The organism is Pleurocapsa minor HA4230-MV1, assembly GCA_019359095.1.
Classification (GTDB): Bacteria; Cyanobacteriota; Cyanobacteriia; order Cyanobacteriales; family Xenococcaceae; genus Waterburya; species Waterburya minor.
In genome coordinates, this window is the sequence record JAHHHZ010000024.1 from 115,343 (window position 1) to 230,685 (window position 115,343).

Here is a 115,343-nt window from a genome sequence, read left to right on the forward strand (position 1 = left end):
AATCAGCAATCAAATTATTGTTAATCGTCCTGGCTCAATTGTAGCGAAAATTGTAAACTTTCTTTACAGAATTTGAATTTGCACAGTAGCGAATAAAGTGGCTAATATCTTAATTTATTGGTTCTCAGGCTGATTTTTGGTTAAAGTAAGTAGCAGCAAGAGTTTAATTTTTCTAAATTTAATTGAAGTTATAACAACATGATGATCGGTAGTTGGGTTGAGGGGTTGGCGATCGCTTTAGCCTCAGTATTGTGGGTAGAGTTGGTCAGAGATTTATATCATACTTTATCTCATCTCTGGCAACCCTTATATCGTCTTCACGTCTGGCATCACAAAGTTTTTCGCCCCGATCTCTCAGTCGTCAGCGATACAATTTATCGTCAGGCTCATTGGTATAATGACGTACCAGAGGCTTTGGTAATGCTGATCTTGAGCATTCTTCCCTGGCAGTTTTCTCAGATCTGGAACATAACACCTCAGTGGGCAGCATGGACAGGTTCTGTTTATACTTTAAGCTTTTTGTTAGGCGCGATCGCCCGTGGACTTGGTATTCCCTGGGTGGATGAACTAACAGATGTGACCCATCGACCAGGAGAGTTTACCAGCCTACCTTCCCGCTGGCTAGTTAATCGTCCTTACCATTGGCGACACCATTTTGATAATCAAGATGCTTATTTTTCTGGAACATTGACGGTGGTAGATAAACTTTTAGGTACAGCATTGTCTCTTAAGCATAAACGCATTGCCGTTACGGGAGCATCAGGAACTTTGGGTAGAGCTTTATTAACTCAACTACACCTGGCGGGGGCAAAGGTAATCGCTTTAACTTCCTCTGAAATGGAAATCGAGCTAGAAATTGCGGGGGAGAAAATCCCCATCAAAACTATATCCTGGCAAGCTGGACAAGAAGCAGAATTACTCCCTCAGTTAGAAAAAGTTGATATTTTGATTTTAAATCATGGAGTTAATGTCCATGGTCAAAGGGATGAGAGTGCGATCGCCAAGTCCTATGAAATTAATACTTTTTCTACCTTGCGTTTGATGGAGTTATTTTTCCAAACCGTCAAAAGCGATCGCGACATGATTCGCAAAGAAGTCTGGGTCAATACTTCAGAAGCAGAAGTTAACCCTGCTTTTAGTCCCCTATATGAATTGAGTAAAAGAGCGATCGGCGAATTAGTAACCATGCGTCGTTTAGACGCTCCCTGTATGGTACGAAAGCTTATTCTAGGGCCTTTTAAGAGTAAGCTTAATCCTCTTGGCGTAATGTCCCCTGAATGGGTAGCAAAACAGATTGTTAATTTAGCCCGTCGAGATATACGTAATATAATCGTGACGATTAACCCCCTAACTTTTATCTTGTTTCCCTTGAAAGAATTTTTTACCTCTACCTATTTCCGCTTTTTTAGTTCAGCCACTCGATAACGAACATAAAAGGGCTTCGCTCCAGCTATAAGCTTAATTAGAAGAGCTTAAGGCTTATAGCTTATAGCTTACAGCTTTTGATCAATGCTCAAGAGACTAAAAATCAAAGTCGGGCATCAGCTTTAAAACTCCCATCCCCAGATCTGTACCGTTTATTGATTTAACTTCAAATAAAGCCAGCATATCTTTTGCTTGAGGATTACCTCGATTTGCTCCTGTCGCTCCCATCGCCACGACTAATCCACAATAGCCTTTAGTTTTTTGACAGCGTTGATGCCATGTTTCCAAAGCTTTGGTTTGTTGTGCCACATCTTGAGAATACTCAGCAAAGATATATAGTTCATCATCCTCGGTTTGCAGCATACCCAAATCATAAACCTCTCCATTAAAAGGATCGTGACCAGGATTAAAACAGACTGCTTTTAAACCGCCCGCATCTTTAATTCTGGTAATCAAACGGTTTGCCTTAGAGCGAGTAGTTTGAATAAAAATTGTCGGCAGTTCGGAAGCTTTATTGGCAACTTTAGCCGACTGGCAATAGGTTTTTGACTGGTGCTGAAGTTGTTTAATCAATTCTCTGGGTATGCTAGCTAAACTGACCAATGCGCCGTCGGGAATTAAATCTTCTTGGATCGGAATATTTGCTTCTGGGGCAAAGCTAGAAAAATCCCTTTGTCCCATATCCAAAAGTTCTGCTGATAATTCTGGTAGGGTAGAAACTTTAGTGTTAATGTGCTTCTTCTCTGCTGTGACTGGCAGCACAATCCGATAAGATTTAGTTATCGCTTCAATTGGTTCTTGAGCCAGGATTGAACGATGGCGATCGCAAAAACGCTGTAAAGATTCTAAAGTAGCGTAAACAATGCTGGTTTCGGTTTCATCCAGAAAATGGCGCATTCCTTCAAAAGGATGCAGACTCCCAAAAAATGCCTCCATTGATGGCTCATCTAAAACACTGTTTTCTGGTTCTACCTCTTCATAATTAAGAAACCAACAGTCTTGAGCTAAAAAGGCTTTTTCTAACTCGGCTGCTGATTGATGCTCGCCCAAAGCTGCCTGACGAAATTGCTTAAGCGAATCTAAAGAGCGATAAATTAACACTCCATACTCAGCCGACATCATACCCATAATACAGATATATACCCGCTCTATTTCACAGTTGTTCAACTCCACCTGTAAAATATCGTTATCTGCTAATAATTCCCACGGAGCATGTGACCAAATCTTGCTAGCAACCCGATCGATCGCCTCTTCATAAGCAGCAGGCAAAGGACTAGGCTGATCTTCTTCCATGACGGCAAAACCTTCAAAAAGACGATCTATTAAGGGTAGGTGAGGAGCGTATTCGACGCTAATCCCGAGATCCTGCAATACTCCCCGCAGAAAAAACTGAATTTCGCGATCGCGCACCACAATTTTTTGTGGACGACAAGGCTGGGTTGGGTGGTGAGGCGATTCCATGGCGCGTAACAAAGTTCGCACTACCGCTTCTAGTCCCATATCTTCTGACACTACATCCATAGCACGGACAGCACCTTCAGAACCATCCACCCAAATAATACATTGGTCATCGGTGTTCTTTACCCCGTCTAGATGCGATGCCATACTGCCGAGAGAACGGCGATCGCCTTCCCAAACAACATTTGCCAGGGGGATTTTTTGCAGTCTACTTCTAGTTGTGGGGGGGAGAGTGGTCATAAATGTTTGTCGCTACGTTCTTTGTTTGACAATATCTGCTTTGTTTTCTTGAGCAGTTTGCAATAGTAAACCATACTCCATACCTTCAACAACTGCCTGGTAGGAAGCGTCTAAAATATTGGCAGATACGCCTACAGTTGTCCAGCGTTTAACTCCATTACTTGATTCTACTAAAACACGAGTCTTGGCTGCAGTGCCTGCACCACCATCTAGAATACGAACTTTATAGTCTGCTAAAGAAAAATCGGCGATCTGAGGATAAAATCCGACTAACGCCTTGCGCAAAGCACTATCTAAGGCTGCTACAGGGCCATTACCTTCGGCTACCTCCAATAAATTTTTGCCGTCTACTTCTACTTTAATAGTTGCCAACGCCTTACTGGCAGGATTATCGTGTTCTTGATAAATATTACAGTGAACCTGAAAACCTTTAAGTACAAACAATTGTTTCCCAGGAGTAAGAATTGAGCGCATTAATAATTCAAAGCTGGCTTCGGCTGCCTCAAATTGATAGCCTTCGTTCTCCAAGATTTTTAGTTTGTCGAGAATCTGACGACAGGTAAGATCTTGTTTACTCAAGTTAATGCCAAACTTGGCGGCATAATGTAAGACATTGCTCAATCCTGATTGGTCAGAAATGACGATTCGGCGCTGATTCCCTACTAGTTCTGGCTGAATATGTTCGTAAGTGCGAGGATTTTTCTCTACGGCTGAAACGTGAACCCCTGCCTTATGGGCAAATGCCGATCGCCCCACAAAAGGAGCATGGTCATCAGGAGCTAAATTGACAATCTCGCTAATCGAACGACTAGTCGGACTCAAATTACTTAGCTGTTGCTGCCCCAAACAAGAATAGCCTAACTTTAACTGTAAATTGGGAATCAAAGTACAAAGGTTGGCGTTACCGCATCTTTCGCCATAACCATTAATTGTTCCCTGAATCATAGTTACCCCCGACATCACAGCAGCGATCGCATTTGCCACTGCCGTTCCTGCATCGTTATGAGTGTGGATACCCAATTTACCTTTAATTTCTGGCATTGCCTCGATTACCTCGGTGACAATCTGAGTTACTTCATGGGGCAAAGTACCACCGTTAGTATCGCACAGTGCTAGCCATTCTGCTCCTGCTCTCACGGCCGTCGAAAGAGTTAAAAGCGCATATTCAGGATTTTGTTTGTAGCCATCAAACCAGTGTTCGGCATCGTAAATCACCCTTCTTCCCTGACTTCTTAGATACTCAATGGTTTCACTAATCATCGCCAAGTTTTCAGACAAGCTGGTTTTGAGCGTCTCCACAACATGAAGATCCCAAGATTTGCCAAAAATTGTGACCCAATGAGTCCCTGCTGCCAAGATCGCCTGAAGCATTTGATCTTCGGCTACCGCCATGTTAGGACGACGAGTAGAGCAAAAAGCTACTATTTCTGAATTCTGTAAAGGTTCTTCCTTTAATTGCCAGAAAAACTGAACATCTTTCGGATTTGCTCCTGGCCAACCCCCTTCAATAAAAGGGACTCCCAGGCGATCGAGCTGGCGCGCAATTTTTAGTTTGTCATCTAAAGACAAAGAAATCCCTTCCCCTTGAGAGCCATCTCTGAGGGTGGTGTCATAAACCTGAATTACCGATTTTTGCTTCATTGAGTTAATTGGTGCAACCATCATTAACAAATGTTAAGTTACTTAGAGAGAAATATTTTAACTACCCAAGTTTGAGATTTTTTTATGCCTACCGTAACTGTACAAGGAAAAATCCTTACTGTGAGGATGGTGATAACTTACGCAAAGTTTTATTGAAGCGCGACATTAATCTTCACAATGAGTAATGGGTAATGGGTAATGGGTAATGGGTAAGTAAGTAAGCGTATTAAATCGGTAATTAGTAATTAGTAATCAGTAATCAAAATGAATGTTTTTAAAATATCTCCACTCATTCGCATCACTCTCTTATCTCTCTATATTGGTTTAACAGTGCCGTTACCGTTTCTTGCCGGCTTTACTGACGCACCTGTACCACCGTGGCTGTTGTGGATGGGGATTACTTTGGGAGCGATCGCTGTATATGCTGCTCTCAGTGAACGAGTAATTTTAGACGATGACCAGATTAGAGTAGCTTATCCAAACTGGGTGCCAAAGTTCTTCCGTCAAGGATGGTCTTTGTCTTGGAAAGAGATCGAACAGCTCAAAATGCGTACCACTGGACAAGGTGGCTTAGTTTATTATTTTACCTCTCCTACCACTGAAAAAGCTTATTTACTGCCAATGCGGGTAGCTGGGTTCAACAAAATGGTTACTTTGGTCGCTGAGAAAACTGGCATTGATACAATTGATATTCGTCCTCTGTCTCAACCCTGGATGTATTTGATTCTATTTGCCTGCACAATGGTTTTGTGGCTCTTAGACGGTTGGACAATCTGGACGGCAACTCAAATGTCTGTCTAATAGATTTAACTGTCTATATTCTGCTTGAGCCAACTGCTCAACATTTCTTCTGTAGTTGTCCCGCTAGCTATCCCCAGCATAACTTCTACAACGTCTAACTCTGAAGCGATTAGCTTAACTTGATTAATTTCTAAAAAAACTGCCATCACAATAAAAGCCGTACGCTTATTACCATCAACAAAGGGATGGTTAATCGCAATTCCATAGCCTAATGCAGCAGCCAAATCACACAGGCTAGCTTGAGGATTATAGTTGGCTATGTTGGTAGTTCTAAATAACGCGCTTTCCAGTTTTCCTTCATCAATAATTCCCGTTGTTCCGCCAAATAAGGCAAGTTGCAGCTCATGTATTGCTTTGGCTTGGGCAAGGGTAACTGACTTGATTTGACTCACTTAGCTAATTCTTTCATGGCGTTACGGTAGCGATTAGTAATATTCTTGGCAGCTTCCATCGCTAACTCAAATTCTGGATCGTAAGGGGTTAATTGTATGCCGTCAGGTGTTTGAGTAACATACAGACTATCTCCTTCTCCTACGTTCATCCGCTCTAATATTTCTTTGGGGATACTAGCACCTAATGAATTACCAATTTTACGAATTTTTAACTTCATTTATTTGTCAACCGTAGTTACGAATGTATCTACTATTTTATCAGCAACAATCAATAATTTTTTAAATATTGGTTATTTTTCTGCCATAAGCTAAAAGCTAAAAGCTAAAAGCTAGGGCAAAGCCCTTTACTGAATGATGGGATCTTGGGCATAGTTGAGACGTATTTGTTCTAGCTGTCTAATTTTTTCGACGGCGGTTTGGATTTCCTGGTAGTAATATTCCATCAGCTTAAGATCTGTTGCGGGATTGAGGTTTTGTAGCTGCCCAGAGCAGTAAATCTGACGTCTTTGGTGGTTCACCTGTTCTAAGGAGGCGATCGCTTCTGCTACTCTAACTTCGGTGCGGAAGACATCTTCTTGAGTTTTTTCGTCAAGATAAAACAGCTTCGTTACATTGACAACGTTTGGCGGAAAACTGGGACTAAGATTATGTAGTTCACTGAGTAAAGGGTTAATGTTGCTCATGGATGAACTGGAGACAGTTTCCTCTAGCTTAATTATTTGTTGCCAAAGAAAACGATGGGCAGCCACGTTAAATAGTAAATCTTTGCTTTCTAGCTCCTCGATGATTAATTCACGATAGCGGGGGTAATGGATATAAATACGTAATAGTAAGGCTTCAGCTTGCTCTAAAAGTTCACTTTCAGGATCGCTAGCGATCGCAAAAGTAGGTTTCGAGGCAGATTTTTTTTGACTTAAATTGTGATTATTATTTTGGTAGTTTGTGCGTGTTGACTTTATTTGTGACTTCAGGGTAGCCAAATTTTGCAAAACTAATCGAGTATCTCCCAGACTTAGGAGTTCAGCACAGTGAGTCAAGTAATGGTTACGTTGATTAGCATCCTGTAGTTTGTTGAGGAGTTTAATCATTCCTGCTGCTACCTGCTGAAATTCGTCCGCAGCTTTGAGATTTTTATCTGCTAATAAGCGTTCAATCAGCCAGTCGAACCACAGAGGAGCAGTTTCTAGAGCTTGATAATAGAGTACTACGCCATCTTCTCGGCTTTTTTTAATAAATTCATCGGCATCCTTGCCACCAGGAAGATTAAGAATACGTAGTTGTACCACTCCACCATAGACTAGATCTTCTACTTCGGCGATCGCTCTTTCCGTGGCTTTTTTCCCTGCATTATCGGCATCAAAGTTAAGAATTACCTGTTTAGAAGCAGTAAAGCGAAGTAGCTGTTTAAGCTGATCTTGAGTAAAGGCAGTACCCAAGGAAGCCACCACATGCTTGATTCCTGCTTCATGGAGAGCGATCGCATCAAAATAGCCTTCGACTACTATCGCACAGTCTGCTTGACCAATGGGACTACGAGCTTGATCCAGGGCAAAGAGAGTCTTGCTTTTATCAAATAGGGGGGTTTCAGGAGAGTTAAGATATTTCGGCTGATCTTCATCGTTAAGACTGCGACTGCCAAAGCCAATAATTCTTCCCTGGAGATCCTTGATCGGCATAATTAAGCGATCGCGAAATACGTCATAGTAGCCACTACCTGTTTTACGGGGTTTAATTAATCCCGCCTGTTCCACAAGGTTAACAGGATAACGTTTCTGCTCGACTAAATAGCGATAGAGAGTTTCCCAGCCTCCAGGCGCATAACCAAGCTGGAAACTGCTAATAGTATTTTCTTCGATGTTTCTTTGCTGACGGAGATAAGTTAACGCCACCTCCCCCTGAGACTGATACAGAGCGTGCTGAAAAAAACTTGAGGCGATCGCTAATATTTCGTATAGTTGTTCTTTTAAGGTAAACTGACGCTGAATTTCCTGTCTTTGTTCAGGCTCAACTGTCTTAATCTCAACTTGATAGCGCCGAGCCAAATCGAGAACAACTTCCGCAAAAGACTGCTTATTAATCTCCATTAAAAATTTATAAGCATTCCCCCCTGCACTACAGCCAAAACAGTAATACACTTGCTTATCTTGACTAACGCTAAAGCTAGGTGTTTTCTCATTATGGAAAGGACACAAGCCTAGAAAATCTTTGCCTCGTTTCCTCAGCACAATATGCTCGGAGATCACATCAACAATATCGACTCGCTGCTGTACTTCTTCGATGGTGTCGGGATGCAGTCGCGGAACTTTCACTAAATAACAATCTCAATCAAAAGTCTTAAATTGCCAGAATATTATTCTATCCTGTTACTTATAGCTTTACTGAACGCTCAAATATTATGCTGTCACAATGGGATTGTTTTCTGAAAAACTTAGGTGAATGGCATGGCTCATTTACTCGCTTTTCGCCTCAAGGGGAAGAAACAGCCGATACTCCCACCCTAGTCACTTTAGAGGGATTAAATAATAATCAAAATGTACATCAGGTAGTGCGTTACTTACCTCCTGGTGAACCAGCTCGCGACGTAGTGGTAGATTATGATTCGCTCAACCGCAGTATCATATTTTTTGCCAATGGTGCTTTCTCCCAGGGAAGTATGCAGTGGGGCCCCTATAGTACTTTTGGCGGTGAATTTGGCTTGATTGATAATGAGTTTGGCGATGGTACTCGTCGGCTACGAATGGTAGAGCTTTACAACAGTTCGTCTCAGCTGGAGAGAGTAGTGCTGATTAGAGAAAAACTGCCTCATAGCAATGTGCCAGAAAGACCAACTTTAACTGTAGATAGCTTAATCGGCGAATGGCAGGGAAAAGCCGTAACTTTATATGCAGATCTCAGTCAGCCGACAGAATTTTCCACTCATTTAGCAATTAAACAAAAGGATAGCAATCAGCTAGAACAGAGTTTATCTTTTGGCGATCGCACAATTAGTTCAACTGCGAAAATAGAAGGCTCAAGATTATTATTTGACAACAGTGATTTTCCCACTCAGGTAATGTTATTTCCTGATGGTGCATCCTGTAGTTGCCCTTTAAAAGTAGGTTTAGGTCATAATTTCGTTTTAGAAATGGGCTGGCTATTGCAACCTAATCTTAGACAAAGGATTATGCGTAGCTATAACGAAAAAGGTAATTGGGTTAGCTGTACCTTAGTGACAGAAAATAGGAAATAGGAAATAGGAAATAGGAAATAGGAAATAGGAAGTAGGAAGTAGTATTTTAAAGATGTTCTAACGTTTTTACGTTGAGCTATATATTTTGTTTGATAATTATTTTACTTTAAATTAAGTATATTTACATATAATCTAAAATACTTTTTTAATCAATTTTATAAATATTTTAGGTAATTATATGCAGTTTAGATAGTTTCGAAAATATTAGATATCAAGGTTCTTTTGCTATTCTTCCGTAAATATACGCTAAGCAAGTTATAAATTTACATTGTTTTTTCTTGAGGTTATACTTTGTAGATTACAGGGTAGATTATATTTTAAAACTAAAACTAGTTTAATTTAGTTCGAGACTGATATTCAATCAAAACTAACTAATATTTATTACTCATAATAGCTATGGCTATTTTCTTCAGATGGTAACTAATAAATCTCAAACTAATATTCTCATAGTTGAAGATGAATTACTAATCGCTAAAAACACAGCTAAAAAACTAACTAACTTTGGTTATAACGTAATCAAGATTGTGTCTAATGGTCAAGCTGCAATTGATTGTGTAAATCTTGAACAGCCAGATTTAGTGTTGATGGACATTGCTATTAAAGGAGAAATTGACGGTATTGAAACGGCATCTCAGATTAAATCTATTTCTGATGTGCCGATAATTTTTACAACAGCCTATGCCAATAATGAAACTCTCGATCGCGCTGCGGAAACAGGCTGTTATGGTTATTTAATTAAGCCCTATAAAGAAGAAGAACTTAAGGCTACGGTTAAAATGACTTTGAGTAAGCATTTGGAACAGTCTACAATTCAACGAACTTTACAGTCTTCAATCAGTGAGTATTCGTCAGAGTACGATAATATTTATCAAGATCAGCTGACTGGGTTGCCAAATAAACTCTTTTTAAGAGATTTGTTTGAATATTTATTATCATTAATTGCCGATCGCAATCCAGAACAATCTAGTAGCTTACTAAAATCTCATCAACAGGATATAGCACAAGAATCTCAGCTAAATATTATCGGTGTATTTAATCTTAACTTAGATAGATTTGAGAAGATTAGTAGCTTTTTAAATAAACAGGAACAAGATTCCTTATTAAAAGAAATTGCTCAACGGTTGGTTGATTGCGTCAAGAATTTTACTGCTCATGGCGAAGTAGTTTATTTAACCCCCGATAACTTTGTAGTGTTGCTGGCAATAGATAGTCGAATCACAGGTAGTAAATATGGACAGTCTATCCTCAATGTTCTGCAACAAAATTATGTGATCGGCGATCGCGAAATATATCTCTCGCCTAATATTGGCATGGCTTTTTGTCCCAGTGACAGTCAAGATATTACCGAATTGTTAGAACAAAGCGATAAAGCGATCGAGTATGGCAAAAGTCAGGGAGGAAATCGCTGTCAAGCCTATACAGTAGCTTTTAATATTAAGAATTCTAAAGTTACTGGCGATTTCAGGCTGGAATCGGAATTACACCATGCTTTAGAGCGACAAGAATTGGAGCTGTACTATCAGCCAAAATTAGATCTTAAAACGAATTTGATTATCGGCTCAGAAGCTTTGTTGCGCTGGAATCACCCCAAAATGGGGAGAATTAATGCCGATAAGTTTGTTCCCATAGCAGAAGAGATCGGCTTAATTAAACCAATCGGCGAATGGGTTTTAACAACTGCTTGTCGCCAGATGCAGGCGTGGCTAGATGCAGGATTTAAAAACCACAAAATCAGCGTCAATTTATCAGGAGCGCAGTTTAAACAATCAGATTTGTTTCATCAAATAACTCAAATTCTGTTTAAGACATCATTAGAACCTCAGTTTTTGGAACTAGAATTAACCGAAACTATTTTAGTAGAAAATATTAGAACTAATGTTCAAAGATTAAATATGCTGAAGAAGTTAGGCATTCAAATCTGCTTGGATGATTTTGGCACAGGATATTCTTCTTTAGGCTATTTACAGCAATTTCCTTTTGACATTTTGAAAATAGATGCCTGCTTTATTCGTGATATTAATCATAATCAGGTTAATGCGGTGATTACTAAAAATGTGATGGAAATGGCACATCAATTAGGTTTGAAAGTTGTCGCCGAAGGAGTTGAAACTACTGCCGAGCTAGATTTTCTCAAAAATATTCAATGCGATGCCATCCAAGGATTTTTGTTTAGTCGTCCTTTATCAGCGCAAGAGTTTCAAAAACTAGTAAGAAAGCAGCTGCATTTACCCAGTTAAAAACTAGGACTATTTCATCCTTGGAGAAACTTTAAAATATGAGACTAATTGTCATCATGACTAATAGTGGTGATACAGGGCTATTTCGTTCTAACTGTAGTGAACCAAGAAATAAATTTCTTGGCTGAAAATTAAAGTCCGTTTAAACGGACTTAATATACTTAGACAAAGAATTTATTCTCTGGATATATGAGAATGAAATAGCCCTGGTGGTGATAAATGGTTATTAAACAATAACTAAAATTATTAGTATTTCCTACTTCCTATTTCCTATTTCCTATTTCCTATTTCCTATTTCCTATTTCCCTAATTCTTAGGTGGTAATAATGAGCTGGTTTTCTAGTGATAGCTTGATCGAGCTATATAGTGATGCTCGATTTAAAATTGAACGAATGATTGCTGAATCTGAGCAAAATTTAGTCTTAATTAAAACGATTAATGCTAATTTTTCCAGAGTTGAGGTTAAAGAAAGCTTAAGCAAAGAGTATGCTTTACTCAGAAAATTTCAGGCAAAAAGTATTATCAAGCCTCATCGATTAGAAAATCAGTCAAATCAGCTGATTTTAAGCTTAGAAAATTTTGAGGGACAAAGTTTAGTTCAGTTTTTGCAAGCTCAAAGTGTTTCATTGTCTGCTTTTTCAGCGATTAGGCTTCGCCTATGCTTCGCGATCGCCATTCAGCTAACGGAAGCGCTTCAAGCAATACATCGTCAGGGCATAATTCACCAAAACCTACAGCCTGGCTGCATTTTAATTAATCCCCACAGTTTTGAACTCAAGATCATTGACTTTTCTTTTGCTACTGCTATTAAGACAAATTCAGCGACTAAAGTGGCAGCACTATTGTCAGGCTCAAATATAGCCTACATTGCCCCAGAGCAGACAGGGAGAATGAAGATTGCTCTCGATCATCGTGCTGATTTTTATTCCTTGGGAATTCTGCTCTATCAAATTTTAACTGGCGTATTGCCTTATGATACTCAAGATCCCCTAGAGTTAATCCACTGCCATCTAGCTCAAACTCCCCCAGCACCTCATCTTGTAGACGATCGCATTCCTCAAGTAATCTCAGCGATTATTTTAAAGCTGCTGGCTAAAAATCCAGATGAACGATATCAAAGTGCTTCAGCAATTAAAGCCGACTTGGAAAATTGCCAAACACAGTATGTTAACTTCGAGGTAATTGAGGACTTTGAATTAGGTACATTAGACCAACGTAGTCAATTTAAGCTTTCTCCCCAACTTTATGGTCGTTCAAGCGAGTTAAAAGCGATCGCCGAATCAATCGCCAGAATTAACTCACCACAAGCGCCAGTGGAACTCTTGCTGCTGACGGGTGACTCGGGAATGGGTAAAACGGCTTTAATGAGCCAAGTTCCCACCATAATTGGCAGAAAAGGTTACTTTGTGAAGGGCAATTTTGAACAGCTCAACAGCATCCCATACCAAGGAATAACTCAAGCGCTACGGGAATTAATCCAGCAGTTGCTAACTGAAACTGTAGCCAGTCGTCAACTTTGGCAGCAAAAAATCCAAATGGCGATCGCTAATAACGGTCAGGTAATTACCAATATACTGCCAGAACTAGAGCTGCTCATTGGTTCTCAGCCAGATATACCCAAGCTACCGCCTCTAGAAAATCAAAATCGGTTTAACACTGTTTTCACTAAATTCTTGCAGGTTTTTGCTCAACCAGAATGCCCCTTAATTTTGTTTTTGGACAATCTACAATGGGCTGATGTTAGCTGTTTGAAATTAATTGAGCTATTGCTAGAAGATTATCAAAGCCAATGTTTATTAGTAGTGGGAGCTTATCGCGATCGCGAGGTAGATACAGATCATCCTTTAGAGCAAGCGATCGCCAAAATCTCGCAAACAGTTCAGGTTAAGCAGATTGCCCTGCAACCATTAGCGATCGAAGAAATAAATTGTCTGCTGGTTGATACTCTAGACTGCGATCCCAAAGCATCATTACCTCTGGCGGAATTATTGCTTCAGCGTACTCGCGGTAATCCTTTTTTACTTAATCTGCTCTTGCAATCTTTTTATCGAGAGCAGCTATTAACTTTTAACTTTGCCTCTTTAAGCTGGCAGTGGTCTCTTGCCCAAATTCGCACTACTTCCATTGCCAACCATAATATCTTGGAATTAGTCTGTGGCAATTTAAATCAACTCCCTGATACCTGTCTACAAATCTTAAAACTTGCTGCCTGTATTGGTAATCGGTTTGATCTAACACTATTAACTAATGTTTGGTACAAGACAGTAAAATCGGCCGATCTTAATACCGTAACTTTTAATCAAGATGCGATGCAGCGCGGTCTTGGGGTTTTCCACCCAACTAAGCGGCGCAAGCCCCATGAGCAACTGCATCAAGATGCAATCGCTCAAGAGCTAAACTATGCTCTCCAAGCAGGAATTATTATCTTTGAGCATCCACAATCAACATCCTCTTATCAATTTTTACACGATCGCGTTTATCAAACGGTTTATTCACTGCTGAAAGAAGCGGAATTAAGCCGACTGCATTTGATCATTGGTCAATTTCTCCTACAGCAGAAACCATCGGTAGAGATTGAGGAAAAAATCTTTGTCATAGTTCATCATTTAAATCTTGCCAGAACATTATTAATCGATCAGCCAGATAAAGACCGTTTGGTTAAATTAAATTTAGCTGCGAGCAAAAAAGCTAAAGCTACTAACGCTTATGAAGTTGCAGCCAATTATCTAGATATAGCGCTGAACCTGTTGCCAACATCGGCTTGGCAAAATAACTATGCTCTAATGTTAGCTGTTTATCAACAAGCTGCTGAAGTTCAATATCTGCACGGTAATTTCATTCATGCCGAACAGCTAGGAAATATCTTACTAACTCAGGCAGAAACTATATTAGATCGGATTCCCGTCTACAAAACTAAAATTCATACCCATATTGCTCAAAATCAAATGCAATTAGCGGTAGAGGTAGGTCTATATGTCCTAAAATTATTAGATATCCACTTGCCCAATGATTTTACGGAAAATCCAGAATATACTCTCCGTTTAGATATCAATCAGCAAAATCTTAAATCGTTAAAAAATCTGCCGATTATGAAAGATTGCTCTGGGATTAGAGCAATGGAAATATTAACGATTATTATTCCTCCCGTCTATATTGTGCAACCGCAACTATTTCCCGTCGTAGTTGCCAAAATGCTCGATCTTTGTGTGCAACATGGTAATTGTTCTCTATCTGCCTATGCCTATGCTCTCTATGGATTGCTGCTGTGTGCTTCAGGCAATATCGAGACAGGATATCAATTGGGCGAATTAGCTTTAGAACTACAAGAGAAATTTGATGCTCAAGACATTAAATCCAAAGTTAATTTCATATTCAATAACATGATTCGTCATTGGCGCGAACCAGCAATTACTACTCTGGAACATTTTCTCCAAGGAATTCAAACTGGTATCGAGGTAGGAGATGTCGAACACGCTTGTTTTCATGCCATGCGTTATTGTGTTCACCTGTTCTATGTTGGCGAACCTTTGTCTGCTGCTAAGAAAAAATCTTCAACTCAAATTAATTTAATAAATTCCTTCAAACAGGATTTTCAGTTAAATTATGCTCGAATGTGGCATCAACTAAATCTCAATTTACAGGGGCTATCTGAAAACAAGTTTTTACTCATAGGTAATAGTTTTGATGAAACAAAAATCCTGAACTCATGGCTTGAAACGAACAATGCCATGTCTATCTTTGGTTTATATTTAGTTAAATTAATTCTCTGCTATTTTTTCCAGGATTATCAACAAGCAATTATTTATGCTTGTAAGGGAAAACAATACTTGCCAGCCACCACGGGCTTAATGGAATTTGCTGCTTATCATTTTTATTATTCTTTGGCAATGTTGGCTATCTGCTCTGAGGATCCAAATCATCAGTCAACATATTTTCCCGAAATATTGTCTTGTCAAAAACAAATAAAACAATGGTCACAACATGCTCCTGATAATTATTTACATAAGCATGAGTTAATAGCCGCAGAAATAGCCAAAGTCTTAGGAGAAAATGAACAAGCAGCAGAATATTATGATCGGGCAATTGCCGAGGCTACCAAAGCAGGATATTTGCAGGAAGCTGCATTGGCAGAAGAATTAGCAGGAGAGTTTTATTTATCCAGAGGTAGAACCAAAATAGCTAGTTACTATTTAACCGATGCTTACCAAGAATATTTGCGTTGGGGTGCTGTTGCTAAAGTACGAGAGTTGGAATCTAAGCATTTGACCTTGTTAAACTATATTCCTAAACAGGAATCGATCGCTAACCAAAATCATCAGGATACAGAACCTGAAACCTCTAGCCATCAATCCTCCTCAAATTTGGCTAATTTAGATCTTTTTTCCATCATTAAGGCATCACAAGCAATATCTTCGGAAATTGTTTTGGATAACTTACTAGCTAAAATGATGGCAATTGTCATGGAGAATGCAGGAGCGCAAAAAAGTATTTTACTACTCCAACAAAGTTCTAATTGGGTAGTCGCAGCTTCCGCGTCTATAGATTCAGTAATAATTGATTTACCTTGTGTCTCAATAACTGACTATCAGGATTTACCCAGCTCGATCATTAACTATGTTCAAAGTACTCGCAGTACAGTGATTTTAGAGCAAGCTGATCGAGAAGGACTATTCATCAATGATCCCTACATTATTAAGCATCAAGCTAAATCTATATTATGTTGCCCCATGATTTATCAGGATCAACTCCAGGGAATTATTTATTTAGAAAATAGTTTAATTAAGGGTGCTTTTACCGAACAAAAATTAGAGGTTTTGCAGGCTTTACTATCTCAAGTATCAATTTCAATTGCCAACGCTCAGTTATATAAAGATCTTAAAGATCATGCTTCGGTGCAAAAGTCTCTCAAACAAAAAGAAGTACTACTCAAAGAAATTCATCATCGAGTTAAAAACAATTTATTTGTTGTTTCTACTCTGTTAGATTTTCAGAGCAATTATGTAGACGATCCCAAAGTAATTAAACTGTTGGAAGACTGTCAGAATCGTATTACAGCCATGGCAATGGTTCATCAACATCTTTATGGTAATAGTGAGCTTAACAAAATTAATTTTGCTAACTATATTGAATCTTTGCTCGACAATTTAGCTTACTCTCAAGCTAGTAAAGAGAGAAATATTAATTTGATTCTCAATCTTGAACCAATTGAACTTAATATTGAAAGCGCCAATCCTTGCGGTTTAATTGTTAATGAATTGATTTCCAATGCGATCGAACATGGTTTTAGCGATCGCAGTAGTGGTAATATTTGGCTAAAGCTAAAACTTGATTCCGCAAGTCAAGTCGTGTTGACAATTCAAGACGATGGAGTGGGCTTTAAACCAGGTTTGGATTTATATAATAGTGATTCTTTGGGACTAGAATTAGTCTGTACTTTAGTTGAACAGTTAGAGGGTGAAATAAAACTCGACCAAACGCAAGGTACTAAAATTGAGATTGCTTTTAACGAACTAAATTACGGTAGCAGAATTTAGACATTAAGAACCCACGGTTGAGCATTTTAAGCAAAATACTCAACACAATGAGAGTAATTATCTTAGTGATAGAAATTGAACTCGATCAAAAAGTTGTGATTTAACTTGTTTATGTTTATGCTGCATTTAAAATAAAATCTCTTTCTAACTGTTGTTCAAATGGTTGAGAGACTTGATGATTTTGAGCAAAACTTAGTAGCTCATTAGTCCATTCAGTAAATAGCTCAAATACTTTTTCCACTAAAGATATACTGTTTTCTCTGGCTGGTAATGGAATTTGAATATCCTTAATAAATTGTCTAGCATCTTTGGAGTTGGTATTATGGTCATGTTCAGCATCACAATGACTAGAACCAAAATACTCGTATTTTTGATGAGTAATTAACTTTAATTCTTCAGTAATCTGCTTAGTTGTAGACAACAAAACATCAGCAGTTGATTCCATTGCCTCCATTATGATTAACTTATCTACAGCTTCAGCATGAATAATAAGGCTATGTAATTCATGAGTTAATAAGCGAGATACTTTTGTTTGATCGCTCCATAAAAACTGGATTGCATCGTTTAAAGAAAGAGAACAGTTGAAACCTAGCGTTTCCAAATCCTTGATAAACCATTGCCAATGAAAATCATCTTCGTAAGTGTGCTGATTTAAAATCATTTGAATTTTGTCATTAGTTGGTTCTTGACGAAGAGAATATTTACATAGGTCAGAAAATCCCATAATAAATGGTACAGCACAAGGAGCAAAAGCTAATCTTTTTACAGGATCAATACTCTGGTCTTTCATAAAGTGAAATAGAGGAGACTGAGCATAAACTTTCTGTTTTGATTCAATCAAAGCTAGGATACTTTTCATTTCGAGCAAATAATTATTGGGTAGTTTGATATTAGGCAACCTAAAATTTGGGTATAAGAATCGTCTAATTCATCCACCCAAGAAATCGCCTATTAATAGAGAAGTTTTCAGCAATAAGGATAAACTTTGTCTGAACACCTTTTAATTTAATCTATCATATTAAGCGCTTAAAATAAGCGAATAAAAAACATTATGAAGAAAATATTAAAAAGTTAAAAATTAACACTCAGAGAAATCTAATTAGATTAAAATTTGGTATAATGGCTGGCAACAAAAAAGGCAGAAATAAGATGTTAATCTTGTTCCTACCTTGATGAAGATAAATACCTATTGATCTTGTTTAAATCATCCCTTCAACGACAGGATGGAAAAAGAAAGCGATCGCCACTACTGCATAAGTCGCCAATAACAAACTGCCTTCAAGCCAGTTAGACTCACCATCAGAACTAATCGAGTTAGCAATCAACACTGCCACCGTTACGGCAACTAGTTCAAACGGATTGAAGTTGAGATCCATTGGTTGACCCATAATCCAGCCAGCAATTACCAATACGGGGGCAACAAATAATGCAATCTGCATACTTGAACCTACCGCCACAGAGACAGAAAGATCCATCTTGTTTTTCATCGCTACTGTTACTGCCGTTGCGTGTTCCGCTGCGTTACCAATGATTGGCAGCAAGATTACCCCAGTAAACAAGGCGCTTAAACCTAATTCAGACGTAGCCACCTCTAGAGAATCCACCAGGAGTTCTGATTCAAATGCTACTGCCAGGGTGACAACTAATAGAATAAAAATCCAAAAAGTTAAGTTAACTTTGGGTTCGCCTTCTCCTCCCTCTTCTAAATCTATATCTGCTACTTCACAAAGATAGGCATGAGTTTTCATCGAAAAGAGTAAGGTTAGCCCGTAGACTAAAATTAAAATCCCCGCCACGGCTACGGATAAATTTTGCAGCGTTTGTTCTTCAATCCCTGTGGAAGTATACTGCACTGCTGTCGGTAACAGTAAAGCGACTACTGCTAAATTCATCGTCGAAGCATTGAGTCGGGCTACGGTTGACTGAAACTTTTGCTCTTTGAATTTCAAACCGCCTAACAGCATGGCAAATCCCATGACCAACAGCAGGTTACTGACAATTGAGCCAGTAATAGTCGCCTTAACCACACCGACTAAACCACCTTTGAGGGCAATAAAAGCCAGAATTAATTCCGTCGCATTGCCAAAAGTTGCATTGAGTAAACCACCGATGTTGGGCCCTGTAACTACAGCGATTTCTTCGGTAGCTTTACCCATAAAAGAAGCCAGAGGAACAATACCCATAGCAGCGGTGATAAAGACAACTGTTTCACCCCATTCCAGAAAATGTGCTGCAATCGATACGGGAACAAACACTAGTAAAATTAAGAAAAATGTATCTTTTTTGAACATATTTTTAAATCTGCAATTCCTCAAGCTAATGATTTAACTGTAATAGCACGTCAGCTAATATTAGTCTTCCTTGGGAAGGAACGGCTTGAGAATTAGGTATTTTTCAATGTTGTTTGGTTAACGATTGTTATTCGAGACATAGGGAATTGGCACTTGGGGCAACAATTATCTCCCTATTTCCCTATTTCCCTATTTCCTACTTCCTACTTCCCCATCTATCACCACTATATTGATAGAATCTAGACAGGAAAAGCCCTTGGCTAGACTTATTATCATCAACTTTTTTAATGCTGGAATTTTTACAAACGCAATTATATTTACTAGAACGATTTGCCGATCGCCTTGTCTCAACTCAACTCGATCATCTCAGTCTGGTCAGTATAGGCATTATTTTTTTGGCAGGACTGGTTACTAGCCTCACCCCCTGTATGCTGTCGATGTTGCCCATTACCGTGGGCTATATTGGCGGTTATGAATCCGAGGGGAGACTACAGGCAGCAGTGCAGTCTAGCTGGTTTGCCTTGGGCTTAGCGACAACTCTAGCTATCTTAGGTATTGTTGCCACTTCCATTGGTAAGGTATACGGGCAAATTGGGGTGGGTTTACCCATTGTCGTTAGTTTAGTGGCGATCGCCATGGGACTCAACCTCTTGGAAATTTTGCCGTTGCGTTTTCCTTCTTTGGGTTCAACAGACTGGATTAGTAATGATTTACCCCGTGGAGTTCGTTCCTATTTACTCGGTCTTACTTTTGGCTTAATTGCTTCCCCTTGCAGTACTCCAGTGCTAGCGACTCTTTTAACTTGGGTGGCAACTACGCAAAATTTAGTTTTAGGTGCAGGTTTATTAGTGGCATATGCGATCGGCTATGTTACGCCATTGGTCATTGCTGGAACTTTCACCGCCTCAATCAAAAAGATTCTAGAATTGCGCCGTTGGTCTAGCTGGATTAATCCCGTTAGTGGCGCTTTATTGTTAGGATTTGGTCTTTTTTCTTTACTGTCTCGGCTGCCAGCTATCAGTTATAGGCTATAGGTTTCAGAATAGTGTTCAATACTCTGCTCGTAAAGCGTCAAGAAGACCAGAAACAAACAAAAATTAATCAATACCCATCGTGAATTACGATACCCTAGATTGAGTATCGAGTAGATTATTTAATTTTTTTTAAGTTACTTCCTATGACATCTTCCGTGGAAACTGAGAAGCGTACTGTTCGTATTGGTACTCGCAAAAGCCAGCTTGCTTTAGTACAAACTTACTGGGTAAAAGCTGAGCTAGAAAAGCACTTTCCTGATATCAGTTTTGAGGTTGAGGAGATGAGTACTAAAGGAGATAAAATTCTGGATGTTCCCTTGGCAAAAATTGGTGATAAAGGTCTATTTACCAAAGAGTTAGAAGTGGGAATGCTCAATAACACCACTGATTTTGCGGTGCATTCCCTCAAAGATCTACCGACTAACCTCCCAGAAGGTTTGATGCTGGGTTGCGTTACCAAAAGAGTCAATCCTGCTGATGCGTTAGTAGTTAATCAAAAGTATCAAGACAAGCAGTTAGAAACCTTGCCAGCAGGCTCAGTAATTGGCACTTCTTCCCTCAGACGTTTGGCACAGCTACGTCACCATTTTCCCCAGCTAGAATTTAAAGATATTCGGGGTAATGTTAATACTCGTTTAGCCAAACTTGATGCAGGAGAGTATGATGCAATTATTCTGGCAGTGGCAGGATTACAGCGATTAGATATGGGCGATCGCATTCACCAACATATTTCCTCAGATATCTCTCTACATGCAGTAGGACAGGGTGCATTGGGCATTGAATGTCGTGCAGGCGATCGAGAAATCCTAGAGATTTTGCAAGTTTTGTCAGATGCCGATAGTTGCGATCGCGCTTTGGCAGAAAGAGCTTTTCTTAGAGAGCTAGAAGGTGGTTGCCAAGTTCCTATAGGTGTAAATACTCAGGTCGAAAATGACCAGCTTACTTTAATTGGGATGGTTGCTAGTCTGGATGGACAACAATTACTTAAAGACTCTGTAAGCGGTAATAAAAGTGAGTCAGAAAAACTAGGAGTAGAGCTAGCAGGAAAACTAAAGGAACAGGGAGCAGGAGAAATATTAGCGAAAATCTTTGCCGAGGTAGGACGTGGTTAAGTAAAACTAAATCTAATTAATTTCATCAAAAATGTAGAATTGCTTTGACTGTAAACAAATTATCGAGTATCAAGTAGTAGTCTAATTACATTTTTTTGAATCTTTCTCCATGATGAATATCAAAATCAAAACTCTGGCTGTTCCCGCATTTGTCGCTCTGTCTTTATTGTTTACTGGTTGTGCAGGCGAGCAGGTTGAAACTCCTCCAGCTGATGACGCAGCTGGTCAAGTCCAAGAAGGCACTGAAGATGCTGCTGGTGATGTCCAAGAAAGCACTGAAGATGCTGCTGATGATGTCCAAGACGCTGCTGGTGATGCTGCTGATGATGTCCAAGATGCTGCTGGTGATGCTGCTGATGATGTCCAAGATGCTGCTGGTGATGTCCAAGAAGGTGCTGAAGGTGCTGCTGAAGACGCTCAAGACGCTGTTGGTCAATAGACACTGTAATTTAATTATTTATAATTTTTGCTGACCTAAACAATTTAGACAGCACAATTAATCACAATTAATATTATCCTGGAAACTAGGGGTTGGATAGGTAAAACTACCAATTTCTAGTTTTTTTTTAGGGCAAATTTGCTTAATTCTTAGAGATTTTAAATGATCGATCTTTTTACCTGTGCCAAATGGTTGGGAATTGCTACTGTTGTTTCTCTGGTGGTAGCAATTGTAGCGTTTGTCCTCGGCTGGGGTTTTCGTTTCCGCTTAGTAGGTGTTACCAGCTTTATGGGAGTATTGACTGCTGGTTTTTTCGCTTTAGGTTTAGGTCTATTTCCCCATGCTAAGATTCCTGGCGCTGCTCATTATGCTCTAATTTACGATAATGGAGCTAATCAAGCCGTAGTAGCCGTATCTCCTAAGATAGAGAAATCCGCCATTGAGCCAACCTTAATCCAAGCAGCAACAGATCTATACTCATATGGAAGAACGGGAACAGCAGGTAACGACCAGTTTACAATTAAGCTGAGAACTGTCTTACATCCTCAACCTGGAATATCTCAACCTTTATTTTTGGGAACGGCGAAGCGCTCAATTACTGCGCGCAGCAGTGAAGATATCAAAATTGAAGTTTTTGAGCAAAATGTAGCACAATTACCTGTTTCTTTAAGCTAAAGTAATGCCATCCAAGAATATGACTAAGCAAGCCACCACAGCATCAAACACCAAGACAACCAAGTATAGTCCTTTGGCGATCGCTCCCGCTAGAGTGTTACGAGGCGATCATTGTCTGGCTAATTCAGGTCAAGAAATTGCAGCCTTGGGTGTTCGACCTTTAATAATCGGTGGGAATCAAACCTTAAAAGTAGTCACAGCTTTTCTACAGCCTGCACTTAAAGCAGCCAAGCTGACTAGTGAGACAGCCAGCTATACCCCCGACTGTGCCGAGTCCTCTCTCCTGCGACTTAAGGAAACAGTTAAACAGCATCAGGCCGATCTAATCATTGGTGTTGGTGGTGGTAAGGCTTTAGACATGGCAAAATTAGTTGCTTACCAGTGCGGTTTACCAATAGTCACGATTCCCACTTCGGGAGCTACCTGTGCAGCTTGGACGGCTCTATCTAATGTTTATTCTGAGGCGGGAGCATTTCAATATGATGTTACTTTAAATCGCTGTCCCGATCTATTGATTCTTGACTATGGATTAGTCCGTACTGCCCCTCAACGTACTTTAATAGCGGGAATTGGTGATGCGATCGCTAAATGGTATGAAGCCTCAGTTAGTAGTGGTGATGCCACCGCTACCTTGCTAATTTCAGCGGTACAGCAGGCGCGGGTGTTGCGGGATATCTTGTTCCAGAAATCAGCGATCGCCTTAGAAAATACTGAAAGTGATGCTTGGCGTGAAGTAGTTGATGCCACCGTATTATTAGCGGGAGTCATTGGCGGGGTTGGTGGGGCAGACTGTCGGACAGTGGCTGCTCATGCGGTGCATAATGGTTTGACTCATCTGCTAGAAGCTCATGACGTACTTCACGGCGAAAAAGTAGCCTACGGCATCTTAGTCCAGCTACGCCTAGAAGAAATGGTTCAGGGTAATCAGCTAGCAGCATCAGCACGCCAGCAGTTACTTAAGTTTTATAGTGAAATTGGCTTACCCAAGTCCTTAGAAGATTTAGGATTGGGTGAAATTACTCTAGCTCAACTGCGTCAGGTAACGGCGATCGCCACTCAACCCCAGTCTGATATTCACCGACTACCCTTTACTGTATCCACCGAACAGCTAGCAGCAGCAATGGTATCCACCGTAGCGGAAACTAGTAGGGGCGATTCGCGAATCGCCCCTATATAAATTACAAAGTTGTGGTTAAATAATTATTCCAGAAATGGCGTAGATTTTAGCCAGTCTAATAACAGGGCATTGAACTGTTCAGGATATTCATCATGGGGACAATGCCCCGCATTTTCCAATTCAATTAACTTTAAATTAGTATTTAACTCGGCGATCGCTCTTGCTTGACTAGAAGGAATCATTCTATCTTGTAAACCCCAAATCAATAGCATGGGGATGTTAATTGGGGGCAATAGATCCCTGACTGAATCGGCAAAACTAGCTTTCCTCACGCTCCTAGAGAGACGCAATAGGGTTTGCTCTGCACCATCATCATAAGCAGGACTAGATAATATTTCGATCAGCTCGTCGGTAATCGCGTCTTGATTAGGATAGGCAATTCCCGCCCATTTACGGATTACGTTTGGTCTTCTAACTACCTTCAGTAGGTTTTTGATTAACAATGGAGACGCAAATAGGTTTTCAATCCCCGTCACGATTGGACGAACTGAGGGTGGTAACAGATCCTCTCTTACTGATACATCTGGTAAACTCAACATCACTAAACCTTGAACCATTTCGGGATAGACAGCCGTGACGTTTAAACAAACCAATGAACCAATGGAATTGCCCACCAGAATTACAGGAACACCAATAAAAGTTTGCCAAAAATCATGAACTTGCTCTGTCCATAAAGCAGCACTATATTCTGTATCAGCTTTTCTTGATGCGCCAAAACCCAACAGATCCAAAGCATATACTGTGTGGTGTTGACTTATGACAGGTAGATTATGGCGCCAATGTTCGATACTTGCCCCAAAACCATGAATAAAGATGATTGGGAATTGCTTACCATCTAACTTCTGTCTTGCCCTCAGGTAACTATAGCGAGTTTGCCATCCTCGCCAAACCCAGTCTCTTTGATTGCCGATGCGCTCTTGCCAAGATTGGTTTGTAGTCAAGTTAATTACTTAAAAAATATTTACACAATAGCTCGTGATGATGCAAAGCGTATCTGTTGCTGGTTCGGTCATACGCCTGAATTAAAGATAAAATTAACTTAACATTCCATTAATAATAAGATCGGTAAGATGGTAGATGATATCAGTTTTTATCATCATATTTTTGGTTCACAATATTACCAATATAAAAGGAAAGAATAAGTACGCCTGTGAGAGATAGAAGACGCAGTAACACCAGTCGCGATTTAACCAAAACCAACGAAAGAATTCGCTTCCCCGAAATTCGCGTTATCGACTCTGAAGGAGAGCAGCTAGGAATCATTACGCCCAAAGAAGCTCTCGCTAGAGCGCAAGAACAAGGCTTAGATTTAGTCCTAGTCAGCGAAACCGCTAAACCCCCAGTCTGTAAAATCATGGACTATGGGAAATATAAATACGAGCAAGACAAAAAACTTAAAGAAGCGAAGAAAAAGCAGCATAACGCTGACGTTAAGGAAGTCAAAATGCGCTACAAAATTGAAGAGCATGATTATAATGTGCGCGTCAAGAATGCTATACGCTTCCTCAAGTCAGGAGATAAGGTTAAAGCTACCATCAGCTTTCGCGGTCGAGAGATCCAGCACTCTAGATTAGCGGAAGATTTACTGCGTCAAATGGCAAAAGATTTGGAAGAATATGCCGAAGTGCAGCAGTTTCCTAAACGAGAAGGACGCAACATGATGATGATGTTGTCACCAAAAAAGTAGATTAATCCAACACCGCATTTAGACAGACGAGAGAGAAGGGCAAATGATCCTTCTCTTTTTTTAGGTTTTGTCTGGTGTCACTTGCTCCAACCTAACTTTGGTTTGCTTTAGTATCCTGTACCGCTACCCAAAATAAAATTGCCGTCAGGGGAATACTCGCAGCCAGAATTAAGCCTGTTACGGTGCTACCTAATTCAGGAGTACCAGAAGACAGTTCAAAGACAGAACCCACAGCAGCGATCGCCGTAATACAACACAACAGTAGGCAAATTCCGCTTTTTGGGGTCATGGAAATCATAATTATTAACTCCTTGATTGATTATTTTCTTACTGGCTTGACTGCACTGGTAGCAAAACCTCTTTTCTTTAATTCTTCATTAAGGGCAAGATTGTTCTCCACTCGATCTACAAACATCACTCCGTTAAGGTGATCCATTTCATGCTGAATAGCACGAGCTAGTAAACCAGTAGCTTCTAGTTTACAGGGTTTTCCCTGCTCATTTTTATAGGACACTTCAATCGCTTCAGGACGAGTGACTTCTAAATAAACCCCAGGGATGCTCAAGCAACCTTCTTCCGAACTACAAAGGTTCATTCCTGACTTGGTAATTTTCGGATTAATTAAGACCAAAGGAGGCTCATCAGGTCGATCCAAGGCAAGATCGATGACAATTAGCTGCTTGTGGATACCGACTTGAGGTGCTGCCAAACCAATACCGTCAGCACTGTACATTGTTTGCAGCATTTCTTTAATAGTTTGGCGAAGATTGTCGTCAACTTTGCTTATGCGTTTAGCAGGCTGACGTAAAACGCGATCGCCCAGAAAATGAATATCTAAGGGTGGTTGCTCAAGCTTTTTCTTTTCTACTGCTGTCGCCGTGATCATATATCTATATCTAAAGTTTAATAGCGTCTTACAAAATTTGATTTTTGATTACTATATTATTTTATCGTTTTCTTAGCTATCAGTTTCTCAATCCTCGGTGATGAAAATACGCAGCAGCGATCGCACTTTGGTAAAGCTTGGGGCTATGCAATACTTCTCGTTTAACAAATGCGGATTAATCTATGAGGCTAGAAAAGTAACGAGTAACAAGTAACGCTACCTACTATTCTCTACCTATATGCGAAGCGGTATCCTTTAGGACTACCTACTACTTAACTAATCAATAACAAAGCTTAAACGAGAAGTATTGTGGGGCTATGATGTTGATTGGTATGCTGATTAACTGCTGACTAAAATGAGAGATTTATATCCAGCCATTGAACCTTACAACCAAGGAAAGCTAAAAGTTTCTGAATTACACACCATTCACTATGAAGAGTCAGGAAATCCTCAAGGAAAGCCAGTCATCTTTCTCCATGGTGGCCCTGGTGGTGGCATATCTCCCATCTATCGCCAGTATTTTGATCCCCAGCAGTGGCGGATTATAATTTTTGACCAGCGAGGCTGCGGACAGAGTACTCCCTATGCAGAATTGCGTGAAAATACCACTTGGGATTTAGTTCAAGATATCGAGCAGCTACGACAGCAGTTTAAAATTGACAAGTGGGTCGTATTTGGCGGGAGTTGGGGCAGCACTTTGGCTTTAGCCTATGCACAAACTCATCCCGATCGCTGCAAAGGGCTGATTTTAAGGGGCATTTTTATGCTGCGTCCTTCAGAAATTCGCTGGTTTTATCAAGAGGGGGCAAACTATATTTATCCTGATGCTTGGCAAGAATATCTCAAGCCAATTCCCCTTGAGGAAAGAGATGATTTACTCACGGCTTTCTACCAAAGATTAACCAGTGAAGATCGCCAAGTCCGACTAGAGGCAGCCCGTGCTTGGTCGGTATGGGAAGCAAGCACCAGTAAGTTAATTCCTTCCACCATTAGCCAACAGAGTTTTGCTAGAGCAGAGTTCGCTGAAGCCTTCGCTCGGATTGAATGTCACTACTTTGTCAATCGGGGATTTTTTACCCAAGAAAATCAGCTATTACAAAATATCGAGCAGATTCGTCATTTACCAGGTGTAATCGTTCAGGGTAGATATGATGTGGTGTGTCCGATGATCAGTGCCTGGGAGTTACATCAAGCTTGGCAGTCAGCAGAATTTATTGTGATTAATGATGCTGGTCATTCAGTCTCCGAGCCAGGAATTAAAGATGCTCTCATCCGAGCTAGCGATCGTTTTGCTGCGTTATAACTAAGAAAATAGACTGTCTATTTTTATACCTAAATGTTTGCTTTAACCAAAAACACTTCTCGCCAGAGAGAAATCGCTGAAGTAGTATTTCGTAACGGTTGGGATTATGCTCGTGGGTTATTAACTGGGGATAAGTCTGATGAACCCCGTCTTCCTTCTCCTGAAGTTCTGCGCAATGTTTTGATTGAGCTTGGCCCCGTGTACGTCAAGTTGGGTCAGTTATTATCTACTCGTCCCGATCTCTTGTCTGCTCGCTATGTAGAAACTCTTACCGACCTTCAGACCAATGTTCCCCCCGTACCTTGGGGACAGGTAGAGTCATTGATTCAACAAGAATTGGGTCAACCCATAGAAGCCGTATTTAGCGAAATTGACCGTAATGCGATCGCTGCTGGTTCCATCGGTCAGGTATACAGTGCTGTTTTAGTCAGTGGGCAGCAAGTAGCCTTAAAAGTTCAGCGTCCAGGAATTGATGTCGTGGTGGATCGAGATATCTCTTTAATTAAAAGCTTGGCAGAGTTAGTGTCCCGTACTGAATTTGGTAAGAACTTTGACATTGTCGGTTTGGCAGAAGAATTTAGTAACGCTATAGTGGCAGAATTAGACTTCACCAGTGAAGCGGAATATACCGAACAACTTAGACAAAACCTAACTAATACGAAATTATTTGACACTCAGCAGTTAGTTATTCCGCAAATATTTAATGATTTAACAACGAAGAAGCTCTTAACAATTGAATGGCTGGATGGGCTGCCAATTTTACAGGCAAAACTACCTCCAATGAGAGCCAACAAAGATGAGGCAACTCAGCGTAGTGAGATCACCACCGTTTTGTTTCGGGCCTTTTTTAAGCAGGTTTATATTGATGGCTTTTTTCATGCCGATCCTCATCCAGGTAATATTTTTTACCTCCAGGATGGTCGGATCGCCTTGCTAGACTGCGGGATGGTGGGTCGTCTCGATCCCCGTACTCAGCAAATTTTGACCGAGATGTTATTAGCTATTGTCGATCTTGATGGTCGTCGCTGTAGCCAGTTGACCCTCGAATTAGCTGAAGGCGGTCAACAAGTAAACCTCAATCAATTGACTAGTGACTACGACATTATGCTGCGCAAATATTACAACCGCAGTATTTCCCAGATTAATTTTAGCGAGGTTATCTATGAATTATTACAGGTATCTCGCAACAATAAAATCAGGCTACCAAGCAACATGGGGCTATATGCGAAAACTCTTGCCAACTTAGAAGGAGTCACCAGAGGTTTTTATCCCCAGGTTAATTTACTAGATGAGATCCGACCCTTGATGGCTGATGTATTTCGTCGTCAACTATTAGGTGAAAGACCAGAAGAAACACTGTTACGGATTGGTTTGGACTTTAAAAGTTTGTCTTTGCGATCGCCCCGTTTAGTTGAGTTGCTTTTAGACCGCATAACCTCGGAAACTCTCAAGTGGAACGTCAATATCCCTCGTCTAGATGTTCTGGCGGTAAGCTTGGAAGATTCAGCCAACCGTCTTTCCTTTAGTATTCTAGTTGGTTCTCTAATTATGGGTGCGGCAATTATTGCTACTGGCTCCCCTACCAGCCAAGTTTCTGTGATCAGTAATGTTTTATTTGCTGCGGCTAGTCTTTTAGGGTTATGGCTAATTTTAAGTATTTTGCGATCGGGAAAACTCAAATAAAAATTTCTGTATCAAGATCGGTGATAATCAATTAATCGCTTAAACTAAGCGATTTTTTACTGCTTCATCTGAATTTCATCATTTATTCGCAAAGTTTACTAACACTTCACACTTTAATTTTTCCACTTATATAACTAGTTTTTAAGAGCTATTAAATCGACTTTAATTCCTGTAATAGTAATCATTACTAGGTGTCGAGAAAACACTTGAATTGAGCTAATATTTTTAGTTAGTTAGAAAAAATTTGCAATAACACTAATAGTATGCGCCTACGTATCTTCAGAAATCGCTAATTAGTATTATGATTATAGTCATCACTGCCTACAGGACGTTTTAAAATTCAAGTATAAATTTTGGAACATAACCAATTAAATACTTAATTCTCTAGTCCTTTGTGACTTAAAATAATAGCTATTAATAAAGCACGATTTACTTTGGTCTAGTTTTTGTACTAGCAGATAAAAGTTTGTCTATTTGAGGAGTATTCTCTGCCTTAGCTGATGATATATAAGTAATTTATATTCTGACAATTTATCAAAATTATAGTCCTACGTTTAGTCTTTATTTTAGATTAGCAATGCTTATATTGATCGAATTATCTAATTTAATTTACTTACTTTAAAAGATTTAATTAGGATGAAAAAATGAGATTTAAAAAGCTAAATTTAGAACGAATAACCATTGATAGAAAATTGCTTAATCTTAATAACCGACACTTTTTTCTACTGGATGGGCTGGTTTTTTGTCTAACACCTATGATGGCGATGGTTTTACGTCTCGATCACCTAGATCTTTTACAGAAATACTATCAAGGCTTGTTCGTTGCAACCATCATCTTTTCTATAGTTAAGTCAATCACGTTTATCATCGGCGGATTTTATAAGCGCTATTGGAAATATGCCAGTATTGATGAGTTAATTGAGATTGCTGCTTTAACCACAACCGCTGTGGTGGTCGAGATTATTTTATTGGGTATTTTGCAATACGTAATTGGGAATGATACTAACCATTATTTAGTGCCTCGTTCTTTACCCTTACTTGATGGTATTCTCACTTTTATTTTAATCGGCGGAATTCGCTTCAGCGTCAGAGCCGCAGAACGTAAAAATCAGCAACGTAAAAACTTTTATAAACGCGATCGTGTCTTAATTGTCGGAGCAGGAGATGCAGGAGTCTCAATTCTGCAAGAAATGCGCCGTAATCTAAAGCTAGGACTAAATCCTGTTGCATTTGTCGATGATGATCCTAAAAAGCTAGGATTAAATATCCAGGGATTACCTGTAGTGGGTAACCGTTACCGTATTCCAGAAATTATTTCCGCGCAAAATATTCGCCAGGTAGTTATTGCTATGCCTACGACTGCGGGCAAAACTCTTCGCGAGATCGTAGATGTGTGTCAGGCGATGGGTATATCCGTCAATACCCTCCCTTCAGCCAATGAAATACTCGACCAAGGTAATCAAGTAACTATTCTTAGGGAAGTTAAAATTGAAGACCTCTTACGACGAGAACCGATTCAAACCGATGCTCAGGCAGTTTCTCAACTTTTAACAGGAAAAACCGTACTGATAACTGGTGCTGGTGGATCGATTGGTAGTGAATTATGTCGTCAAATCTTTCGCTGTCGTCCCGCTAAAATAATCTTATTAGGACACGGTGAGAACTCTGTGTTTAACATCCAAGAAGAACTACAGCAGGTACTGCAAATTCTCCAGCAGGAAAACTCCGATCAACAGCTTACTCAGCTTATTCCCTATATTGCTGATTTAAGAATTAAACCTAGGTTGGAAGATGCGTTTAGAGTTCATCAACCCGATATCGTATTTCATGCCGCAGCTCACAAACACGTGCCTCTAATGGAGTTAAATCCTCCAGAGGCAATCACTAATAATGTCTTAGGAACTAAAAACTTATTAGATCTAGCAATCACTTATGATGTCGGCAATTTTGTCATGATCTCAACCGACAAGGCAGTTAAGCCGACCAACGTTATGGGAGCGAGTAAGCGCACAGCAGAAATGCTGGTACTAAAAGCAGCTAGAACTAGTGGAAGACCTTATGCGGTAGTTCGTTTTGGTAATGTTTTGGGTAGCCGTGGTAGCGTAGTGCCAACCTTCAAAAGACAGATTGCTAAAGGTGGGCCAGTTACCATCACTCACCCTGAAATTACTCGATACTTTATGACTATTCCTGAAGCTGTTCAGTTGGTTCTCCAAGCCTCTGTTTTAAGCAGCCAAAACAGCCAAGGTCAAATCTTCATGCTCAATATGGGTCAACCAATTAAAATTGTCGATCTGGCTAAAGATTTAATTAAGTTATCAGGCTATGAGGTTGGTCAGGATATTGATATTGTGTTTACTGGATTAAGACCAGGAGAAAAGCTATATGAAGAACTTTTAGTAGAAGGAGAAGAGTATGAATCGACTGCCCACGAAAAAGTATTAGTAGTCAAAAACGCTAGTCGCATCATCCCGCCCAATTTAGACACAACCATTAATGTTTTGTGTCAAGCAGCAAAGCGCAATGATATTAATCTAATTATCTTTCTACTCGATCGTCTCGTATTAGGCTATACCAGCAAATATCAACAAATAGATGTGGAACAAGCTCAAAATAGTCTCGAACAAATTATTAGCGAGACTCATGAGCTTAATTCAGTTACCGTCGGTCTACAACCAGAATTTATGCCTCGTCTTAGTCTACCTAGTTTTAACTATGTAACCCGTCTTACTCCTATTGAGCTACAACGTGGACTTAAACAAGCCTTAGAGAATGAAGAGTTTAGCCTTTACTACCAACCAGTAATGAGCTTGATTACGGGAGAAATTTGCGAGCTTGAAGCTTTGTTACGCTGGCATCATCCCTATTTAGGGTTAATTTCTCCTCAAAAATTTATGGCGACGGCAGAAGAATCGGGGTTAATTGTTCCTTTGCAGAGATGGATCATTGAAGCTGTATGCGTCCAACTAAAACGTTGGCAGCAAGACCCTAATTTCAATAGTCAGATTGGGGTAAGCATTAATATCCCCAGTCTCCAGCTATTTCAACCAAGTTTAGTCAAACATCTCAAATTCAATTTAGAGCAATACCAAATTGACTCTCATTTGATTACTTGGGAAATATCCGAATATTTAATTGGTGAAAATCCGCAAGCAGCAAGGGTCATTTTGCCTCAATTAAAACAATTGGGAATTCAGTTGCAAATTGATAATTTTGGCAGGGTAGCTTCTATTTATGGTCATGTTAAACCCAACTTACTTTATCAAGAATTTGAACGAGTGAAAATTGATCGCCACTTAGTTAGCTTAATTGAACGAGAGCAGCAACCTTGGGATGTGTTTAAAAAAATTGTTCTCGATCTCAAAAAACAGGGTTTTAATGTGACTATCACTGGTATTGAAAATCTATCTCAGTTGAATAAAGTCAAAGAAATTTCAGAAGATTATGGTCAAGGCAACCTTCTCTCTCGACCTTTGAATGTTGAAGAAGTAACTAAGCTCGTCAAGAGTAACCAGAGGATGTCTGAAAAGTTAAAATAATTGCGATTAAACTTCGCCTAATCACGTCCCTTAAATCAGAAAAAATTTCTCTACATAATGTTATGGTAATATGCTGGAAAAACATACTAATTTACACACTTTTAAATAATAATGTTAAAGGCAAAACATGATTGGTTAAAACGCTTTCCTTATGCAAAAATATCTGCTTACATAGTAGATGATTTCATCAAAGGTCTTAAATTATCAGTAGGACAAATAAGCTCTGGTTCTGGATCAGTGCATTTGCGAACTCAATCGGAAGTAGAATCAGTTGCTTATATCGAAAGTATTTTAAAAGACTACAAAAAACTTGGTGGCATCGAGAAATTTTCTGGAAAAGTTGCCGAGTTAGGTCCAGGAGATAGTGCTGGGGTAGCGATGTTGCTTAGAGGAGAAGGTTGCACCCAAGTAGATTTAATCGATCGCTATTATAGCGATCGCAATTTACAACAGCAAAGTAAAATTTATCAACTTTTGGCAGATAAATATGATTTAAATCATTTCAAGACTACGGATATATGGGATGAAAAAGCAATTTCTGGGGTTAATTGGAAAATTGGCATAGCCGCAGAAAATTACTTTAAACAGTGCGCTCAAACAGATGAAACAATGTACGATTACATAATTTCCTGTGCTGTGTTAGAGCATCTATACGATCCTTTAGATTGTATAGTTCAAATGGTGAAATGTCTTAAGCCTGGGGGACAGATGTTTCACTTCATTGATTTTCGCGATCATGGTATGTTCACTCCTGAAAATCCAGAGCTTTGTTATCTCCAAATTCCTTCTTTTGCTTATACTCTTGCTACTAAAAACAATGCCAGACCAAATCGAATTTTGACACATCGATATCGAGAGATTCTTGAAGCACTCAAGCAAAAAGATTTAATTGACTATTCGATTTTAGTACAGCGCCTAGTGGAAGTTGATGAGATTAATCCTCCTCAACAATATGCAGACATTAATCCAGATAAATTAAAACAAGCGAATGATTTTGTCGATCAATATCGTTATAAATTTGCCTCAGAGTTTGCCAATGTAAACAGTAGTGATCTGGCAATTTCCAATATATTTCTCAAGGTAATTAAAAAATAGTTTTTTGAGCGAACTATAACTTGGCGATTTAAATTTAAAATACAATTGTATTGGCTTGACAGAGGAGTAGTGGAAAACAATTGAGACGACAATTTTACCTGCAAAAGCGGGTAATTGTCTTGAAACAGCCGACCTGAAAAAGTAATTAATAGAATCTTTATGTTGTAGTAGCAGAAATTGTTTTGCTATCTATTGTTTTAGATCTTGCCTAGATTGAAAACAACAGGTTTAATTTTTTTCTCAATTTTTACTAAATCGAGTGAGGTACTTCATTGCTAAAAATTATTGTATTAGTATTATTTGCTCTGCTAACTGTATTGTTTACTAATAAGACAACTCAGAGTAATAGTAATCTAGAGAGTAGCTTTCAAGTTTTCATCAAACCATCTTTAGAGCGAATTAGTCAAAAGATTGATAATCAACAGTTTAACCTTAATCTTTTTAACCAAAACAATAGAGATAATAATTCTACAGAAAATAATCTGCAATTATACGCAGCTAAAGGTGAGTATGAATCATTACAAATAGTAATCCAGTCCCCTAAAGGGAGAAATTTGCAAGGTGTTAATGTAGTTGTTGCCGATTTACAAAATAATAATCAAGATCTTATTTCTAGCCAAAATATTACTTTGTATCGTGAACATTATGTATACGTTGATACACCTAGTCCGAATAACTTGAGGGGTAATCCTACTTTAGGTCAGGGTTGGTATCCTGATGGTTTAATCCCCTTTGTCAATCCCAATACAGGTCTGGATTTAGAAGGAGCTAAGTTAGATGCTGCTCCCTTTAATGTGTTAGAAAACGAAAATCAATCTATTTGGTTAGATATTTATGTACCTAGAGATACAAAGCCTGGAGAATATCAAGGTTCATACACTGTAACAACTGACCACCAAGGAGAGAAAAGAGGGAAAATTAACCTAACTGTCTGGGATTTTGAGTTACCTCTCAAACCGACGATGCATTCCCATTTTATTCCTTGGCAAGAGCGAGGAGAAAATTTAACCGAGGAATTGCTCAAACACAAAGTTGTTACAGGACTGCACGTTAGACCTGAGCAACAACAAGAGTTAATTAATCAATGGGGATTAAACTCTGTTCGCTTACCTTTTTGGAGCGGGGCAAATTATACTAACTGTCAAATGAGTCCTGCTCCTAGTGTCATAGAAATTAAACAAGCCGCAGATGTATATGATGATAGTTTATTAAAATATATTTATTCTGCTGATGAGATTGATGAATGCAAAAACCTAATCTCACCTCTTAAGCAGTGGGCGGATAATATTCATGAAGCTGGGATTAAACATCTGGTCGTCATGAAACCTCGACCTGAACTATATGAAGATGTAGATATATGGGTTATACAACCCAATATGTACGAGACTGGGGACGCAGAAATTACTGAAGCGATGAAACAAGGAGATCAAGTTTGGTTTTATTCTGGATACCATACAGATTATTCTCCTCAATGGACAATCGATGCATTGCCAATTAATTTTCGTATTCCTCAAGGGTTCATAGCTCCCAATTTGGGCTTAACAGGGATTTTATACTTTAGAATTGATGCCTGGGGTCATGATCCTAATAAAATTACTGCAAATCCTAGTGTTCCTTGGTATAGACTTCCAGTTTATCAATATAGTAATGAGCGTAGTTTTCCTGGAGATGGCGCGCTAATTTATCCTGGCGAAGAAGTTGGACTGAAAGAGGTTGTTCCTTCTTTACGATTAAAAAGAATTAGGGACGGTATGGAAGATTATGAATATATAGCTATTCTCAAGAACTTCGGTGAAGAGGCATGGGCGTTAAAAACAATTCAACCTGTAGCAAGCAATTGGCATAATTGGACTAAAGAGCCTCAAGTACTGGAAGAAACCCGAGTAAAATTAGGTAATCGAATTCAGGAATTAATGCACAATTATCATAAATAGTTTTCAAAATAACGGAGCAAAATTATAAATTTTCACTATATTTTTGCGAAAACTTTATCAAAATATTATTAGAAAAACAATAAAATGACTGTATACTACCTACAGATAGAATCAAGTTAACAAATAATAAAATTATTGAGTTTGTCCGCAAATATAATGATTAACTCTGATTAGCTTTTATCTAATATTAATAAAAATCTAAATTACCAATCAATAACTCTTGTTGAACATGAGCTATTTTCAACTAAAAAATATTTCTCAAATTGAACATTCTCGTCATTGATCGCGACGCGACGTAAGGAGCTAGTCCTCTAGGACTGTTAATTTTTGCGTTAATGTCCTTTGCAGATTGATTGCTTACTGCCATCAACCTAAGAAATCTAGCCTTTATCTTGATTGGTTTTTTACCTCAATCTGCTTAACCCGAACTCAGGTTAATATAATATAATCTGACTTAATATTTAGTAAACCGAGCTATCAATAAGAAAAGTGATTAAGAAATTAAAGAAAAGTGATCATGGAACTCCAGAACAAATTGTTGAACATTACCAATTAGAGAAAAAATTGGCAGATAAATTACGCAATAGTAGTAGAGAAGAGCGAGCAGAGTTATATACAGAGGTTTATGATGAATTATTTACTAATATCCCCTATCATTCTCAGCTAACTCGCAAAGCTGATGATAAATCTCGCCAAATATCAGTTTATAAAAAACTACAGTTACTTAAACATTACCTTAAACCTGATTCTACCTTCCTAGAAGTTGGGCCCGGTGACTGTAGTTTATCGTTAGCTGTTTGCCAACAAGTTAAGCAAGTCTATGCGGTAGATGTTTCTTCGGAAGTCACCGAAAATAACCATCATCCAGAAAACTTCAAGTTAATTATTTCTGATGGTGTAAGCATTCCTGTTGCAACCAATAGTGTAACCATTGCCTACAGCGATCAATTAATGGAACATTTGCATCCTGATGATGCTTTTTTACAGCTCCAAAACATTTATCAATCATTAGCTGAATCGGGAATTTATATTTGTATCACTCCTAATCGACTAAGTGGTCCCCATGATGTCTCTAAATATTTTGATGAAACTGCCACGTGCTTTCACCTTAAAGAGTATACTGTGACAGAGTTAATTAATTTATTTAGTCAAGTGGGATTTATTAATATTAAAGTTAGTTTTGGTTTTCGTGGAGTTTATTTACAACCACCTTTGTTTATCTATCAGTGGACAGAAAATTTTTTAAATGCTGTACCGTTTGTTATTAGAAATAAACTTACTTCTAATATTTTAGTAAACAATTTTTTGGGCATTACAATTATTGCCAAAAAGAAGAATAAGTAGATAGGCGTAATTAATTATAAATGGAGCAAAGCAGGGGAGCAGGGGGAGAAATAGAACGTTCTTATTTTATATTTAATTCTACCCACCTACTTAGTTGAAAAATTAACTATAAAGATTAGACTATAGCAGTCCTATTTGATTTATGAAACTACATTGATTGGTTTTTAGGTAGTCCTAAAAGATAAGCTTCGCAAATGAGACCGAAGGGAATCCTTTAGGGCTTTAGCATAAGCTTCGTGACCAGAGGTAATCCTTTAGGGCAAATAGTTAGTAGGTAATAGAAATTTCTCATTTTATTTAGGATTGCTATATGGCTTCAGAAAATTTGATATCTTAGCTGCTAATTAAGGATTTAGGTCATATAAAATTGTTCAAGCCTTTATATAAAAAGAAATTTTCAGCAATTAGCATAAAACGTTATTCTCAATAAACATAGCTGAAATGCTTTTTTTCGTAATTATTGCTAATACGGTTAGCAGTTTGCCATGCTCAGTAATTCTGAAAGCTTTTCTTTAACTTGAGTTGAGGTACCTGAATCCTTACACTGCTAAAGCTGGTGGTCATCCTCGAATTGTGGACACGAGAGGAGTAATGAATAGTATTTGTTAGTAGCTGAATGTACTTAGTTTTTGTTGCCATAGAGCTTTACGAACAGACTGGATAGTAATGATGAAAATTAACGGAAAAATAACAAAATATCTAGATATATGGCGTGATTTTGCCAAAGGTTCAATTAATCGTCAAATTTTTACAGCAACTATTATCATCGGTTTAGTAACTGGGTTAAGCAAGTTTGCTTCTGTCGGCAAGGAATTAGTGGTTGCCTGGCGATTCGGGACGGGAGACCAGATTGACTCTTTTGTTATGGCATTAGTAATCCCTGCCTTTGTTACGACTGTAGTAGCGAATTCCTTAAGTACTGCTTTTATTCCCACCTATATCAAGGTCAAAGAGGAGAGTCCAAAGGCAGCACAACAATTATTCTCTGGGATTATGACAAGGGCAATCGGGTTACTTGTCGTAATAACGATTGTGATCGCAGTTACTGCTCCCCTCTATTTACCCCTAATGGCATCGGGATTTTCTGCCGCCAAGCTAGACTTAACGAATCGTTTACTTTGGTCGATTTCCCCTTCAATACTACTCTATGGAGTTATCAATATTTTGGGTGGAGTAATGAACGCTGGAGAAAAATTTGCTCTTGTTGCTTTTTCTCCAGTGCTTACCCCTTTAGCTACGGTTATTATGTTACTCGCTTTTCCTGATTGGGGAATTTACGCGTTGGCGGGGGGACTAATTTGTGGCTCTTTGAGCGAGATGATTGTTTTAGGTATAGCCTTGCTTAGACAGGGAATTGATTTACGACCTCAGTGGTTGAAAGATAATGCCAATTTAGATCTAGTGTTCAAAGAATATTTTCCTGTAATAGTTGGCTCTTTCTTAATGTGTAGTACCAATTTAGTAGATCAATCTATGGCGGGAATGTTATCGCCTGGAAGTGTTGCAGCATTGGGCTATGCCAATCGTGTCATTGCTCTTCCCTTGAGTTTAGTTACCATAGCCTTGGGAACCGCGGTAGTTCCTTACTTTTCTCAAACTATTGCTCAAAAAGATTGGCGCAAGATAAATCATACTTTTAAATATTATTTAAGACTGATTTTCATTACTATGATTCCTTTGACACTATTATTTATTTTAGCTTCCAAACTAATTGTTCAAATTCTTTTTGAGCGAGGATCTTTTACTACTGAAAATACACAGTTAGTATCTCAAATTCAAATATTTTATGCTCTACAAATTCCTTTTTATATTGCATCAATTTTTGTAGTTAGACTAATTAATTCGCTAGGAATAAATTATTATTTAGCCTGGGGATCAGCAATTAACTTAATAGCAAATATAATCGGAAATTATGTGTTTTCTTTTTGGCTTGGAGTTGCTGGACTAGCCTTGTCTACTAGTTTAGTACATCTTATTTCGTTTGTTTTTTTGTATACCTTAACCAACAAACACTTGCAAAAAATATTATTAGAAAGTAATTAAATAAATTTAGCCATGAAAATAGCTTTAGTAATTTCAAGCCTTAGCTGTGGAGGAGCCGAAAGAGTTTTAGTCTCGATGGCACAAGGATTTATCCAGCGGGGGCATAATGTAAAGGTTGTCACCTTGTCTGAGAAAAACAGTGACTTTTATGAATTACCTAGTGAATGCTCTCGAATTGCTCTCGGGGTTTTAAGTTCATCGACAGGACTAATAACGGCGCTCAAAAGCAATACTGGACGTATAACTGCAACCAGAGAAGCTCTTCAGTCTAGTACTCCTGATGTTGTCATTTCTTTCCTCCGTATTACCAACGTCACTACTATACTTGCTCTACTCGGGACAAAGTATCCTCTAATCATAACGGAACATAATGATGCTAGAGTTTTTTCTTATGGACTTTTATGGGAAACTTTAAGGCGCTTGACATATCCCTTTTGTTCTTGTGTTGTTAGCGTTAGTCAAGGGGTTGATTTGGGTTTTGCCTCACTGCCAAAGAGTAAAAGAGCCGTAATTTATAACCCGATTATGGTTAAAGACAATGAGCAGGCGGATCAACTACCTCCACAAGTTGATCCGCAAAAAAACTGGTTAGTTAGTATGGGTCGATTAACAGAACAAAAAGGATTTGATCTGTTACTACAAGCTTTTGCGAAAATTGCCTCTAAATCTCCAAACTGGCAATTGCTGATTTTGGGCAAGGGAGAATTACGCGAACAGTTGTCACAAATGAAAGATGATTTAGGCTTGTCCAGCCAAGTTGTTTTCACGGGAGCTTTGAGTAATCCTTTTGCAGTACTAAAAAGAGCCAAAATATTTGTCATGGCTTCAAGAAATGAAGGGTTTCCCATGGCTCATGGAGAAGCTTTAGCCTGCGGTTTGCCCGTGGTTTGCACAGATTGTCCCAGTGGTCCTAGTGAAATGGTTCGTCAGGATATTGATGGCATTTTGGTTCCTAATCAAGACGTAGCTGCTCTGGCAGCAGCGATGGAAAATTTAATGTCTGATGAAGCCCTAAGAGAAAAACTTGCTCATAACGCTCCTCAAGTATTGGAAAGATTTGGTTTGGATGCCATAGTGACAGAATGGGAAACTTTAATGAATAAATTATTGGAGGCATAAATTTAATGACTGATAGGAAACGCATTACTTTTTTTCTTGACGCCCTCCATGGTGGTGGTGCCGAAAAGGCAGTAGTTAATTTACTTAAAGGCTTAGCTCAACGAGATGAATTTGACCTAGATTTAGTTCTCGCTACTAAAGAGGGCCCTTATTTAGATTTAGTCCCCCCAGAAGTAAGAATTGTTGACCTGAATAGTGGTCGAGCAATCAAAGCCACCTTACCTTTGATCAGCTACCTGAAGGAAAATCATCCTTGGGCGGTGATTGGTAATATGGGTCATGTTAATGTCGTAGCTTCAATCGCTAAAGAATTATCAGGAATCAAGACTAAGCTAGTTTTGGTCGAACAGAATACATTATCTACCTCTAAAAGTAAGCTCAAGCGGGCGAAACTAGTTGAACTATTGATGAAATGGTTATATCCTCGTGCTGATGCAGTGGCAGGAGTTTCCGTAGGTGTTGCTCGTGATTTAGAACAACAGTTAAAACTAAAGAAAGAAACAGTTAGGGTACTTAATAATCCTGTAGTTAATGAAGATTTAATTAGTAAAAGCCAAGCTAGTTTAGAACACTCTTGGTTTACTGTCGATGCGCCACCAGTATTTTTAGCGGTGGGCAGATTAAATTCACAGAAAGATTTTCCTAATTTGTTGAATGCTTTTGCTCAGGTAAGAAAACAGCAAGTAGCCCGTTTAATTATTTTAGGAGAAGGGGAAGAGCGTCAAGCCTTAGAAGCAATTATTGGTAATTTGGGTATTGGTGAGGATGTTTTATTACCTGGTTTTGTTAAAAATCCCTATGTCTATATGAAACACGCCAGTTGCTTTGTTCTCTCCTCTCAAGCAGAGGGATTACCTACGGTACTGATTGAAGCGATGGCTTGTGGTTGTCCCGTTGTGTCTACAGACTGTCCTAGTGGACCAGAAGAAATTTTAGATCGCGGAACTTATGGCTTGTTGGTTCCGAGCAAAAATTCTGAAGCTTTAGGGGAAGCAATGGGCAAAACTCTCAACAATCCTCTTAAACAGGAAATTTTAATCCAGCGTGCCAATGAATATTCTACTGAAAGAGTCGTAGCAGCATATTTATCTTTGCTCAACGAACTATAAAGGGCAAATTACAATCTTGATCGAGACAAGGTTCAAATATCAATCACTTTTTTAGCTTTTATACTAAAGAATCAATGATTAGTTCAACCGAATCAAAAAATCAGACAAAAGCTACCTTCATAACTTATTATCAAGGATTTTTGGCGATCGCATCTACCCTAGTATTTTTTACTAGATCAGATGTATATTTTAATAATCATCATGGGTTGCCCATTCCTTTAGTTTGGATGTTAGGGTTTTTGGTGGCATCTGTCCCCCTCTTTATCTCTTTGCTAAGTAGACTTCAAGATTTGTCCAGACCTCTGGTAATTTGGTCTGGCTTCTATATTGCAGCATCATTTATTTCAATTTTAATACAACCAGTGCTTCCCAAGCAGCAGTATTTAGAAGATCAATATCGCACAATTATCTTTTTGATTATGATGCTAGGGATTTTTGCTTATCATCCTCTAGTAACCAAATGGGTTAAGCAGACAATTCTATTTGTAACTTTGTGTAATATATTATTATATATTTATGAATTTTTTTATCCCTTGGCTTTCTATGTAGAACAACGGGCTCCAGGAAGATCATCTGGAGTTTATGAAGATTCTAATGTCGCTGGGATTGCACTGGTTGTGGGAATGATTTCCACTATTGACATAATTAAACCTAGATACCGTTTATTTTATGCTCTATTAATATTTGTTGGCATTACACCAACTTTTTCTCGAGGTTCAATTGCTGGGTGGTTTGTAGTCATGGGTTTTTTAATTATCAAGAAAATCATTCCTCGCCACCAAATGCCTCTTTTAATAGTATTTTTTATGGTCACAATTTCGATTTTATCGACTCAACTTGGTCAACTTAAATATTTAAAAGGTTCTGATGGTAAAACTTTATTTAACAAAGATTCCCTGGCAAGGGTGGAATTTTTGCTCAATCCTTTAGAACAAAAAGATGGCTCTAAAGCCTCTCGTGAAGATCATGTCAAGGTTGCTTGGGAAAAATTCTCGAGGCATCCTTTTATTGGTAATGGCTTGGGTTCTGGAGAAAATACTGCCACCCTCTCCACCACAGGAGTGGCTCAAAGAAGTCACAATACCTATTTAGATCAGATGGTAGAATTTGGCTTTTTAGGCGCTTTTTTTTTCCCTTCCTTACTCTTAGCATCTGTTTGGCAAGCAGAAGGAGAATTCAAAAAACAAGGGGCAGCTTTTGTGGTTTTTATTATGTTTCAGGGATTTTTTAGCCATACCCTGATGAATGAATTCTGCTCATTAATTTTTTACGCTATTATGGCAAACCTAGCTAAACACAGTAGTGAAACCAGTATTCTTAATAGTTAAAGAATTTGAACTATTAGATCAACCTTGCTTTTGTGACTCAAAGTCTTAAATTGGCACAAACTTAACTGTAGTATGTTTAACTTTTCCACTAACATCGCGAAGACCGTCATCTTAATATTTTTAACCATGATTGCTGTGTTGAGTAATTCGGCAATTAGCGAGAGTGAGATTAAAACCGATCCTTTGTTTTGGACTGCTTCAGCTATGGAAGCTGTTGAACTCAATCAACCTAGTCCAATCTTGACAGATGATGATTTGGCGAGGTTAAGAAAAATAAACTTAAAAGCAGCCAAAGGAGAATACGAAGCGTTTCAAATTGTCGTTCAAGCTCCACCAGGAAATCTGAGTAACGTTAATCTTACTGTGTCTGACTTAAAAAACTCTCAAGGAGAATTAATTAGCAAAGATAACATTACTCTCTATCGAGAACACTATATAAAACTCGATCGCCCTAGTTATTCAGGATGGCCAGCTAATCCCACTCGTGGTCAGGGATGGTATGCAGATGCTCTAATTCCCTTTGTCGATCCCAATACAGGTAAAGATATTCAAAATGCGCCATTGGATGCCGTGCCTTTTAATTTAGCAGCGGGAACAAATCAACCGATTTGGGTTGATATTTTTGTACCACCATCTACTGCTCCTGGAGAATATCAAGGAAAATTTACGATTGAAAGCGATCGCGGTATCTCCGAAGGTCAGATTGATTTAACAGTCTGGAATTTTACTCTACCCGTACAGCCATCAATAGATTCTTACTTTAATATTTGGGAAAACAGGGGAATTGAAGCACAAACATTGCTACTTGAACATAGATTAATGCCTAGTCAAAGAATTAAGTATCCAGATCAGCAAGATGCTTTTAAGAGATTGGGTGTCAAATCGGTGAATTTGCCTTTTTGGAGTGGAGCTAACTATCACACCTGCCAAATGGATCCTGCTCCCTCAGTAAATAAACTCAAAGAAGCTTCAGCTCAATATCCATCGAACTTATTGAAATACGTATTTTCGGTAGATGAAATCGATCTATGTAAAAATTTGGAAACCCCGTTAAAACAATGGGCAAAAAATATTCATCAAGCAGGATTGAAACATCTTGCCGTCATGAAACCCAGAGCAGATTTATACGATCAGATAGATATTTGGGTTGTAAATCCTTTAATGCATGAGGAAGCAAAATTTGAAATTCAGGAAGTAAAAAAGCAAGGAGATGAGATTTGGTTTTATACAGGATATAGTACAGATTATTCTCCTCTATGGCATTTGGATTCCCCACCGATTAATTTCCGTATTCCTCAAGGATGGATTGCCCAAAGTTTGAATTTAAAAGGTGTTCTTCTTGCACGAGTAGATACTTGGACAGAAAATCCTTGGCAAGAAGTACCGATTTATGTACAGGGGGATATAGATTATCCTGGCATAGAGATGTTGTTCTATCCAGGGGACAAAGTAGGTTTAAATCAGGTTGTTCCTTCCATTCGGCTTAAACGGATTAGAGAAGGAATGGAAGATTATGAATATACCGAAATCTTAAAAGAGCTTGGATATCAAGATTGGGCTATGAAAATTGTCAGAAATGTGGGAGCAAATTGGACAAATTGGACAAAAGACACTAATAGTTTAGATTTAGCTAGACAAAAATTAGGCACAAAAATTCATCAATTATCTCAGTCAAGTTAATCTCAATAATGAGGATAAAAAATTTCTATGTGAGCATTAAAATATTAAAATTGGGATTAAAAAATAAACTTTTTTTATTGTTTAATTTGTTTAATTAATTTTTCAGGATGATTAAATAGATGAAGTTAGATTCAAATCACACAGCGATTGACAATGCTGTAGAAGACAAAATTAGTAAAATTAAAATATTATTTATTATTACTGGGTTGGCATCTGGGGGAGCAGAGGTGATGCTTCTTAGTCTATTATCCAGTATCAATCGCGATCGCTTTGAACCAACTGTGATTTCCTTGATGGATAAAGGAATATATGGAGAAAAAATTGAGCAGCTAGAAATTCCCGTGTACTGTGTCAAAATGTTAGAGGGAAAACCGACCATCAACTCAGCTAGACGCATGACTGAATTAATTAAACAAGTTAAGCCAGACATGATTCAGGGTTGGATGTATCATGCTAACTTAGCCGCGCAATTTTTCAATTTTTTTATTAATCGGCAGACTCCTGTATTATGGAGTATTCATCACTCTCTCCATGCTATATCTTCGGAAAAACCTCTCACTCAAGGAATAATTCGCTTTGGTAGTTGGTCTTCTAAGTATGTGGATCGAGTTGCTTTTGTTTCGGAAAAAAGCCAAGCTCAACATCAAAAAATTGGCTATTCTAAAGCTAATAGCTGCGTTATTCCTAACGGTTTTGATACCTCTAAATTTAAGCCTTCAGCTGAGATTAGGCAGAAATTTCGTCAAGAATTAAATATTGCCGAGCGTATTTTTCTCATTGGCTCTGTTGCTCGATATCATGCGATGAAAGATCATGCTAACTTTTTGCGGGCAGCTCAGCTGCTTTTGATCGAACATCCTGAAACTAAATTCGTGATGGTCGGTACAAACGTTGATGAGCAAAACCAAGCCTTAACTAGCTTGATTGATACATTGGGCATTGGTGATAGTGTATATCTTTTAGGGCAACGTAGTGATATTCCGCAAATCACACCTGCTTTGGACATATTAACTTCTTCCTCAGCTTATGGAGAAGCTTTTCCTTTGGTACTTGGTGAGGCTATGTCCTGTGAAGTACCCTGTGTAGTGACAGACATTGGTGATTCTGCTTGGATTGTCGGCGACACGGGCAAAGTTGTACCGCCAAAAAATCCCACTGCACTTGCTCAAGCTTGGCAAGAAGTAATTACGATGGATACATCTGCCAAAGCAGATTTAGGTAAAATTGCTCGCCGTAGAATTATCGATAAGTTCTCTTTAACTTCAATAGTCGCTCAATATGAAGATCTTTATCAAAGCATAATTGAGCGGCAAAATTAGCTCTCAAGACAGCTGGTATAGGTTATCCTAAACACAACGCAACAATCAAGCAATTGAGAATTTTACTCTGTGATGAATTTCTGTTTATTGATGCCGCTTTTGGTGCCATTGCCAAGCATGGGAGATAATATCATCTAAATTGGAGTAGGCAGGCTGCCAGCCTAAAATTTTATTAGCTTTTGCCCCACTTCCTACTAGTGAGGGAGGATCTCCTGGACGGCGATCGCTTAATTCAACTTTTATTTCTTTACTTGTAATTTTACGCGCTGTTTCGATTACTTCCTTAACGGAAAAACCACTGCCATTACCCAGATTGAAAACGTCTGTTGCACCGTCATCGATCAAATATTCTAAAGCGAGAATATGAGCCTGGGCAATGTCCAAAACATGAATATAGTCTCGGATACAACTACCATCGGGGGTGTCATAGTCTGTACCAAAGATGGAAACTGATTCGCGATGACCTAAAGCAGTCTGTAAAACTAAGGGAATTAGATGAGTTTCAGGATGATGATCTTCCCCCAAATTACCTTCAGGATCTGCTCCCGCAGCGTTAAAATAACGTAGACAGACGGAACGAAAATCATAAGCTTGATTAAAGTCTTGGAGGATTCTTTCCACCATCAACTTAGTTGCACCATAAGGATTAATGGGATTTTGCGACTGGTCTTCTGTAATGGGTACGGAATCTGGTACACCATAGGTGGCACAGGTGGAGGAGAAGACAAACTGATGAATATTTGCTTCTAACATGGCTTCTAAAAGAGTTAGCGTACCAACCACGTTATTGTTGTAATATTTTGCTGGCTGGGTAACGGATTCTCCAACATATGCATAGGCTGCAAAGTGCATCACAGCATCAATTTGGTGGGTGGCGAAGATTTCTCGTAGTAAAGAGCGATCGCAAGTACTGCCGACAATCAACTTAACTTTTAAAACCGTCTCTACTAGGTCTTGATGACCATAGACAAGGTTATCCAGTACAATTACTTCGTAGCCCGCTTTTTGTAGTGTTAGTACGGAATGAGAGCCGATGTATCCTGCTCCTCCTGTGACGAGAATAGCCATTATAAATGAGATTCTAAAATTTTTTAGATTACAAAGCTAAATATATCAGTAAATTAAACTTTTAAAGATAACTTAGAATACCAGATTGTTTTTTTCGACGTTTTACTTAAAAATAGCAATAATCTTGTAACATCCAAGAAAATTTGCTTAAGCCATACTTACATATAATTTATATTTATTAATAATGACCCGCAAAATGTTGATCGTCGCGACAATCGCGGGGATGATTGAAGATTTTATTTTACCTTTTGTAGATTATTATCGTAATTCAGGTTGGCAGGTGGATGGGGTGGCCGTAGATATTACCAGCAACTCAGCCTGTGTTAGCTCATTTAACTCCGTCTGGGATGTACCGTGGTCTCGCAATCCTCTAGATCCGCGTAATTTAATTAATGCCGTACCCCGCATTCAAGAAATTGTGATTCAGGGTAATTATGACTTGGTTCATATCCATAGTCCTGTAGCAGCTTTTGTGACTCGCTATGCTTTGGGACAACTAAAAACCAAGCAGAAGCCTCAAGTTATTTATACGGCTCACGGTTTCCATTTTCATCAACAAGGACATCCCGTAACAAATTTTATCTTTTTAAATCTTGAACGGTTTGCAGGACGGTGGACTGACTATCTAATTACGATTAATCGCGAAGATGAAGCTGCTGCTAGGAAACATCATCTTTTACCTGATGACAAAATTTTTTATACTCCTGGGATTGGACTAGAACTGAATAAATACGATCGCCATCAGGTTAGTCAGTCGCAAATTCAAGCAATCCGTCAGGAATTGCAGCTCCAGCCTGAAAATGTTTTGCTATTAACTGTTGCCGAGTTCACTCCCAACAAGCGCCATCGCGATCAGCTATTAGCCCTCAAGCTGCTTAATCGTCCTGAAGTACACCTAGCTTTAGCAGGAGATGGTGATGCCCGACCAGAAATAGAGCAGTTAGCCCAGGAGTTGAAACTATCAAAACAAGTCCATTGCTTAGGTTTTCGCCATGATATACCTGCTTTAATTTGCGCCAGTAAAGCTCTGCTGCTGACATCTGGGCGAGAAGGTCTACCTCGCAGTATTATGGAAGCTTTTTGTGCTGCCACCCCCGTAATCGGCACCAAAATTCGTGGTATTCAAGATCTACTGGCAGATGACTGCGGTTTACTAGTAGAGGTGGGAGATATTACAGCTTTAAGTCAGGCGATCGCCCAGATGCTCGATCATCCCCAACAGGCAGCTAAAATGGGTGCCAATGGTCGTCAGAAAATGGCAATGTATGATGTGCAGAATATTATTGAGCAATATACTCAAATTTACGATCGAGCATTAGCAAGACAAACTACCAATTAACTACCAATTAATTTTTAAGATGGCTAAATTAATCAAAACTATTGCCGATCGCTTAGTGGCAGCCTTGGCTTTATCGATTCTTGCTCCTGTAATTTTACTGGTGGCGATCGCCGTGAGAATCCAGATGGGTACGCCAATTCTCTTTACCCAAGCTCGCCCAGGTAAAAATGGTCGCGTGTTTCAATTTTGTAAATTCCGCACCATGACTGATGCTCGAAATAGTGAGGGAGAATTGTTAAGCGATGACGAGCGCCTGACTAAAATTGGCAAACTATTGCGTAAGACTAGTTTAGATGAGCTACCACAACTCTGGCATGTCCTTAAGGGTGAAATGAGCATTGTTGGCCCCCGCCCACTGTTAGTACGCTATTTAAAGCTATACAACGAAGAACAAGCCCGTCGTCATGATGTATTGCCAGGAATTACGGGCTGGGCGCAGGTTAATGGTCGGCGTAACTTAGATGGAGACTTTATTAAAAAGTTTGAACTAGATGTCTGGTATGTCGATAATTGGAGTTTGGGGTTGGATCTGAAAATTATTTGGCTGACGATATTAGCAGTAGTGGCGCAAAAAGACATCGATCAAGAAGGTTATACCACTGGTGGAGGAGAGTTTTTAGGCAACGATCGCTGAACTTGCTGAATAGTTTAAAAGTCACCATAATATCTAGATAAATATAGATAAATAGAAATTCTGCTCAAACTTTGCTTGAAAAATGAAATTTCCCGATGCTTAGTAGACTGATCAAATCTTTATTGGACAGATTGTTAGCAGCGATCGCCTTAACTCTCCTCTCACCATTTTTGGCTATTTTAGCGATCGCGATTTACTTAAACATGGGTAGCCCAGTTGTTTTTTCTCAGTTGAGAGGAGGCAAAAATAATAGCATCTTTACTTTTTATAAATTTCGCACCATGACTGACCAGCGAGATCGTGATGGTAAATTGCTACCTGATATGCAGCGTTTAACTCCTCTGGGTAAATTCTTACGCCAAACCAGTTTAGATGAATTACCTCAACTCTGGAATGTGTTGCTGGGCAATATGAGCTTAATCGGGCCACGTCCTCTAATTGCTGCTTATCTCGAACGCTATACGCCAGAACAGGCTCGTCGTCATGCAGTTGCTCCTGGCATTACAGGCTGGGCGCAAATTAACGGTCGCAATTCTATTAGCTGGGAAGAAAAGTTTCAGCTAGACCTCTGGTATATTGACCATTGGAGTCTGTGGCTGGATCTGAAAATCCTCTTACAGACTGTAATTAAAATTGTCTCTAAAGAAGGAATAGACGAAGATCAAAATACTACTTCCACTGAGTTTATGGGAACTGCATCCAAGCAGTAATATCAGGTTCGGATGAACAGTTAAATGTTTTAATTTAGGGACTTGGGGACTTGGGAAATTACTCTATTTAAAGTCATTATCCATACTTGCTATAACTTGTGGTTAAAAGTCTCAAAAGTCACAAGCTAATCTCAAACCGATTTATTGTTTCAGGTTCAATGGCATGACTATAAAACTATCTAAAGTAACAAAACAGCAGTTAATTAAATCAATCAAACGATACTTTGAACAAGAACTTGATGAAGACATTGGCGATCTCAAAGCTTCACGATTTCTCGACTTTTGTTTACAAGAAATCTGTCCCAGTGTTTATAATCGAGCAATTATCGATGCACGATCCTTTATGGAGAATAAATTAAGCGATCTTGAAGATACTTGCTATGAACCAGAGTTTGGTTATTGGGAAAAGTAAAGTTAACTATTTTTTCTTACTTGGTTAATTACTGCCGATTCAGCTTAAGCCAAAAGAAGCGATCGCCATACTTTCAACAGTATTGTAGAATCAATTAGCTGATTTAAGTAAAGACCTTTTTTGCTCAGGCTAGAGCCAATCAATCTTCATCTAAAGGCAACCCAAATCTAACTCTACCTCTGGCAAAATAGCGACCAAACTGCATTTGATATACTTCATCTTCAGCTTGGGTTTCTACCTCTAAATCAGAACGAGGATAACTAACACAGAGCAAAGCATAACCCCGCTCTTTTAGTTTGGGAGATAAACCCATTGCCTCTGGTTGAGCTAGCTCTCCCGCAATAACCTTCACAGCACAGCTCGTACAAGCACCATTACGGCAGAGAAAAGGTAACTTAGCATCTTGCTCTTCGGCAGTTTGGAGAATATATTGATCTTCGGGAACTTCGACGATGTATTGTCTTCCCGTAGTGCGATCGTGAACTTTGACAATATGGGTTTTAGTCATTTAAGTCAAAAATATTTAGTGATTAATGCTTAAAGGATATCTGAAAAGTCTAATTGCTACGTTTCCAGTGGGTAGATCCCCCTAAATTCCCCTTGTTAAGGGGGACTTTGATTCCGATTCCCCCCTTGTTAAGGGGAGGCAGCGCGTTGCGGAGGTTTCCTCCGTTGTAGCGACTGCCGTGGGCTAGGGGGGATCTGCTAGGGTCTAAGCATAACAGAATTGAGTTCTCAGACATCCTCTTAATTTGTAGTCTACAGTAAAAAAGAAGTTCAAAAGTTTTGACAGTAGCAACTAAGCATGTATAATTATAGTTCGTGAGTCATCTGGAGAGGTGGCCGAGTGGTCGAAGGCGCAGCATTGGAAATGCTGTAACGGGGTGACTTGTTCGAGGGTTCGAATCCCTCCCTCTCCGTTTTAAGTTAATGCTTGGGGTTTGATAACTTTTTGCCCAGAGCAATTCAAGCTGGTTAGCAGAATTTTATTTTTTTGCTTGTCTGTGGTCAATCATTTAAGTTAAGTTGCTTATTTTGACCATTTTGACCAATTCTATGACTAAATTTTTGCTACTTAAGCTATTGACATCAAGCTTACTGTCGATTTTGCTCTTACTGCCACTTTATTATGTGTTGGGCTATAGTACTTTAAGTGTGGTTAATAGCCTTTGGCATTTACGGTTTAATCAAAATCATCGTTTCAAGTTTGAAGATATTTTGGTTGCGTCGATCGCAACTTTATCCTTGATTATTACTAGTTGTAAAGTTGTTGGGGTTTTCCCTCAAGTCCAACTGATTTTAAAGCTATCAACAGTAGTTTCAATTATCTGCTTACTATTTAGCTTTTGTTATGCTCATTTTTCAGGAATTAAAAAGCAATTTACGCTTCCTTTACCTAACTGGAAATATGCTTTGGTCTGGCTCTTATTATTCAGTAATTATTTACTTAGAGCAGCAATTAAAGCAAGCTCTTTAGTCGAAGCGCAATATATTCCCTCTGGCTTTAATACTGATATTTTTCTTTATATCAGACGCAGTATTATTTTCTTAGGTGACGCAACTCGAATACAGTTAGAGAATAATCAAAAGATACTTGATATTCTTTATAATTCTCCCAAACTATTAAGCACTTTTATTTATGCAACTTTTGCTTATGTTAGTCGGGATGTGGGTATTGCAGCGACTATTGTTACTTCTTTAATTTTAGCTGGAATTATTTTAAAATATTTAATTTTAATTCAAACAGAGTCAAATTTAAATTCTTCATTAAATTATTCAATTGCCACGATCGCTTTAATTATTTTGATTGTCTTTCAGCCTGTTTGGTGCTGGCTACAAGATCAATTTTATTGGTCGAATTTATTATGTGTCTATTTATTAGTTTATGCTCTTGAAGATTTACTAACTTCTCAAAAAATTAGCAATATTTATCTAGTTAAATTTGCGATCGCTATTATTGCTCTAGCGGGATTTTATCCTTCTCAGATACCCTTTATAATGATTGCAGTTATGAGTGGTATCGTCTTTAATTCTAGTTTAGATCGTCAAAGTCGCTATAAATATCTGCTACGAATTTTTCTGATTACTTCCTTTGTAGTTTGTCTCTTTATTTCTCAGTATTTGGATACTAGTGAGGTAGTAAAGCATTTTGATATTTCTGATGCTGAACATGGACAAAAGTTAAACTATATCCCTTTTTGGTCATTTTTAGACTTTATGCCCAGAACGGGCGGAACTCCCAAAGATTTTGGCGCAATGCTCTTAATTACCGCTTCTTTGATAGTTGGATTTACTACTATTAAATACTGTATTAAAGCTAGTCCCCAAAATGCCAACTGGTTTAAATTATTAATTAGTCTTTATAGTATTTACTCTGTTTCATATCTAATCTTACCTGGAGAATATCGCCAAAGTAAGTTTTTTTTCACCTATATTGTCCCTCTAATTATATTTTGTGTTATTAAAATATTCGCGCAAGTTAATTTTAGTAGCAAGAAAGCTTTCAAGATTTTATTATCAATATTAGCCATTTACGTTGTAGCAAAATCTTTTCTTAAACCTTATAAACTCCATGTAAGTAGTAAAATATCTTCAGCCATAGAAGCTGTAACTCTGATTAATCAACCTGCATTAATCTATATGAATGAAGGAAGTATTACTCACGGATATTATTATTTTGCTTATCAAATCAGGAATTTAGATTTTCAATTAATTTCAGGATGTCCTCAAGCATCAGAAGTCAATTCTCTCGATCATGCTAAAACCCTGGTGATCGCTAGTTCTTGCCCTGATATCACTGTGGAAGCTAAATTACAAACTAAAATTATCTACACTGATATTAACGGACAAGAGAATATTCCTTAATTAATAACTGATTGCAGAGTAATTATTCAACTTTGGTTTTATATTTGTTGTAAATTAGTAATTCATTGATTCTGCCTCTTTTTGAGGCGACTACATTAATCGCTCTAGTGGCTTTAACTTCGATTACTTCATATCGCGGATCGTCGTAAAGAGATTTAATTAATGGGGAAGCTGAATTGCTAGCTAATACCTGACAACCTCTATCGGTTAAGCGATCGCAAAGTTTTTTTAATCTAATTTGTTCTTGCTCCCCAAAGCCGTTCATACTATAACCAGTGAAAGATGAGGTGTCGCTCATGGGATGATATGGGGGATCAAAATAGATGAATGCGCCCTTTTTAGCCGTGGCTACTGCTTGCTCAAAGTCTCCGTTAAGGATGCGACACCTAGCTTGATTAAGATAGGTGCTAATAGCTTGAATTACCGCAGGCTCAGCGATAATTGGGTTTTTATACTTGCCATAGGGAACATTAAATTGGCTGCTACTGTTGACTCTAAATAAACCATTGAAACAGGTTTTATTCAGATAGATGATCCTTGCTGCACGTTCTACGGCGGTACGTTGATTGAAGTCATCCTGGCGATCTTGTGCGCGTAATTGGTAATAATACTCAGAGGTGTTATTGGCTTGATGTTTTTGGCAGAGTTCTAGTAACTCCTGTGGTCGATCTTTAATTACCTGGTAACAATTAATAAGCTGCGCGTTGATATCACTTAATGTCGCCTTTTTTGGCTGTAAGGAAAATAGTAGCGCTCCTGCGCCAATGAATGGTTCGTAGTATTCAGTATATTTTGCAGGTAAATATTCTTTGATTACAGGTAAAAGTTGCCTTTTGCCACCCGCCCATTTAAGAAATGGTTTTGCTTGAGCTTGATGAGGTAATTGTTCAGAAAATGCGGTTTCTGGGGGAGAAATATTTTCTGACATGGTGAATTTACTTTGTAAGTAGGTGGGTGTAATTAAATTGGAAATGAGGTTAGGGAGTAACAAGTAACAAGTAACGAGTAACGAGTAACAAATAGCTCTAAGGGTAGGGGTTTGAGCAATTATTTTGCCTACCTACTTATGAATTGACTTGATGATTTTTAAACTTAGTTATTTTTGTATTCTTCGAGCAATTTAGGCAGATAATCATAGCCATCAACGCCAATTAAGCTGATAATTGGCGATCGCTGTTGTCCCAAGATATTGTTAAATTCTTCACCAATTTGTCCTTGCAAGATAGAGAGTAAACCCGCTACCTGTCGCCATTCTACAGAATTAATTTGATTAAGTAGATACATCCCTAAACCGCCGTAGGTAATCGCTGCTGCACGATCTTCGATGCTGTAATAGGCTTCGGCGAGATAGGAAAAGCTTAATCCTTGAAGATAGACATCACGGGAATACTGGGCTAATTCTGCACCTTTAGTTAAAGAAGCGATCGCCGAAGTGGGCTGTTCTAAGACGACATAAGCAATACCCAGGCTCGTATTACCAAAAGCTTGACTTTGAGAATCTCCCTGTTTTTGGGCTAGCTCAACTCCCTGTTCTAGATAGCGTACTGCTTCGCTATAATCTTCTGCTGCCATACTATCAAGCTGTCGGGCTGCAAATACTTTGGCATAACCTAAGTTAACCGATGCATTTGCCTCACCTAATTTGTCACCCACCTGTCGGGCTGCAATTAAAGCTCTTTGACTGTAGTTGATTGCTTCGCTGTAATTTTTTAGGTTTACATTGGTGCGACTAAGGTGATTGAGGCTGGCAATTTCGCAAGCATAATCGTTAGCTGCGATCGCAATTTCTAGGGCTTCTTCATGGAAAGCGATCGCCTTTTCATAATCTCCTGCCGTGCGCTGAGAATAGCCCAACAAAGTCAGGATACGGGCTTTATCTTCTGTTCCCTCTACCTCTTTTAAAGGCTCATCAAAGTAATCGAGAGTATCCTGGAGATAATCTCCTGAGAACGAGGCGAATACACCGCTGTACAAAGGAAAATCTTCTCTTTGGGCAAAAGTACGTAATATTTGCAGCATCACCAGAAAACAGCCATCAGCAAGAGCAGGTTGACTTATCACAAATGCCTGCCATAGCTCGCACCAAATTGAGGCAAAAGTCAGCAAGGTGCTATAGGAAAGTTCTTTACCAAACTTAGAGTTATAAGGCTGCTGATCGTACCAGGTGACTAATCCCCGCTGGAGATATTGCAGTAAAATTGCTAACTCAATCCAGGCTCGTAATTCTAAATTATTAGCGACTCTAGCAAAATCTATGGCTGATTGTTGCTGTGCCATAGTTTGAAATAACTGCTTAGGCAGAGGACTAGTGACTTTTTGCGCCCAAATCCGCCAAGGATTCGGTCTTTGCGCCCCAAACCCCGAGAAATTGCTCCCCGAACCATACATCCAACTGACTAAATCTCCCTCCAAGGTGGTAAATGACTCTAAGCCTGCGGTAATGCCTGTGGCTAGCTGTTGCCAATCTTGAGCTAACTCAGCATCCTCTTGGGTTTTGGCAGCAGCCTGAAGATTTTCTGCTAGCTGGCTTAATTCATCAATACTTAAAGGGTTTTCTTGATTAGGATCGAGAACATCCACTGTTCGGAGAAAATAATCTTCAGGATCTCCCGTAATAATCATCTGGGCGGTTTCTGAGATTTCTGCTGCTACTAAATTTTCTTCTTGCCAGCGCAGCCATTGCTTCTCAATAGTTTGTAAAGCTCTCAGTATTCTAGCTGCCTTAAGTTTAGTGTCCAACTGTGCCTCTGCGGTGTCGAGACGTTGACTCAAACAGCGTTCAAAAATTTCCCCTGTGCCAGTTTCCACTTGTTCCACGAGTATTCCGTAAACTCGCTCAACAGAACTTATTTTCCCTTGTAGAGTAAGTTCGACAATCTGGTCAATGAGGGCAAAATAGCGATCGCTTAATGATTCGGACACAATAAATATTTAGTGAGTCAAAAAAATATTATACCGTCTTGAGATGTGGCACTGAGTAAACATAACTAGAAATTACGGAAATTAGCCAACAGACTAGTTCAATGCTTAGATGAACCATATAATTGATTGTTACCGTCAAGTTATACGGTTAAATCCGCCATCGGCTAGAAATGACCCAAGCTAAAATCAAATTGTTTATTGTCGATCATGACTCCATTTTTCGTTTGGGGTTACGCACGGCGATCGCTCAATATGCTGATTTTGAAATTGTAGGGGAGGGCAACCTGAGTGAAGATACCCTGAGAGAGCTTACTCAAGGGATGGTGCTGAATGTTTTAGTGCTGGGCATTAGTTATACAGAGGCAGAGATTTCGAGTCTGGAGTTGACTCGGCAATTAAGACAGTTATATCCCCAGCTACCGTTGTTTTTATTGACTCCTAACTTTACGACGAAGCAAATAGCCAAGCTTAAGTCTTGGGGGGTTAAAGGTAATTGCGATCGCGGTGCCAGTATTAATAGTATTGTGGAGGGTTTGCACACCGTCGCCTATGGCAATACTTATTGGTCAACTGATGATGTTAGCCCCAAGCTTTGGCAACAGGCGTTAGCGAAAATTAGCAAGACAGGTAGAATTGAATTAGAACAAACGCTACAAGAAATAGAGCAAAAATTAGCTAATCCTTATCTATCTGATTGGGAACGAGTTTTTTTAGTAGGGCGTAAACGGGAATTACAGTCTGCGCGCTGGTTATCTAGTCGTTTAGTTGCGGAAGAAATTGTCTTACAAGAGGATTCAGCTACTATTGAGCCTGTTGCGGGCGCGATTGTACCAATTACCCCCACAGAGTTAGCACCCCTACCAGAATTTGCTGATTCTGCTAACAAAGCTATTTTTGAACGGGTAGTAACGGATATTCAGCTTGGGTTAAATAATCGCACCAAAATTCTCTTAGAAATCGATCTGCTTCAGCCCAAAATAGCCAAGAGTCTTTGTCATTTAATTCTGCAACGTCTGAGTGAAACTATTGCCCAAATACCGATCGCCTATACCTTAGATCGAGATTATACTGTTTATCTACAAGATCTCTGGCAATGGTCTACAGATAATTTTTTTGGGCAGCATTATGGGCAGTCAAATGAACAACCCCAGCTAGGGGAAATCTATGCACAAGAATTTGCTCTAGTTCAGCAAAATATCTTCAACGATCTCTATGGTATTCCCGAACTATTTGACTATCTCTTGGGTAAACCAGAGTTAATCATCGATAACGTTGTCTATCAATCAGATGATGCAGAAGCGATCGCCCGAATTGAATTTCTACTCCACAATTTAATTATTCATCTGGCTAACGGGGTGATGCAGGTAATCCTAAATAATTTTTACGATCTAGAAATTTTTAAATATCGGCTCTATCAAGCCGAGTACCGTAGCGATCGCGAACTAGCTCGATTTCGTAATCAACTATCTTGGCGATACCGTCAGGAGAATTATTTTACCCACCCGCAAAACATTTTTGAAAGTCGTCATCGTCTATTTGTGATTAACGCTGGGGCGATTAGAATTACTTATGTTTATGCTCCCCGTAAGGCTGAACTTGAAGAACTGACAGGCATCCCTTGGTTATCCACGATCATCATTGAAATTCGCGATGCGATCGCCCCTCTAGTACGTAAATTAATTGCTTTAGTAGGCAGTGGAGTAGTCTTTGTCCTAACTCAGGTAATTGGCAAAGGCTTAGGCTTAGTGGGTAAAGGTATCATTCAAGGAATTGGTAGCACGATCAAAGATGTTCCCCGCAAACAGAAAAAACCCTGACCTAGATTAATTTGGTACAGGGTTTGGTTAAATATCTTAGATAAATAACTCTGACATGCAAAAACTATTGATTATTGCGATTAGGATCGGAATCTCGATCTAATAAATCTTCTAGGAATTGGAAAGAAATTTCATCTGTCTCGTTGGTAGTTGTTTCTAGATTTAAGCTGTCCCGATCGGCATTAGGATCGTCACGGAAACTATCTTTGTCTAGAGTATCTAACCATTCAGAAATATTGTCAGTGTCTTGATTAGGAGTTTCCAAACTATCTAACCATTCAGAGATATTGTTCATATCGTTAGATTGATCTGGCAAACTGGTAATTTCTGCCGTATTATCACTTAATAAATCGAAATCAGCAGTATTAGCTGGATCGGTATCCTCAAAACCTAAATCATCGAGATTTATCTCCTCATCAAGCTCATTCTGCTCAGTATCGCTGACAAAACTACGTCTAGAAACTTGAGTATCCTCAAAGGTAATATCTTCTAGGTTTAAGTCGCTTGTAGCAGCATCATCAAAAGTGATTTCTTCGACAGTGGAACTAGTTGTGCGATCGCTGTCTACATCGTTAAGAGTAATCTCATCGAGAGTAAGATCGCTTGTATCAGTGGCATCATCAAAGGTGATCTCTTCAAGAGTGGCATTGATATTACTATCGAAATCGTCGAGGGTGAACCGATCGAAGGTCAAATCTTCGGTAGCAGTCGCATCATCAAAAGTAATTACTTCGAGACTTTCATTATCATCTATATTGATGTCATCTAGATTAATATCATCCCGATTCGCCAGATTATCTAGGGTAATTCCTTCTAAACTATTAACCTCATCAACGGAGGTGGCTTCAGCATCAGTACTTACATTATCAGTAACATTAGTGGGAGTAGTATCCTCTGAAAAATCGAAAGAGGTTTCAAAAGTTTCAAATTCTTGAATATCAGAAGTTGGTTGGTTATCTCGATCAAACATTCTTGACGCTGCTGCGCCACCCAAGGCTGCTGCACCTCCTGCTTGAGCTACGCCATGAATATTAGGATCTACATCAGTATCAGTTGATAAGTCAACATCAGGATTGGTTATCTCTGTGGTATCCGTAAAGCTTACCCAGGTATCAAGATCATCTGCGCGATCGCCAGTATTTAAATCAGTCTCTTGACTAAAATCAGTTGTCTCAAACTCAGGAGTGGTGATCTCTGTGGTATCTGCGAAACTTACTGAGCTATCCAGCTCCTCTACGCGATCGCCAGTGTTTAAATCAGTCTCTTGGCTAAAATCAGCTGTTTCAACTTCAGGAGTAGTGATCTCTGTGGTATCTGCGAAACTTACCGAGCTATCCAGCTCCTCTACGCGATCGCCAGTATTTAAATCAGTCTCTTGACTAAAATCAGTTGTCTCAAACTCAGGAGTAGTGATCTCTGTGGTATCTGCGAAACTTACTGAGCTATCCAGCTCCTCTACGCGATCGCCAGTGTTTAAATCAGTCTCTTGACTAAAATCAGCTGTTTCAACTTCAGGAGTAGTGATCTCTGTGGTATCTGCGAAACTTACCGAGCTAGCCTGCTCCTCTACGCGATCGCCAGTGTTTAAATCAGTCTCTTGACTAAAATCAGCTACATTGATTTCTGTATCTTCTGTAGTGCTATCTCCACGGTTAAACATTCCTAATGCTGCTGCACCACCAAGGGCTGCTGCACCGCCTGCTAGAGTCACGCCATCAATGCCACTGCTATCAATATTAGGATCTACATCAGTATCAGTTGATAAGTCAACATCAGGAATAGTTACATCTCCCACTGAATCGGGAAAAGCTACAGATGTATTATTTACCTGCGCACCTACATTTAAATCAGTATCCTGACTTAAATCTGGCATATTAACATCAGGCTCGACAGTATTAGATAAATCGAAATCACCACTAGTTACATCTCTATTAGTAGCGACTTCATCAGGTACGGTTATATCTCTTGCTTCCTCTTGAAGAACAAAATCACCTGGAAATTCTCTGCCGATATTTGCTTGAGTAGTTGCTGAATCGGTTTCTACTGTTGGTGTAGTCAATCCAGAAACACTGGTGTCTAAATTTGCTACATCAGGGCGTTCGACAACAGGATCGATCGCAGTTTCATTTTCTAATTCATGTTCTGAGTCTGGGAATCTTGAAACTGCTGCTCCACCTAGGGATATGTTGTCAATGCCTTGAGAATCAACATCATCATCATCTATTTGTAGATTGGTTGATTGATCGCCAACCTGCAATCTAGTTTCTTGTCCTGTGAACTCGCTAACAGGGTTAGAGGGTATTTCTTCAACTGAAGTTGATTCAGCCAAATCTAGATCTAAATCTAGATCTAAATCAGGATCGGCGACGTTTTCAGTTCTATTTCTTCTCCCTGCAAGGTTTGCTGCCACACCTCCTGCCAAAGCTGCACCGCCCGCTGTCATCCCAGCCATACCCATATTAGAAGAAGTATTTGCTGTATTCTCGGCAAGATTATTTACTACGTTGCCTGAGCTATTGACACCGACAGGAGGAACTCCACCACCAGGCGAACCTGGAGGATTAGGATTAGGCCCGCTATCTAGATTATTGATGTTAGAAATGTCGTTAAGAGCTGGTTCTCGATCGCTTTTCTTACGTCGGCCCAAAATGGCTGCTGCTATTAGAAAGATTCCCAGAATTGGCAGTAGCCACCACCACCAGTTACTTTTTTGGTTCTCTGCGTTTGTGCCTCGATCTACTTCTGCTTGGGCAATAGGAGCAACGGCTTCCCCATCAGCATTATTTTTTGAGGATAGAGATTCCCCACTTTGTTGAATGTTAGGGTTAACTTCCCCACTACCATTGACATTAGGGTTAACTTCCCCGCTTTGTTGAATGTTAGGGTTGACTTCCCCACTGGCATTAAGATCAGGGTTAACTTCCCCACTTTGTTGAACGTCAGGGTTAACTTCCCCACTGGCCTTGAGAGCAGGATTAGCTTCCCCACTTTGCTGAAGGTTAGGATTGACATCAGCATTGGCTGTGACGTTTTTGTCTACTCCATTTACCCCAACATCAGGCTTGCCTGCATTACCCAGAGATTCTACACCCAGGCTCCCAGCGATCGCCTTGGGAGCATTTTTAACAGTAGCTGTTTTAGTAGTTTGTAAAGCTACATTTTTACTGTCGGCGATCGCGCTATTCTTTTTACCCTCTACATCAGCTTCAAGTGAAGGTATAGCTGTATTTTTGCTAGCTAGATCGGACGCTGCTTTTGGGGCAATTGATGTTACCGCAGCCGCTGAGATTGAACCAACTCGATTAGCAATTACTTGTTTTCCGCCTTGAGTAGTGGCAAATCCTAGATATGCTTGCGCTGCTGTACTGGGAGTACCTTGATAAATTAGATTAAACGGTTCAGAGAAGGGATATCTGGGATCATCAGGCTGAGTTTGATGCATTGTGATGACTTTGACATCATCTCGTTTGATGACATCGTTAGCTACTGCATAACCAATACCATTTGTACCCAATTTGGCAATCATCGCCTCGATACTATCTTGCTTTAATTGATTTGCAGTCGAACCTGTCTTAAATTCTCCTGACTGAAACACAGGGTAGTTAGGAAAAGCTTGTCTAGTATCATTAATATTAGGAGCATCTATCAGCTGAATTGTGCCAGGAGTTCCGCCAATTTGCGCCCAATCAGTAATCTCACCTCTAAAAATTTGGGCAAACTGATCGATTGTTAAATTGCCATTGAACGGATTGTTGTTAGAGACGACGATCGCAATTTTTTCTCTACTAATAGGAACAGAGATAAATCCTTGTGCTTTTTCTGCTGTTGTTAAGACTCGACCTATTGCAGCGAGGTCAGCTTGACCTTCAGAAAGGCTTTTTAGCGCCGAAACAGAATCCTGGGTCTTAATATTAACTTTGGCTTGAGGATATTTAGCCGTAAAACTTTCCTTTAAACTAGTGCTAATACCATTAATACTATTAGAGGCAGCAATCTTGATTGTATCTTGGGGTAATTTGTCTGGCACAGCAAATGTATTCGGTGCCGAATCAGATTGAGCCAAGAGAAAAGCTTTGGCTGGTTCTGAAACACCTACCAAACTTAATAATATTGCTAATGTAGCTACAGAGTTATGTCTTTTATGTAACATTTTTATGTCTAAATTCTATCTAATTATTTGGTAATTAACTATAAAGGGCGAGTACCCTAGATCTGCATAGGAGTTATGTTCTTTTAAGTATTTCTAGTTAAATAAAAATACTCAGGCTATTTTAGCTAATTCATACTACCAAAAACCTTAAATTAATTCCAGAACTGTCAAATTTTGGCAGTAAATCTTTAAGAAAAACTTCTGAGCAACAATTATTATTTTCTGCAATTAATTTGACCCTGTAACCAGAATACATAACAGATTGGATTTTGCTTTTTGAGTTATATCGAATAACTCTGGTCGTCTTGAAAAGATAGGCTGCATGACGAACTATACTAAACTTAAGAATTAGTCAGCACAATTGCAATTAATCATTATGCCAGCCATTAAGAAAGGATCGTTAGTCAAAGTAGTTAAAGAAAAGCTAGAAGGTAGTGCAGAAGCTAAAGCAAGTGATACACGCTTCCCCTCATATTTATTTGACAGTAAAGGACAGATTTTAGAGCTGAGTGACGATTATGCTCTAGTCCAGTTTTATGTACCAACGCCTAATGTCTGGCTACGCTTGGATCAGCTAGAAGAAGCAAAATAGGGTATTGAGTAAAAATAACTAGATCTTCAATTTTTAGCCAAACAAGCTAATTTAATCCTGTTTTTGACGATCGGGCATGATAGTTGCGGTAAATATTGCCTTGTCAAAAATTGTATCTTCAATATCTGCATCTGTCAGATTAGTGTGGCTGAGATTAGCATTTTGCAAGTTAGCCCCTCGAAGATCTGCTCCTGACAGGTTTGCCCTGGTTAGATTTGCTCTGGTTAGATTTGCTCCTCTTAACTTTGCCTGCTGCAAGTCTGCGCCCTGAAGATCGGTGTAGCTTAAGTTTGACCAGCGTAGGTCACAGCCAATTAAACTAGCTTCAATCAAATTACTACCAAGAAAATAACCATGGCTTACATGAGTAGCGATCGCCTTGAGCCGATATAGGTTAGCCTGATAAAAACTGGCAGACTGTAATTCGGCTTCAAAAAAATTAGCTCCCGACAGATCCGCCCGATCGAAACTAGCCTTAACTAGATTAGTTTCGCTGAGATTAGCACGATTGAGCTGGGCTTGGGAAAAGTTGACTTGGGGTAATATTGCCTGTCTGATCGATGAACCAATGAGGTTTGCCTGACTAAAGTTTGCCCCTGGGCCTCGAACCAATCTTAGATCTGAGCCGATTAGATTAGCCTGATAAAAATCCGCATCAATTAAACAAGCCGACTGTAAGTTAACTCCAGTTAAATTCGCCTGCTTCAGGTCAGCATCAAGCAATTTTGCACCCGTTAAATTAGCCCCAGTCAGATTGGCTTGATTCAACTGTACGGCGGTTAAATCTGAACCCGCTAAACTGGCTTTAACCAAATAAGCCTTCGCTAGATTGACACCCCGAAGATCGGCATTAATCAAATCAATATTTGGCTGATGATGATTGTCTAACCAATTCATCCAACTTACTGCACCCTGTCTTAAATTAGTTAGATGCTCAATATTTGCCACGTCAAACTTACCTGCGATCGCTATCGTTTAAATTTCCTTAACTATTATCGCTGCTTTGTTACCAGTGACCAAGGTTAAAACTAAGATTAAAAATTTGGTTGACTTAAGTAGGTAGGCAAAATAATTGATCAAACCCCTACCCTTAGAGCTATTTGTCCTAAAGGATACCGCTCCGCATATTACTCGTTACTCGTTACTTGTTACTCCCTAACCTCATTTCCAATTTAATTACACCCACCTACTTAGCTACTCTTTTTTCTGCTGTAAAATCTCTCTGCCAGAAATACTTTCCAAGGCTGCTAAAGCTGCTGATGAGCCTGCAATAATGTCTCTTTCTTCTCCTCCTAGATATAAACGACCAAAACTACCAATGGACGTAACCTTAAGAATATTAATCAATGCTGCTTTCTCAGCTTCGTTAGCAGCTAGGGATGCATAGGCAGCAGGCTGCACTTCCAACACATATAAAGTTTGTCCTGCGAGTAACATCTGTCCACGACAGTCACGGTTAATTAGCTGGGCTTGGTAGGCATCTATATTGCGAATAATTTGGCTGGAGACAACGTTAGGTTTAAGACTATCCTGCTGTTTAACTCCCAAAGTTTCTAAAATTGCTCTCCCTGCCGCTTTTACTTCTCCCTGTCTGTTGGCATGAATTTCTAACAGTCCATATAGTCTTTCGACAAATTGAACTCCAGGGCGAACTACCGCCGACTTTAACGCTACATCTGTAATGCGATTAATCTCAATGCCAGGAGATATTTCAATCCACAAAGAAGCATCTCCTGGAAGGGGTAAAAATCCTGATGCCACCGTGCCAATATATGCTGCGTGCTGTAATTGCAGGCGATCTAAGTAGACATAACTGCGAAGTTCTACACCCAAAATCTCATTCCTCTTGTGACCATAAAATTATTACTTAAACCACCCTCCAGCTAACCAGTTTGTGTCCGCAGTTGTAAAGATAATTGAGCAGAAGTTGTAGAATTGGCTGGCACGACAAGCCATAATTGTTAAATTAAACACTTTTTTGTCCCCCGCCAATCAAAAAGACTTTTCGATTTGTGGATTAGAGTGTTTAGATAGTTATGTGTTTAAGTTTAAATCCTGAGATCAATAATCCAAATTTGCCAGATTTTAGATATGAATCCTTTTTTATTTGTAACTGATTTAGATAATACTTTAGTTGGTGATGACGCTGCGTTAGTAGAGCTTAACCAAAAACTAGCTGCCCATCGTCAACAGCATAACAGTAAAATTGTCTATGCTACTGGGCGATCGCTTTATCTCTATCGTTTATTAGCCGAAGCAAAATCATTACTCCCTCCAGACGCGCTAATTACTGCGGTGGGGACAGAAATGTATTTTGATCGGCAAGAGTCACAGTATGACCAAGAATGGGCAGATATTCTGGCTCAGGGATGGAATCGCCCAGAGATAGTAGCGATCGCCAGCCAGTTTATCGATTTACAGTTGCAGCCAAATTCTGAACAAAATCCGTTTAAAATTAGCTATTATCTGGCAGAAGCAGCAGCAGAATCTACCCTGACGAAACTACAAGCAGCCTTAGAGCAACAAGGTTTTGACATCAAGCTAATCTACAGTGCTGGTCAAGATTTAGATTTGTTACCCAAAAATGGTGACAAGGGTTTGGCAGTTCAGTTTCTCCGCCGTAGATGGCAAATTGCACCAGAACAAACGATAGTCTGTGGGGATTCTGGTAATGATATTTCCATGTTTGAAGGTCAAGAGAAAAGCTTGCTGGTAGCCAATGCCAAACCAGAGTTGTTGAAATGGTATGCAGCAAATAAAAATGATAATAATTATTTAGCTAAATCTGACTGTGCTGGAGGAATTATTGAAGGGTTGAAACACTTTGGTTTTATCTAAAATCTCTGTTCAGGAGTAATTACCGCTCTACCTACTACTTACTGTCTTCTACCTACTACCTACTACCTCCTACCTCCTACCTCTTACCTCCTATCTTTTAGCTTTTTCTCTTTTCTCAGCCTTGGATGATTGTGGCAAATCAGGTTTAGTTGGTTGAGTCGATTTAGGAATTAGAGTTCCGTACATGAGCTTGGTGGTGTAGGCGATCGCCATTAAAGACGTTATTAAGCCAATAATGGAAGCGGTAATCTGTTTTGGGTCATTGTTATCGCCTGACAGTAAATTAGTGCCGACAGAGGCTAAATAGACGTAGAGAGCAATGACAGGCAGCATTGCTAGCCAGGACACAAATAGATATTGCCAAAAGTTAATTTTAGTTAGGCTAAAGCCGTAGTTGAGTACATTAGAAGGGACGAGCGGTGATAGACGAGTTAAAAATACAATTTTCCAACCTTTTTTTGCTACTGCACGATCGAACTCCCTCCATTGAGGACGTTGAGCAACCCATTGGCTGATTTTCTTACGGGCTACTGTCCTCCCTAACTGATAGCAGACGGCAACGCTTAAGGTATCAGCTAAAGATACTAAAATTAAGCCAGGAATAAAGCCAAATAAGCTTCCCGCAGCCAAAAAAAGAAAAATTGCTGGTAAACCAACTAAGGTTGCTGCTAAATAAATACTAATAAAAGCGGGATACGCTAGGTATCCCAAAGAACTAAGCCAATGATGAGCTTGAGAAAGCCATTCTTGCCAAATAACCATAAGATTTTAAGATAATTGCTGCCTGACTATAAGTTAAAGCAGATCATGAAATTTAAAAATTGCTCGCAAGACATAATACAAGTTTTGGCAACAGTTGCAATAGTTGGTTGTGAACACTCGGAGTTTAACTTAAGAACAGGAATTTCTCAACGGTGTGACTTACCTACTTACTAATTAGGTAAGAGTACAATTTTTGGGAAACCTATAGATCTGTAAGCATGAAAATTCTCATTTTAAGCGCCAGAGATCTTCGCGGAGGCGCTGCCCGTGCTGCCTATCGTCTACATCAAGGCTTGTTGGCAAAGCAAGTAGACTCACAGATGTTAGTGCAGAATAAACTCAGCGACTGCCAGAGCGTCATTGCCCCTAAAAGCAAAATTCAACGGGGAATTGCTGCCACTAAGCCAGCCTTAGATCAGCTACCCCTCAATTTATATCGTCATCGCGATCGCGCAATCAATATCTATTCTTCTCAGTGGCTGCCCAATCAGATTGTCGCGCAAATTGAACAGATAAATCCTGATGTAATTAACCTGCACTGGGTTAATGGTGGTTTTGTCCCCATTGAAGCCTTAAGCAAACTTAAGCAACCGTTGGTTTGGACTCTACATGATATGTGGGCTTTTACTGGAGGATGTCACTATAGTGGCACATGCGATCGCTATATGCAGTCTTGTGGTGCTTGTCCTCAGTTGGGTAGCGATCGTCACTGGGATTTATCTCACTGGAATTGGCGACGTAAAACAAAAGCTTGGCAAAATTTAAACTTAACCGTGGTTACTCCTAGCAACTGGTTAGCTAGCTGTGCTAAATCTAGTTCTCTGTTCCAAAACTTCCCAGTGCAAGTTATTGGTAACGGCATCGATCCCCAGCTTTATCAGCCTCACGATCCCCTATTCGCGAGAAAAGTTTTTAACCTACCCACAGACAAAAAAATTATTCTGTTTGGTGCTTTAAACAGCACCCAAGATCGGCGGAAAGGATTTACTCTCTTGTTGTCTGCCTTAGAATACCTCAAATCTGCTCAACAGGCAGATCAAATCGAGCTAGTAATTTTTGGTGCATCTGAGCCATCTCAACCGATCGACTTTGGTTTTAAGACCCATTATATTGGACAATTAAGCGACGATGTGGCTTTATCTCTGCTGTATGCCTCAGCCGATGTTTTTGTCGCCCCTTCGATCCAAGACAATTTACCCAACACGGTTTTAGAAGCCTTGTTTTGTGCCACTCCTTGTGCTGCATTTAAGATTGGCGGGATGAGCGATCTCATTGAACATCAACAAAACGGATATCTTGCCCAGCCTGAACAGCCTCAAGATTTAGCCCAAGGAATTGACTGGATTTTAGCAGATGACACTAGGCATCAACACCTAAGAAAAAATAGTAGAGCTAAAGCGATCGCCAATTTTCAGCTGGAACAACAAACTCAAAAATACTTACAAGTTTTTACTGATTTACGTAGTAAGCTAGCACCATAATCCATATACAGACTAATTATATTAATGGCTAATGTTTAGTAGTATTTCTGTAGATATAGTCACAATTACTGCCAAAATTGACAACGCTCTGTTTGCTACCTTGAGTAACGTCAGTCAACAGAAGTATTACGCCATCAACCACATTGTGATTTACCATCATGCCAGTGATGTAGAGTTAAAGCGCTTACAAGCCTATAGTCATCGCCATAATTTTGCTTATTATCCCCAGGTAGGTTCAGGAATTGCTTCAGCTTTTAATGAGGGTATTCAGCACAGTCAAGGAACATTAATTTTGTTTCTTAACTCAGGAGATACTTTGATTACCGATGATGTAACTCAACGAGTAGTAGATTCTTACGCTCAAGATAAGTGGCTATGGGCAACGGGAGAAACTATCTCCCTCAGTCGCAATAAATATCTCAAAAGACACTGCAAGCAGCCGCAGGTTTGGCGCGAGACTTCATTCTGGTATGGTAATCCAGTTTGTCACCAGTCAACTTTCTATTCTCGACAACTGGTCGAAAAGATGGGACTGTATCGAGAAGATTTATCAATGGGCATGGATTATGAATACAATATCAGAGCTAATCTAATTGCTCATCCCACTTTGTTACATTTTCCTATAGCTTATTACGATACTACTGGTGTCTCATCCATCAAAGTTTTTCAGCAGTTTACTCATCACCGTCGTATACGCGATCATTATTTTAAGTTATCCTGGTTTAAGCGCTTAAAAGCGGATATTTATTGTCTGCTTAAATCTCTTTACCGATTAGCAATGATTCCAGCGAAGCTACTACTGTAAAAATTAAGCAGATTACCAATCAAGGTAAGGCTATTTTTTATCCTAGTAAATTACAGAATGCTACTTTGGTTAGAGAAAGAAAAGTCATGAGAAATAGTTAAATACAACTAGACAACAGATATAAATTTAGATATTTAACTGCTTTATGTGATTTATGGTGCTTTTGCGACAAATTTACTTACTAATGCTAAAAATATAAACTACCCCAGACCAGAATCAATATGAGTGTGAGCAAAAACCCATCTGTTTCGATCATCATTCCTACTTATAACGAAACTGACAATATAGAAGCAGTTGTCCAAAAATTTTTAGACTCGAAGTATCCTCACTTACTAGAAATAATAATTGTAGATGGAACTAGCACAGATGGAACACAAGGTAAGATTGAAAAATTATCTCGGATTCATCCTCAGATTAAGCTTTTAGATAATCCTCAGCGTATTCAGTCAGCAGCACTTAATATAGCTCTTAAAGCCTGCAAGGGTGATATCTATCTGCGGGCAGATGCTCATTGTAACTATGCTCCAGACTATATCGAGCAGTGTGTTGACGCTTTACAAAAATCTCAGGCAGTTAATGTTGGTGGTGCGCAACGCTTTGTGGCTGCCAATACTTTTCAAGCAGGAGTGGCTTTAGCTTCCCGCAGTCTCCTCGGCAGTGGCGGTGCTAGATATCGCAATCCTCACTACGATGGCTATGCCGAAACAGTTTTTCTGGGGTGTTTTTGGCGTTCAGTACTAGCGGATATTGGTGGTTATGAAGTTACGCGTAAAGAAGATTCTGAGCTAAACTTTCGTTTACTCAAGGCTTACGGTGAAAAAGCTATTTACATTAGCTCTCAAATAAAGGTTTGGTATTTTCCTCGGCGCAATTGGCTCGGACTATGGAGGCAATATATCAAATATGGTCGAGGTAGCTGTATTATGTCTGCTAGATATGCCGACACCTTACCTTTAAGAAACAAAATTCCCTTTTTTGGGATTATGGTGTTAACTACAGCTTTGATTGCTGATTTAATCATTTTCCACGGTGCTTTACACACTATTCCCGCAATTTTCTTGGGTATTTGCCTAATTGCTTTAGAAGCAGCTCGTGTAACTGCTAAGTATCATACTGGTTTCCGCGAAAAATTTTGGTCGAACCCGAAACAAGCAGCGCCTAATTTTATTAGTCGTTGGTTTTGGTGTACGATCGCGATCGCAACTATGCCAATCGCCCACTTTGTAGGGTTTGGCTATCAGCTTTATCTACGGAAAATTTTAGGCAATCAAGATAATTGCTTTTTTGAGTCAAAAAGTAGTATTCCTCGCAGTAATTCTCGTGCGAAACAGAAAATAAAGGCATAAAGTTTGCTTAAATGATCTAATGTTAGTGTCTTAGCGATTCAATTCAACAACTCGATTGGGTATGCTGGGGAAACCCCAGCACCCCTCTCGTTCAAAGCAAGGGTCGTTGGACTGCAAATCTTAATAGTTGGGAGAAAATTATGAAAGTTATTATCTTAGGAGGAGACGGTTTTTGTGGCTGGCCTACCTCACTGCACTTATCAAATCTCAACTTTGAGGTGATCATTGTTGATAATTTATCCAGAAGAAATATAGACAATGAATTAGAAGTTAGCTCTTTAACACCAATTGCACCTATTGGACAAAGATTGTCTACCTGGAAAAATATTACAGGCAAAGAAATTAAATTTTATAATCTAGACATTGCTGAGGAATACGATCGCCTGTTGAGTCTAATCTCTAGCGAAAAGCCTGATGCGATCGTTCACTTTGCCGAACAACGAGCAGCGCCCTATTCGATGAAGTCTTCTAAGCATAAGCGCTATACGGTTAACAATAACCTCAACGCTACCAATAACCTGCTTTGCGCCATTGTGGAATCTGGGCTAGATATTCATTTAGTCCACCTAGGTACGATGGGAGTTTACGGTTACGGTACAGCAGGAATGAAGATTCCCGAAGGCTATTTGGATGTAGAAGTTGTGACCGATAGTGGCGATCGCATTCAGCAAGAAATTCTTTATCCAGCAAATCCTGGTAGCGTCTATCACATGACCAAAACCCAGGATCAACTATTTTTTTATTACTACAATAAGAACGACGATATTCGCGTTACCGACCTCCACCAAGGAATTGTTTGGGGAACTAACACTCCTGAAACTTTGATGGATGAAAAGTTAGTCAACCGCTTTGACTACGATGGAGACTACGGCACAGTTTTAAATCGTTTTCTGATGCAGGCTGCTATTGGTTATCCTCTAACAGTTCATGGTACTGGAGGACAGACTAGAGCTTTTATTCATATTAAAGATACAGTTCGCTGTGTCCAGTTAGCAATTGAAAATCCCCCACAAAAAGGCGAGCGAGTCCGAATTCTCAACCAAATGACAGAGACTCATCGGGTAATCGATTTAGCTAAAATGGTCGCCCAAATGACGGGTGGAGAAATAGCCTATCTGGAAAATCCACGAAATGAGGCAGTCGAAAACGAACTATTTGTGAAAAACCAGCGTTTTATCGATCTAGGATTAGAACCCACTACCCTGAGTCAAGGATTACTGAAAGAAGTAACAGAGGTAGCTGGAAAATATACTCATCGTTGCGACAAGAGCAAAATTCCCTGCACTTCTTTATGGATTCAAAAACAAAAAGCAAAATCCTCAAGTAATGGTCTAGAAGCTGCTGAAACTACTAAAGTTTAGTCAACACTTGAGAGGATATCTGAAAAGTCTAATTGCTACGTTTCCAGTGGGTAGATCCCCCCTAGCCCCCCTTAACAAGGGGGGAATCGGAATCAAAGTCCCCCTTAACAAGGGGGATTTAGGGGGATCTGCTAGGGTCTAAGCATAACAGAATTGAGTTCTCAGACATCCTCTGAGGGTAATTCTGAGGGTGAGCAACATTGCTCACCCTTTTTTTTGGTTGATTTTGGAGTAGATACGCTTTTTCTAGAGCAGGATTATCAGATGACGATCATCGATTTATTGATGAGTTTTCTATGAGTTTTTTCATGAGTTTCTCATGAGATTTATTAGTATTAAGTCAAACTAATATCTAATGAGCAAACCCAATTTGATTTTGTTCAAAACTTAGACGACATCAATCGCGATCGCCCTCAGAAATTGGTAGATCGTTTATAAAGTAACCAACAAAAGCCATGTCTGATGTGATACTTCATGCCTTTAATTGGCAGTACCGAGAAATTATTGATCGCATTGAAGAAATACGCGAAGCTGGCTATGGTGCGATTCTCATCCCACCACCTCTGTATTCCGATCCTAATAATGAACAGTGGTGGCAACGTTATCAACCTAAGGATTACCGAGTTCTTTTATCCTATTTAGGAGGTAAATCAGAACTGCAAGAATTGATTGAGAGATGTCATCAGACTGAGCCAATAATTCGAGTTTATGCCGATATTATCATCAACCACATGGCGAATGAAAATCGAGAGGATCGCTTGAATTTCCCAGGAGCAGCTGAACTAGAAAGATATCGACAAAATGCCGCTTTGTTTGAGGAAAATCGTCTCTATGGAGATTTAAGTGAGGGATTATTTTCACCAGATGATTTTAATCAGTCAGGGGATATTAGTGATTGGTTAGATCGCAATCAAGTACAATTCTACGATTTATCAGGATTGCCCGATCTTAGAGATTCTCCTAGGGTACTGTCCCAGCAACGAGAAATGTTTGCTGCTTTGGTTCAAATGGGCTTTGATGGATTTCGCATTGATGCAATTAAACACATGAGTGAGGGGATGATTGATAATTTCGCCGATCGCGATTTTATGGCTGATAAATATTTATTTGGCGAGATCTTTACTGGTAGCGATCGCGAGGAAGAGATCTTTTTAGACCCTTTTCTGGTAGAAACTTGGATCCCCGCCTATGATTTTCCTTTATTTCAAACAATGCGCGCAGCATTTAGCTTTGGTGGTTCTCTGAGGAGTCTTGCCCGTCCTGAAATCGAAGGTAATGCCTTGCCGTGGAATCGAGCGCTGACTTTCGCGGTTAACCATGACATTCCTTATAATGATTCTTTTCGCTACTTGCTGCTAGATCGACAGGACGAGAATTTAGCTTACGTCTACATTTTAGGCAGAGACGGGGGTGTTCCTTTATTATTATGCGATCGCAATGAATCAGCAGTTAATCACCCTGAAGATCGCGATCGCTGGGCTAATGTCATCCAACGAGAAGATCTTAAAAGCGCGATTCAATTTCATAATGCCGTTCAGGGGCAACCCATGGCAATCTTGTATGAAAGCGATGTTGTACTGGTTTTTCGTCGCGGGAATTTAGGTATCGTAGCCATCAATAAAAGTGGAACAGAAACTTGGGTTGAATTTAGTACTTTCGGCTTAACCAATCCAGGTGTATATCAAGACCTAATTCATCAACACGAGATGGAGCTTTCCCAAAATCTTTTCACTCTCTACATTCCACCCAGGACGGCTCAAATGTGGTTGTTAGTGGTTAGTAGTTAGTCAAGTTATTAATCAATCGGTAAGACATAAAAAATTATTGTAACCAAAATGTTCAAATCTCAAAAACGGTATGATCATTTTTAGTGATTGAATTTATTATGTCTATCATGGAAATATTACTCCATCATTAATACCATGATTAGTTCGACGGTCAAATTCGTCATCAAGATAATTATACTTATTAATAATTTCGGCTCCTAAACGATTGGCATCAGACTCAAGTTGTTTACAAGTAGGACGTGATGCCATATTTTTAATTTTTTGTTCGATTTCGTTAGCAGCCCCAACACCCATCTTTTTGTGTCCAACTTCATGAGCTGTCAAGGCTTGCATATAGTTATCCCATTTTTGCTGTAACGCTTGAGGTAATGGGGTTGCAACCGCTAGTTTAGGCAAGATGTATTGAATATCTACTTTGGTTGTGACATTGGTAATTGAGCATCGACCATGAGACTCATTCCACCAAAAATCCCACTCCACATACCAGCTTGTCTGTGCATCATATTTAACTTTATTTTCCTGAACAGGAGTTTTTCGGTTCAAATCGTTTCTAATTTCTTTTGCTGTTCTACCACTAACTGAATAGTAATCTGTTTTTACCTCAACAATTGGTGATGCTACTACATCGATAGGCATGACAGCCACTGCAAACGACATAGAGGCAAACATTGTAATTCGCTTCATAATTATTTAACACTTTCTTATACTTAGTTTTGATTTTAAATAATCCTCATAAATTAGTGTTTTCAAGCAAAAAAAACGATCGCCTTCAAGCCAAAAGCGATCGCTTAATCCTTAATATCTAACTACTAAATAGCAACTTGGGAAGCTACTTTTGCCGACTCTTGTTGAGCAGCATAAAGACGGTTTAACGCCTTAATATAAGCCTTAGCAGAAGCGACGATAATATCAGTATTAGCTGCACGACCAGAATAGACCCGATCCTGATAGCGTAGTCGAATTGTCACCTCACCGATCGCATCGATCCCAGCAGTAACAGACTGTACCGAAAATTCAATCAGCTCATTGGGAATATTTGTCACGCGATTGATCGCCTTGTAAATCGCATCAACAGGCCCTGTACCAATGGCTGCATCGGTAAGTTCCTCACCATCAGGAGTGCGAATAGTTACAGTAGCAGTAGGTTGAGAGCGATCGCCACAGGATATTTGCACTAACTCTAAACGAAATAATTCAGGAGGTTGTCTAATCTCGTCATTGACAATCGCTTCAATGTCCCAGTCACTAATTTCTTTTTTCTTGTCGGCAACATCTTTAAAACGGATAAAGGCTTTATTGAGGTCGGTTTCAGAAAGTTCAAAGCCTAATTCAGCCAAACGAGTACGGAAAGCATTACGCCCAGAATGTTTACCTAAGATAATCTGTTGGTTATCATTCAAGCCAATAGACTTGGCATCCATAATTTCGTAGGTCAACCGATTTTTCAATACTCCATCTTGGTGAATTCCCGACTCGTGGGCGAAGGCGTTTGCACCGACAATTGCTTTATTGGGCTGTACTATTACCCCAGTGCGGTTAGATACTAGACGAGAAGTTTTATAAATCTGCTTGGTATCTATATTAGTTAGAGGATCGGTAGATTCTGCTGGTCTACCTAAAAAGGGATTAAAGTACTGACGGCGCACATGAAGCGCCATTACCAACTCTTCTAAAGCAGCATTTCCTGCTCGTTCACCAATACCGTTAATGGTACATTCTAACTGTCTAGCGCCATTTTTAATTGCTTCAAGGAAGTTAGCTACAGCCAAACCCAGATCATTATGACCATGAACGGAAACAACTGCTCGATCAATATTTGGTACATTTTCACAGATACCTTTAATCAAGTCCCCAAATTCTGTCGGAGTCGTATAGCCAACAGTATCGGGAATATTAACCGTAGTTGCCCCAGCAGCGATCGCCGCTTCTAATACTTGATACAGATACTCTGAGTCAGTCCGCACCGCATCCATGGGGGAAAATTCCACATCATCCATAAAGGACTTGGCATAAGCCACCATCTCTTGAGCAATGTCTAAAACTTCACTACGAGATTTCTTCAATTGATATTCCAAATGAATATCAGAAGTCGAAATAAAAGTATGAATTCTACCCTTAGCAGCAGGTTGAAGTGCTTCGGCAGCAGCCTCAATGTCCGCTTTAATAGCTCTAGCTAAACTACAGATCACAGGGCCGTTTTCAGTTCCCACCTGCTGCGCAATTTTCTGTACAGCTTCAAAATCTCCAGGACTAGCAAAAGCAAACCCAGCTTCAATTACATCAACTCCCAGTCGGGATAGAGAATGGGCAATTTCCAGTTTTTCTTCAACGTTGAGGGTTGCCCCAGGAGACTGTTCTCCATCTCTTAAGGTGGTGTCGAAAATAATAATGCGGTTGTTTGAATTGTCCATAGTCCAAATACTTTGGGGGAATTTGCAATATTAAAAATTATAGGCGATTTGTCCCAGAGGATGAATGCCGAATAAGTAAAATTATAGGTATTTATTCTTTCCCATACTGATCGAGGCGATCGCCTCAAAATTATTAGTGTAAGAAAAGTAACTTGCAAAGAGCAAAAATTCTACGAAGAATATCAATTAGGTTAATGATAAGCCGATCGCACTACTCATAAAATTCCTCAACGTGCTTTTTGCAAAAATTCTTCTGGATTGATGTTTGCTTGTTTTAAAATAGCCCGCAATGTTCCTTCAGGCAAATCACCTGTATGTTTGGGAATTGTTGTATAGCAATTTGTTTCAGCATTAAACCAAATTTCATGGCTACCAGCAGCCTGACGGTGAAATTCAAATCCAAATTCTTGCAAAACTTTAATGATTTTGCGATATTTAAACCCTGATAGTCTTCCCATAACTAATTACTGACCAATCACTAAGGGATAGTCAAAAGAATCTGCAATAGGATTAAGAGTTATGTTTGTCTGGGATTCGATTAGCTTGTGAGCAACGTCGCGAGCAATTTCTAGAGTTTCGGCAATGGTTCTACCCTGAACAACAAGTCCTTGAAGGTCATCTGTCGTTGCTAAATAATAACCTTCTGGAAGTTTCTCTATGTGCAAATTAATAATTTTTTCCATTCCTTAGTTTGCTTTATTTAATCAACTTTTATTTATATATTTTATGCGTGAAAAGCAGAATTAAAAAATTCAGCATAAAGCGATCGCTTTTTCAAACAGAGCAGACGTAAGGCGATCGCTGTACTGCTCAAGCTCCGTTGTGAACCCAGCTAAGTTTCAGAAAGCCTTATACTAAAACGTAGTAAAATTGATGTATTTTATAATTCTTATTTTAAATTTCGATAATATGAAACTTTTAGTATCGTTCATCGCCTCGACATTTTTATTTTCTGCTACTTTGGGTTTATACCCAATTATCTCTACTGAAAAAACGACTGTTCAAGCCCAAGAAGCAAACCTTAACTCTGCCGAAGCTTACTATAATCGCGGATTTTCTTACGCTGAGCAAGGTAAATATGAATTAGCTATTGCTGACTTTAACCAAGCAATTAAAATCGATCCTAATAATGCGCTACCTTATATAGGTCGAGCAGACTTGTACGTTGTGCAAGGTAAAAATAAGTTAGCCAGAACCGATTTAGAAAAAGCAAAACAGTTACTTCGAGTTCAAGGTGATGCAAGTGCAGTCTTGACAGAAAAGGTTGATCACTTGTTGAGAGAACTTCCTTAGAAATTAATCAACTTTTAGATAATTTCTTTTTAAATAAATCAAGCGAGCTAAATCGTCATCGCCAAAATTATGCTTAAAGCGATCGTTTATCCTTTAGGGCTTTTTTCAAAGTATCAGATGTAAAGCGATCGCTCTAGGGAAAAGTTTCGCGATCGCTAAAGAGAAGCCTAATCTCGCTTATCGACTCGATAAAGTTTTTTGAGTTTTGTTTCTCGCCTCAACAACCAGCCAAATTTCCTGCCACCGATCGATGATTATTTGTCTCATTTTGTTGGATTGCCATTGAGGAATACTACGGGTTTGAGAGTCTTTAAGTTGAGTCATGATCTTATTTTTCAATCTAAATCTAAAAAAAGCGGATATTTAGGAGTAACATTTGGTTTGTGCTAATTTTCTCGTGGGAGTCTTGCCACCATTGGGTTTCATACAATGCTAAGAAAAAGTATGATTCCAAGCTTGAGCAGCATCATTAAATAATCCAGCTTGACTAGTGTCGCCAGCGATCGCTTTAATGACCTTATCAAGGGACTTGCTATCTAAGTCTGTTCCCTTGACGGCATCATTGTATTCACTAACAATTGGTGATCGTAACGTAGTTTCGAGTAATAAAAAATACTCATCCCCTGGAGGGGGAATAGGTCTACTTGAGCGTCAACGAATTGAGACTAACCCTGTTTTAAACAAGTAAAGACTTTACTAAGTAGGTAGGCAAAATAATTGATCAAACCCCTACCCTTAGAGCTATGTGTTACTCGTTACTCGTTACTCGTTACTTGTTACTCCCTAACCTCATTTCCAATTTAATTACACCCACCTACTTATTTCCCCGCAGTAGCCACTTGTTGCTTTTTCTCTGTTCTACGTCTTGGTATTTCATAAGAGTAGAAATCATAAGCTAGTTTAGTCTGCGGAAAAATTGCTCTCGCCTCTTGCTTGAGGTCATTCAACTGGATCGGGTTTCCTGGAGCATAACGAGGACTAAAGTGAGTCATGATTAACTGTTTAACCCCAGCTAATAAAGCTACCTGGGCTGCCATCGTGGTTGTGGAGTGCATTTTTTCAAACGCCATCTGTGCATCCTGATGGGCAAAAGTTGCTTCATGAATTAAAACATCTGCATCCTGAGCTAATTCTACTGCCGCCTCACAAAATACCGTATCGGTACAATAGACAAACTTACGTCCCACCTCTGGTTGACCACATAAATCTTGGCCGTTAATTTTTCGACCATCTTCTAAGGTAACTACTTGTCCTTGTTTTAACTTGCCGTAAACTGGGCCTGGAGGGATGCCTAATGACTTAGCTTTTTCCAGGTTAAACATTCCAGGACGGTCTTTTTCAACTACGCGATAACCGTGAGCAGGAATGCGATGCTTTAATAACTGACAGCTAACGCTAAATTCATCATCTTCATAGAGTAAGCCCGTTTTAACCGTATGAATTTTCAGGCGAGAACCAAAATTCATATAAGAATACTTAGCAGCAGCATGAAGATATTCTTTTAATCCTTCGGGGCCATAAATGTCGATTGGTTGACCAGTTCCAGCTAAGCCACAGCTAGCAATTAAACCCATCAAGCCAAAGGTATGATCGCCATGCATATGTGTGACAAAGATGCGTCGAATCTGAGAACTTTTTAGGTCGCTACGCTGAAGCTGATGTTGTGTTCCTTCTCCACAGTCAAACAGCCACACCTCAGCACGTTGAGGCAGACGCAGGGCTACACTTGAAACATTTCGCGATCGCGTTGGTACTCCAGAACTAGTACCTAAAAAAGTTATTTCCACGCTAGTTTGAACAATGAACAGTAATCAATCAACAGTGAATAATTATCTTAGCAATTAAGTACGACCCTTGAAAATATTTAAGTTTCGCTTTTTCCTTTTTTTCTTTCCCTGTCTTCACCAGGAAGTTAATTGATTAAATGTAGAAATAATACAATTGCTCAATATTTATTCATGATATCCATAATATATATATTTCAATCGTTAATAGATTCCCATAAAGGATCGATTTATCTATTTTTCCTACCGATTAATTGTGAACAATGCCAAGATAAAAGAATATTTAATTATGTTCAAAATTCTTCTAACATTAGTTAGGTAGTTAAGTAAAATATTACGTTTTAAACATATAGCTATTTATTTGGCAATTAAATTTAAGGCTTACTTAATTTTCTAGAAGAAATAAGTTGCAATTTTTGGTGTGAATGAGGATTGGGGATAATGTTAAGAAGTCGAAGTATGCTCTGCCAAATGGCATCTATTATTGGTGCTTTATTGCTATTGGCATCAAATGGTGAAGCTATTGCCGAATCAAGGAATAAAGGTGATATTTCTCAGAAGCAAGATAAGATTAACTTGCCGAACAGCAGTCGTCAAGAATATTTTGTTAATAATTTAGAGCAGGAAAACTTGTCAACCAAGACAAATCCAAATTTAATTAGTCAAAACAACATTATCCAGCAATTTCAGGATATTCAACCAACAGATTGGTCATATCAAGCTCTACAAAATTTAATTGAACGTTATGGCTGTATTAGTGGATTTAACGATCGCACTTTTCGCGGGGAACAAGCTATTTCCCGTGCTGAATTTTCCGCTGGTCTTAACTCTTGTTTAAATAAGATTGAAAAAATAATTGCTCAGACCAAAAATGTACCCCAAATAGATATAGATACAGTTTTGCGCTTGATGCAGGAGTATCAGTCAGAATTAGCGATCCTTCAGGGTAGAACAGACGGTTCTCAGGCACGACTACTAGATTTAGAAGCGACACAATTCACTACCACTAGCAAACTACAGGGAGAAGCAATCTTGGGCTTAGGTAGTATTTTAGCTGGAGATAGCGATCGCACCAGTACAATTTTAGGTAGTCGTTTGAGGTTAGATTTTAAGACTAGTTTTCAGGGGGATGATCTATTATTTACCAGGTTATCGCAGAGTGATTTTTCGGGTTTTGCGTCGGAAATTGATACTTTTCAAGGCGGTTTGGCTTTTGCCGAACCTGATAGTTCAGATGATTCTAATATACGTCTGGATACTTTACATTATTCCTTTAATCTTGGCGATCGCTTAGGTTTAATTGTCGGTGCAGCAGGGGTAGATGCTGATGATATTGCCCCGTCAATCAACTTCTTAGATGGCGATGGCGGTTCAGGTGCAGTTTCTCGTTTTGGCACCAGAAATCCCCTTTACTATCCATCATCAGATGCTGGATTAGGGGTTAATTATCGTCCGACTGAACAAGTTAAGATTGATGCGGGTTATCTTGCCTCCTCTGCTAATGAGTCAACCTCTGGCAACGGTTTATTTAATGGCCCCTACAGCGCTTTAGGACAAATTACCCTAGAACCCTCTAAAAGCCTGAGTCTAGCTGCTACCTATATTCATAGCTACAACCAAAGCGATACGGAAACAGGGACTAGTCAATCTAATTTGCGCTCGCAAACAGCAGTATTGTTTGGTGCAGAAGTTCCTACAGTTAGCAATTCCTATGGCTTAGAATTGTCTTGGGCAATTAGCGATCGCATCATTATCGGTGGCTGGGGTGGCTTGAGTAAAGTCAGAAACCTTGATACCTTAAACGAACAGATTGACCGTGGCACGCAAAACATTTGGAATTGGGCAGCAACTCTGGCAATACCAGACTTAGGGAAAGAAGGTAGCCTTGCAGGTATTGTAGTCGGCAGCGAACCTCAAGTGACCAATTCCACTATCGAAAATCTGCCAGAAGATAGTAGTTCTTTGCATTTAGAAGCTTTTTATCAATATCAGGTAAGTAATAATATTGCCATTACCCCTGGAGTAATTTGGATTACCAAGCCAGATAGTAATACGCTAAATACTGATGACTTAGTAATTGGCACTGTTAGGACTACTTTTAGCTTTTAACTCGTTGCAGCTTAATCATTTTGCTTTGACTTTTGACTTTTATAGCCATACGTCAAAACCTTATGACATTTTTGAAATACTAGTTCCGTCTTATTTCCTATTTCTTACTTCCTACTTCCTACTTCCTATTTCCTATTTCCTATTTCCTACTTACGAGCCGCTCACCCTAATTGTCCTAATCTAACTTTATACGGCTATAACTCTTGACTCTTAACTGATATAACAATTAAGCTAGCGGGAATTAATTGGAACAGTTGATCTAATATGCCTCTCTATTTTTCTCTGGCAGAACTCGATACAATTCTCAAGCACAATCTTTTAAAAACTACTGGTGCGGATTTAAACGTATCTGTATTGGGCATCACCACGGACACCCGCATTATTAAACCTCAAGAACTATTTGTCGCTTTGGTAGGGGAAAACTTCGATGGACACAATTTTGTTGAGCAAGCAGTAGACCAAGGTGCGATCGCCCTAATTGTCAATCGTCAAATTGAATCTCTAGCTGTTCCCCAATTTATCGTTAGAGACACCCTCAAGGCGTATCAGCAAATTGCTCAGTGGTGGCGCGATCTCTTTAACATTCCTGTCATTGGTGTTACGGGTTCAGTGGGTAAAACTAGTACTAAAGAATTAATCTCCGCTGTGTTAGGCACTAAGGGAAAAGTACTCAAAACTGAAGCTAATTTTAATAATGAAATTGGTGTGCCGAAAACTCTTTTGCAAATTACCTCAGAACATAGTTATGCCGTAATCGAAATGGCAATGCGCGGCTTAGGGGAAATCGCCCTGTTAACTGATATTGCCCGCCCGACAATTGGCGTAATTACCAATGTGGGAACAGCTCATATTGGTCGTTTAGGTTCGAGAGAGGCGATCGCCCAAGCTAAATGCGAACTTTTAGCACAGATGCCTGAAACGAGCATCGCTATTTTAAATTACGACAATCCTCTGTTAATTGAAACCGCCCAAAAAGTGTGGCAAGGAAAAACCATTACTTATGGTTTAACAGGGGGCGATGTTCACGGAACAATTAACGGTAATAACATTACAGTTGCCGAACAAGATTTACCTTTACCCCTACCAGGAGAACATAACGCCAGTAATTATCTAGCAGCAATAGCGATCGCTCAAGTCCTCAAGATCGACTTTGCACCTTTAATTGCAGGATTACAAGTTCAATTACCTCAAGGGCGATCGCGTCGTTACGAGCTACCTAATGATGTAGTAGTACTAGATGAAACTTATAATGCTGGTTTGGAATCGATGCTGGCTGCGGTACAGATGCTCAAAGCAACTCCTGGTACCAGACATATTGCGGTATTGGGTACGATGAAAGAATTGGGCGAACATTCCCCCCAACTACATCGTCAAGTGGGTCAAAAAGCCCAAGCATTAAACTTAGATCTATTGATGGTGTTAGCAGACGAGGCAGCAACTCAAGAAATAATTAAAGGTGCCGCAGGAATTAAAACTGAATGTTTTAGCGATCGCGCAACTCTTACTAGTAAGTTAAAACAAGTTATCCGCCCTGGCGATCGCATTTTGTGTAAAGCCTCTAATTCGGTGGGCTTAAACAAGGTTGTTGAGGAGTTAATTAAAATCTAATTCTGTAGGGGCGATTCGGGAATCGCCCCTACTAGATCTTTAGCCAAAATTAGGCTGATGGCGAATGAGATTTAGAAATTCCTCACGACTTTTCTGCTCATCCTGAAACACACCAATCATCGCGCTAGTAACCGTCCAAGAGCCAGGTTTTTGTACTCCCCGCATCGACATACACATATGAGAAGCTTCCATCACTATGGCAACTCCTTGTGGCTCTAAAATTGCTTGAACTGCTTCGGCGATTTGACGAGTAAGGCGTTCTTGTACCTGAAGACGGCGGGCATACATTTCGACGATGCGAGCCAGCTTACTCAACCCTACCACTTTTTGATTGGGAATATATGCTACGTGCGCTCTACCCATAAACGGTAACATATGGTGTTCGCAGAGACTAAAGAAGTTGATGTCTCTCACTAACACCATTTCATTGTGTCCTTCGTCAAAAATCGCGCCATTAACTAAATCATCTAAGGATTGGTTGTAGCCACTAGTCAAAAACTCCATGGCTTCAGCAACTCTTTTGGGAGTTTTAAGTAATCCTTCTCGCTCTGGATCTTCCCCCACTGACTCTAGCATAGTGTAAACTGCCGACATCATTTGTTCTTTAGCAGCTTCTGAAGTCGCCTTGATTTGTGCAGCTTGTCCGTTGTGGGTGTTGCGATCTGGTCTACTGGCAATTTGATCTAACAAACTAGATTTTAGCGGGTTAGAATTATTGCCCAATGATTCAGAACGATTAGAACCGTTAGAAGAAACTGTTGTCATAATGTATTAATGTGAGTAAAACTCGATCCTTTTGCTGTTAAATATGCGATCGCCTTGGTTTATAAAGCCCCTCCACTGGGCATAACGATCATTTCCTCAACTACCGCTTGACTGGGTAGTAAAGCTGTATGGAGTATCGACTGGGCAACAATTTCTGGGGTAAGCATTGCCGAGCGATTAAAATCTGCTTTAACCGTATCTGTATCCCAAATAGGAGTATTTACCGACCCAGGAGAAATAATTACGGTACGAATCCCATTACTCCTCTCCTCTAGCGATAGCGCTTTACTGAAAGCCACCAACCCTGCTTTACTGACACTATAAGCGCCCCACTCAGGAAAAGCATTCGAGGCTGCAATTGAGGCAACATTAATGATAGTTCCTGAATTGCGATCGCGCATCTGGGGTAGAACTCCCTGGACACACTGAAAAACGCTAGTGAGGTTAAGCTCAAGTATTTTTTGCCAATCTACTAAAGTTGTATTTTTTAGTAAATTGGTATACCCCATTCCCGCATTATTGACTAAAATATCAATAGGGCCGAAAGAAGCGCAGATGGCAGAAATAGCCTGATCAACTCGATCTACTACAGCTAAATCTAGCGGATAAGCTTTTGCTTTAGTTTGGGTTTTTTGCTCGATTTCTAAGACTAAAGCTTGTAGTTTAGCTTCAGAGCGGCTGACTAAAGCAAGCTCAATCCCAGATTCGGCAAAGGCTAAAGCCGTTGCTTTGCCAATGCCACTACTCGCCCCTGTGATGATTGCTCTCAGTTGATTTGAGGGTGGATTCATTATGTTCTTAAGATGATTTGTCCAACTCAATAAATATAAAAATTCAACATAGCAGATGCAATCTGGCAAACAATTGAAAATATTTTTATTTTTCCAATGCTGTTTAGATAAATTGCTGTATTGAGCGTCAAGATTTTGTCCTGGCTAAATGTCAATTGCGACTCAGGATGCTAAATGTAAGGCGGAAACGGTCGGGTTTCCCGACCATGTTCCATATGCGAAGCGGTATGCCACGGCACTAGCTTCGCGTCGTCCTTTAGGACGCCGTAAAATATGGCAGGTGTTACTATAACCTGATTTACTGTCATTAATCACCTCTGGTTTAAAACTCTATTGCCAGTAGAGTTAAAGTCAACTACATAGATAGATTTGTGCAGTAACGCTAGATGAGAATTTATGTAACAAAATGTTGCTTTTGCATTATAGCATTCTCAAATATACATCTGTTTAAGGAGTAAATATCGCTAATTTAACCATCGACTAATAGCTCAAGATTATTTAGTTTAATTAGCAACTGTCTCAAAACGACCCATCTGGCGAAATTTCTCATAGCGCAGTTCTTGTCTTTGCTGAGGAGATAGCTGTCTTAACTGTTCCAAATTACGCCCAATAGCTGCTTTTAATTTTGCAGCTGCTTCTACAGGATTAGCATGAGCGCCACTACTAGGTTCAGCAACAATTTCATCAATCAAACCTAATTCTTTTAAATCCCAGGAAGTAATTTTTAAGGCTGCTGCTGCTCGGTCAGATTTTTGAGCATCTTTCCAGAGAATTGCCGCACAGGCTTCTGGACTGGCTACTGTATAGACCGAGTGTTCTAGCATCAACAGACGATCTGCTACGCCAATCCCTAATGCGCCTCCCGAACCCCCTTCACCAATGACGGTGCAGATAATCGGTACTTCAAACCCAAACATAGCGCGCAGATTATAGGCGATCGCTTCTCCCTGACCGAGCTTTTCTGCTTCCACTCCCGACCAAGCTCCAGGAGTATCGATAAAAGTCAGAATCGGCATACCAAAACGATTGGCGTGCTGCATTAATCTAAAAGCTTTACGATAGCCACCAGGAAAAGCCATACCGAAATTACGGGCAACATTATCTTTGGTATCTCGACCTTTTTGGTGTCCTACCACCACCACAGGACAACCATCAATCCGTGCCACACCGCCAACTAAGGCTGGATCGTCATAGCCACCGCGATCGCCATGTAGTTCAAGCCATTCATCACTAATTGCCTGAATGTAATCTAGGGTGCTGGGACGACGAGGGTGACGAGCTAGCTGTAGTCTTTGACCTGGAGTAAGAGTACTAAATATTTCTTGACGTAATTCTCCTGCTCGAACCTCTAGCTGTGATATTTCGGTGGAAACATCCACCTGATTTTCTTCAGCTAAAGTTTTAATTTGTTCGATTCTGGATTCTAATTCGCTTAGAGGCTTTTCAAAATCTAATAAGAAGGTTTTACGTTTAGTCTTAGCCATGGCTTACAGATAGTTATTTTGGTTTAGTCAGCATCCCCGCTATCATTATCTGCTATTAGGCATCTTTTTAACCAATTTATGTGATTCAAGATACGAAAAAAAAGAGCCGATCGCACCCTGATTTATGGTGCCGCAATTAAGATTTAAGGCTTACTTTACTGTTGAGCATGATTCAACAGTGAGCAATGAGCAATGAGCAATGAGCAATGATTACTGTTCATTGATAAAAAAGGTGAATTGCTGGATCAACTCTGGGTTACGCCAGCCTTTTTTGGTTTCTTCCTGCATAATCTCTAAGGCTTCTGCTGGACTATAGGCTCGTTTATGAGGGCGATCGCTAGTCAAAGCATCATAAATATCAATTACCTGGAATACCTGAGCTAAATAGGGTATTGTTGTTCCAGATAGACCGTCAGGATAACCTGTTCCATCCCACCGTTCATGATGGTGGCGCACAATCGGCAGAACGCCACTACGATTCCGTAATGGCTGACAGATTTCTTCCCCAATTAGAACGTGTTGTCTAATCAGTTCTCTTTCTTCAACAGTTAGCTCTCCTACTTTGAGCATCACCGCATCAGGAATAACAATAGTGCCAATGTCATGTAAATGAGCAGCAAAAGCTAAATCATCAATCTCATGTCCACTTAAACCAAGATACTCACCAAAAGATTTTACCAACGAGGCAACGCGAACCATACCACCCTTGGTAACAGAACGCTTATCGATCGCTCTGGCAATAGTAAAGAGTACCTGCTCTGTTTGGTTTAATCCATCATTAATTCGTTTTTGGTTAATTAAAGACTTGACCCTAGTAGATAGTTCAATTCGATTGAGGGGTTTAAGCAGAACATCATTACCACCAGCTTCCATTGCTTTGATTCGCTCATCGCGATTGTTGATCAAAGTGGTAAATACTACGGGTATATTATTGGTGCGGTAATTTTCTTTGAGCTGGCGACATAAAGTAAAGCTATCTATATCTCGCAGCTGCGTATTAAGCAAAATCAAATCTGGCTGTTGTTCGATAATCTTACTCAAAACTGAAGTGGGATTGTCCGCTTCAATTACCTCATAGCCATCTAGCAGTAGAAGATCTATTGTTGTCATTCGACTTAGAGGATTTTCATCGACAATGATAATTTTGGCAGTCGGCAAATCAGGGTAGGTGCTTACGAAAGTATTGGTTCTGGTAGCCACAGGATAATCGCCAACTTTTTTCATTATTTTCTTAATTTAGGGAAAATTTTTTATTTGATTTGGCTAAAACTGATCTTATTGATTCAGAGAATTTTAGAGTTCTGATCCATTTGATTGAGAAGTTTCATACATTAACTCACTTTAGCCTAGCTCGGATTTTTGGATCAAACGACAAAATTAAAACAAAATTTGTTTTAGCGATATCGATAAATATTATGAAGATAATTTCGATATTTGGGATCAGGTATTATACGGAGTCTAATTCTTAATTTAGCTTAATAAAAACACTTTAAAGTTAATACTTCCTTGATTTTACGGTATATTAAGGGCTATTTTTTTTACTTCATCCACCGTTTACGCCACTGAGATGTTGATTCTTGAGGGCTTTGTTGCTGTTCTTGCTGTCGACGAACAATGATTTGTTCTGCTCGATCTTGAAAAGAGCGATCGCGATAGGGAATTGCAGCACGAGTTTGCAGGTGTTCTTGCTCCATTATTGAGAGCTTCGGTAAATTTTTATACTCAAACGCAGCAATTGTCCCAGGCGATTTACGTCCAGCACCTGTAATCGAACCAATATTTAATCCAGCACTCAACAATGCGGTGCGAACTGCTGCGGAGGAAGAATAGGTTGCGAGTCTTCCGTGAGGGGTGAGACATTTGCTTAACAAGCTAATAAACTCTACCGTCCAAAGTTGAGGGCATTTTGGCGGAGAAAAAGGATCTAGAAAAATAGCATCAGCCTGCCAATTTTCGGTGACTAACGATTGAATTGCTTGTCTAGCATCATTTAAGAGCAATTTGGCAAATAAAAAATCCTGACAGACTTTAAATTCACTAGCTAACTCAGCCAACAGACTGGGAATAGGCAATTGCCACTGTGCTAAGAGATTATATTGGATTGCTTGACGGGGGACATCCGCCGATATTTCCAAAGCAATTAATTCTACCTGACACTGGGGATTAACTGACCAGATCGCTTCTAAAGCAGCAGCACTATTGTAACCCAACCCATAACACACATCTAAAATACGTACAGTAGACTGCTGTGTCGCTAACTCTTTAATTTGACAGGGTTCAATATATCTTACTTCCGCTTCTTGTTTAGCACCGAAAGATGAATGAAACGTTTCTTGAAACTCTGGGGAGAAAAAAGTGTATGAGCCATCTTCCGTAAGCTGAGGTGTGAACTGATTACTATTCATAGCAGTTTCCAGAAAAATTAAATAGCTTGTAGACTCAGCTTAAACTAGAACCAAATTCCCCGATCAGAACTTCTAAAATAGAATAATGTATCCCTAAGTAACCAGTAATCAGTAATCAGTAATCAGTAATCAGTAATCACCTATGGCTCGTAGAAATCGTAACCCTAACAATAACTACAATAATGGTCGAGTAGACCGCTATGCTCAGTCTGAAAACTATCGCTCTAAACCTAATCCACCCGAAAAGAAAAATCCCTTAGACATAGCAAAAATAGCGATTATAGCCAGTGTTTTTATAGTCGGTATAGTTATTGGGCTATCTCTAAATTTAGCTAGCGGTTCTAGTAATTTGGCATCAGTTGATTCTAGTTTACAAATCGATCGTAAAGCACCCAACCCAGAAGTTTGTCAGCAGTTTGGCGCTAGTGCGATCGTTACTGATATGCGTGTTTTTCTGACCTTAAATCCTTTTAGCGTCTATTTAACTCAGCCTCAGATGCAGCCTGGATGTGTATTACGCCGAACTAACTGGGCAATTTTAGAGCAGCAAAACTTGGTGAGTTCGCAACAGGTAAGAGATTGTAAGCAACGGATGAATACCTTCGGTTTTATAGGTGCTTTAGAAGGTAAACCAAAAATTGATTGCATCTACCAAAACGATGCTGCGGGCAATTTATTCTTAAGTAAAAATGGCTCTGGTGCATTACCAGAATCAGACAATTTCTAGTAATTATTTTCATATCTGATATACACTTAAGGCGATCGATCAGTTGTTTATCAAAAAAGCTTAGTATGTGCGGAATTGTTGGTTATATCGGTACTCAAGCAGCTACAGATATCTTAATATCTGGTTTAGAAAGATTAGAGTATCGAGGCTACGACTCGGCAGGGATTGCCACCGTTGAAGAAGGTCAAGTAAACTGTGTTAAGGCCAAGGGTAAATTATTTAACCTCCGAGAAAAGCTAGAACATACCATCAATCAAGCACAAATTGGGATTGGACATACTCGCTGGGCAACTCATGGTAAACCAGAGGAACATAATGCTCATCCTCATTTAAATACCGATCGCACTTTAGCAGTGGTACAAAACGGCATTATTGAAAACTACCTGGAGCTAAAAGAAGAATTAATTAGTCAAAAAATTGAATTTCGTTCAGAAACAGACACCGAAGTCATTCCTCACTTAATTACTCAGTTTTTGGCTGATTCTAATTCTCTGATGGTAGCTATCCAAAAAGCGATCGCCAGATTAGAAGGGGCATTTGCGATCGCCGTTGTTAGTGCAGATCATCCTTATGAATTAATCGTTGCCCGTCAACAAGCCCCATTAGTACTAGGTTTTGGACAGGGTGAATTCTTCTGTGCGTCTGATATGACAGCCATTTTGCCCCATACCCACACCATCCTTAATTTGGAAAATGGGGAAATAGCCAGACTAACACCTTTAGGAGTAGAAATCTACGACTTCAAGGGAACAAGAATGTCTCGTTTTCCTCGTACCTTAGATTGGAATCCCGTACAGGTAGAAAAACAGGGTTTCCGCCACTACATGCTAAAGGAAATCTATGAACAACCTGCGGTAGTACGTACTTGTTTGAATACTTATCTTAATCCTAACTGGCACGCTGATGAAAATCCTGATTATAGTCCTGTCAATCTCGGTCTAACCCCTAATTTGACAGATAATCTAGAGCATATTCAAATACTTGCCTGTGGGACAAGTTGGCACGCTGCTTTAATTGGCAAATATCTGCTAGAGCAACTTGCGGGTATTCCCACCACCGTCGATTACTCCTCAGAGTTTCGCTATTCCCCCAAACCAATCATTGCCAACACTTTAACTATTGGTGTTACCCAATCAGGAGAAACTGCCGATACCATTGCTGCCTTAGAATCTGAAAGAGCGAGAAGAGCAAATTTAGAACCAAAATTCCAAGCAAAACTACTGGCAATTACCAACCGCGCGGAAAGTAGTATTGCTCAGATTTGCGATCGCATTATCGACACTCACGCAGGTATCGAAATCGGTGTAGCTGCCACTAAGACTTTTATTGCTCAGACAATGGGCTTTTATTTCCTCTCTTTAGACTTAGCTTATCGTCGTCAGTCTATATTGAATCAGAAAATTGGTGCAATTATCGAAGGATTACGGCATATTCCTAGCCAAATCGAAGCCATCCTGGATACTCAAGCAGATGCGATCGAAGAATTAGCTCATGACTTTACTACCGAAACCGAAGACTTTATCTTTATTGGACGAGGTATCAACTTTCCCATCGCCCTAGAAGGTGCTTTAAAGTTGAAGGAAATTTCGTACATCCATGCAGAGGCTTATCCCGCAGGCGAAATGAAACACGGGCCGATCGCTTTATTGGATAATAAAGTTCCTGTAGTCGCTGTAGCTATGCCTGGCAGCGTATATGACAAGGTGATTTCCAACGCCCAAGAAGCCAAAGCTAGAGATGCTCGTTTAATCGGTGTAACTACGGCGATGAATGCCACTGAAGCAGCCCACACCTTTGATAATATCTTGACCGTACCAGAAGTAGATGAATTGATTTCCCCTATATTAGCGGTTGTTCCTTTGCAAATGCTGTCTTATCACATTGCAGCGATTAAGGGGTTAGACGTCGATCAGCCAAGGAATTTGGCAAAAAGCGTCACTGTTGAGTAGTAAATATCGTTTTTTATACTTTCGATGCTTTCTGTCTTAGCATTTCGCTTAAAATTACAGCTTAACAATGTATCATGCTCATTTGTTGTTTAAAATATTTGAGCATTTTTTATGCCAAAATTCAATCAATTCATAAATTGCCAAAAGGTTAAGAGCCTAAAATTTAACTTGCGGTTAATTTATATTTCCGCATTGATAAAAGTAATTTCTTCTAAAATTTTTGATCTAAATTTCAAATATCATCTATGCACCAAAATCAACAAGCATTGCAAAAACTTGCGGGAAAAGAACTTGAAGAATATGGATACAAAGTTTTTAAAGATATTGGATTAAACTGCTTTTATAATTTGGGTCAAACTAAACTAAGTGATATAGCTCCAGAATACTTAGAAAATGAACACCTTGAATTTGATTATTTGATTCCTCATAATAAAGTTTGTCTGATAGGTGAGATAACAGCAAGAATAGATAAAAAAAGCATTAAATCAAAATACGATAAGTTTGTAAAACAAACTAACATTATCAAACGTATAAATTTTTCAAGTGAATTGTGGCTAAAATTAGGTGTTAAGACAGAAAATATCAAACTTTTCAGAGAAATAGAATATATTAAAGCCTTTTTTATCACTACGAAAAAAGAAAAATATGATTTAACTCTGTCAGATGTTCAAAATATGGCGATATTTTATCAATCTGACTTTCTTAGAATTATTGAATACTCACAAACTCTAGGGAAATGGTCAAAAAACTATTTATTACATAATTTTGATATTAAACACACTAATAATACTGCTATCAGTATTTATCAAAAAGATCATTTACTTATTAGAAAGAAAAACAGAAAAGTTAGTACTAAAGTCAAAGTTTTAGCTGACTTATATACTTTTAATATATCACCATATAAATTACTTGATATAGCCCATGTACATAGAAAAGATGAATTGCCTTCATTACAAGATAATAATTACAATTATCAGAGATTATTAAATTATGAAAAACTGCAAGAAATAAGAAAAACCGTCTTGGTTGATTCAGACTTTATGTTTCCATCGAATATTTTGGTTATTTTGTCCAAAGAATGCAAATATTGTGAGGATGGAGTTAATGATAGCTATTTACATATACCAAATAAATATGGAAGTATTTCTATAGTTGATGGTCAACACAGGCTGTTCTCTTATGCAGACGAGAAAGTCGAATCTATTATGCAAGATCGTTGTGAAATTCAAGTAACTGCTATTGATTTTCAAACTTCAGACGAAAAGTTAATGAGTCAATGTAGTGCTATAACCTTTATAGAAATCAATGTTAACCAAACAAAAGTAGAAATATCTCATCTGGATCAAATTGCTTATGATTTGGGAAGTGACGATCCAAAAGTTATTGCAACTAGAATTATAGTTGGAGTAAATGCTCGTCAAAAATATAGTTCATTTTTTGATGTCAACTTAGATAAAATTAATCAAGGACTTATTGAAGCTGGGACAATAATAGATGCAATAAAAAAAATAACAAATATTAATAAAATAAAAAAAATTGCCAATGCTAAAAGTGACAAAAATCTATTAAAAAAAGCTGGGTACGAGCAATTATTTAATTCTCGAATTGATGAATTATCAGAAAAAAATGTATTAGTTGATAAAGGAATTATTTTATTGGAAAGGTATTTTAATGAAATATTTATGGTTTTTCAAAATGATAAATTAGAGCCAAATAAAAAAATTAATACTTCTTTTCAGTATTCAAAATTTTGGGCGGGATTTATAAATCTACTTTATATTTTTATTGAAGAAGGGTTTTCTTGGAATCAGTTAAAAACAGAGTTGAAAAATATCAAGCATAATCTTATAAAGTTACAGAACATAGATGATTATAATCAACCTTTATTTGATCCTAAAAACTATCAGATTCCAGATGCAAAATATTCACCTACTAAAGTTTGTACTTTTTTAAATAAAAATAGACAAAAACCTTATTCTGTTCAAGATATATAATCAATAAAATCAAATAAACTTAACTAACCGTTCAAATAGCTTAAATTAAATAGCAAAAAAATAGGACATAGCAATTACACTGGGTGAAACTTACAAAACACCATGTCCTAAAATATTTAATCCTAACTTAAGCAGCTCAACCTAGTCTGTCGTACCTGTTTGCAGAGACTGTTTGGCAACTTTTGTCCATTCAGTATGAGTAAATTCACCTCTAGGGCGATCGACTCGTTCATAGGTATGTGCGCCAAAGTAATCTCTTTGAGCCTGAGTCAGATTCTGCGGTAAGTTAGCCCGACGATAGCTATCAAAATAGTCTAGGGAGGAGCTAAACGCAGGTACAGCAATACCTAGTTGGTTTGCAGTGATTAATACCTCGCGCCAAGCAGACTGGCGATCTACGATTGATTGCTTAAATTCTGGTGCTAACAACAGGTTTTGCAAAGCTGGATTTTCATTAAAGGCTTGTTTAATTTTGTCGAGGAAGCGAGCCTGGATGATACAGCCACCTTTCCAAATACGCGCTATTTCGGCTAAATTGAGATTAAAGTTCAATTCTTTTGAGGCGGTGCTTAGTAGTGCCATTCCTTGAGCATAAGAACACATTTTAGAGCAATATAAAGCATCTCTAACCTGATCGATAAATTGTTGCTTATCTCCTTGGTATTTGCCAGTTGGAGCCGTAATTACTTTAGAAGCTGCGACCCGTTCATCTTTGTAGGCAGACATAACGCGAGCGTTAACCGCAGCATAGATAGTAGGAATTGGTACGCCTAATTCTAGAGAGCTGACCACTGTCCAACGACCTGTCCCTTTTTGTCCCGCAGAATCCAGAATTGAATCGACTAAAGGTTGGTCAGTTTCAGGATCTCTATTGCTAAAAATATCAGCAGTAATTTCAATTAAAAAAGAATTTAGCTCATCAGTGTGATTCCATTGGCTAAATACTTCTTCCAATTCCTCTCCACTGAGATCGAGGGTGTTTTTCATCAAGTCATAGGCTTCAGCAATTAACTGCATATCCCCGTACTCGATGCCGTTATGCACCATTTTTACATAGTGACCCGCACCACCTGGCCCAATATAAGTAACACAAGGCCCATCATCAACTTGAGCAGCGATTTTGGTCAGAATTGGTTCTAAATCTCGGTAACCAGACTCAGTACCTCCAGGCATTAAACTGGGCCCCTTAAGCGCTCCTTCTTCTCCGCCACTGACACCCATGCCGACAAAACCAAGTCCAGATGATTCTAAATCTTTGGTACGTCTTTCAGTATCACCATAAAGAGAATTACCACCATCAATAATGGTGTCCCCTTCTTCCAATAATGGTTTTAATTGCTCAATTACAGCATCTACAGGTTGTCCCGCCTTAACCATGACTAAAATATTGCGGGGACGTTCTAAAGTTTGCACAAATTCTTCTAAAGAATAAGCTGCTTTAATATCTTTACCTGGCGCTCGGATTTCCATGAATTTCTTAGTTTTATCGGCGCTGCGATTAAATACAGCGATGGGAAAACCGCGACTTTCTACGTTCAGGGCGAGATTTTCACCCATGACGGCTAAACCAATTACTCCAAAAGTTCTTTTTGCCATAGTATTATTCGACTTGCCCTAATTCTTGCTGGTTTGATTGGAAAAATAACAATCTAAAGAAAGGCTAGCGCAATTTACTAAGTTAAGATTAGTTCCTTAATCAACTCTTCGATTTTTTCGCGTCAAAATTGTGTTGAAAAACTATCTGGCTGGATAATCGTATTGATTTATACAATTGGCATAGCAGTCAGACTAATTAAAGCTTAAATAAGATCGAGCTAATCATAATCATCTTAAGCGATCGCTACAGTACATATTTTTTAATCGGAAAATTATTTAGTTGACAAACTCCTGAATAATGAATTCAGATTATCAATCTATGATTAAAATTGGAGCTATTTATTATGGTTTGGACAAAAGCTTTAGCAGTGGATGCTTTGGGGACAGGTACAAGACAGGTAGTTAAATTACAAGAGCGATCGCTTTTACTCCTCAATGAAGCGGGAAATATTTATGCGGTGGATAATATTTGCCCTCATTTAAAATTACCTCTGAAGAAAGCAAAAGTTAATGCTGATGGTGCGATCGTCTGTCCCTGGCATCGTAGCGAGTTCGATCTAGCTACTGGTAACGTAAAGACATGGTGTCCTTTTCCGCCAGTAGTCGGTGGTTTGTTTGGGAAAATTTCCCCAGAAAAAAACCTAGGTGTTTTTCCCACTAAGGTGGAAGATGGGCAAATTTTAGTAGATTTATCAGCTTAGTTTTTATAGGGTGTTGTTATATCTACACCCTAATCACTAGGACATCTTTGAAATATTATTTCCTATTTCCTATTTCCTATTTCCTATTTCCTATTTCCTAATCTTCCTAGTCTTTAATTTTTGCCATAGGTTTTCATTGGTTCTTTAATAAAGCGAATGTAGAAGTTTTTAAAGGTCGATCGCAAGACACGGGGAAGTCCAAAGTCAATTGGCATCAGTGCATCGGGTAACTTCCAATCAGCTACCTGTAAATCCGCAGGCTTGCAGTAAGGAAACTCAATTTCGGTTAGTTCGGTACAGAGTCCCTGTTTGAATTGAGCAGCTAGAGTGGGGACAGTAGCAGGATCGACGTTGAGGATATCAATCATGGCACGGTCTAGAGCAAATACGTCAGTAGAAGCGCCCAACACTCCTAACTGTTTGGGTTCACCCCCACTAGGGCCATTTCCCTCATGACCAATAATACCGTCAATAATGGTTAAATTAGGAGCGATCGCCTTTGCTGTTTCGACAATCATTTCGCCAAAACGCTCTGCATCTTTACCCGCTTCCATATGCCACCAAGCTTTCATTTTGCCAGGGACACAGCCAAAGAGATTTTTAACTCCCAAAGTCATGGTCAACTGCATATGAGATTTAACTTTAGGCAGATTAATTACAACATCGGCAGCCAGCGCTTCTTTGGATAAACGTAAGTGCTGAAAGTTTTCGTTTTCAGTAGCATAACGCTGTCCTTTGAATTCAATAATTGGTAGGTCTAATTCGTCGCATAAAGGTAGATAACCGTTAGCCTTACAAACTCCCCTAGCACTACCAAAAGCAGGACTATCTCCTAAGAAGGGTTTACCTCCTGCTGCTTGTACCAGTTGAGCAACACAGTAGACAATTTCAGGACGAGTAATGCATTCTTTGGTGGGACGACTACCCGTAAGCAGGTTTGGCTTGAGCAATACGCGATCGCCTGGTTTGACGATTGCTGTCATTCCCCCCAGAGGTTCTAGTAGATATTCAATGCGCGATCGCAATTCCTTCAGTTCGTAAGATTCGGCACGAATTAAACTGACTGTATACATTGTTGATAGTCCTAAAAAGTTTTCTCAAGTTAAAAAACAGAAAGAAATTCTCTCTGTTTTTTACTAATTACGAGCTGCTAAATTTTTTGCCTGATTTTTGGCTCAATTGTCTATTCTTCCGTTTCTTCTCCTTCTTCTTCTAGAGGAGGAACGGGAGCAACAGCAGCGATCGCATCGTCTTTATCTAACCTCTGAACTCTTACCCCAGTTGCATTACGAGACTGCAAAGAGATCGCCTTAACTGCTTGACGAATCATAATTCCGCGATTGGTGACGATCATTAGTTCATCTTCTAGATTAACGATATCGATCGCCACTAGTCGGTCATCTTTAGACTTAAATTTGATCGCTCTAACACCCATTCCTGCGCGATTTTGCAAGCGAAACTTACCGATGGGAACTCTTTTGCCATAACCATTTTTGGTAATCGCCAGTAACCAAGGGCCTTGATCTACCGCTTCATCAATTAACTCTTCGCCGCTGTCATCATCATCCTCATCATCAACGCTGGTACCGATTGTCGCTACAATCTGCGAGGGAATGATATCCATGCTAATTAGCTCATCATCACCCTTGAGCTTCATCGATTTGACACCCTTAGTCGATCTGCCTAGGGGACGTAGTTGTTGACTATTGGTTTTAAAATGGATTGCCATACCTTTGCGCGTACCAATAATTACGCTGTCTTCATTGGTTGCCAAGCGTACCCAGCGCAGTTCATCCTCGTCTTGCAACGAGATCGCAATCAAACCATTAGAACGAATATTAGCAAAAGCTGACAAGGCAGTTTTTTTAATATTGCCCTTACGAGTCAACATGATCAGATACTCATCTTCAGTAAACTCACTCACCCCAATCATCGAGGTTATTTTCTCTGACTGGGAAACAGGCAGCATCTGAATAATGGGAATTCCCCTCGCCGTTCGAGAAGTAGCAGGAATTTGATAGGCAGGAAATGAGTAGACCACACCGCGATCGCTAAAAAACATCACCGTATCGTGATCGCAACAGGTCATGAAATGTTCAATCCCGTCGTCTTCTTTCATTTTAGCGGCAGCTTTACCTCTAGTGGCACGGCTTTGAGCTTCAAAGGTACTAACAGGCATCCGTTTGATGTAGCCCTGTTCGGTGAGCAAAATAACTGACTGCTCATTGGCAATTAGGTCTTTGTCTAATAGCTCTCCTTCTCCCTGAATAATCTCAGTGCGACGAGGGGTAGCGTGAACATTTCTAATCGTCGTCAGTTCCGACTCAATAATTTCTTCGATCCGCTCTTTACGCGCCAGAATATCGTTGAGATCGGCAATCTGAGTCTGAAGATCTTCATGTTCTGCCTGAATTTTTTCCGCTTCTAAAGCCGTCAAACGACGTAGCTGCATTTGCAGGATGGCATCGGCTTGAGTTTGAGATAAACCAAATCCTTCCACCAATTCGTTTTTAGCGGTAGCCGTATCAGCTGCCCCACGAATTAATCCAATAATTGCATCAATGTTTTCTAAGGCAATTAATAAACCCTGTAGTAAGTGGTCTCTTTCTTCTGCTTTGCGTAACTGGTAACGAGTTCGTCTAGTGATCGCCTCAACGCGAAATTCTAAAAATACCTCTAGGAAGCGACGAATGGTTAATAGTTGAGGATCGTTGTTGACCAACGCCAACATATTTGCGCCAAAGTTACTCTGAACCGCAGTTTGCTTATAAAGGTTGTTGAGAACAACACGGGGATAGGCATCACGCTTGAGTTCGATTACAATTCGCATCCCCGTGCGATCGCTTTCATCACGGATATCAGAAATTCCGTCGATCCGCTTATCGTTAACCAAGTCGGCAATCTTTTCAATCAGGGAAGCCTTATTGGTTTGGTAAGGAAGCTGGGTAATAATGATTGCTTCTTTATCTGCTCTGCCTCGCTGTTGCAGAGTTTCAATCTCCGCCACACCCCGCATGGTAATTGAGCCTCGACCTGTGGTATAGGCTTCTCGAATGCCCGACCTACCGATGATTTGTCCTCCTGTGGGAAAATCGGGCCCTTGGATATACTGCATCAAATCGAGATCGCTAATCTCTGGATTGTGAATTAGGGCGATCGCTCCATCAATCACCTCACCCAAATTATGGGGCGGAATATTAGTTGCCATCCCTACGGCAATTCCTGAAGAACCATTGAGCAGCAACTGAGGAATTCTAGCAGGCAGAACTACAGGCTCTTGTTGCGAACCATCAAAGTTATCGGCAAAATCTACAGTTTCGGCTTCGATATCTCGTAGTAGAGAATCCGTTGCCAAAGCTTGTAAACGACACTCTGTATAACGCATGGCTGCGGGAGGATCGTTATCGATTGAGCCAAAGTTACCGTGTCCATTGATTAGCGGATTCCTCATCGAGAAATCCTGCGCCATTCTCACTAAAGCATCATAAACGGCAGTATCACCATGAGGATGATATTTACCTAATACTTCCCCGACAACACGGGCGCATTTACGAAATGGTCTATCTGGGGTTAGTCCAAGTTCATACATCGCGTAAAGAATGCGACGATGGACTGGTTTTAGACCATCCCTAGCATCGGGCAACGCCCTGCCGACAATTACGCTCATCGCATATTCCAAATAGGAACGCGACATTTCGTTACTTAGATCAGTGGGGATAATCCTTTCCTGGGAAGTGGTCATACTCTGAAAAACTCCAAATATATGCAATAATTTGGATTAATGGCTGATAAGCTCGGCAAACTTCTTTTTTACAGCCAATAAAGCCTAATATAGTCGCATTTTATCTTAAAATTTTAACACATTTTGACCCCCAATTGGTGAGACAAAAAGCTTGCTACAGCTAGCACACAAGTCTTTGAATCGCGCCAGGATTCTTAAGCTGTACTAAAGGGGTAGTTTTCGCTGTAATTTACGCCAAAGTTGTTTAATTTTTAACTGCTGAATTCGCTGAGAATCTAAATTTTTGATTGTAGTTTTCAGATGCGATTGACAGTCAAAAAACTGATTTATTTCCGTCAAAATCACTTGTAGTCTGGCAATTAAGCGATCGCTGCGATATTCGGCTAACCAAGAGTCTGCATTCGAGTTTGATAGTTGCAATACCTCGTTAATTCTGGTTAGGTCATACTCCAATGAATAGCCAGCAATCTTATGGCAATTGAATCCAGGATCGAGATAGTCAGCTAGCCCATGATTAACGCTAGAAAATACTTGACAACCACAGGCTAAAGCTTCCAAAGGAGGCAACCCAAAACCTTCAGTCACACCACTAGTTGCCCAATATTCCGCCGAATCATAAAGATAAATTTTGCTGCGGTTAAATAACCCTGCCAGATCGGCAACATAGCTATTAATAATTTCCACTCGATATAAAGCTTGCAAAGCAGGAATTAACTGTCCAAGCAAATATTCTGAAGACTTGCGCGTCTGTACCAAGATGTCGATATCTCTTGTTTGCTGAAGATTACAAAACTCGTCACTAATTTGGTTAGGTAAATAGTAAATCAAACTATTGGCAGCTTTTTCACCCCAATAACCCATCGTGTTGCGACTTACGGTAATAATCGGCACATTAGACGGTAGTGAAAATCCGTAGTTAGCGCTATGAGCATGATAAATTATATTTTGCCCTGGCAGTTGTGCCATAACTTTAGGAACATCAAAACCCCAGCCAATGATAAATATTGCTGAGTTGCGATCGCAATTAGGCAAGATATCCGCTAAAAAAGCGTGCTGAGACTCTCGCTGCCGATAGGTAACTATTTCTGCCTCACCAACTTGCTGGGCTAATTTACAGGTGTTTAATTCTGCCCATAAACCACCTCCGCCAAATTTTCCTGTTGTCCCTGGCACTAAAAAATAGAGTTTTCGCATCGAGATGATTACTGATTACTAATTACTGAGAATAAGCCAAACAATAAAAGTTGTCCCTGAACTATTTTCCGCCAGATTATTCGGACTAATTAATTCAATTTCACCTCGCATTTTAGTCGCTAACTCTTGAGCGATCGCCAAGCCTAAACCTGTCCCAGCAATCTCGCCTTGAGCTTGAATTCCTCGATAATGTCGCTCAAAAATACGTTCTCGATCTTCAATAGGAATGCCTGTTCCTGTATTTTTAACTGCAATACCCAACATTTTTTCGCGACTCATTTCTAGATCGAGCTGTACTTTTCCGCCTGAAGTTGTATACTTCAAGGCATTATCCAGCAGATTATTAAAAATCTCTCTCAGGGCAGCTAAATCCCCGACTACTGATGGGATGATCGCGGGGAGGTTATTAACTAACTCAATATTTCTTTCAGTTGCGATCGCTTGGACAGTATTTAATAATGGTTCAAGAATTTGGCTCAAATCTACAGGATGTAACTGCTCAGTTGAACTAGGTAGCAAAAAACTACTTTGATCGATATTTTTTGGGGTAGCTTCTAATAAGGGTAAAGAATTATTGACAGGATTAAATTCAGTTATTTGTTCTGATTCAGCTTCAAACTGTTCTAACAAGGCTTGAAAGCGATCGCTTTGAGCTAGAATACTTTCTGCTAATTTGCCGTTGGGATCGTTCGGCAAAATACGTTTAATTAACAATCTACCAAAAGTCCGTAGGGCAGTTAAAGGATTTCTCAGCTGGTGCAGCAAATTATCAAGGCGATCGTGTTCAATTCGTCTTAAATTTTCTTGTCGCAATAGTTCATTTTGTGTCCAACTATATTGAAGCTCAATAAAACGGGCGATGGCGATTGTCCGTGCAATTTCTTCTACTTGTTGATGTTCGTGAGCTTGCCATTCTCGATCTTCTCGTCCAGTCACGAGCAAACCAATAAAAGTTTCTTGGTGGATTAACGGCAAAATTAATTGCTTGGTTTTAGCTAACTCTAGTTGTGAACTATCTGCTGCTTGAGTTTCTATCTGACTCGTCAAATAATTGGGTAATAATTGAGCCAGAAAATTTGACTGGGATGCCTGCCAAATTTCAGCTAGCTTAATCGGGGGTAGTTCCCAAAAACTTTGGTTTCCCGTCTGAGGATAAATAGCAAAAGGAAATAGTTTAGTTTGCTGATCTTCACTGATGTTCTCAGTCAAATAAATCACACTCCAAACAGCACCTAGACCATGAGATAGCAAAGAGAGCTGGGACTGGCAGAGCGTGGCAAATTCGGGACTGGAAATATGATTATTCAATATTAGTACTTCGCGAACTAAAATTCACTGCAAGTTTGAGTTCAATAGCTGTAAAAACAGGCGTAAACCTAGCCCGTATTTCAGGTTTTTTTCCAGAATACTGCTTAATGTTTTCTGATTTTAAAATTAAGTAACATTATATTATTCTAGATGTCTCCGTAAGTTGATTTTCTCTAGGTAATTCCTCTAATAGGGAGTTGATTTTTTTTGTTCATTACGATACAATAGCACTTATGAATAGTAACTATTAACACAATATTTAGTAAGCAAATTTTAGGAGGTAAAAGGGTTGGCAAGGAAACGCAAACGCAAAAGCCGTCGTCGTCAAGAAGGTCGTAAGATTTTAGAAGTCGTACCTCAGCATCACATAGAAAGCGGTGATGAAAAACCCGTCACTGCCGCTCGTAATCACATCGCCTCCCTGGGAATTGAACCTCCAGCAGTCCTAGTGGTCAAACGGAACGAACACACTACAGACCGCTATTTCTGGGCAGAGAAAGGCTTGTTTGGCGCTCAATACGTCGAAGAGAATCATTTTCTATTTCCCAGCTTACAGTCAATCGATCTTCAAGATTGGGAAGGGGATAAAGCGATCGCTGCAGCTACTACTCATTAGATTTTCTACAGCAATTAGAGAATCAACTAATCAAAAATTAATTAAAAATTAACTCTAAAGAGAGAGAAGACAATTCCCTCTCTTTTTGCTGTTATAAATACAAAAATAATTCTGACCAGCTGATTTAAAAAAGCAAAATTAATCCAAGATTTCAACAGCTAAATTTTCCTGCAACTGAATCAGTTCATCTCGATGAGCAGTAATCCTCACGAGATTTTGGCGATCGCTATTTATTACTTGAAGCATTATATTCTCCCAACGACCAGCTTTTTGCCAATAGAACACCCCAGCTAAGGGAGCAATCAAAATTAACAGCCAGCATAAACGATTAAGATCTGGGAAAAGTAGTAATAGAACCAAAGTTAAACATGATAAACCAACTGCGGCTAATAAGCTAAGAAGAATAGCCAAGAAAAGACTTGGTTGAACATATCCTTTAAATTCTACTTGCTTAGTTTCGGGATTGACGGAGGTTAACTGGTAGGCTCTAGCCTCAAAATATTCCTGCAACTTTTTGATTAAAACATCTTCCGACTCCGCAGGAAGCAATTGAATTTGTTTAGTACGATCTTTGACAGAAGCGCGAATAAAGAAAAACAAACCGATCATCATCAGCAGAGTTAGAAAGAAAGTAGAAGAGATAACTGGCAAGTTCACGCTAGTTTGATTTGTTTATTTATGATGACGTTGATCTAAAATATATAACAATTTATACCTAACTCTCAAAGGAATTCTGCTGATTTGCTGCTGAAGCTGGCTAAACTATGCTTAAGGTTAATCCCGATCTGAGCATTAATGCTGATTTACTTGCGATCGGCGTAGTAATGATTGTAATAGTGATAAGAATTAGTTGTCTGGCTGACGTGATTTGCAATTACCCCTAAAACTGGAACATTAGACATCTGAATATTCTCAATATTTTGCTTGAGCAAAGAGCGATCGGTTTTACCAATTCTTACCACTAAAACTACCCCATCAGTGCGATTTGACAGAACTCTGCCGTCAGCAAATCCGAGAATAGGCGGAGTATCGTAAATAATTAGGTCATATTGTCGACTGCTTTTTAAACGCTCCATCAAAGCAAACATTTTTTGTGAAGAAAGCAGTCGAGTAGGATCGGGGGGAATATCTCCCGCCGTGATTACCGATAAATTTTCCCATTGAGGAACTTTAATAATCGCTTCTTCCACATCTAATCCTGTGGCTAAGACATTACTAAGTCCTTCCTTGTTTTCAATACCTATCCAACGGTGAACTTGAGGACGACGCAAATCTGCATCAATCAGCATTACTCTTTGTCCCATAGTTGCTGCGGCTTGAGCTAGATGAGAAGAAACAGTAGATTTTCCTTCAGAAGGAATAGAAGAGCTGATCACAAAAGAACGTAAAGAGGTATCAGAACCTAGAAGCTTAATATTAGTATTGAGAGAACGAAAAGACTCCAAAAAAGGCGAACTAATGTTCCATTTGTGTCTATTATCTAGTGGATCTGCTGGAGTTACATTGATAGAGCGATTGAGATTTAAGGTTGTATTCCCAATCTGTAGCTGAGGCAGAGTAATTTTTTCCTTTTTAGGGGAGGCTGCTAGCTCGTCAGCAGGATGGAGATCTTTTTGAACGGGAATTAGACCAAGAACTGGTAGATTAATGCTCTCTTTGAGTTCTTCTGGTGAATGGAATACTGGATCGAGACGTTCAGCTAACAGCGCTGCTGCACAGCCAAGCATTAAGCCCGAAAGCAATCCTAACGCGATATTTTGCGGAATCTTGGGCGAGACAGGATCGATCAATACGGTTGGCGCAGAGATGGTTTGCCAGGGAAGTGCTTGTTGCGCTACCTGTAGCTGTAGTTCTTCTTTAGCAGTTAAAAATCGATTTAAACTCTCTGTTGCAACGAGCAATTGGCGATTAAGATCGGTATATTGACGGGCAATTACGGGCATCTGCTTAGTAAAATTGCCAAGTTTAGCAATTTCATCCTCTAAGACTCGTTTTTTAAGTTCTAAAATCTCAATTTGATTAGCTGCCTCAATATAATTTTGATTAAGTTCTAAGCGTAAGCTACTCGGAGAAGTGAGGTTGGACGAATTATCCACTGAATTAGCTAAATTTTGTCCTAAAACACTACCAGCTTCTTGCTGTAACAAAGTAAGTAAACTAGTTTTCTTTTCCTCTAAATTCTGTATGACTGGATTTTCGGCGGAAAAACGGGATGATTCTCGAGCAAGGTCAAGCTCAACTTTCTGTAGCTCATTGAGCAAATTTTGATATCGAGGAGATTCGCTTAAATAACTAGCAGCCAGAGCCTGTTGCGGATTTAAATTCAATTGCTTCTGCAATAGGGTATACAGAGATCTAGTTTCTTTTAATCTGGTTTGAGTATCAAAATATTTCAACTCAAAATTAACTCGCTGTTGCGCCAAAATCTGAGCCTGCTTTTCTGGATCGAGTAGATTATATTGCTGACGAAAGGCCTGTAATTTACCTTGCAATTCATCAACCCTGCCTGTAACCTCTGGTAGCTGACTTTCAACAAAGTCAATACCTTGCTTAGCCTTGGCTCTTTTATCATCAAGAGAATAACTCAGGTAAGATGCTGCTAACTTATCCAGGACAAATTGAATCTTATTTGGATCTGGATCGGTAAATGTTATCTCTAAAATTTTGGTTTCGTCTAATCGCTCAATTTTTAGAGGAGACCTTTTCGGCTGAATCAATTCTCCATAATTAATATCAGCATATTTTGCCGCCAAATCTTTGATAATCGGGTTTAACACCCGAGGACTACGCAGCACTTCAATTTGAGTTTCGTAATCTAAGCCACCTAGATCTGGCTGCAATGCAGCCAGAGGATCCTCTTGTTCCTTAGCTACTGGCTCTACTAAAAGTTGAAAACTACCCTGATATTTTGCTTCCTGGGTTAAGGTAAGAATTGTCGTCGTTGCAGTCACTCCAGCAACTACAGCACAAATTAAACGCAAACGATGCTTAACCATGCTGACCAGTTGACGTAGATCGATACTATCTCCGTCGTCGGCTTCCGCTGCTTTATTTGACACAGGGAAGGAATAGGAATAAGTGTCATTTCCGTTTTTATGACTAATTCCCTTGCCGTTTTGATCTTTCAAAGGAAGATATGTGGAACGATCTGGACTTCTATCGGGCATTATTTTTTCAATCCTCACAACACGGATTATGTCAAATTAGTCGCATAATAACCCATCGTCCTGACAGATTACAGCAGAACCATGGGCTACACTATCATGATTTATGTCTAGAAAATGGCATTAAACAAGCCAAACAAACCACCAAGAGGACTGGTTACTTTGCCAAGGCTGTCCGTAGCGGAGGTACTACCAGAGCGACCAACAACTACGACATCGTTCTGACCTAAAACAGGGTTAGTTTGTTCGTTGACTTCAGCACCAAGGTCTATCTGGATTTTACGTTTATCAACCGTGCCATTGGGTTTGAGGCTAACTAACTCTACTTCCTTGCTATTAGCACGCTGAGTATCAAATCCCCCAGCTGCTAGAATTGCTTGGTTAAGTGGCGTATTGGGCTTCACTTTCACTGGCCCTGGGGTAACAACTTCACCGACAACATTGACGGTAATTTCATCTGGAGAAAAAGTACCATCAGCTATTTTTTGTCTTTCTTCTTCAGTCAGTGCAGTCGCTTTAGGAATAATAATTTTATCTCCTTCCTGCAAAATGATGTCTTGGCTAGTATCTCCAGATTGAATAACTTCCCACAAATTTACGGCAATAATTTTTTCTTCACCATTCCAAGCGGTACGCTTAACCTGAACATCTTTAATATCAGCCAAAGGCTTAATTCCGCTAGCAGTTTGTATTGCTTGGGATAACCTAGGAGGAATAGACTCCTGCTTGCCCTGATTTGCCCCGTTGTTATTGTTTCGACCCAATAACTCAGGCTGAATAAAGTGCGATCCTGGACGATATATTTCACCCACTACTGCTACTTTAATCGGCTTATCTGACTGTAGACCAAAACTAGCCTGAGCTAATCTATCTAACTCAGTAGTATTAATTTTGGCGGTAGTAGGTACAAAGATTGTGTCACCATCTCGCAAAGAAATATCCTGTCTGATTTGATTTTTGGTTAATAAATCCCACAGATTAGAGTTATAGGTAACTTCTTTACCTTTGCCTCCATTGCTTCTGGTCACTCGAACGTTACGTACATCGGCAATAGTAGTAATACCACCAGCTTGTTCTAATAAATCCGTAACTGTGGGAAACTGAGGATCATCAGCAGTAAGGACAACCTCATAAGCACCAGGATTATCTACTTCTCCTGCAATACCAATTCTCAAGGGACGAGGTGCTATTAAACCGACAGTAATAATTGGTCTTTTGAGGTAAGTTGCATACTTTTTAGAAACTACCTCAGATGTTTCTTTGAGGCTTAAACCTCTAACATCAACTCGACCAACTAAGGGTAAGCTAATGGTGCCATCAACTAAAACAGGATATTCACCGCTGTACTCTGCAACCTGGAAAATATCAAGCTTAATTTGATCACCTGCCCCCAGAGTATAGTCTGTTTCTTCGGTAGCAAAATCGGCGTTAGTGGCTGGAAGGGGTGCAATTCCTGGTGTGGGGTTAGAGCCAGGAAATTCAGAGTTATCTAAAGGGGGTAAATCTTTATAATTGACTTGGGGCTGTTGGTTGGAGTCTTCTACCTTGGGGTCTGAACCAGTATTTTGTAACTCGATAGTATTATTTTGTGCCGTGGCAGGGGCAGATGCTAAACCTATACAAAGGAATAGAGCGATCGCACTATAGCTATTAATTCTTTCTAAAAATAATTGATACAAAACAGATGTAGTTTTCATAAAAATATCACAATGAAAAAAGTAAATTATTGCGACTAAACAATCATTATTATCTCTTGAGGTTAAAATGTCGAAAAAGCAAAAATTAAAGTTCCCTTATTTAATTGGCTCAAAATGGACGGCGATTCAAAAAACCTGGGGCTGGAGACATTTCCAAGTAGTCGATCGCCAAAACCAAGGAAAATGGGTTTTTGCCGAAATGGTAGCCTCTTGCGATCCCCAAACTCGTTTTTGGCTTAATGCGTCTCAACTTAAGGACGATTCTCTCTGGCTACCAGGATGGAAAACTCTTCAAGAGATAGCAGCGGATCAAAACGATGGCGACTTACAATAATTTTAGCGATTAATTTTGTTTCTATGTTTAAAGATTGAATCAAGTTTTTACTAACTTTTACTAAAAAAATAGCAGAAAAAAGATAAAATAACATTATCTTTAATAATTCTTTTTTAGTTCTTTAAATCTAACTCTAGATGTTACTAAATCATCGTCTGTTAGTAAAAGAGAATGCTGGCGATTGATAATATCGGCTTAATTAGTAGGTCAAATGTTGTTTAATAATTAGACCGAGAGTCTAAAAGGCTGCTCATAGTTATAAAATAATTGTTTATGTTTATAAATATACTACCGAAAAGTTGTTGCCCAAGAATTACCTGGTTGAAAAAAATCTTAATTCTACGATAAGGTTCATCATATATTAAAACTCAAAAAATGGAAAAAAATCACAAGTTAGCTTAGACAAAATAGCTATTGCGATCGCCCTTGGCATCTTTATCGAAACTTTATAATGCTAAATTAAAGCGGTTTAAACAGCAGTATAGCAAAGCGATCGCACTGAGCTAGAGAAAAAATTTATGGGTAATTAGGCAATTGATATTATTGCTTTACTGATATGGTCAAGGTGAAAAGACTAAATTTCAATCCAGGAATAAAGGTAGCTAATAGCTAACAGCTGAAGAACGCAAACAATTTGATTTTGAGCAAGCAAACAATAAATGATTCAAGCATTAAGAGGAACGAGAGATATATTGCCAGAGGAAGTTGGTTACTGGCAGTTTATTGAAGCAACGGTCAAAAAAATATTAGGTAGAGCAGTATATCAAGAGATTCGGGCGCCAATTTTCGAGCAGACAGCTTTGTTTGAGCGTGGTATTGGGGAAGCTACTGATGTGGTGGGAAAAGAGATGTACACCTTTAGTAGTCGAGGAGATCAATCAATTACTCTTAGGCCTGAAGGCACAGCCGGAATAGTGCGAGCTTATATTCAAAATAAGCTTCATGCTCAAGGGGGAGTTCAGCGTCTTTGGTATACAGGGCCAATGTTTCGTTATGAGCGTCCTCAAGCTGGTCGTCAACGCCAGTTTCATCAGGTAGGACTCGAATTAATTGGTTGTGATGCGCCTCGTGCTGATGCGGAAGTAATTGCTTTGGCAACTGATATCCTGCAAACTTTGGGCTTAAAGAATCTGGAGTTAGACATTAATTCAGTAGGTAACGGCGAAGATCGCGCTCAATATCGTGAAGCTTTAGTCAGTTATCTTGAACCTTATCAAAATGATCTAGACAAAGACAGCCAAGATCGTTTGACTCGTAATCCTTTAAAAATTCTAGACAGTAAAGATCCCAAGACTCAAGAAATTGCGCAAAACGCACCCAAAATTACCGAACACCTCAGCGCCGACTCGAAAAAACACTTTGATACGGTCTTGCAGTTATTAACTGATTTAAAGATCGAATATCAAATAAACCACTGTTTAGTTAGAGGCTTGGATTACTATACCCACACGGCATTTGAAATCAAATCTGCTGACTTGGGCGCACAGGCGACAGTCTGTGGTGGAGGGCGTTATGACGGCTTGGTCAAAGAATTAGGTGGGCCGGAAACTCAAGCGGTGGGTTGGGCAATTGGCATGGAAAGATTAGTTTTGTTGTTACAACAGATCAATTCTACTTTTGTTAATAGTCCCGATCTGTATATTGTGTCTCGCGGTGAAGTGGCTGAAGCACAAGGACTATTGTTAGCCCAGAAGTTACGCAGCCTAGATTTAGGTGTCGAACTAGACCTTAGTGGTAGTGCCTTTGGTAAACAGTTTAAAAGAGCCGATCGCAGTGGTGCAGTTGCCTGTTTAATCATCGGTGATACAGAAGCAGCCAACAATACCGTTAACTTAAAATGGTTGGCATCAGGGGAGCAGCAGGCGATCGCTCAAGCCGATTTATTAGGTACGATCACTGAATTGAAAGGGAAAATCAAGGGATTGAAAAGCTCTTGAGATAGTTTTAAAATAATCGGAACAAAATCATAATTTGCTTTAATATGCCTGGTTTAAAAGAAAAGCTGCAAAAAGATGTTGCTGATATCTCCTGGAACGAGTTGCAGCCTCATGCCAAACGAGATGCGATCATTGTGATTAAAGATGAGTTAGAACTTGCGGAAGTAGCAGTGGCGATCGCTGAAGACAATACAGCCTTTGTTCAAAACTGGATCGAGAATCAATCGATTGCCAAACCATCTTCCCAACAACTGACAGAATGGAATCAAACCCCTGAAAAACAGTTTGTGGCTCTAATTGTTCAACCGTTTGTGGTAGTTCAAGAAGCATAGTTTATTGACGTTGTAGTCCTAGTTTTACCCAATCAATGCATTCTGAAGTACTAGAAAAAATCTTTGGTGCAGCAATATTAACTAGCTTAGTTGGTGCATAGTGATCGTAAAAGCATTTATTGCCTTGCTGATGAATAATGATTAGGTTGTGGTTATAAGTATAGCGTTGGCGAAAATAATCAGATCCTTCTAAAGTTATTTGAGTATCAAGATGTTGTTGGGCGATCGCAATAATCTCTTTAATTTCACCCGAATATAATTTGGCAGGATTCTCTGCTTGATGCAAGATACTGGTATATCCTTGCTCGCATAACAAGGCATAAGAATATATATCCTGGCCATCAACATAGCTATACACAAAAGGAATAATTAGACATTCCTGATATGTCGCAGATTTTTCGTAGAGAAACCGATCGATCATCTATAGCCGTACAAAATTAGATTAGGACATTAATAGTAATCGGCTCGTAAGTAGGAAATAGGAAATAGGAAGTAGGAAATGTCCTAACGTTTTTATCTATGGCTATAGCGTCATTTTCCAGCAACACAAATCTTGTAGGGGCGAATGGTCATTCGCCCTCTTGTCGCGATCTGATTTCAAGATAATAGATTAAAGGGTTAAAGATTGAGGATTAGTTTCAATCAAAGTCGCCAAATCTTTTAAGAAAGCTGCTGCTTGTGCGCCATAAATAATGCGGTGGTCAGAAGTAATATTCACCTTCATCTGACGTTTAACTCCCATCATGCCTGAATCGTCCGCTACTAACTGAGGTTTTGAACCACCGACGGCAAGAATTGAACCCTGTCCTTGAGGTAAAATCGCATCAAAGTTGTCTACCCCAAACATCCCTAAGTTAGAAAGGGTAAATGTACCAGTGCTATATTCGTCAGGTTGTAGTTGTTTCGAGCGAGAACGTGCCACTAAATCTTGCCAAGTGCGGGATAGAGAATAAATATCCATTTGATCGGCATTACGCAACACGGGGGTAATTAAACCACCATCAGGCATGGCGACTGCTACAGCAACGTTGATTTCAGCATTATACTTAATCGCATCCTGGGCATAGCTGGCGTTAACTACAGGATGATTTTTGAGTGTAACGGCGATCGCTTTTGCCAATAGAGCCGTCATGGTCACGCCCTTGGACTTAATTTGTTTATATAGTTGATCTAAAGCGTCGGTATTAATGGTATAGGTCACATGAAAAGTCGGCACTTGCAAACTTGTCATCATGTTTTGTACCACTGCTTTTTGAAGGGTATTGAGCGGTACAGTTTGACCAGGAGTTATATTGGCTGGAGGAGCAGCAGGGGTTACACGCGCAGCTATTACCGCTGGGGCAGTGTTAGCAGTAGCTTGAGGAGCAACGCCGACTGGGGTGGCAGCAGGAGTAGAAACAGGCTTGCCAGCAGCTTGTTCAACATCGCCTGCCGTAATGCGTCCATAAGGGCCACTTCCCTGAAGAGATTTTAAATCTACACCTAACTGTTTTGCCAATTTTTTGGCTCTAGGGGAAGCAACTGTTCTACCTGAACCATTACGATTACTACTGCCATTACTCGCTACTGTAGCGGTATTAACTTCTATGGGAGCGGTAACAGCCACAGGAGCAGCTGCTTGAGGCTTAGTGCCACCACCTGCATGAGCTGCTGCTTGTTGTTTAGCTTCGGCAATTTCGGCTTCAGTTTCTGCTATGAGAGCGATCGCACTACCCACGGGAGCTTCTTCTCCTGCTTCCACCATAATCACTGCCAGATAGCCATCATAAAAGGTTTCTACGTCCATGTCGGCTTTATCCGACTCTACTACTAGGACAGTTTCCCCTTTTTCTACTTTATCCCCAGGAGATTTAGACCACTCAACAATCTTACCTGTTTCCATGGTGGAACTAAGAGCGGGCATAAATATATCGTGAATCATAGTGTGCGATCTTCTGTTTAAAGTTAGTTACCGATTGATTTGAAGGAAGCCATCAGCTATAAACCAAACCGAAAGATATTATATCTTTAATTCATGATGCAATTCATGGTGCAGCTTTTAGTAATTACTGATTACTGATTACTAATTACTGTTCATTACTCATTGCTCATTGTTCATTGTTCATTGTTCATTGCTCATTGCCAACTTGGGCTTTTTACCCAATAAACCTGTCATCAGTCTTAAAGCAAAAATTCTCAGGGGCTTAAGATAGCTCATCATCCATAGCCCTAAACGACGCATTGCCACTACGGGCAACCAGTTATTAGAAAATAGTCGATCTAATAAATCGGTAAAACCTAAAATTGCTAAATTCTCGATCTGACGCCAGCTTTCATATCGCTTGAGAACTTTAACTGTACCGATATCCTGTCCTTGCTGATGAGCTGCTTGCAAAATCTGCGCCAAACTAGCAGCATCGCGAATACCCATGTTTAAACCCTGTCCGCCAACAGGATGACAACAATGTGCAGCATCGCCAATTAGAGCCAAGCGAGATTTAATATAGCGATCGCACTGCATCAGTTGCACGGGAAATACTCGACGCTGACTAACTAGTTCTAACTCGCCTAACACACTACCAGTATAGGTTTGTAGTTTAGCCAAAAAAGCTGACTCATCCAATTCGGCTAAAGCCTGAGCATCAGCATGGGGATTTGTCCAGACAATCTGGCAGCGGTTTCCTGGTAATGGCAACACTCCCATCGGGCCACTGGGCCAAAAACGTTCAAAAGCGGTATTATTTTCGGGGGCAGTATGCTTAATCGTAAAAGCGACACAGGATTGCCAGTATTTCCAACCGCGAGTTTTGATACCTGCTAAACTACGGATATGCGATCGCGCTCCATCTGCACCAACCACTAATTTAGTTTTAATTAGGCGTTGTTCTCCCTGAACTTTAACTGCAACAGTCGAAATATTCTTGTCTGTCGTGACATTAACCACCTCTGCTGGGCAAAGCCAAGTAACGTTGGAACAATCCGCTAAATATTTATGCAAAGCAGTAATAACTATATTGTGTTGCGCTACATAGCCCAAATGTTCTCCAGGTAAGTCCTTTGTTTCAAACTTAACTTTCTGTGAATAATCGGCATCGCTGAGACTAATGTGCTGATATTTACCAACATGAGGGAATATATCTTGCCAAATACCAATCCCTTCGTAAATATGGCTTGATAAGGGCGAAAAAGCGTAAGCCTGAGTCTTCTGAGCTGTAATTTCCTGGGACTGAGCCTCGATCAAAATAATTTTTAAGCCAGAATCTTTGAGTGCTGCTGCTAGAGTTGTTCCCACAATCCCACCACCGACAATTACGATGTCGCAATCGAGGTTAAGAGAGCCTGCTTTAATAGTTTCTGGTTGTGCTAACATGCTGCGAATTTTAAACAATTTGCAATAAAAATATATGAGTATAAATACTTTCTTCTATTGTGACGCGATCGGCATCTGAGAACAAGGTAAATTTGGCAGTGCGATCGCTCTCAATCTGCTCAAATTATCTTGATGATTAATAAGAGTTGTGTCTCAATCTCATTTATCTAAAGTTCCAGGTTATGATCATAATGTTAAGAAATATTTTCGGAGTCTTGACTAAATTCGTAAATTTATCTCCGAATTTAAATCTCTACAGTATCTAATTAAAGAGAGATTTTATGTCAATTTATCTAACTGTCTTTTCTTTCCCTTAGCTGGGCTTGTTTTGTGGCGACCCGATTGCCTCAACAGTCAATTAGAAGAGACACGATTAAACATATTAAGGCGAAGTAAAAATATTTGGCTCGTAAACCTAAAAAATCAACCAGAATTGCGGATTCAGCTACAATTTTTCCCTAATTCTAAAATCTGAGCTAAATGCTAATAAAAATCAGGTTTTAACAATGCAAGTTTTATTTAATCGATCTTCCAAACGACTTGCTCAATCAAAAACTAGCCTCTCTCTGATGAGTAGACATATATGTCCTTGCTGCTCATACGTCTTGCTTCGTCATTTAAGCTGTGGAGGCATTTACTGGCACTGTAGCCACTGTTATCAGGCAATGCCAGCTTTCTCAGCAAATTATTCCCCTTAACTTTTCAAATATTAGGAAAACAATTTTAATGTTAATCGCCAAAAAAACCGCTTTGATTTACTGTGAAAATCAATTTGGCCTAATGGACGGTAAAACCGCAGCAGGGTTAGTTCGACACTCCGATACTTATAACATTGTCGGAGTAATCGATAGTTCCTTAGCTGGTGAAGATGCAGGAGAGCAATTAGATCAGCGGAAAAACAATATTCCCATTTTTGCTAACCTACAGTCAGCTTTAGATCGATTAGTAGATATTCCCGATTGCTACATCTATGGTAAAGCTCCTTTAGATGCGACTATATCTGCTGCTGAAAGAGCTTTGATCTTGGAAGCCATGACCAAAGGAATGGATATCATTAATGGTCTGCATGAGTTCTTTTCTGAAGATGCTGAGTTCAACCAGATGGCTATAAAGTGTGGAGTCAAAATTCAAGACATTAGAAAACCGCCAAAATTAAAAGATCTTCATGTCTTTACTGGTCAAATATCCCAAGTAAATGTTCCTGTAATTGCTATCTTAGGTACTGATTGCGCTTGCGGCAAAATGACTACCGCAGTGGAATTAAATAAAGCTTTAAACAATTTAGGGATCAAATCGGTATTAGTTGCCACAGGTCAAACAGGCTTAATGCAAGGAGCAACTTATGGTGTATCTATTGATGCCTTGGTGTCTCAATTTGTCATCGGCGAAATAGAAAATGCCGTTGTTCAAGCCTTTAAGCAAGAAAATCCCGATATTATTCTTGTCGAAGGGCAAAGTGCTGTCTCTCATCCCGCTTTTATGAGTTCGGTAGGTATTTTAAAAGGATGTATGCCCGATGGCGTTATTTTACAACATCCTCCTGGCAGGAAATTCCGCTGCGATTTTCCCCTGTTACCAATGCCAAGTATTGTCAGTGAAATTCGTCTAATTAAAGCAATTTCTCAAGCTCAGGTAATTGCGATCGCTTTAAGCCATGAAAATTTGACCGCAACAGAAGTTCAGAAAACGATCAAAAGCTATGAAGACCGTCTTTTACTACCAACTACAGATGTTTTGACCTATGGTTGTGCCAAACTAATCCGTGCTTTATACAATCTTTTTCCTGCTCTTGGTCAACAAAACAAATTAAATTCCCCAACACCTCCTTTATTAACCACAGGGTAGATATTGAACGTTGTCATAAAACTATGAATGCGTTTATGCCCAGAATCGAAATTACTCTATCTCAAATAGAGCATAATGCTCGGATGCTCAGCGAACTTTACGGACAACAAGGTATTTCTTTAATGGGAGTCTCAAAAGCTGTATTGGGAGAACCTTTAATTGCCGAGGCGATGATTCGAGGAGGTGTCAAGTTTATTGCCGATTCTCGCTTAGAAAATATTCAAAGGATGCGAAATGCCAGAATATCGGCTCAGTTTGTTTTACTCCGCACTGCCCCCAGTCAAGCCGAATCGATTATTGAAAATGTCGATATTAGCCTCAATACAGAACTAGACACCCTGGAAAAGCTGAACTATTACGCAGCTGGGCAAAATAAAATTCATCAAATAATTTTAATGGTGGAAATGGGTGATTTAAGAGAGGGAATAATGCCCGATGATATTTTCCTCTTTATTAAAAAAGTTTTAGACTTACCCCAGCTCAAAATTATCGGACTCGGTTGTAATTTGGCTTGTTATGGAGGCATCAAGCCTGACGAGCAAAAAATGCGCCAATTATCAGCATTAAGCGACGCGGTGGAAAAGAAATTTCCCATTCACTTATCTTTGATTTCTGGTGGAAATTCAGCGAACTATGAATGGTATCAATCCACTAAAAACGTTGGGCGAATTAATAATCTGCGCTTGGGAGAATCAATTCTTCTAGGCTGTGAAACTGTTCAAGGTAGAACTATTCCCAAATTACATACCAATGCCTTTAAATTAATTGCCGAAGTTATTGAATCGAAAGTCAAGCCTTGTCTACCCTTTGGCAAGATTGGTCGAGATGCTTTTGGTAATATTCCCGTTTTGCGCTCAACGTATCCGAAAAGTAATGGCAATCGCCACAGAAGAGCAATTGTTGCTTTGGGCAAACAAGACACTCTGGTATCTGGCTTAAGTCCAAATCAAGATTTAGAGATATTGGGAGCTAGTAGCGATCATTTGCTTCTCGACTGTAAAAACTCTTATTTAAAAGTGGGGGCGGGTGTAAATTTCAACCTGAACTACGGAAGTCTTTTGACGGCGATGACTTCACCTTTGATCAAAAAGCAATTTATTCAATAACACCTAAAGCAATAATAATGACTAAAAAATATCACAACCCCGCACTGCAACAAGAACCGATAGGTGAACCCGCAGCGATTATTGCCCCCAGAGAAAATGAATCTCTTTTTAGATGGATTAAAAGTACTGGTCGATTTATGCCTTATCAATCAGATAAATTTAGCGATCGCAAGGAAACAGATGAACTGGATGATATCCTAGACCAAGATGAAGAAGTAGATCCAGAAGAATAACTTAGAGCTTAGAGCTTTTTGATAACTTTGGTCTTAATCTAGATCAAAGTGGTTTTAAACCTGCTTCAATCTGCCTCGCCACCGTCAAAGCGGAATAACTAACCCCTGCCGTACCCTCCCCTGGATGAGTGGAGTCTCCCACTAGCCAAAGATGCTTAACTGGAGTGCGGTTAGCAAAGCCAAAAGGGCCAAAAGTCTTGATTCGTTGTCCTAATCCACCGACGAT

Annotated in this window: 93 protein-coding genes and 1 tRNA gene (1 of these 94 cut by a window edge); 52 read left to right on the forward strand and 42 right to left on the reverse strand. The window is 39.5% G+C overall.

Annotated features, from left to right (window positions below):
- Positions 1–201 precede the first annotated feature (201 nt).
- Positions 202–1,425 (forward strand): bifunctional sterol desaturase/short chain dehydrogenase, encoded by a 1,224-nt coding sequence (locus KME09_15860; protein ID MBW4535411.1) that lies wholly within the window; start codon positions 202–204, stop codon positions 1,423–1,425.
- A gap of 96 nt (positions 1,426–1,521) precedes the next feature.
- Here KME09_15860 and KME09_15865 read toward each other — a convergent pair whose 3' ends face one another.
- Positions 1,522–3,123 (reverse strand): hypothetical protein, encoded by a 1,602-nt coding sequence (locus KME09_15865; protein ID MBW4535412.1) that lies wholly within the window; start codon positions 3,121–3,123, stop codon positions 1,522–1,524.
- 12 nt (positions 3,124–3,135) lie between these two features.
- The gene (cimA, locus tag KME09_15870; GenBank protein MBW4535413.1) at positions 3,136–4,764 is read right to left on the reverse strand and encodes a citramalate synthase; all 1,629 of its coding nucleotides are present in this window, start codon (positions 4,762–4,764) and stop codon (positions 3,136–3,138) included.
- A 264-nt stretch (positions 4,765–5,028) separates the two neighbouring features.
- Here cimA and KME09_15875 point away from each other — a divergent pair, with 264 nt between their 5' ends.
- Entirely contained in the window at positions 5,029–5,565 is a 537-nt protein-coding gene (locus tag KME09_15875; protein ID MBW4535414.1) for a hypothetical protein, read from the forward strand.
- A gap of 5 nt (positions 5,566–5,570) precedes the next feature.
- On the opposite strand, the gene KME09_15880 is transcribed toward KME09_15875, so the two are convergent.
- The 3 genes from KME09_15880 to dnaG form a co-directional block, all read right to left on the reverse strand.
- The gene (locus KME09_15880) at positions 5,571–5,957 is read right to left on the reverse strand and encodes a type II toxin-antitoxin system death-on-curing family toxin (GenBank protein MBW4535415.1); all 387 of its coding nucleotides are present in this window, start codon (positions 5,955–5,957) and stop codon (positions 5,571–5,573) included.
- Positions 5,954–6,175, reverse strand: a complete 222-nt coding sequence (locus tag KME09_15885) for an AbrB/MazE/SpoVT family DNA-binding domain-containing protein (GenBank protein ID MBW4535416.1) — start codon at positions 6,173–6,175, stop codon at positions 5,954–5,956. The genes KME09_15880 and KME09_15885 overlap by 4 nt, the downstream gene beginning before the upstream one ends.
- Before the next feature lie 126 nt (positions 6,176–6,301).
- Entirely contained in the window at positions 6,302–8,266 is a 1,965-nt protein-coding gene (gene dnaG, locus KME09_15890) for a DNA primase (protein MBW4535417.1), read from the reverse strand.
- Positions 8,267–8,352: 86 nt separating this feature from the next.
- Here dnaG and KME09_15895 point away from each other — a divergent pair, with 86 nt between their 5' ends.
- The 3 genes from KME09_15895 to KME09_15905 all read left to right on the forward strand — a co-directional run bounded on the left by KME09_15895 (position 8,353) and on the right by KME09_15905 (position 16,957).
- Positions 8,353–9,186: a DUF3598 family protein gene (locus tag KME09_15895; protein ID MBW4535418.1), complete on the forward strand. Its 834-nt coding sequence runs from the start codon at positions 8,353–8,355 to the stop codon at positions 9,184–9,186.
- A gap of 413 nt (positions 9,187–9,599) precedes the next feature.
- Positions 9,600–11,423, forward strand: coding sequence for an EAL domain-containing protein (locus KME09_15900; protein ID MBW4535419.1), 1,824 nt, complete (start codon positions 9,600–9,602; stop codon positions 11,421–11,423).
- 326 nt (positions 11,424–11,749) lie between these two features.
- Entirely contained in the window at positions 11,750–16,957 is a 5,208-nt protein-coding gene (locus tag KME09_15905; GenBank protein ID MBW4535420.1) for an AAA family ATPase, read from the forward strand.
- Between the two features lie 115 nt (positions 16,958–17,072).
- Here the strand turns inward: KME09_15905 and KME09_15910 are convergent, their stop codons facing one another.
- A complete protein-coding gene (locus tag KME09_15910; protein ID MBW4535421.1) occupies positions 17,073–17,816 on the reverse strand; it encodes a hypothetical protein in 744 nt (247 codons plus the stop codon).
- Positions 17,817–18,156: 340 nt separating this feature from the next.
- Entirely contained in the window at positions 18,157–19,248 is a 1,092-nt protein-coding gene (cax, locus tag KME09_15915) for a calcium/proton exchanger (protein MBW4535422.1), read from the reverse strand.
- Positions 19,249–19,535: 287 nt separating this feature from the next.
- Between cax and KME09_15920 the strand changes: the two genes are divergently transcribed.
- The 5 genes from KME09_15920 (at position 19,536) to KME09_15940 (ending at position 23,685) form a co-directional block, all read left to right on the forward strand.
- Complete coding sequence (locus KME09_15920) at positions 19,536–20,282, forward strand: cytochrome c biogenesis protein CcdA (protein MBW4535423.1); 747 nt, start codon at positions 19,536–19,538, stop codon at positions 20,280–20,282.
- Between the two features lie 143 nt (positions 20,283–20,425).
- On the forward strand, positions 20,426–21,394 hold the full coding sequence (gene hemC / locus KME09_15925) for a hydroxymethylbilane synthase (protein ID MBW4535424.1): 969 nt from the start codon (positions 20,426–20,428) through the stop codon (positions 21,392–21,394).
- Positions 21,395–21,503: 109 nt separating this feature from the next.
- The gene (locus KME09_15930; GenBank protein MBW4535425.1) at positions 21,504–21,833 is read left to right on the forward strand and encodes a hypothetical protein; all 330 of its coding nucleotides are present in this window, start codon (positions 21,504–21,506) and stop codon (positions 21,831–21,833) included.
- A gap of 162 nt (positions 21,834–21,995) precedes the next feature.
- Positions 21,996–22,508: a Ycf51 family protein gene (locus KME09_15935; protein ID MBW4535426.1), complete on the forward strand. Its 513-nt coding sequence runs from the start codon at positions 21,996–21,998 to the stop codon at positions 22,506–22,508.
- Positions 22,509–22,527: 19 nt separating this feature from the next.
- Positions 22,528–23,685: an iron-containing alcohol dehydrogenase family protein gene (locus KME09_15940; protein ID MBW4535427.1), complete on the forward strand. Its 1,158-nt coding sequence runs from the start codon at positions 22,528–22,530 to the stop codon at positions 23,683–23,685.
- A gap of 23 nt (positions 23,686–23,708) precedes the next feature.
- On the opposite strand, the gene KME09_15945 is transcribed toward KME09_15940, so the two are convergent.
- Positions 23,709–24,626 (reverse strand): alpha/beta fold hydrolase, encoded by a 918-nt coding sequence (locus KME09_15945; protein MBW4535428.1) that lies wholly within the window; start codon positions 24,624–24,626, stop codon positions 23,709–23,711.
- Positions 24,627–24,835: 209 nt separating this feature from the next.
- Between KME09_15945 and infC the strand changes: the two genes are divergently transcribed.
- Positions 24,836–25,372, forward strand: coding sequence for a translation initiation factor IF-3 (gene infC / locus KME09_15950; GenBank protein MBW4535429.1), 537 nt, complete (start codon positions 24,836–24,838; stop codon positions 25,370–25,372).
- A 91-nt stretch (positions 25,373–25,463) separates the two neighbouring features.
- Here infC and KME09_15955 read toward each other — a convergent pair whose 3' ends face one another.
- On the reverse strand, positions 25,464–25,670 hold the full coding sequence (locus KME09_15955; GenBank protein ID MBW4535430.1) for a hypothetical protein: 207 nt from the start codon (positions 25,668–25,670) through the stop codon (positions 25,464–25,466).
- Between the two features lie 21 nt (positions 25,671–25,691).
- On the reverse strand, positions 25,692–26,258 hold the full coding sequence (gene def, locus KME09_15960) for a peptide deformylase (GenBank protein ID MBW4535431.1): 567 nt from the start codon (positions 26,256–26,258) through the stop codon (positions 25,692–25,694).
- A 355-nt stretch (positions 26,259–26,613) separates the two neighbouring features.
- Here def and pip point away from each other — a divergent pair, with 355 nt between their 5' ends.
- The 12 genes from pip to KME09_16020 all read left to right on the forward strand — a co-directional run bounded on the left by pip (position 26,614) and on the right by KME09_16020 (position 45,754).
- Positions 26,614–27,561 (forward strand): prolyl aminopeptidase, encoded by a 948-nt coding sequence (gene pip, locus KME09_15965; GenBank protein ID MBW4535432.1) that lies wholly within the window; start codon positions 26,614–26,616, stop codon positions 27,559–27,561.
- Positions 27,562–27,594: 33 nt separating this feature from the next.
- Positions 27,595–29,244 carry an AarF/ABC1/UbiB kinase family protein gene (locus KME09_15970; GenBank protein ID MBW4535433.1) on the forward strand — a complete coding sequence of 550 codons (1,650 nt, stop codon included), beginning with the start codon at positions 27,595–27,597 and terminating at the stop codon, positions 29,242–29,244.
- A 644-nt stretch (positions 29,245–29,888) separates the two neighbouring features.
- Complete coding sequence (locus KME09_15975; GenBank protein ID MBW4535434.1) at positions 29,889–32,783, forward strand: polysaccharide biosynthesis protein; 2,895 nt, start codon at positions 29,889–29,891, stop codon at positions 32,781–32,783.
- A 111-nt stretch (positions 32,784–32,894) separates the two neighbouring features.
- Positions 32,895–33,878: a class I SAM-dependent methyltransferase gene (locus KME09_15980; protein MBW4535435.1), complete on the forward strand. Its 984-nt coding sequence runs from the start codon at positions 32,895–32,897 to the stop codon at positions 33,876–33,878.
- A gap of 317 nt (positions 33,879–34,195) precedes the next feature.
- Complete coding sequence (locus KME09_15985; GenBank protein ID MBW4535436.1) at positions 34,196–35,812, forward strand: DUF4091 domain-containing protein; 1,617 nt, start codon at positions 34,196–34,198, stop codon at positions 35,810–35,812.
- Between the two features lie 489 nt (positions 35,813–36,301).
- Complete coding sequence (locus tag KME09_15990) at positions 36,302–37,156, forward strand: class I SAM-dependent methyltransferase (GenBank protein ID MBW4535437.1); 855 nt, start codon at positions 36,302–36,304, stop codon at positions 37,154–37,156.
- Positions 37,157–37,825: 669 nt separating this feature from the next.
- Positions 37,826–39,199: a virulence factor MviN gene (locus KME09_15995; GenBank protein MBW4535438.1), complete on the forward strand. Its 1,374-nt coding sequence runs from the start codon at positions 37,826–37,828 to the stop codon at positions 39,197–39,199.
- Positions 39,200–39,211: 12 nt separating this feature from the next.
- Positions 39,212–40,318, forward strand: coding sequence for a glycosyltransferase family 4 protein (locus tag KME09_16000; GenBank protein MBW4535439.1), 1,107 nt, complete (start codon positions 39,212–39,214; stop codon positions 40,316–40,318).
- 5 nt (positions 40,319–40,323) lie between these two features.
- A complete protein-coding gene (locus tag KME09_16005; GenBank protein MBW4535440.1) occupies positions 40,324–41,427 on the forward strand; it encodes a glycosyltransferase in 1,104 nt (367 codons plus the stop codon).
- 74 nt (positions 41,428–41,501) lie between these two features.
- Positions 41,502–42,755, forward strand: coding sequence for an O-antigen ligase family protein (locus tag KME09_16010; GenBank protein ID MBW4535441.1), 1,254 nt, complete (start codon positions 41,502–41,504; stop codon positions 42,753–42,755).
- Positions 42,756–42,827: 72 nt separating this feature from the next.
- The gene (locus KME09_16015) at positions 42,828–44,435 is read left to right on the forward strand and encodes a DUF4091 domain-containing protein (protein ID MBW4535442.1); all 1,608 of its coding nucleotides are present in this window, start codon (positions 42,828–42,830) and stop codon (positions 44,433–44,435) included.
- Positions 44,436–44,554: 119 nt separating this feature from the next.
- Entirely contained in the window at positions 44,555–45,754 is a 1,200-nt protein-coding gene (locus KME09_16020) for a glycosyltransferase (protein ID MBW4535443.1), read from the forward strand.
- An 84-nt stretch (positions 45,755–45,838) separates the two neighbouring features.
- On the opposite strand, the gene galE is transcribed toward KME09_16020, so the two are convergent.
- Positions 45,839–46,822, reverse strand: coding sequence for a UDP-glucose 4-epimerase GalE (gene galE, locus KME09_16025; protein MBW4535444.1), 984 nt, complete (start codon positions 46,820–46,822; stop codon positions 45,839–45,841).
- 184 nt (positions 46,823–47,006) lie between these two features.
- Between galE and KME09_16030 the strand changes: the two genes are divergently transcribed.
- From KME09_16030 to KME09_16045, 4 genes are all read left to right on the forward strand, one after another.
- Positions 47,007–48,161 carry a glycosyltransferase family 4 protein gene (locus tag KME09_16030; GenBank protein ID MBW4535445.1) on the forward strand — a complete coding sequence of 385 codons (1,155 nt, stop codon included), beginning with the start codon at positions 47,007–47,009 and terminating at the stop codon, positions 48,159–48,161.
- A 19-nt stretch (positions 48,162–48,180) separates the two neighbouring features.
- The gene (locus tag KME09_16035) at positions 48,181–48,795 is read left to right on the forward strand and encodes a sugar transferase (protein ID MBW4535446.1); all 615 of its coding nucleotides are present in this window, start codon (positions 48,181–48,183) and stop codon (positions 48,793–48,795) included.
- A gap of 95 nt (positions 48,796–48,890) precedes the next feature.
- On the forward strand, positions 48,891–49,505 hold the full coding sequence (locus tag KME09_16040; GenBank protein MBW4535447.1) for a sugar transferase: 615 nt from the start codon (positions 48,891–48,893) through the stop codon (positions 49,503–49,505).
- A gap of 163 nt (positions 49,506–49,668) precedes the next feature.
- Positions 49,669–49,917 (forward strand): DUF2164 domain-containing protein, encoded by a 249-nt coding sequence (locus KME09_16045; GenBank protein ID MBW4535448.1) that lies wholly within the window; start codon positions 49,669–49,671, stop codon positions 49,915–49,917.
- A 139-nt stretch (positions 49,918–50,056) separates the two neighbouring features.
- On the opposite strand, the gene KME09_16050 is transcribed toward KME09_16045, so the two are convergent.
- Positions 50,057–50,425, reverse strand: a complete 369-nt coding sequence (locus KME09_16050) for a 2Fe-2S iron-sulfur cluster binding domain-containing protein (GenBank protein ID MBW4535449.1) — start codon at positions 50,423–50,425, stop codon at positions 50,057–50,059.
- A gap of 325 nt (positions 50,426–50,750) precedes the next feature.
- Here KME09_16050 and KME09_16055 point away from each other — a divergent pair.
- Positions 50,751–50,837: transfer RNA gene (locus tag KME09_16055), tRNA-Ser, on the forward strand.
- 136 nt (positions 50,838–50,973) lie between these two features.
- A complete protein-coding gene (locus tag KME09_16060) occupies positions 50,974–52,782 on the forward strand; it encodes a hypothetical protein (protein ID MBW4535450.1) in 1,809 nt (602 codons plus the stop codon).
- A gap of 22 nt (positions 52,783–52,804) precedes the next feature.
- Here the strand turns inward: KME09_16060 and KME09_16065 are convergent, their stop codons facing one another.
- Entirely contained in the window at positions 52,805–53,710 is a 906-nt protein-coding gene (locus KME09_16065; GenBank protein ID MBW4535451.1) for a DNA adenine methylase, read from the reverse strand.
- 164 nt (positions 53,711–53,874) lie between these two features.
- Positions 53,875–55,704 carry a tetratricopeptide repeat protein gene (locus KME09_16070; GenBank protein MBW4535452.1) on the reverse strand — a complete coding sequence of 610 codons (1,830 nt, stop codon included), beginning with the start codon at positions 55,702–55,704 and terminating at the stop codon, positions 53,875–53,877.
- A 170-nt stretch (positions 55,705–55,874) separates the two neighbouring features.
- Between KME09_16070 and KME09_16075 the strand changes: the two genes are divergently transcribed.
- Entirely contained in the window at positions 55,875–57,521 is a 1,647-nt protein-coding gene (locus KME09_16075) for a DUF3685 domain-containing protein (protein ID MBW4535453.1), read from the forward strand.
- A gap of 64 nt (positions 57,522–57,585) precedes the next feature.
- On the opposite strand, the gene KME09_16080 is transcribed toward KME09_16075, so the two are convergent.
- Positions 57,586–61,671, reverse strand: a complete 4,086-nt coding sequence (locus KME09_16080; protein ID MBW4535454.1) for a substrate-binding domain-containing protein — start codon at positions 61,669–61,671, stop codon at positions 57,586–57,588.
- Between the two features lie 376 nt (positions 61,672–62,047).
- On the opposite strand from KME09_16080, the gene KME09_16085 reads away from it, so the two are divergent.
- Complete coding sequence (locus KME09_16085; protein ID MBW4535455.1) at positions 62,048–62,263, forward strand: NAD(P)H-quinone oxidoreductase subunit O; 216 nt, start codon at positions 62,048–62,050, stop codon at positions 62,261–62,263.
- Between the two features lie 51 nt (positions 62,264–62,314).
- On the opposite strand, the gene KME09_16090 is transcribed toward KME09_16085, so the two are convergent.
- Together KME09_16090 and KME09_16095 are read right to left on the reverse strand one after the other, a co-directional pair.
- Positions 62,315–63,211: a pentapeptide repeat-containing protein gene (locus tag KME09_16090; protein MBW4535456.1), complete on the reverse strand. Its 897-nt coding sequence runs from the start codon at positions 63,209–63,211 to the stop codon at positions 62,315–62,317.
- 246 nt (positions 63,212–63,457) lie between these two features.
- Entirely contained in the window at positions 63,458–64,096 is a 639-nt protein-coding gene (locus KME09_16095; GenBank protein MBW4535457.1) for a hypothetical protein, read from the reverse strand.
- A gap of 258 nt (positions 64,097–64,354) precedes the next feature.
- On the opposite strand from KME09_16095, the gene KME09_16100 reads away from it, so the two are divergent.
- Positions 64,355–65,101 (forward strand): sucrose-phosphate phosphatase, encoded by a 747-nt coding sequence (locus KME09_16100; protein MBW4535458.1) that lies wholly within the window; start codon positions 64,355–64,357, stop codon positions 65,099–65,101.
- A 90-nt stretch (positions 65,102–65,191) separates the two neighbouring features.
- Here KME09_16100 and KME09_16105 read toward each other — a convergent pair whose 3' ends face one another.
- The gene (locus KME09_16105; GenBank protein ID MBW4535459.1) at positions 65,192–65,863 is read right to left on the reverse strand and encodes a TVP38/TMEM64 family protein; all 672 of its coding nucleotides are present in this window, start codon (positions 65,861–65,863) and stop codon (positions 65,192–65,194) included.
- A gap of 218 nt (positions 65,864–66,081) precedes the next feature.
- Here KME09_16105 and KME09_16110 point away from each other — a divergent pair, with 218 nt between their 5' ends.
- The 5 genes from KME09_16110 (at position 66,082) to KME09_16130 (ending at position 72,643) form a co-directional block, all read left to right on the forward strand.
- A complete protein-coding gene (locus KME09_16110) occupies positions 66,082–67,344 on the forward strand; it encodes a glycosyltransferase family 4 protein (GenBank protein MBW4535460.1) in 1,263 nt (420 codons plus the stop codon).
- Positions 67,345–67,375: 31 nt separating this feature from the next.
- Positions 67,376–68,149 carry a glycosyltransferase gene (locus KME09_16115; protein MBW4535461.1) on the forward strand — a complete coding sequence of 258 codons (774 nt, stop codon included), beginning with the start codon at positions 67,376–67,378 and terminating at the stop codon, positions 68,147–68,149.
- Positions 68,150–68,370: 221 nt separating this feature from the next.
- Complete coding sequence (locus tag KME09_16120) at positions 68,371–69,495, forward strand: glycosyltransferase family 2 protein (protein ID MBW4535462.1); 1,125 nt, start codon at positions 68,371–68,373, stop codon at positions 69,493–69,495.
- Positions 69,496–69,635: 140 nt separating this feature from the next.
- On the forward strand, positions 69,636–70,856 hold the full coding sequence (locus KME09_16125; protein MBW4535463.1) for an NAD-dependent epimerase/dehydratase family protein: 1,221 nt from the start codon (positions 69,636–69,638) through the stop codon (positions 70,854–70,856).
- A 455-nt stretch (positions 70,857–71,311) separates the two neighbouring features.
- Positions 71,312–72,643, forward strand: coding sequence for an alpha amylase C-terminal domain-containing protein (locus KME09_16130; protein MBW4535464.1), 1,332 nt, complete (start codon positions 71,312–71,314; stop codon positions 72,641–72,643).
- Between the two features lie 105 nt (positions 72,644–72,748).
- Here the strand turns inward: KME09_16130 and KME09_16135 are convergent, their stop codons facing one another.
- The 4 genes from KME09_16135 to KME09_16150 form a co-directional block, all read right to left on the reverse strand.
- A complete protein-coding gene (locus KME09_16135) occupies positions 72,749–73,300 on the reverse strand; it encodes a DUF922 domain-containing Zn-dependent protease (GenBank protein ID MBW4535465.1) in 552 nt (183 codons plus the stop codon).
- Positions 73,301–73,452: 152 nt separating this feature from the next.
- Positions 73,453–75,054, reverse strand: a complete 1,602-nt coding sequence (locus tag KME09_16140; protein ID MBW4535466.1) for a 2-isopropylmalate synthase — start codon at positions 75,052–75,054, stop codon at positions 73,453–73,455.
- A gap of 227 nt (positions 75,055–75,281) precedes the next feature.
- Entirely contained in the window at positions 75,282–75,512 is a 231-nt protein-coding gene (locus KME09_16145) for a type II toxin-antitoxin system HicA family toxin (protein MBW4535467.1), read from the reverse strand.
- 6 nt (positions 75,513–75,518) lie between these two features.
- Entirely contained in the window at positions 75,519–75,737 is a 219-nt protein-coding gene (locus KME09_16150; protein ID MBW4535468.1) for a DUF1902 domain-containing protein, read from the reverse strand.
- 226 nt (positions 75,738–75,963) lie between these two features.
- Between KME09_16150 and KME09_16155 the strand changes: the two genes are divergently transcribed.
- On the forward strand, positions 75,964–76,347 hold the full coding sequence (locus KME09_16155) for a tetratricopeptide repeat protein (GenBank protein ID MBW4535469.1): 384 nt from the start codon (positions 75,964–75,966) through the stop codon (positions 76,345–76,347).
- 177 nt (positions 76,348–76,524) lie between these two features.
- On the opposite strand, the gene KME09_16160 is transcribed toward KME09_16155, so the two are convergent.
- From KME09_16160 to KME09_16170, 3 genes are all read right to left on the reverse strand, one after another.
- Positions 76,525–76,671, reverse strand: a complete 147-nt coding sequence (locus tag KME09_16160) for a hypothetical protein (GenBank protein ID MBW4535470.1) — start codon at positions 76,669–76,671, stop codon at positions 76,525–76,527.
- Positions 76,672–76,779: 108 nt separating this feature from the next.
- On the reverse strand, positions 76,780–76,983 hold the full coding sequence (locus KME09_16165; GenBank protein ID MBW4535471.1) for a hypothetical protein: 204 nt from the start codon (positions 76,981–76,983) through the stop codon (positions 76,780–76,782).
- Between the two features lie 182 nt (positions 76,984–77,165).
- A complete protein-coding gene (locus KME09_16170) occupies positions 77,166–78,134 on the reverse strand; it encodes a ribonuclease Z (GenBank protein ID MBW4535472.1) in 969 nt (322 codons plus the stop codon).
- Positions 78,135–78,602: 468 nt separating this feature from the next.
- Here KME09_16170 and KME09_16175 point away from each other — a divergent pair, with 468 nt between their 5' ends.
- Positions 78,603–80,240, forward strand: coding sequence for an iron uptake porin (locus tag KME09_16175; protein MBW4535473.1), 1,638 nt, complete (start codon positions 78,603–78,605; stop codon positions 80,238–80,240).
- A 264-nt stretch (positions 80,241–80,504) separates the two neighbouring features.
- Positions 80,505–81,848 carry a UDP-N-acetylmuramoyl-tripeptide--D-alanyl-D-alanine ligase gene (locus tag KME09_16180; protein ID MBW4535474.1) on the forward strand — a complete coding sequence of 448 codons (1,344 nt, stop codon included), beginning with the start codon at positions 80,505–80,507 and terminating at the stop codon, positions 81,846–81,848.
- A gap of 39 nt (positions 81,849–81,887) precedes the next feature.
- On the opposite strand, the gene folE is transcribed toward KME09_16180, so the two are convergent.
- Positions 81,888–82,613, reverse strand: coding sequence for a GTP cyclohydrolase I FolE (folE, locus tag KME09_16185; GenBank protein MBW4535475.1), 726 nt, complete (start codon positions 82,611–82,613; stop codon positions 81,888–81,890).
- 59 nt (positions 82,614–82,672) lie between these two features.
- Positions 82,673–83,404, reverse strand: coding sequence for an SDR family oxidoreductase (locus KME09_16190; GenBank protein MBW4535476.1), 732 nt, complete (start codon positions 83,402–83,404; stop codon positions 82,673–82,675).
- 148 nt (positions 83,405–83,552) lie between these two features.
- Here KME09_16190 and KME09_16195 point away from each other — a divergent pair, with 148 nt between their 5' ends.
- Positions 83,553–83,696 carry a hypothetical protein gene (locus KME09_16195; protein MBW4535477.1) on the forward strand — a complete coding sequence of 48 codons (144 nt, stop codon included), beginning with the start codon at positions 83,553–83,555 and terminating at the stop codon, positions 83,694–83,696.
- A gap of 211 nt (positions 83,697–83,907) precedes the next feature.
- On the opposite strand, the gene accA is transcribed toward KME09_16195, so the two are convergent.
- The 3 genes from accA to KME09_16210 all read right to left on the reverse strand — a co-directional run bounded on the left by accA (position 83,908) and on the right by KME09_16210 (position 87,293).
- Positions 83,908–84,888 carry an acetyl-CoA carboxylase carboxyl transferase subunit alpha gene (gene accA / locus KME09_16200; protein ID MBW4535478.1) on the reverse strand — a complete coding sequence of 327 codons (981 nt, stop codon included), beginning with the start codon at positions 84,886–84,888 and terminating at the stop codon, positions 83,908–83,910.
- 210 nt (positions 84,889–85,098) lie between these two features.
- The gene (locus KME09_16205) at positions 85,099–86,112 is read right to left on the reverse strand and encodes a response regulator (GenBank protein ID MBW4535479.1); all 1,014 of its coding nucleotides are present in this window, start codon (positions 86,110–86,112) and stop codon (positions 85,099–85,101) included.
- Between the two features lie 314 nt (positions 86,113–86,426).
- Positions 86,427–87,293 carry a hypothetical protein gene (locus KME09_16210; GenBank protein ID MBW4535480.1) on the reverse strand — a complete coding sequence of 289 codons (867 nt, stop codon included), beginning with the start codon at positions 87,291–87,293 and terminating at the stop codon, positions 86,427–86,429.
- 142 nt (positions 87,294–87,435) lie between these two features.
- On the opposite strand from KME09_16210, the gene KME09_16215 reads away from it, so the two are divergent.
- The 3 genes from KME09_16215 (at position 87,436) to KME09_16225 (ending at position 91,963) form a co-directional block, all read left to right on the forward strand.
- Positions 87,436–88,020, forward strand: coding sequence for a DUF3172 domain-containing protein (locus tag KME09_16215; GenBank protein ID MBW4535481.1), 585 nt, complete (start codon positions 87,436–87,438; stop codon positions 88,018–88,020).
- 65 nt (positions 88,021–88,085) lie between these two features.
- On the forward strand, positions 88,086–89,969 hold the full coding sequence (gene glmS / locus KME09_16220; GenBank protein MBW4535482.1) for a glutamine--fructose-6-phosphate transaminase (isomerizing): 1,884 nt from the start codon (positions 88,086–88,088) through the stop codon (positions 89,967–89,969).
- A 245-nt stretch (positions 89,970–90,214) separates the two neighbouring features.
- Positions 90,215–91,963: a DGQHR domain-containing protein gene (locus KME09_16225; protein ID MBW4535483.1), complete on the forward strand. Its 1,749-nt coding sequence runs from the start codon at positions 90,215–90,217 to the stop codon at positions 91,961–91,963.
- A gap of 141 nt (positions 91,964–92,104) precedes the next feature.
- Here KME09_16225 and gnd read toward each other — a convergent pair whose 3' ends face one another.
- Positions 92,105–93,559: a decarboxylating NADP(+)-dependent phosphogluconate dehydrogenase gene (gene gnd / locus KME09_16230; GenBank protein MBW4535484.1), complete on the reverse strand. Its 1,455-nt coding sequence runs from the start codon at positions 93,557–93,559 to the stop codon at positions 92,105–92,107.
- A 344-nt stretch (positions 93,560–93,903) separates the two neighbouring features.
- Between gnd and KME09_16235 the strand changes: the two genes are divergently transcribed.
- Positions 93,904–94,260, forward strand: coding sequence for a Rieske (2Fe-2S) protein (locus tag KME09_16235; GenBank protein ID MBW4535485.1), 357 nt, complete (start codon positions 93,904–93,906; stop codon positions 94,258–94,260).
- Positions 94,261–94,373: 113 nt separating this feature from the next.
- Here KME09_16235 and KME09_16240 read toward each other — a convergent pair whose 3' ends face one another.
- The 4 genes from KME09_16240 to KME09_16255 all read right to left on the reverse strand — a co-directional run bounded on the left by KME09_16240 (position 94,374) and on the right by KME09_16255 (position 100,507).
- The gene (locus tag KME09_16240; protein ID MBW4535486.1) at positions 94,374–95,333 is read right to left on the reverse strand and encodes a DUF362 domain-containing protein; all 960 of its coding nucleotides are present in this window, start codon (positions 95,331–95,333) and stop codon (positions 94,374–94,376) included.
- Between the two features lie 110 nt (positions 95,334–95,443).
- On the reverse strand, positions 95,444–98,002 hold the full coding sequence (gene gyrA / locus KME09_16245; protein MBW4535487.1) for a DNA topoisomerase (ATP-hydrolyzing) subunit A: 2,559 nt from the start codon (positions 98,000–98,002) through the stop codon (positions 95,444–95,446).
- A gap of 204 nt (positions 98,003–98,206) precedes the next feature.
- A complete protein-coding gene (locus KME09_16250) occupies positions 98,207–99,196 on the reverse strand; it encodes a glycosyltransferase (protein MBW4535488.1) in 990 nt (329 codons plus the stop codon).
- A gap of 18 nt (positions 99,197–99,214) precedes the next feature.
- Positions 99,215–100,507, reverse strand: coding sequence for a HAMP domain-containing histidine kinase (locus KME09_16255; GenBank protein ID MBW4535489.1), 1,293 nt, complete (start codon positions 100,505–100,507; stop codon positions 99,215–99,217).
- A gap of 286 nt (positions 100,508–100,793) precedes the next feature.
- On the opposite strand from KME09_16255, the gene KME09_16260 reads away from it, so the two are divergent.
- The gene (locus tag KME09_16260) at positions 100,794–101,120 is read left to right on the forward strand and encodes a DUF3155 domain-containing protein (GenBank protein MBW4535490.1); all 327 of its coding nucleotides are present in this window, start codon (positions 100,794–100,796) and stop codon (positions 101,118–101,120) included.
- Positions 101,121–101,258: 138 nt separating this feature from the next.
- On the opposite strand, the gene KME09_16265 is transcribed toward KME09_16260, so the two are convergent.
- From KME09_16265 to KME09_16275, 3 genes are all read right to left on the reverse strand, one after another.
- Positions 101,259–101,777, reverse strand: a complete 519-nt coding sequence (locus KME09_16265; GenBank protein MBW4535491.1) for a cofactor assembly of complex C subunit B — start codon at positions 101,775–101,777, stop codon at positions 101,259–101,261.
- A 146-nt stretch (positions 101,778–101,923) separates the two neighbouring features.
- On the reverse strand, positions 101,924–104,287 hold the full coding sequence (locus KME09_16270; protein MBW4535492.1) for a polysaccharide biosynthesis tyrosine autokinase: 2,364 nt from the start codon (positions 104,285–104,287) through the stop codon (positions 101,924–101,926).
- Between the two features lie 107 nt (positions 104,288–104,394).
- Complete coding sequence (locus KME09_16275; GenBank protein MBW4535493.1) at positions 104,395–105,981, reverse strand: SLBB domain-containing protein; 1,587 nt, start codon at positions 105,979–105,981, stop codon at positions 104,395–104,397.
- Between the two features lie 67 nt (positions 105,982–106,048).
- Between KME09_16275 and KME09_16280 the strand changes: the two genes are divergently transcribed.
- From KME09_16280 to KME09_16290, 3 genes are all read left to right on the forward strand, one after another.
- Positions 106,049–106,315, forward strand: a complete 267-nt coding sequence (locus tag KME09_16280) for a TIGR02450 family Trp-rich protein (protein MBW4535494.1) — start codon at positions 106,049–106,051, stop codon at positions 106,313–106,315.
- A 659-nt stretch (positions 106,316–106,974) separates the two neighbouring features.
- Entirely contained in the window at positions 106,975–108,252 is a 1,278-nt protein-coding gene (hisS, locus tag KME09_16285; GenBank protein MBW4535495.1) for a histidine--tRNA ligase, read from the forward strand.
- Positions 108,253–108,296: 44 nt separating this feature from the next.
- The gene (locus tag KME09_16290) at positions 108,297–108,584 is read left to right on the forward strand and encodes a DUF2288 domain-containing protein (protein ID MBW4535496.1); all 288 of its coding nucleotides are present in this window, start codon (positions 108,297–108,299) and stop codon (positions 108,582–108,584) included.
- A 1-nt stretch (position 108,585) separates the two neighbouring features.
- Here KME09_16290 and KME09_16295 read toward each other — a convergent pair whose 3' ends face one another.
- The 3 genes from KME09_16295 to KME09_16305 all read right to left on the reverse strand — a co-directional run bounded on the left by KME09_16295 (position 108,586) and on the right by KME09_16305 (position 111,933).
- Positions 108,586–109,005 carry a hypothetical protein gene (locus KME09_16295; GenBank protein MBW4535497.1) on the reverse strand — a complete coding sequence of 140 codons (420 nt, stop codon included), beginning with the start codon at positions 109,003–109,005 and terminating at the stop codon, positions 108,586–108,588.
- 189 nt (positions 109,006–109,194) lie between these two features.
- The gene (locus KME09_16300) at positions 109,195–110,505 is read right to left on the reverse strand and encodes a 2-oxo acid dehydrogenase subunit E2 (protein MBW4535498.1); all 1,311 of its coding nucleotides are present in this window, start codon (positions 110,503–110,505) and stop codon (positions 109,195–109,197) included.
- Between the two features lie 180 nt (positions 110,506–110,685).
- Positions 110,686–111,933, reverse strand: coding sequence for an FAD-dependent hydroxylase (locus KME09_16305; protein ID MBW4535499.1), 1,248 nt, complete (start codon positions 111,931–111,933; stop codon positions 110,686–110,688).
- 726 nt (positions 111,934–112,659) lie between these two features.
- Between KME09_16305 and KME09_16310 the strand changes: the two genes are divergently transcribed.
- From KME09_16310 to KME09_16320, 3 genes are read left to right on the forward strand one after another with little or no spacing between them, the layout of a single operon-like run.
- Positions 112,660–113,778 (forward strand): DUF1611 domain-containing protein, encoded by a 1,119-nt coding sequence (locus KME09_16310; protein ID MBW4535500.1) that lies wholly within the window; start codon positions 112,660–112,662, stop codon positions 113,776–113,778.
- 35 nt (positions 113,779–113,813) lie between these two features.
- Positions 113,814–114,884 carry an alanine/ornithine racemase family PLP-dependent enzyme gene (locus KME09_16315; protein ID MBW4535501.1) on the forward strand — a complete coding sequence of 357 codons (1,071 nt, stop codon included), beginning with the start codon at positions 113,814–113,816 and terminating at the stop codon, positions 114,882–114,884.
- 17 nt (positions 114,885–114,901) lie between these two features.
- Positions 114,902–115,117, forward strand: coding sequence for a DUF3134 domain-containing protein (locus KME09_16320; GenBank protein MBW4535502.1), 216 nt, complete (start codon positions 114,902–114,904; stop codon positions 115,115–115,117).
- A 43-nt stretch (positions 115,118–115,160) separates the two neighbouring features.
- Here the strand turns inward: KME09_16320 and crtD are convergent, their stop codons facing one another.
- Positions 115,161–115,343: the final stretch of a C-3',4' desaturase CrtD gene (gene crtD / locus KME09_16325; GenBank protein ID MBW4535503.1), read on the reverse strand. The gene runs 1,362 nt beyond the window's last position; the window shows 183 of its 1,545 coding nt (coding positions 1,363–1,545); its start codon lies off the right edge, out of view; it ends in the stop codon at positions 115,161–115,163.

Excerpts from the sequence above, each read along its gene's own strand:
- KME09_15860 (MBW4535411.1), top strand. The coding sequence starts at position 202 with ATGATCGGTAGTTGGGTTGAGGGGTTGGCGATCGCTTTAGCCTCAGTA.
- KME09_15865 (MBW4535412.1), bottom strand. The coding sequence starts at position 3,123 with ATGACCACTCTCCCCCCCACAACTAGAAGTAGACTGCAAAAAATCCCC.
- cimA (MBW4535413.1), bottom strand. The coding sequence starts at position 4,764 with ATGAAGCAAAAATCGGTAATTCAGGTTTATGACACCACCCTCAGAGAT.
- KME09_15875 (MBW4535414.1), top strand. The coding sequence starts at position 5,029 with ATGAATGTTTTTAAAATATCTCCACTCATTCGCATCACTCTCTTATCT.
- KME09_15885 (MBW4535416.1), bottom strand. The coding sequence starts at position 6,175 with ATGAAGTTAAAAATTCGTAAAATTGGTAATTCATTAGGTGCTAGTATC.
- KME09_15895 (MBW4535418.1), top strand. The coding sequence starts at position 8,353 with ATGCTGTCACAATGGGATTGTTTTCTGAAAAACTTAGGTGAATGGCAT.
- KME09_15900 (MBW4535419.1), top strand. The coding sequence starts at position 9,600 with ATGGTAACTAATAAATCTCAAACTAATATTCTCATAGTTGAAGATGAA.
- KME09_15905 (MBW4535420.1), top strand. The coding sequence starts at position 11,750 with ATGAGCTGGTTTTCTAGTGATAGCTTGATCGAGCTATATAGTGATGCT.
- KME09_15910 (MBW4535421.1), bottom strand. The coding sequence starts at position 17,816 with ATGAAAAGTATCCTAGCTTTGATTGAATCAAAACAGAAAGTTTATGCT.
- cax (MBW4535422.1), bottom strand. The coding sequence starts at position 19,248 with ATGTTCAAAAAAGATACATTTTTCTTAATTTTACTAGTGTTTGTTCCC.
- KME09_15920 (MBW4535423.1), top strand. The coding sequence starts at position 19,536 with ATGCTGGAATTTTTACAAACGCAATTATATTTACTAGAACGATTTGCC.
- hemC (MBW4535424.1), top strand. The coding sequence starts at position 20,426 with ATGACATCTTCCGTGGAAACTGAGAAGCGTACTGTTCGTATTGGTACT.
- KME09_15930 (MBW4535425.1), top strand. The coding sequence starts at position 21,504 with ATGATGAATATCAAAATCAAAACTCTGGCTGTTCCCGCATTTGTCGCT.
- KME09_15935 (MBW4535426.1), top strand. The coding sequence starts at position 21,996 with ATGATCGATCTTTTTACCTGTGCCAAATGGTTGGGAATTGCTACTGTT.
- KME09_15940 (MBW4535427.1), top strand. The coding sequence starts at position 22,528 with ATGACTAAGCAAGCCACCACAGCATCAAACACCAAGACAACCAAGTAT.
- KME09_15955 (MBW4535430.1), bottom strand. The coding sequence starts at position 25,670 with ATGATTTCCATGACCCCAAAAAGCGGAATTTGCCTACTGTTGTGTTGT.
- def (MBW4535431.1), bottom strand. The coding sequence starts at position 26,258 with ATGATCACGGCGACAGCAGTAGAAAAGAAAAAGCTTGAGCAACCACCC.
- pip (MBW4535432.1), top strand. The coding sequence starts at position 26,614 with ATGAGAGATTTATATCCAGCCATTGAACCTTACAACCAAGGAAAGCTA.
- KME09_15970 (MBW4535433.1), top strand. The coding sequence starts at position 27,595 with ATGTTTGCTTTAACCAAAAACACTTCTCGCCAGAGAGAAATCGCTGAA.
- KME09_15975 (MBW4535434.1), top strand. The coding sequence starts at position 29,889 with ATGAGATTTAAAAAGCTAAATTTAGAACGAATAACCATTGATAGAAAA.
- KME09_15980 (MBW4535435.1), top strand. The coding sequence starts at position 32,895 with ATGTTAAAGGCAAAACATGATTGGTTAAAACGCTTTCCTTATGCAAAA.
- KME09_15995 (MBW4535438.1), top strand. The coding sequence starts at position 37,826 with ATGAAAATTAACGGAAAAATAACAAAATATCTAGATATATGGCGTGAT.
- KME09_16000 (MBW4535439.1), top strand. The coding sequence starts at position 39,212 with ATGAAAATAGCTTTAGTAATTTCAAGCCTTAGCTGTGGAGGAGCCGAA.
- KME09_16005 (MBW4535440.1), top strand. The coding sequence starts at position 40,324 with ATGACTGATAGGAAACGCATTACTTTTTTTCTTGACGCCCTCCATGGT.
- KME09_16010 (MBW4535441.1), top strand. The coding sequence starts at position 41,502 with ATGATTAGTTCAACCGAATCAAAAAATCAGACAAAAGCTACCTTCATA.
- KME09_16015 (MBW4535442.1), top strand. The coding sequence starts at position 42,828 with ATGTTTAACTTTTCCACTAACATCGCGAAGACCGTCATCTTAATATTT.
- KME09_16020 (MBW4535443.1), top strand. The coding sequence starts at position 44,555 with ATGAAGTTAGATTCAAATCACACAGCGATTGACAATGCTGTAGAAGAC.
- galE (MBW4535444.1), bottom strand. The coding sequence starts at position 46,822 with ATGGCTATTCTCGTCACAGGAGGAGCAGGATACATCGGCTCTCATTCC.
- KME09_16030 (MBW4535445.1), top strand. The coding sequence starts at position 47,007 with ATGACCCGCAAAATGTTGATCGTCGCGACAATCGCGGGGATGATTGAA.
- KME09_16035 (MBW4535446.1), top strand. The coding sequence starts at position 48,181 with ATGGCTAAATTAATCAAAACTATTGCCGATCGCTTAGTGGCAGCCTTG.
- KME09_16040 (MBW4535447.1), top strand. The coding sequence starts at position 48,891 with ATGCTTAGTAGACTGATCAAATCTTTATTGGACAGATTGTTAGCAGCG.
- KME09_16045 (MBW4535448.1), top strand. The coding sequence starts at position 49,669 with ATGACTATAAAACTATCTAAAGTAACAAAACAGCAGTTAATTAAATCA.
- KME09_16050 (MBW4535449.1), bottom strand. The coding sequence starts at position 50,425 with ATGACTAAAACCCATATTGTCAAAGTTCACGATCGCACTACGGGAAGA.
- KME09_16060 (MBW4535450.1), top strand. The coding sequence starts at position 50,974 with ATGACTAAATTTTTGCTACTTAAGCTATTGACATCAAGCTTACTGTCG.
- KME09_16065 (MBW4535451.1), bottom strand. The coding sequence starts at position 53,710 with ATGTCAGAAAATATTTCTCCCCCAGAAACCGCATTTTCTGAACAATTA.
- KME09_16075 (MBW4535453.1), top strand. The coding sequence starts at position 55,875 with ATGACCCAAGCTAAAATCAAATTGTTTATTGTCGATCATGACTCCATT.
- KME09_16080 (MBW4535454.1), bottom strand. The coding sequence starts at position 61,671 with ATGTTACATAAAAGACATAACTCTGTAGCTACATTAGCAATATTATTA.
- KME09_16085 (MBW4535455.1), top strand. The coding sequence starts at position 62,048 with ATGCCAGCCATTAAGAAAGGATCGTTAGTCAAAGTAGTTAAAGAAAAG.
- KME09_16100 (MBW4535458.1), top strand. The coding sequence starts at position 64,355 with ATGAATCCTTTTTTATTTGTAACTGATTTAGATAATACTTTAGTTGGT.
- KME09_16105 (MBW4535459.1), bottom strand. The coding sequence starts at position 65,863 with ATGGTTATTTGGCAAGAATGGCTTTCTCAAGCTCATCATTGGCTTAGT.
- KME09_16110 (MBW4535460.1), top strand. The coding sequence starts at position 66,082 with ATGAAAATTCTCATTTTAAGCGCCAGAGATCTTCGCGGAGGCGCTGCC.
- KME09_16115 (MBW4535461.1), top strand. The coding sequence starts at position 67,376 with ATGTTTAGTAGTATTTCTGTAGATATAGTCACAATTACTGCCAAAATT.
- KME09_16120 (MBW4535462.1), top strand. The coding sequence starts at position 68,371 with ATGAGTGTGAGCAAAAACCCATCTGTTTCGATCATCATTCCTACTTAT.
- KME09_16125 (MBW4535463.1), top strand. The coding sequence starts at position 69,636 with ATGAAAGTTATTATCTTAGGAGGAGACGGTTTTTGTGGCTGGCCTACC.
- KME09_16130 (MBW4535464.1), top strand. The coding sequence starts at position 71,312 with ATGTCTGATGTGATACTTCATGCCTTTAATTGGCAGTACCGAGAAATT.
- KME09_16135 (MBW4535465.1), bottom strand. The coding sequence starts at position 73,300 with ATGTCGTTTGCAGTGGCTGTCATGCCTATCGATGTAGTAGCATCACCA.
- KME09_16140 (MBW4535466.1), bottom strand. The coding sequence starts at position 75,054 with ATGGACAATTCAAACAACCGCATTATTATTTTCGACACCACCTTAAGA.
- KME09_16145 (MBW4535467.1), bottom strand. The coding sequence starts at position 75,512 with ATGGGAAGACTATCAGGGTTTAAATATCGCAAAATCATTAAAGTTTTG.
- KME09_16150 (MBW4535468.1), bottom strand. The coding sequence starts at position 75,737 with ATGGAAAAAATTATTAATTTGCACATAGAGAAACTTCCAGAAGGTTAT.
- KME09_16155 (MBW4535469.1), top strand. The coding sequence starts at position 75,964 with ATGAAACTTTTAGTATCGTTCATCGCCTCGACATTTTTATTTTCTGCT.
- KME09_16160 (MBW4535470.1), bottom strand. The coding sequence starts at position 76,671 with ATGACTCAACTTAAAGACTCTCAAACCCGTAGTATTCCTCAATGGCAA.
- KME09_16175 (MBW4535473.1), top strand. The coding sequence starts at position 78,603 with ATGGCATCTATTATTGGTGCTTTATTGCTATTGGCATCAAATGGTGAA.
- KME09_16180 (MBW4535474.1), top strand. The coding sequence starts at position 80,505 with ATGCCTCTCTATTTTTCTCTGGCAGAACTCGATACAATTCTCAAGCAC.
- folE (MBW4535475.1), bottom strand. The coding sequence starts at position 82,613 with ATGACAACAGTTTCTTCTAACGGTTCTAATCGTTCTGAATCATTGGGC.
- KME09_16190 (MBW4535476.1), bottom strand. The coding sequence starts at position 83,404 with ATGAATCCACCCTCAAATCAACTGAGAGCAATCATCACAGGGGCGAGT.
- KME09_16195 (MBW4535477.1), top strand. The coding sequence starts at position 83,553 with ATGTCAATTGCGACTCAGGATGCTAAATGTAAGGCGGAAACGGTCGGG.
- accA (MBW4535478.1), bottom strand. The coding sequence starts at position 84,888 with ATGGCTAAGACTAAACGTAAAACCTTCTTATTAGATTTTGAAAAGCCT.
- KME09_16205 (MBW4535479.1), bottom strand. The coding sequence starts at position 86,112 with ATGAAAAAAGTTGGCGATTATCCTGTGGCTACCAGAACCAATACTTTC.
- KME09_16210 (MBW4535480.1), bottom strand. The coding sequence starts at position 87,293 with ATGAATAGTAATCAGTTCACACCTCAGCTTACGGAAGATGGCTCATAC.
- KME09_16215 (MBW4535481.1), top strand. The coding sequence starts at position 87,436 with ATGGCTCGTAGAAATCGTAACCCTAACAATAACTACAATAATGGTCGA.
- glmS (MBW4535482.1), top strand. The coding sequence starts at position 88,086 with ATGTGCGGAATTGTTGGTTATATCGGTACTCAAGCAGCTACAGATATC.
- KME09_16225 (MBW4535483.1), top strand. The coding sequence starts at position 90,215 with ATGCACCAAAATCAACAAGCATTGCAAAAACTTGCGGGAAAAGAACTT.
- gnd (MBW4535484.1), bottom strand. The coding sequence starts at position 93,559 with ATGGCAAAAAGAACTTTTGGAGTAATTGGTTTAGCCGTCATGGGTGAA.
- KME09_16235 (MBW4535485.1), top strand. The coding sequence starts at position 93,904 with ATGGTTTGGACAAAAGCTTTAGCAGTGGATGCTTTGGGGACAGGTACA.
- KME09_16240 (MBW4535486.1), bottom strand. The coding sequence starts at position 95,333 with ATGTATACAGTCAGTTTAATTCGTGCCGAATCTTACGAACTGAAGGAA.
- gyrA (MBW4535487.1), bottom strand. The coding sequence starts at position 98,002 with ATGACCACTTCCCAGGAAAGGATTATCCCCACTGATCTAAGTAACGAA.
- KME09_16250 (MBW4535488.1), bottom strand. The coding sequence starts at position 99,196 with ATGCGAAAACTCTATTTTTTAGTGCCAGGGACAACAGGAAAATTTGGC.
- KME09_16270 (MBW4535492.1), bottom strand. The coding sequence starts at position 104,287 with ATGCCCGATAGAAGTCCAGATCGTTCCACATATCTTCCTTTGAAAGAT.
- KME09_16275 (MBW4535493.1), bottom strand. The coding sequence starts at position 105,981 with ATGAAAACTACATCTGTTTTGTATCAATTATTTTTAGAAAGAATTAAT.
- KME09_16280 (MBW4535494.1), top strand. The coding sequence starts at position 106,049 with ATGTCGAAAAAGCAAAAATTAAAGTTCCCTTATTTAATTGGCTCAAAA.
- hisS (MBW4535495.1), top strand. The coding sequence starts at position 106,975 with ATGATTCAAGCATTAAGAGGAACGAGAGATATATTGCCAGAGGAAGTT.
- KME09_16290 (MBW4535496.1), top strand. The coding sequence starts at position 108,297 with ATGCCTGGTTTAAAAGAAAAGCTGCAAAAAGATGTTGCTGATATCTCC.
- KME09_16295 (MBW4535497.1), bottom strand. The coding sequence starts at position 109,005 with ATGATCGATCGGTTTCTCTACGAAAAATCTGCGACATATCAGGAATGT.
- KME09_16300 (MBW4535498.1), bottom strand. The coding sequence starts at position 110,505 with ATGATTCACGATATATTTATGCCCGCTCTTAGTTCCACCATGGAAACA.
- KME09_16305 (MBW4535499.1), bottom strand. The coding sequence starts at position 111,933 with ATGTTAGCACAACCAGAAACTATTAAAGCAGGCTCTCTTAACCTCGAT.
- KME09_16310 (MBW4535500.1), top strand. The coding sequence starts at position 112,660 with ATGTTAATCGCCAAAAAAACCGCTTTGATTTACTGTGAAAATCAATTT.
- KME09_16315 (MBW4535501.1), top strand. The coding sequence starts at position 113,814 with ATGCCCAGAATCGAAATTACTCTATCTCAAATAGAGCATAATGCTCGG.
- KME09_16320 (MBW4535502.1), top strand. The coding sequence starts at position 114,902 with ATGACTAAAAAATATCACAACCCCGCACTGCAACAAGAACCGATAGGT.